General features: G+C 68.3%; 106 protein-coding genes, 2 tRNA genes and 4 pseudogenes. 69 read left to right on the top strand and 43 right to left on the bottom strand.

Translation table 11 applies throughout. The annotated features are described in order from the left end of the window. The 5 genes from AB0L60_RS35420 to AB0L60_RS35400 form a co-directional block, all read left to right on the top strand. On the top strand, positions 1-345 hold a 345-nt coding region (locus tag AB0L60_RS35420; RefSeq protein ID WP_364623437.1), incomplete at its 5' end, for a biotin/lipoyl-containing protein. Between the two features lie 90 nt (positions 346-435). Then, a complete protein-coding gene (locus AB0L60_RS35415) occupies positions 436-861 on the top strand; it encodes a DUF1707 domain-containing protein (RefSeq protein ID WP_364623434.1) in 426 nt (141 codons plus the stop codon). After that, complete coding sequence (locus AB0L60_RS35410; RefSeq protein ID WP_354830122.1) at positions 861-1205, top strand: hypothetical protein; 345 nt, start codon at positions 861-863, stop codon at positions 1203-1205. The genes AB0L60_RS35415 and AB0L60_RS35410 overlap by 1 nt, the downstream gene beginning before the upstream one ends. Before the next feature lie 256 nt (positions 1206-1461). Then, a complete protein-coding gene (locus AB0L60_RS35405) occupies positions 1462-1794 on the top strand; it encodes a hypothetical protein (protein WP_364623431.1) in 333 nt (110 codons plus the stop codon). Positions 1795-1881: 87 nt separating this feature from the next. Continuing rightward, a complete protein-coding gene (locus AB0L60_RS35400; protein ID WP_364623428.1) occupies positions 1882-2682 on the top strand; it encodes a biotin--[acetyl-CoA-carboxylase] ligase in 801 nt (266 codons plus the stop codon). 60 nt (positions 2683-2742) lie between these two features. On the opposite strand, the gene AB0L60_RS35395 is transcribed toward AB0L60_RS35400, so the two are convergent. Beyond that, positions 2743-4155 carry a protein kinase gene (locus AB0L60_RS35395; protein WP_364623426.1) on the bottom strand — a complete coding sequence of 471 codons (1413 nt, stop codon included), beginning with the start codon at positions 4153-4155 and terminating at the stop codon, positions 2743-2745. Between the two features lie 125 nt (positions 4156-4280). Then, positions 4281-4652, bottom strand: a pseudogene (locus AB0L60_RS35390) (acyl-ACP desaturase); the annotation flags it as partial. An 82-nt stretch (positions 4653-4734) separates the two neighbouring features. Between AB0L60_RS35390 and AB0L60_RS35385 the strand changes: the two are divergent. From AB0L60_RS35385 to AB0L60_RS35360, 6 genes are all read left to right on the top strand, one after another. Then, positions 4735-5280, top strand: coding sequence for a PH domain-containing protein (locus AB0L60_RS35385; RefSeq protein ID WP_364623423.1), 546 nt, complete (start codon positions 4735-4737; stop codon positions 5278-5280). A gap of 9 nt (positions 5281-5289) precedes the next feature. Beyond that, positions 5290-5967, top strand: a complete 678-nt coding sequence (locus AB0L60_RS35380; RefSeq protein WP_354830111.1) for a response regulator transcription factor — start codon at positions 5290-5292, stop codon at positions 5965-5967. An 82-nt stretch (positions 5968-6049) separates the two neighbouring features. Next, positions 6050-7360 (top strand): HAMP domain-containing sensor histidine kinase, encoded by a 1311-nt coding sequence (locus tag AB0L60_RS35375; protein WP_364623418.1) that lies wholly within the window; start codon positions 6050-6052, stop codon positions 7358-7360. A 113-nt stretch (positions 7361-7473) separates the two neighbouring features. Next, complete coding sequence (locus tag AB0L60_RS35370) at positions 7474-7854, top strand: hypothetical protein (protein ID WP_364623415.1); 381 nt, start codon at positions 7474-7476, stop codon at positions 7852-7854. Between the two features lie 38 nt (positions 7855-7892). Beyond that, positions 7893-8585, top strand: coding sequence for a response regulator transcription factor (locus AB0L60_RS35365; protein ID WP_364623412.1), 693 nt, complete (start codon positions 7893-7895; stop codon positions 8583-8585). Further along, positions 8582-9904 carry an ATP-binding protein gene (locus AB0L60_RS35360; protein ID WP_364623409.1) on the top strand — a complete coding sequence of 441 codons (1323 nt, stop codon included), beginning with the start codon at positions 8582-8584 and terminating at the stop codon, positions 9902-9904. Before AB0L60_RS35365 ends, AB0L60_RS35360 begins: the two co-directional genes overlap by 4 nt. Here the strand turns inward: AB0L60_RS35360 and AB0L60_RS35355 are convergent. Continuing rightward, positions 9870-10439, bottom strand: a complete 570-nt coding sequence (locus AB0L60_RS35355; protein ID WP_364623406.1) for a GtrA family protein — start codon at positions 10437-10439, stop codon at positions 9870-9872. The genes AB0L60_RS35360 and AB0L60_RS35355 overlap by 35 nt on opposite strands. Before the next feature lie 146 nt (positions 10440-10585). Between AB0L60_RS35355 and AB0L60_RS35350 the strand changes: the two genes are divergently transcribed. The 4 genes from AB0L60_RS35350 (at position 10586) to AB0L60_RS35335 (ending at position 14469) form a co-directional block, all read left to right on the top strand. Then, the gene (locus AB0L60_RS35350; protein WP_364623458.1) at positions 10586-11761 is read left to right on the top strand and encodes a 5-(carboxyamino)imidazole ribonucleotide synthase; all 1176 of its coding nucleotides are present in this window, start codon (positions 10586-10588) and stop codon (positions 11759-11761) included. Continuing rightward, positions 11754-12257: a 5-(carboxyamino)imidazole ribonucleotide mutase gene (gene purE / locus AB0L60_RS35345; RefSeq protein ID WP_364623403.1), complete on the top strand. Its 504-nt coding sequence runs from the start codon at positions 11754-11756 to the stop codon at positions 12255-12257. The genes AB0L60_RS35350 and purE overlap by 8 nt, the downstream gene beginning before the upstream one ends. Before the next feature lie 192 nt (positions 12258-12449). After that, complete coding sequence (locus AB0L60_RS35340; RefSeq protein ID WP_364623400.1) at positions 12450-13142, top strand: TetR family transcriptional regulator; 693 nt, start codon at positions 12450-12452, stop codon at positions 13140-13142. A gap of 169 nt (positions 13143-13311) precedes the next feature. Continuing rightward, positions 13312-14469, top strand: coding sequence for an acyl-CoA dehydrogenase (locus tag AB0L60_RS35335; RefSeq protein ID WP_364623397.1), 1158 nt, complete (start codon positions 13312-13314; stop codon positions 14467-14469). 705 nt (positions 14470-15174) lie between these two features. On the opposite strand, the gene AB0L60_RS35330 is transcribed toward AB0L60_RS35335, so the two are convergent. The 3 genes from AB0L60_RS35330 to AB0L60_RS35320 all read right to left on the bottom strand — a co-directional run bounded on the left by AB0L60_RS35330 (position 15175) and on the right by AB0L60_RS35320 (position 17158). Next, complete coding sequence (locus AB0L60_RS35330; protein ID WP_364623394.1) at positions 15175-16011, bottom strand: hypothetical protein; 837 nt, start codon at positions 16009-16011, stop codon at positions 15175-15177. Positions 16012-16314: 303 nt separating this feature from the next. Continuing rightward, complete coding sequence (locus AB0L60_RS35325; RefSeq protein WP_364623391.1) at positions 16315-16815, bottom strand: hypothetical protein; 501 nt, start codon at positions 16813-16815, stop codon at positions 16315-16317. A 34-nt stretch (positions 16816-16849) separates the two neighbouring features. Next, positions 16850-17158, bottom strand: coding sequence for a hypothetical protein (locus tag AB0L60_RS35320; protein ID WP_364623388.1), 309 nt, complete (start codon positions 17156-17158; stop codon positions 16850-16852). 383 nt (positions 17159-17541) lie between these two features. Here AB0L60_RS35320 and AB0L60_RS35315 point away from each other — a divergent pair. Next, positions 17542-17613: pseudogene (locus AB0L60_RS35315) on the top strand (hypothetical protein); the annotation flags it as partial. 78 nt (positions 17614-17691) lie between these two features. On the opposite strand, the gene AB0L60_RS35310 reads toward AB0L60_RS35315, so the two are convergent. Beyond that, the gene (locus AB0L60_RS35310) at positions 17692-18213 is read right to left on the bottom strand and encodes a hypothetical protein (RefSeq protein WP_364623385.1); all 522 of its coding nucleotides are present in this window, start codon (positions 18211-18213) and stop codon (positions 17692-17694) included. A gap of 418 nt (positions 18214-18631) precedes the next feature. Here AB0L60_RS35310 and AB0L60_RS35305 point away from each other — a divergent pair, with 418 nt between their 5' ends. Next, the gene (locus AB0L60_RS35305; protein WP_354830095.1) at positions 18632-18952 is read left to right on the top strand and encodes a hypothetical protein; all 321 of its coding nucleotides are present in this window, start codon (positions 18632-18634) and stop codon (positions 18950-18952) included. Here the strand turns inward: AB0L60_RS35305 and AB0L60_RS35300 are convergent. From AB0L60_RS35300 to AB0L60_RS35290, 3 genes are all read right to left on the bottom strand, one after another. Then, positions 18949-19239 (bottom strand): GNAT family N-acetyltransferase, encoded by a 291-nt coding sequence (locus AB0L60_RS35300; RefSeq protein ID WP_364623381.1) that lies wholly within the window; start codon positions 19237-19239, stop codon positions 18949-18951. The genes AB0L60_RS35305 and AB0L60_RS35300 overlap by 4 nt on opposite strands. 90 nt (positions 19240-19329) lie before the next feature. After that, on the bottom strand, positions 19330-20694 hold the full coding sequence (locus AB0L60_RS35295; RefSeq protein ID WP_364623378.1) for an FAD-linked oxidase C-terminal domain-containing protein: 1365 nt from the start codon (positions 20692-20694) through the stop codon (positions 19330-19332). A gap of 62 nt (positions 20695-20756) precedes the next feature. Further along, positions 20757-22220, bottom strand: coding sequence for an MFS transporter (locus tag AB0L60_RS35290; RefSeq protein WP_364623375.1), 1464 nt, complete (start codon positions 22218-22220; stop codon positions 20757-20759). A 146-nt stretch (positions 22221-22366) separates the two neighbouring features. Here AB0L60_RS35290 and AB0L60_RS35285 point away from each other — a divergent pair, with 146 nt between their 5' ends. After that, positions 22367-22990 carry a TetR/AcrR family transcriptional regulator gene (locus AB0L60_RS35285; RefSeq protein ID WP_364623372.1) on the top strand — a complete coding sequence of 208 codons (624 nt, stop codon included), beginning with the start codon at positions 22367-22369 and terminating at the stop codon, positions 22988-22990. A gap of 30 nt (positions 22991-23020) precedes the next feature. Then, positions 23021-23341: a co-chaperone GroES gene (locus tag AB0L60_RS35280; protein WP_328601883.1), complete on the top strand. Its 321-nt coding sequence runs from the start codon at positions 23021-23023 to the stop codon at positions 23339-23341. 63 nt (positions 23342-23404) lie between these two features. Here the strand turns inward: AB0L60_RS35280 and AB0L60_RS35275 are convergent, their stop codons facing one another. From AB0L60_RS35275 to AB0L60_RS35255, 5 genes are all read right to left on the bottom strand, one after another. Beyond that, positions 23405-24193, bottom strand: a complete 789-nt coding sequence (locus tag AB0L60_RS35275) for an oxidoreductase (protein ID WP_364623369.1) — start codon at positions 24191-24193, stop codon at positions 23405-23407. 76 nt (positions 24194-24269) lie between these two features. Continuing rightward, positions 24270-24845: a TetR/AcrR family transcriptional regulator gene (locus tag AB0L60_RS35270; protein WP_364623366.1), complete on the bottom strand. Its 576-nt coding sequence runs from the start codon at positions 24843-24845 to the stop codon at positions 24270-24272. Positions 24846-24905: 60 nt separating this feature from the next. Next, positions 24906-26321: an NAD(P)(+) transhydrogenase (Re/Si-specific) subunit beta gene (locus tag AB0L60_RS35265; RefSeq protein WP_364623363.1), complete on the bottom strand. Its 1416-nt coding sequence runs from the start codon at positions 26319-26321 to the stop codon at positions 24906-24908. A gap of 3 nt (positions 26322-26324) precedes the next feature. Beyond that, positions 26325-26666: an NAD(P) transhydrogenase subunit alpha gene (locus AB0L60_RS35260; protein ID WP_364623360.1), complete on the bottom strand. Its 342-nt coding sequence runs from the start codon at positions 26664-26666 to the stop codon at positions 26325-26327. Then, positions 26666-27808, bottom strand: a complete 1143-nt coding sequence (locus AB0L60_RS35255) for a Re/Si-specific NAD(P)(+) transhydrogenase subunit alpha (RefSeq protein ID WP_364623357.1) — start codon at positions 27806-27808, stop codon at positions 26666-26668. Before AB0L60_RS35255 ends, AB0L60_RS35260 begins: the two co-directional genes overlap by 1 nt. A 312-nt stretch (positions 27809-28120) precedes the next feature. On the opposite strand from AB0L60_RS35255, the gene AB0L60_RS35250 reads away from it, so the two are divergent. The 3 genes from AB0L60_RS35250 to AB0L60_RS35240 are packed head-to-tail and all read left to right on the top strand — an operon-like array spanning position 28121 to position 30027. Next, complete coding sequence (locus AB0L60_RS35250; RefSeq protein WP_364623354.1) at positions 28121-28570, top strand: HIT family protein; 450 nt, start codon at positions 28121-28123, stop codon at positions 28568-28570. Further along, positions 28567-29385 carry a maleylpyruvate isomerase family mycothiol-dependent enzyme gene (locus AB0L60_RS35245; protein ID WP_364623351.1) on the top strand — a complete coding sequence of 273 codons (819 nt, stop codon included), beginning with the start codon at positions 28567-28569 and terminating at the stop codon, positions 29383-29385. The genes AB0L60_RS35250 and AB0L60_RS35245 overlap by 4 nt, the downstream gene beginning before the upstream one ends. Before the next feature lie 3 nt (positions 29386-29388). Further along, positions 29389-30027: a Type 1 glutamine amidotransferase-like domain-containing protein gene (locus AB0L60_RS35240; protein WP_364623348.1), complete on the top strand. Its 639-nt coding sequence runs from the start codon at positions 29389-29391 to the stop codon at positions 30025-30027. Between the two features lie 66 nt (positions 30028-30093). Here AB0L60_RS35240 and AB0L60_RS35235 read toward each other — a convergent pair whose 3' ends face one another. Continuing rightward, the gene (locus tag AB0L60_RS35235) at positions 30094-31536 is read right to left on the bottom strand and encodes an MFS transporter (RefSeq protein WP_364623345.1); all 1443 of its coding nucleotides are present in this window, start codon (positions 31534-31536) and stop codon (positions 30094-30096) included. 59 nt (positions 31537-31595) lie between these two features. Here AB0L60_RS35235 and AB0L60_RS35230 point away from each other — a divergent pair, with 59 nt between their 5' ends. After that, a complete protein-coding gene (locus tag AB0L60_RS35230; RefSeq protein WP_364623341.1) occupies positions 31596-32132 on the top strand; it encodes a MarR family transcriptional regulator in 537 nt (178 codons plus the stop codon). A gap of 8 nt (positions 32133-32140) precedes the next feature. Here the strand turns inward: AB0L60_RS35230 and AB0L60_RS35225 are convergent, their stop codons facing one another. Then, positions 32141-33532: an MFS transporter gene (locus AB0L60_RS35225; protein WP_364623338.1), complete on the bottom strand. Its 1392-nt coding sequence runs from the start codon at positions 33530-33532 to the stop codon at positions 32141-32143. A 142-nt stretch (positions 33533-33674) separates the two neighbouring features. Beyond that, on the bottom strand, positions 33675-34532 hold the full coding sequence (locus AB0L60_RS35220; RefSeq protein ID WP_364623335.1) for an NAD(P)H-binding protein: 858 nt from the start codon (positions 34530-34532) through the stop codon (positions 33675-33677). 74 nt (positions 34533-34606) lie between these two features. Here AB0L60_RS35220 and AB0L60_RS35215 point away from each other — a divergent pair, with 74 nt between their 5' ends. Together AB0L60_RS35215 and AB0L60_RS35210 are read left to right on the top strand one after the other, a co-directional pair. After that, positions 34607-35563: an AraC family transcriptional regulator gene (locus AB0L60_RS35215; protein WP_364623332.1), complete on the top strand. Its 957-nt coding sequence runs from the start codon at positions 34607-34609 to the stop codon at positions 35561-35563. Positions 35564-35741: 178 nt separating this feature from the next. Beyond that, complete coding sequence (locus AB0L60_RS35210) at positions 35742-36179, top strand: thioesterase family protein (RefSeq protein ID WP_364623328.1); 438 nt, start codon at positions 35742-35744, stop codon at positions 36177-36179. On the opposite strand, the gene AB0L60_RS35205 is transcribed toward AB0L60_RS35210, so the two are convergent. From AB0L60_RS35205 to pdhA, 3 genes are read right to left on the bottom strand one after another with little or no spacing between them, the layout of a single operon-like run. Beyond that, positions 36176-37600, bottom strand: coding sequence for a dihydrolipoamide acetyltransferase family protein (locus tag AB0L60_RS35205; protein ID WP_364623454.1), 1425 nt, complete (start codon positions 37598-37600; stop codon positions 36176-36178). The two genes, AB0L60_RS35210 and AB0L60_RS35205, sit on opposite strands and share 4 nt — an antisense overlap. A 45-nt stretch (positions 37601-37645) precedes the next feature. Beyond that, positions 37646-38629: an alpha-ketoacid dehydrogenase subunit beta gene (locus AB0L60_RS35200; protein ID WP_364623325.1), complete on the bottom strand. Its 984-nt coding sequence runs from the start codon at positions 38627-38629 to the stop codon at positions 37646-37648. Then, a complete protein-coding gene (gene pdhA, locus AB0L60_RS35195; RefSeq protein WP_364623322.1) occupies positions 38626-39705 on the bottom strand; it encodes a pyruvate dehydrogenase (acetyl-transferring) E1 component subunit alpha in 1080 nt (359 codons plus the stop codon). The genes AB0L60_RS35200 and pdhA overlap by 4 nt, the downstream gene beginning before the upstream one ends. A 179-nt stretch (positions 39706-39884) precedes the next feature. Here pdhA and AB0L60_RS35190 point away from each other — a divergent pair, with 179 nt between their 5' ends. The 3 genes from AB0L60_RS35190 to AB0L60_RS35180 all read left to right on the top strand — a co-directional run bounded on the left by AB0L60_RS35190 (position 39885) and on the right by AB0L60_RS35180 (position 42623). Further along, on the top strand, positions 39885-40415 hold the full coding sequence (locus AB0L60_RS35190; RefSeq protein WP_364623319.1) for an Lrp/AsnC family transcriptional regulator: 531 nt from the start codon (positions 39885-39887) through the stop codon (positions 40413-40415). A 77-nt stretch (positions 40416-40492) separates the two neighbouring features. Further along, positions 40493-41698 (top strand): benzoate/H(+) symporter BenE family transporter, encoded by a 1206-nt coding sequence (locus AB0L60_RS35185; RefSeq protein WP_364623316.1) that lies wholly within the window; start codon positions 40493-40495, stop codon positions 41696-41698. A gap of 67 nt (positions 41699-41765) precedes the next feature. Continuing rightward, positions 41766-42623, top strand: a complete 858-nt coding sequence (locus AB0L60_RS35180; RefSeq protein WP_364623313.1) for a sulfurtransferase — start codon at positions 41766-41768, stop codon at positions 42621-42623. Here the strand turns inward: AB0L60_RS35180 and AB0L60_RS35175 are convergent, their stop codons facing one another. Then, positions 42624-43325: a methyltransferase domain-containing protein gene (locus AB0L60_RS35175; protein WP_364623310.1), complete on the bottom strand. Its 702-nt coding sequence runs from the start codon at positions 43323-43325 to the stop codon at positions 42624-42626. A gap of 162 nt (positions 43326-43487) precedes the next feature. Between AB0L60_RS35175 and AB0L60_RS35170 the strand changes: the two genes are divergently transcribed. Next, entirely contained in the window at positions 43488-44078 is a 591-nt protein-coding gene (locus tag AB0L60_RS35170; protein WP_364623308.1) for a TetR/AcrR family transcriptional regulator, read from the top strand. On the opposite strand, the gene AB0L60_RS35165 is transcribed toward AB0L60_RS35170, so the two are convergent. Together AB0L60_RS35165 and AB0L60_RS35160 are read right to left on the bottom strand one after the other, a co-directional pair. Then, positions 44019-44681, bottom strand: a complete 663-nt coding sequence (locus tag AB0L60_RS35165) for an HNH endonuclease family protein (protein WP_364623452.1) — start codon at positions 44679-44681, stop codon at positions 44019-44021. The two genes, AB0L60_RS35170 and AB0L60_RS35165, sit on opposite strands and share 60 nt — an antisense overlap. 115 nt (positions 44682-44796) lie before the next feature. Continuing rightward, on the bottom strand, positions 44797-45159 hold the full coding sequence (locus tag AB0L60_RS35160) for a hypothetical protein (RefSeq protein ID WP_364623305.1): 363 nt from the start codon (positions 45157-45159) through the stop codon (positions 44797-44799). Positions 45160-45388: 229 nt separating this feature from the next. Here AB0L60_RS35160 and AB0L60_RS35155 point away from each other — a divergent pair, with 229 nt between their 5' ends. Both AB0L60_RS35155 and AB0L60_RS35150 read left to right on the top strand, forming a co-directional pair. Next, positions 45389-48214, top strand: coding sequence for a DEAD/DEAH box helicase (locus AB0L60_RS35155; protein ID WP_364623302.1), 2826 nt, complete (start codon positions 45389-45391; stop codon positions 48212-48214). Continuing rightward, complete coding sequence (locus tag AB0L60_RS35150) at positions 48211-48981, top strand: SWIM zinc finger family protein (protein ID WP_364623299.1); 771 nt, start codon at positions 48211-48213, stop codon at positions 48979-48981. The genes AB0L60_RS35155 and AB0L60_RS35150 overlap by 4 nt, the downstream gene beginning before the upstream one ends. Before the next feature lie 130 nt (positions 48982-49111). Here the strand turns inward: AB0L60_RS35150 and AB0L60_RS35145 are convergent, their stop codons facing one another. The 4 genes and pseudogenes from AB0L60_RS35145 to AB0L60_RS35130 all read right to left on the bottom strand — a co-directional run bounded on the left by AB0L60_RS35145 (position 49112) and on the right by AB0L60_RS35130 (position 53215). Continuing rightward, a complete protein-coding gene (locus AB0L60_RS35145; RefSeq protein WP_364623449.1) occupies positions 49112-50632 on the bottom strand; it encodes an NAD(P)/FAD-dependent oxidoreductase in 1521 nt (506 codons plus the stop codon). 26 nt (positions 50633-50658) lie between these two features. After that, a pseudogene (locus AB0L60_RS35140) lies at positions 50659-50889 on the bottom strand (4-hydroxyacetophenone monooxygenase); the annotation flags it as partial. A gap of 542 nt (positions 50890-51431) precedes the next feature. After that, positions 51432-52355: a ferritin-like domain-containing protein gene (locus AB0L60_RS35135; RefSeq protein WP_364623296.1), complete on the bottom strand. Its 924-nt coding sequence runs from the start codon at positions 52353-52355 to the stop codon at positions 51432-51434. A 23-nt stretch (positions 52356-52378) separates the two neighbouring features. Then, a complete protein-coding gene (locus AB0L60_RS35130; protein ID WP_364623293.1) occupies positions 52379-53215 on the bottom strand; it encodes an SDR family NAD(P)-dependent oxidoreductase in 837 nt (278 codons plus the stop codon). Positions 53216-53319: 104 nt separating this feature from the next. On the opposite strand from AB0L60_RS35130, the gene AB0L60_RS35125 reads away from it, so the two are divergent. Further along, entirely contained in the window at positions 53320-53997 is a 678-nt protein-coding gene (locus AB0L60_RS35125; protein ID WP_364623289.1) for a TetR/AcrR family transcriptional regulator, read from the top strand. Between the two features lie 3 nt (positions 53998-54000). On the opposite strand, the gene AB0L60_RS35120 is transcribed toward AB0L60_RS35125, so the two are convergent. The 4 genes from AB0L60_RS35120 to icmF form a co-directional block, all read right to left on the bottom strand. Beyond that, positions 54001-54987: a methyltransferase gene (locus tag AB0L60_RS35120; protein WP_364623285.1), complete on the bottom strand. Its 987-nt coding sequence runs from the start codon at positions 54985-54987 to the stop codon at positions 54001-54003. A gap of 70 nt (positions 54988-55057) precedes the next feature. After that, on the bottom strand, positions 55058-56134 hold the full coding sequence (locus AB0L60_RS35115; RefSeq protein ID WP_364623281.1) for an amidohydrolase family protein: 1077 nt from the start codon (positions 56132-56134) through the stop codon (positions 55058-55060). Between the two features lie 216 nt (positions 56135-56350). Next, the gene (locus AB0L60_RS35110) at positions 56351-56746 is read right to left on the bottom strand and encodes a hypothetical protein (RefSeq protein ID WP_364623279.1); all 396 of its coding nucleotides are present in this window, start codon (positions 56744-56746) and stop codon (positions 56351-56353) included. A 138-nt stretch (positions 56747-56884) separates the two neighbouring features. Beyond that, positions 56885-60151, bottom strand: coding sequence for a fused isobutyryl-CoA mutase/GTPase IcmF (gene icmF, locus AB0L60_RS35105; RefSeq protein WP_364623277.1), 3267 nt, complete (start codon positions 60149-60151; stop codon positions 56885-56887). A 127-nt stretch (positions 60152-60278) separates the two neighbouring features. On the opposite strand from icmF, the gene AB0L60_RS35100 reads away from it, so the two are divergent. Genes AB0L60_RS35100 through AB0L60_RS35080 form a run of 5 tightly spaced genes read left to right on the top strand, consistent with a single transcriptional unit; the run spans position 60279 to position 65728 of the window. After that, positions 60279-61778, top strand: coding sequence for a CoA-acylating methylmalonate-semialdehyde dehydrogenase (locus AB0L60_RS35100; protein WP_364623275.1), 1500 nt, complete (start codon positions 60279-60281; stop codon positions 61776-61778). A gap of 4 nt (positions 61779-61782) precedes the next feature. After that, the gene (locus AB0L60_RS35095; RefSeq protein WP_364623272.1) at positions 61783-62922 is read left to right on the top strand and encodes an acyl-CoA dehydrogenase family protein; all 1140 of its coding nucleotides are present in this window, start codon (positions 61783-61785) and stop codon (positions 62920-62922) included. Continuing rightward, a complete protein-coding gene (locus tag AB0L60_RS35090) occupies positions 62919-64034 on the top strand; it encodes an enoyl-CoA hydratase/isomerase family protein (protein ID WP_364623269.1) in 1116 nt (371 codons plus the stop codon). Before AB0L60_RS35095 ends, AB0L60_RS35090 begins: the two co-directional genes overlap by 4 nt. 18 nt (positions 64035-64052) lie before the next feature. Continuing rightward, the gene (mmsB, locus tag AB0L60_RS35085) at positions 64053-64955 is read left to right on the top strand and encodes a 3-hydroxyisobutyrate dehydrogenase (RefSeq protein ID WP_364623266.1); all 903 of its coding nucleotides are present in this window, start codon (positions 64053-64055) and stop codon (positions 64953-64955) included. Beyond that, complete coding sequence (locus tag AB0L60_RS35080; protein ID WP_364623263.1) at positions 64952-65728, top strand: enoyl-CoA hydratase; 777 nt, start codon at positions 64952-64954, stop codon at positions 65726-65728. Before mmsB ends, AB0L60_RS35080 begins: the two co-directional genes overlap by 4 nt. Before the next feature lie 137 nt (positions 65729-65865). Here AB0L60_RS35080 and AB0L60_RS35075 read toward each other — a convergent pair whose 3' ends face one another. Both AB0L60_RS35075 and AB0L60_RS35070 read right to left on the bottom strand, forming a co-directional pair. After that, on the bottom strand, positions 65866-66921 hold the full coding sequence (locus tag AB0L60_RS35075) for a hypothetical protein (protein ID WP_364623260.1): 1056 nt from the start codon (positions 66919-66921) through the stop codon (positions 65866-65868). Positions 66922-66997: 76 nt separating this feature from the next. Further along, on the bottom strand, positions 66998-67540 hold the full coding sequence (locus AB0L60_RS35070; RefSeq protein WP_364623257.1) for a MarR family transcriptional regulator: 543 nt from the start codon (positions 67538-67540) through the stop codon (positions 66998-67000). Between the two features lie 127 nt (positions 67541-67667). On the opposite strand from AB0L60_RS35070, the gene AB0L60_RS35065 reads away from it, so the two are divergent. Next, positions 67668-67742: transfer RNA gene (locus AB0L60_RS35065), tRNA-Cys, on the top strand. Between the two features lie 41 nt (positions 67743-67783). On the opposite strand, the gene AB0L60_RS35060 is transcribed toward AB0L60_RS35065, so the two are convergent. Both AB0L60_RS35060 and AB0L60_RS35055 read right to left on the bottom strand, forming a co-directional pair. Then, complete coding sequence (locus AB0L60_RS35060) at positions 67784-69190, bottom strand: metallophosphoesterase (protein WP_364623254.1); 1407 nt, start codon at positions 69188-69190, stop codon at positions 67784-67786. A 7-nt stretch (positions 69191-69197) separates the two neighbouring features. Next, on the bottom strand, positions 69198-69641 hold the full coding sequence (locus AB0L60_RS35055; protein ID WP_364623252.1) for a hypothetical protein: 444 nt from the start codon (positions 69639-69641) through the stop codon (positions 69198-69200). A 179-nt stretch (positions 69642-69820) separates the two neighbouring features. Between AB0L60_RS35055 and AB0L60_RS35050 the strand changes: the two genes are divergently transcribed. The 6 genes from AB0L60_RS35050 (at position 69821) to AB0L60_RS35025 (ending at position 76218) form a co-directional block, all read left to right on the top strand. Further along, positions 69821-70843 (top strand): iron ABC transporter substrate-binding protein, encoded by a 1023-nt coding sequence (locus tag AB0L60_RS35050; protein ID WP_364623249.1) that lies wholly within the window; start codon positions 69821-69823, stop codon positions 70841-70843. Between the two features lie 77 nt (positions 70844-70920). Further along, the gene (locus AB0L60_RS35045) at positions 70921-72459 is read left to right on the top strand and encodes an iron ABC transporter permease (protein ID WP_364623246.1); all 1539 of its coding nucleotides are present in this window, start codon (positions 70921-70923) and stop codon (positions 72457-72459) included. After that, positions 72456-73574: an ABC transporter ATP-binding protein gene (locus AB0L60_RS35040; protein WP_364623244.1), complete on the top strand. Its 1119-nt coding sequence runs from the start codon at positions 72456-72458 to the stop codon at positions 73572-73574. Before AB0L60_RS35045 ends, AB0L60_RS35040 begins: the two co-directional genes overlap by 4 nt. 123 nt (positions 73575-73697) lie before the next feature. Then, the gene (locus AB0L60_RS35035) at positions 73698-74048 is read left to right on the top strand and encodes a hypothetical protein (RefSeq protein ID WP_364623242.1); all 351 of its coding nucleotides are present in this window, start codon (positions 73698-73700) and stop codon (positions 74046-74048) included. 157 nt (positions 74049-74205) lie between these two features. Beyond that, complete coding sequence (locus AB0L60_RS35030; protein WP_364623240.1) at positions 74206-75609, top strand: hypothetical protein; 1404 nt, start codon at positions 74206-74208, stop codon at positions 75607-75609. A gap of 9 nt (positions 75610-75618) precedes the next feature. Then, positions 75619-76218, top strand: coding sequence for a TIGR03086 family metal-binding protein (locus tag AB0L60_RS35025; protein ID WP_364623238.1), 600 nt, complete (start codon positions 75619-75621; stop codon positions 76216-76218). 4 nt (positions 76219-76222) lie between these two features. Here the strand turns inward: AB0L60_RS35025 and AB0L60_RS35020 are convergent, their stop codons facing one another. From AB0L60_RS35020 to AB0L60_RS35000, 5 genes are all read right to left on the bottom strand, one after another. Beyond that, positions 76223-77500: a lipase family protein gene (locus tag AB0L60_RS35020; RefSeq protein ID WP_364623235.1), complete on the bottom strand. Its 1278-nt coding sequence runs from the start codon at positions 77498-77500 to the stop codon at positions 76223-76225. A 155-nt stretch (positions 77501-77655) separates the two neighbouring features. Continuing rightward, the gene (locus AB0L60_RS35015; RefSeq protein WP_364623232.1) at positions 77656-77817 is read right to left on the bottom strand and encodes a hypothetical protein; all 162 of its coding nucleotides are present in this window, start codon (positions 77815-77817) and stop codon (positions 77656-77658) included. A gap of 213 nt (positions 77818-78030) precedes the next feature. Then, positions 78031-78106: transfer RNA gene (locus AB0L60_RS35010), tRNA-Arg, on the bottom strand. 124 nt (positions 78107-78230) lie between these two features. After that, the gene (locus AB0L60_RS35005) at positions 78231-78944 is read right to left on the bottom strand and encodes a DUF305 domain-containing protein (protein ID WP_364623229.1); all 714 of its coding nucleotides are present in this window, start codon (positions 78942-78944) and stop codon (positions 78231-78233) included. Between the two features lie 11 nt (positions 78945-78955). Then, positions 78956-79915 (bottom strand): DUF3105 domain-containing protein, encoded by a 960-nt coding sequence (locus AB0L60_RS35000; RefSeq protein ID WP_364623226.1) that lies wholly within the window; start codon positions 79913-79915, stop codon positions 78956-78958. A gap of 122 nt (positions 79916-80037) precedes the next feature. Between AB0L60_RS35000 and argS the strand changes: the two genes are divergently transcribed. The 9 genes from argS to prmC all read left to right on the top strand — a co-directional run bounded on the left by argS (position 80038) and on the right by prmC (position 92542). Then, entirely contained in the window at positions 80038-81696 is a 1659-nt protein-coding gene (argS, locus tag AB0L60_RS34995) for an arginine--tRNA ligase (RefSeq protein WP_364623223.1), read from the top strand. Continuing rightward, positions 81697-83118: a diaminopimelate decarboxylase gene (lysA, locus tag AB0L60_RS34990; RefSeq protein WP_364623221.1), complete on the top strand. Its 1422-nt coding sequence runs from the start codon at positions 81697-81699 to the stop codon at positions 83116-83118. After that, on the top strand, positions 83115-84443 hold the full coding sequence (locus AB0L60_RS34985) for a homoserine dehydrogenase (RefSeq protein ID WP_364623218.1): 1329 nt from the start codon (positions 83115-83117) through the stop codon (positions 84441-84443). The genes lysA and AB0L60_RS34985 overlap by 4 nt, the downstream gene beginning before the upstream one ends. Next, positions 84440-85528 (top strand): threonine synthase, encoded by a 1089-nt coding sequence (thrC, locus tag AB0L60_RS34980; protein WP_354849517.1) that lies wholly within the window; start codon positions 84440-84442, stop codon positions 85526-85528. The genes AB0L60_RS34985 and thrC overlap by 4 nt, the downstream gene beginning before the upstream one ends. A gap of 181 nt (positions 85529-85709) precedes the next feature. After that, a complete protein-coding gene (gene thrB, locus AB0L60_RS34975; RefSeq protein ID WP_364623446.1) occupies positions 85710-86666 on the top strand; it encodes a homoserine kinase in 957 nt (318 codons plus the stop codon). A gap of 343 nt (positions 86667-87009) precedes the next feature. Continuing rightward, the gene (gene rho, locus AB0L60_RS34970; RefSeq protein ID WP_364623214.1) at positions 87010-89079 is read left to right on the top strand and encodes a transcription termination factor Rho; all 2070 of its coding nucleotides are present in this window, start codon (positions 87010-87012) and stop codon (positions 89077-89079) included. A gap of 852 nt (positions 89080-89931) precedes the next feature. Then, positions 89932-90153, top strand: coding sequence for a 50S ribosomal protein L31 (rpmE, locus tag AB0L60_RS34965; protein ID WP_040856062.1), 222 nt, complete (start codon positions 89932-89934; stop codon positions 90151-90153). Between the two features lie 239 nt (positions 90154-90392). Next, positions 90393-91475, top strand: coding sequence for a peptide chain release factor 1 (prfA, locus tag AB0L60_RS34960; protein ID WP_364623211.1), 1083 nt, complete (start codon positions 90393-90395; stop codon positions 91473-91475). A 188-nt stretch (positions 91476-91663) separates the two neighbouring features. Beyond that, positions 91664-92542 (top strand): peptide chain release factor N(5)-glutamine methyltransferase, encoded by an 879-nt coding sequence (prmC, locus tag AB0L60_RS34955; RefSeq protein WP_364623208.1) that lies wholly within the window; start codon positions 91664-91666, stop codon positions 92540-92542. Between the two features lie 3 nt (positions 92543-92545). On the opposite strand, the gene AB0L60_RS34950 is transcribed toward prmC, so the two are convergent. Further along, positions 92546-92839 (bottom strand): DUF427 domain-containing protein, encoded by a 294-nt coding sequence (locus AB0L60_RS34950; RefSeq protein ID WP_364623206.1) that lies wholly within the window; start codon positions 92837-92839, stop codon positions 92546-92548. 287 nt (positions 92840-93126) lie between these two features. Here AB0L60_RS34950 and AB0L60_RS34945 point away from each other — a divergent pair, with 287 nt between their 5' ends. The 11 genes from AB0L60_RS34945 to AB0L60_RS34895 all read left to right on the top strand — a co-directional run bounded on the left by AB0L60_RS34945 (position 93127) and on the right by AB0L60_RS34895 (position 102899). Further along, on the top strand, positions 93127-93792 hold the full coding sequence (locus tag AB0L60_RS34945; protein ID WP_354849536.1) for an L-threonylcarbamoyladenylate synthase: 666 nt from the start codon (positions 93127-93129) through the stop codon (positions 93790-93792). An 11-nt stretch (positions 93793-93803) separates the two neighbouring features. Beyond that, positions 93804-95000, top strand: a complete 1197-nt coding sequence (locus AB0L60_RS34940; RefSeq protein ID WP_354849539.1) for an MraY family glycosyltransferase — start codon at positions 93804-93806, stop codon at positions 94998-95000. 2 nt (positions 95001-95002) lie between these two features. Beyond that, a complete protein-coding gene (locus tag AB0L60_RS34935; RefSeq protein ID WP_354849541.1) occupies positions 95003-95440 on the top strand; it encodes a hypothetical protein in 438 nt (145 codons plus the stop codon). 416 nt (positions 95441-95856) lie between these two features. Beyond that, complete coding sequence (atpB, locus tag AB0L60_RS34930) at positions 95857-96582, top strand: F0F1 ATP synthase subunit A (protein ID WP_364623443.1); 726 nt, start codon at positions 95857-95859, stop codon at positions 96580-96582. A gap of 75 nt (positions 96583-96657) precedes the next feature. Next, complete coding sequence (locus AB0L60_RS34925; protein WP_040856073.1) at positions 96658-96903, top strand: ATP synthase F0 subunit C; 246 nt, start codon at positions 96658-96660, stop codon at positions 96901-96903. Between the two features lie 26 nt (positions 96904-96929). Then, positions 96930-97481: a F0F1 ATP synthase subunit B gene (locus tag AB0L60_RS34920; protein WP_040856076.1), complete on the top strand. Its 552-nt coding sequence runs from the start codon at positions 96930-96932 to the stop codon at positions 97479-97481. 19 nt (positions 97482-97500) lie between these two features. Further along, entirely contained in the window at positions 97501-98310 is an 810-nt protein-coding gene (locus AB0L60_RS34915; RefSeq protein ID WP_364623199.1) for a F0F1 ATP synthase subunit delta, read from the top strand. Positions 98311-98399: 89 nt separating this feature from the next. After that, a complete protein-coding gene (atpA, locus tag AB0L60_RS34910; protein ID WP_364623197.1) occupies positions 98400-100037 on the top strand; it encodes a F0F1 ATP synthase subunit alpha in 1638 nt (545 codons plus the stop codon). Between the two features lie 57 nt (positions 100038-100094). Continuing rightward, positions 100095-101066, top strand: coding sequence for a F0F1 ATP synthase subunit gamma (locus AB0L60_RS34905; protein WP_364623194.1), 972 nt, complete (start codon positions 100095-100097; stop codon positions 101064-101066). A gap of 18 nt (positions 101067-101084) precedes the next feature. Beyond that, complete coding sequence (atpD, locus tag AB0L60_RS34900; RefSeq protein ID WP_157388301.1) at positions 101085-102515, top strand: F0F1 ATP synthase subunit beta; 1431 nt, start codon at positions 101085-101087, stop codon at positions 102513-102515. A gap of 6 nt (positions 102516-102521) precedes the next feature. Further along, positions 102522-102899: a F0F1 ATP synthase subunit epsilon gene (locus tag AB0L60_RS34895; protein WP_364623190.1), complete on the top strand. Its 378-nt coding sequence runs from the start codon at positions 102522-102524 to the stop codon at positions 102897-102899. A gap of 120 nt (positions 102900-103019) precedes the next feature. On the opposite strand, the gene AB0L60_RS34890 is transcribed toward AB0L60_RS34895, so the two are convergent. Then, positions 103020-104111 (bottom strand): NAD(P)-dependent alcohol dehydrogenase, encoded by a 1092-nt coding sequence (locus AB0L60_RS34890; protein ID WP_364623187.1) that lies wholly within the window; start codon positions 104109-104111, stop codon positions 103020-103022. Positions 104112-104374: 263 nt separating this feature from the next. On the opposite strand from AB0L60_RS34890, the pseudogene AB0L60_RS34885 reads away from it, so the two are divergent. The 5 genes and pseudogenes from AB0L60_RS34885 to murA form a co-directional block, all read left to right on the top strand. Beyond that, positions 104375-104452: pseudogene (locus AB0L60_RS34885) on the top strand (mspA family protein); the annotation flags it as partial. Between the two features lie 62 nt (positions 104453-104514). After that, positions 104515-104697, top strand: coding sequence for an MspA family porin (locus AB0L60_RS34880; RefSeq protein WP_364623183.1), 183 nt, complete (start codon positions 104515-104517; stop codon positions 104695-104697). 187 nt (positions 104698-104884) lie between these two features. Further along, positions 104885-105307, top strand: coding sequence for a DUF2550 domain-containing protein (locus AB0L60_RS34875; protein ID WP_364623440.1), 423 nt, complete (start codon positions 104885-104887; stop codon positions 105305-105307). A gap of 9 nt (positions 105308-105316) precedes the next feature. Next, positions 105317-105910, top strand: coding sequence for a cob(I)yrinic acid a,c-diamide adenosyltransferase (locus AB0L60_RS34870; protein WP_354849562.1), 594 nt, complete (start codon positions 105317-105319; stop codon positions 105908-105910). 10 nt (positions 105911-105920) lie between these two features. Further along, the gene (murA, locus tag AB0L60_RS34865) at positions 105921-107183 is read left to right on the top strand and encodes a UDP-N-acetylglucosamine 1-carboxyvinyltransferase (RefSeq protein ID WP_364623179.1); all 1263 of its coding nucleotides are present in this window, start codon (positions 105921-105923) and stop codon (positions 107181-107183) included. Positions 107184-107501 lie beyond the last annotated feature (318 nt).

Below are 107501 nucleotides of genomic sequence, written 5' to 3'. Positions count from 1 at the left end.
CGTCGCCTGGAAGTGTCGCTGCCGGGCCAGTTCTCGGTCGGCACGGCCGCTTCCGGCAATGGCGTGGGTGGTGCGGTGCGCAAGAAGCCCAAGCCGCGCAAGCGCGGTGGCGCGGGCGCCGGTGCCGCCTCCGGTGACGCCGTGACCGCCCCGATGCAGGGCACCGTCGTCAAGGTCGCGGTCGAAGAGGGTCAGTCCGTCGAGGCGGGCGACCTGGTGGTCGTGCTCGAGGCCATGAAGATGGAGAACCCGGTCACCGCCCACAAGGCCGGTGTCATCACGGGTCTCTCGGTGGAGGCGGGCGCCGCCATCACCCAGGGCACCGTTTTGGCCGAGATCAAGTAGCGCAACACAATTCGCATGAATTAGCGCAACGCACGTCGCCGAGTGGCCGCTCACCTGCAGGTGGGCGGCCACTCGCGCTAATGTCATGGCATGGCTGAACCACCCGAGATCCGTATTGGCACCGCCGAGCGTGAGGACGCGATGAAGCGGCTGTCCGATCATTTCGCGGCGGGGCGGCTCAGCGTCGCGGAGTTCGACGAGCGCAGTGGGGTCGTGGCCGCAGCCCTGACGCGCGGTGACCTCGAGCGGGTCTTCACCGATCTGCCGGAGCCGGTGGCGGAGAAGAGCGTTCCGGCGGAACGGGAGTCGCGGTTCGGTGCGCACTGGCGTGATCGGGTGATGCCGGTCGTCCCGATCATCGCGTTGATCCTGTTCTTCGTGACCCACCAGTGGTGGATGTTCCTGTTGATCCCGCTGGCGGGCGCGGCGCTGTACGGCGGCCGCAATCCGGGGCAGCGGCGGGAGCACCGGGAGCGCCGGCGGCAGCGGCGACTGGATCGGGGATCGGAGGACTGATGGAGCCCATCGAGATCAATGCGGGCAGTTGGTATCTGCGTGCCCTGCGCGCGGACGAGCGCATCGACGACCGGCCCGCCCTGGCCGACGCCGGCATCACCGAGCCCGGCTATGTGGCCCGGCGCAGCGCCGAATGGGCTGAGGAGACCCACTTCTCATGGGCGGTGTGCATCCCCACGACCGCGGAGATGGTCGCCGAGATCGGTGTGCGGCCCAATGCCGACGGCACCGCGACCGTGACCGGCTGGGCCCGTGCGGGATACGACGCCGCGCTGGCGGACGGCCTGGTGACCGTGCGCCGATTCACCGCGGGCGCCCTCGGCCTGGAACCGGTCGACGCCTGAATCCGAGCCGCCGGACCCGTCCCGCTGTCCGGTCCGGACACTGATCTTCGTCGTGAAAGTCCTTATCTACCAGCCTTGATGCCGTCCGCACCCGAAAAAACCGGTCGTGCTCGGCCCCGGTCGTGGGTCACTCTGGAGTCGCATCCGAAACCGACGACCTGGGGAGGCGGTTATGTGGAGCTGGAGTGAACACCAAGCAGATCGGGCAGCGGCGGCATCGTTCACCGCGTGGCGGATCCGTGATCCGGAGCCGGCAGTGACCGATCCGGCATTCAGTGAAACCTCGGACGACGACGGCGCGAGCGGCGGCGGGCGGCTCGCCCCGCTCGCGGGCGACGGCCGTAGTGGGGGTGGCGGCGAATTGACGGGGGACGCCGCCGCCCCTGCGTACGCGGAGATGCCGTGTGCGGGTCGGGTGATGCCGGTCCCGGGCACCCCGGTGGCGGGCGCGGGCACCCCGGTACTCGTGTCCGCCGCCGCCGAGTCCGACGCGGCCGAGCCTGCGCGCGAGGACATTTCCGAGCATGTGCTCACGGGCCTGTTCGAGGCCCTCGCGGGCATGTTGCAGGCGGTGTCCACGCCGCGGTAGCGCGCCGGGCGAGAAGGGGCGGGTCCGATCCGGACCCGCCCCTTGTCGTTGCCGTGTGGATGCGGGCGGGGGAGTAGCGTGCGGTGCATGGACAGGTCGCCGCTGGATGTTGACGTGCTGGGCCGGAGTGTTGCCGAGGTGCCCGAGCTGGGTTTCTTCTCGGCCGTCGAGGTGGTCGAGTCGACCGGGTCGACCAATGCGGATCTGGTTGCGCGGGCCGCGGATTCGAGTGCCGATCGGCTGGTGCTGATCGCCGAGTCGCAGGAGCACGGCCGCGGCCGCCACGACCGGCGGTGGGTGAGCCCCGCGCGGGCGCAGATCGCCATGTCGCTGCTGGTGCGGGTGCGCGGGATCGATCCCGCCGTGCTGGGCTGGCTGCCGCTGCTGACCGGCGTGGCCGTGGTGGACGCGGTGCGCGCGGTGGGCGGGCTGAAGGCGGTGCTCAAGTGGCCCAATGACGTGCTGGTGGACGACCGCAAGCTGGCCGGGATCCTGGCCGAGATCGCCGCCGCGGGTGCGGACCCGGCGGTGGTGGTAGGGGTCGGGCTGAACGTGTCCCTCACCGAGGCCGAACTGCCTGTCCCGCACGCCACGTCCCTGCTGCTGGCCGGGGCTCCCGAGATCGATCGCACGGTGCTGGTGCAGGCGATGCTGCGCGAGTTCGCCCGCCGCTTCACCGCCTGGGAGGGGTCCGGCTGGGATATCGCCGAGCTGTCCGCGGCCTATCGCGAACGGTGTGCCACCCTCGGCGCGCAGGTACGCGCGGAGCTACCCGGCGGGGAGGTTCTCACCGGAATTGCCACGGGCATCGACGAATACGGCAGGCTGCTGATCGGCGATAGCGCCGTCTCGGCGGGCGATGTCACCCACCTGCGCGCCGAGTACTGACAGAAACGCCTTTCCCGCAACCTGATTCGCGCCGGTCCCCGAACAGGTTCGGCGCGCGGGCTATTGGCTGTTCTGTCCGTGCGGGCGGCCGCCGTGGCGGTTGCCGCCGGCGGGCCCGGGAAAGCCCGGAAGGGTGAAGCCGGGAGCGGGAAGACCGGGACCGGGGATCTCGAGTCCGGGCAGCCGCGGGGCGTCGATGGTCGGCGGTTCGGCGGGGGCCAGTGTGTCGTCCGGCGTCGGTGTGACGGATTCGGCCGCGGGGTCCTCGGGAGGTTTGATCGTCGACTCGGTGGTCGGTGGAAGCGCCTCCTGGACGGCAACTTTCGTGGTCGGTACGGCCGAGGTCCGGGCGCGTTGCTCGGGTTCCGCGGCCCGGCTCGTGAACAACGCGGCGCCGATCGCGATGGCGGTGGCGGCGGCCGCGAAGCCCGCGGCGGCGAGCAGTCGTTGCCGGGTCCAGCGGCGAGCGGGCAGACCCAGATCGGCTTCCTTGGACAGTGCGACGGTCTGAACATCCATTCCGGCCGGGATTCCCGCGCCGGGCGCCGGGCGCGGGAGGGCGGTGGTGCGGGCGTCGGTGCCGGCCGGGTTCGGGATGGCCACGGTCACCTGCGCCTCGGGACCGGGCTCGGCCGGTACGGCGGGCGCGGTGAGGGCGGCCTTGGCGGCGGCAGCGAATTCGCCTGCGGTGGAATACCGTTCGCCGGGTTTCTTGGCCAGGGCGCGCAGGACGACGGCGTCGAGGGCGGCCGGAACGGCCGCGTCGATGGTGGACGGCGGCTTGGGTGCGAGGTCGAGGTGGGCGCGCATGAGCTGCGCCGGATTACGTACCCGGAAGGGCCGCTGCCCGGTGAGGCATTCGTAGAGGACGCAGCCCAGGGAGTAGATGTCGGAGCTCGGTGAGGCGGCGCCCTCGAAGCGTTCCGGCGCCATGTAGGCGGGGGTGCCGACCAGCATGCCGGTCTGGGTGATGGCGCTCTGGCCGTCCTGCAGGGCGGTGCCGAAGTCGATGAGGTAGGCGACGTCGTCGGGGGCGACGATGATGTTCTGCGGCTTGACGTCCCGGTGGATCAGCCCGGCGGCGTGGGCGTCGTCGAGCGCGGAGGCGATCTGGGAGATGAGGTCCACGGCCGACTCCGCGGCCATCGGGCCCTCCCATTCGAGCAGGGCCTCGATATCGAGGCCGTCCACGAATTCCGAATCGATGTACAGCCGGCCCTCGAGTTCGCCGTAGCTGTGCACGGGCACCACGTGTGGTCCGTGCAGCAGTGCGGCGGCCCGGGCCTCCCGCTCGAAGCGCCGCCGGTATTCGGGATCGGAGGTCAGGATTGGTGCCAGCACTTTGAGCGCGACGGTGCGATCCGCCACGGTGTCGTGCGCACGCCACACTTCCGCCGACCCACCGCTGCCGAGCAGTTCGTCGAGGCGGTATCGGCCCAGGTAGCCATCCCCCAACGGATTTCCTCTCGTCACACTGGGGGACACCTTAGCGAACCGAATTTATTTCAATCGCACACAACGTCCCCCCGGTGTCAGACCGTTTGCTATTCGTCGCGGGCGGCTTCCCGGGCGGGCATGCGGTCGCGGTGTTCCTCCGCCACCGGATCCACACCACGGGTGACCACCAGGTAGTCCCGCATGACGATGCCGTGCCGGTTCTCCTCGGCGGTCCAACGGCCCACCCAGGCGCCGTCCTGGGAGAAGTTCTCGGCGATCTCGCGGTGGTACGAGGGCAGATTGTCCTCGATGAGCAGATTGGTGATCATCGAGATCTTGGCGGCCTCGGTCAGCCGCGACTGCGCGGGATCTCAGTCCTTGCCGCCCATGGGGGCGAAATTGCGGCCCTGCTCCCACGGCACGTAATCCTGCGGGTGCCATTCCTCGGCCATCGAAAGATGCCGATTCAGATTCGCCTCGGCGACCGGTTCGAGCTCGCGAAGTATCTGGAACTGCGTATCGTGCCTGCCGATGCTACCGGCAACCGCACGATTGTGGCCCGGCCCGCAGGTCGCCGTGCGGCCTTCCGGCATCCGGCCGCGATAGGGTTTCGGCATGGGTTATCCGGAGGAGGCATTGGCGCCCGAAGAGGTGCTGCTGCTGCACCGCCATCCGCACTGGAAGATGTTGTTCTGGCCCGCCGTGACTTTCATCCTGATCACCGCGTTGGCCGGATTCGCCGCGGGGGTGACGGCGCGCAATACGGGCGGCACCCTCCAGACCGGTTTGCTGCTCGCCATTCTGGCGCTGTGGCTGGGGATCGTGGTGTGGCGCAGTCTCGCTCCGCTGATCCGGTGGAAGTCGACGCATTTCATCGTGACCGATCGGCGGGTGCTGATCCGGCAGGGCGTGCTCACCCACACCGGCATCGACATTCCGATGAACCGGATCTCGAATGTGCAGTTCCGCCATGGGTTGTTCGATCGCATGCTGGGTACCGGCACGCTGATCATCGGTTCGTCGTCGGAGGATCCGCTGGAGTACGACGACATTCCGCATGTGCAGCAGGTGCACGCGCTGCTGTATCACCAGGTCTTCGATGTGGTGCAGAACAATCCGAACGGTGGCGGCTTCTACGGATCCGCCGGGTCGTACCCGTAGTCTGGTGCCGTGACCGCAGTACTGCTGGCCGAAGACGACGAGGCCATCGCCGCCCCGCTGTCGCGGGCGCTGGGCCGTGAAGGCTATTCGGTGACCGTGGAGAGCTACGGTCCCGCCGTGCTCGAACGGGCCCTGGAGGGTGGTCACGACCTGCTGATCCTGGATCTCGGCCTGCCCGGTATGGACGGGCTCGAGGTGTGCCGTCAGGTGCGGGCGCGCGGCGCCGAGCTGGCCGTGCTCATGCTCACCGCGCGCACCGACGAGGTGGACTTCGTGGTCGGCCTGGACGCCGGCGCGGACGACTATGTGGGCAAGCCGTTCCGGCTGGCCGAGCTGCTGGCCCGGGTGCGGGCGTTGTTGCGCCGCAGCGGAATCGGGGACGAGGCCGTGGAGGTGGGCGGCATCCGGCTGGAGCCGGCCGCGCGGCGGGTGCTGGTGAACGGCATCGAGGTGAACCTGGCGAACAAGGAGTACGAGCTGCTGAAGGTGCTCATCGACCGGGCCGGGCAGGTGGTCTCGCGCGAGATGATCCTGCGCGAGGTGTGGGGTGACGCCGATCTGCGCGGCTCCAAGACCCTGGACATGCACATGTCGTGGCTGCGCCGCAAGATCGGCGACGAGGGGCCGGTGGCCGAGCGGCGTATCGTGACCGTCCGCGGCGTAGGCTTCCGGTTCAATACCGACTAGCCGCTCAGTTCGAAATCCTATTGTTGTGCTGTTCCGCGCGCGTCCGAACCCCGAAAACCCGGCGAAGCGAGGCATCTCGACGATGAGACGCAGGATCCTGCTGTCCATGGTGGCCGCCTTGACCCTCACCACTCTGGTTCTCGGTGTGCCGCTGGCGTTCACGGCCTGGAAGTGGGTCGAGGACATCAATCGCAACGAACTGCGCAACCGGCTCGACGGCATCTCCGAGGAGGTGACGCGGCAGGAGCGCGACGGCGTGGTGTACGGCGAGCTGGACACCAAGGCGGTGCGGCTGCTGATCCCTGCCAACGGCAAGCTGACCATCATCTATCCGACGCCGACCGAGCCCAACAAGAAGGTCGACATCGGCGCGGACACGGTGCGCGATCCGCTCTCGGAGTCCTGGTCGATGGGCACCGACGGCTCGCTGCGGCTGGAAGTGCCCTCGGCCCCAATGCATTCCATGCAGCGGCAGGCGCTCGGCGCGGTCTTGGGCCTGGTGCTCATCTCGCTGGGCGCGGGCATCGCGGTGGCGGTGGTGACCGCGCGCCGGGTGGCCGACCCGCTGCGGGACGTGGCGGCCCGCGCGGCACGGCTGGCCATGGGCGACTTCCGCGCCGATCCGCGCCGCCACGGCATCACCGAACTGGACCGGGTGTCCGACGTCCTGGATTCGGCCACAGTGGAAATCGCGGGCCGGCTGCAGCGCGAGCACGCCCTGGTCGCCGATGTCTCGCATCAGCTCCGCAGCCGGCTCACCGCCGTGCGCCTGCGCCTGGACGAGCTGTCCGCGCACGCCGATCCGGCGGTGGTGCACGAGGCGGAAGAGGCCATGGCGCAGGTGGATCGGCTCACCGAGGCCATCGACGAACTGGTGCGCGCTTCCCGCGACGAGGGCGCGGCCGAGCGCGATCCGCTGCCGGTGGTGGCCGAATTGCGCAGTGTCGTCGCGGAATGGCGGCATCCCTTCGCCGAGGCCGGGCGCAAGCTGGTGCTGCTCGGCGACCCGACTCTCAAAGCGCCCGTGACGGGTTCACGCCTGCGCGAGGCGCTCGCGGTGCTGGTCGACAATGCGCTCATGCACGGCGGCGGCACCTGTACGGTGTCGGTGCGCACGGTGACGGGCCGCATGGACGATCACGAGCCGCTGGTGGTTGTCGAGGTCGCCGACGAGGGCGACGGCGTGCGAGATGAACTGGCGCCGCATATCTTCGATCGCGGCTTCTCGGCGGCGGGCTCCACCGGCGTCGGGCTGGCCCTGGCCCGCGCGCTGATCGAAGCCGACGGCGGGCGACTGGAACTCCAGCGTCGCCGCCCCGCCCTGTTCGCCGTGTTCCTCGGCTCCTCGGGGGTGGCGTCGCGGCCGATCGCGGTCGGCACCGAGCCGCGCTGATCTTCTATCCGTTCTCTAACCGTTCGTTAGCCGGTCCTGAGAATCCGCTTCCTACCTTTGGATTCGTCAACCGGAGCCGGCGCACGATCGCCGGTGAGAGAACAGGAGACGCCATGCCGATCTTCACCGTCCGCCGCACCGTGACCGCTGCGGTCCTCGGGACCGCCGCCCTCGGGGCGCTGGCGCTGCCCGTGGTGGCGCAGGCCGCGACGCCGTATTCGATTGCGGGACTGTCGGATACGGGCAGTAGCGAGCCCGCCGCCCCGGCCGCCCCCACCGGGCCGGGCGTGCTGATCGTCAAGGATCGCGACGGCAATGTGACTGTGCGCCAGGCCGAGCCGGGTGTGCCGCCCGGCCCGGACGCCGTGCCGGCTCTCCCGTTGCAGCCGGGCCTGCCGGCGCCCAGCGTGGTGACCGTCCAGCCGGGCGATCCGGGCGTGGCGATCCCGCCCGGCAAACCGTCGCAGACCATCGTGGTGAACCCGGGTCGCTGAGGCTCCACTCTCAGCTCGCGTCAGTATCGTCTGATCTTGTGACGGGTCCCCGGATTCTGATTGTGGACGACGATGTCAGGGTGCTGTCGTCGGTGGCGCGGGGGCTCCGGATGTCGGGTTTCGACGTCGAAACCGCGGCAGACGGGGCCGCCGCGCTCCGCCAGATCGCCGCGTATGCCCCGCAGGCCATGCTGCTCGACCTGAACATGCCGAATCTGGATGGCGTGCAGGTCGTCACGGCCCTGCGCTCGCTGGGCAACGACATCCCGATCTGCGTGCTCAGCGCCCGGGCGGAGGTCACCGATCGCATCGACGCCCTGGAGGCCGGGGCCGACGACTACCTCACCAAGCCCTTCGACCTGGGCGAGCTGGTGGCCCGGCTGCGCGCCATGCTGCGCCGCGCGCCCGCCCCGGCCCACGTCACCGACGATCACATCACCGTGGGCCCGCTGACCATCGCACCCGGAGCGCGGCGCGCATGGGTTGACGGCACCCCCCTCGACCTCACCAAACGCGAATTCGATCTGCTCGCCGCGCTGGCCGCGGCGCCGGGGCAGGTCTTCTCCCGCGCCCAGCTCCTCGACCGGGTCTGGGGCTACGACTTCGAAACCCAGACCAAGGTGGTCGATGTGTTCGTCTCCTACCTCCGCCGCAAGATCGAGGCCGCCGGATCCCCGCGGCTCGTGCACACCGTCCGCGGCGTCGGCTTCGTACTGCGGACCGAGCCGTGACCAGGCTGTCGCGACGGCCGGTGTCGCTGCGCGCCCGGGTCGCGCTGGCGAGCGCCGCGACGGCCGCGGTGGTGGTCGCCGCCATGTCGGTGGTGCTGTTCGCGTTCGCGCCGGACGACGCGGCGAATCAGGTCGGCCGGGTGGTCAGCGCGATCGCGCTGACCCCCGCCCAGCCACTACCCGGCCGGTCGCTGCCGGAACCCGTGCTGCCGAGTCTCCCCGTGCCCGGCGGCCCGGCTGCTCCCGAGTCGGGCCTGCCCGTCGTCACGAAGCCCGGGGTGCTCATCGTGCGCGGCGAGCCGGGCAGTCCGGAGCCGGAGTACTCGCGCACGGTGGCGCTCGACGGCCACCCGGTGGCGGTGACCGTGCCGACCGGCGTGGCCTCGGATTCGGCTGCGCAGCAGCGGATCCGGATCGTGCTCATCGGACTGGCCGCGGTGCTGCTGGCGGCGGTGCTGGGCTGGTATTTCGCGCATCGGGCGGTGGTCCCGCTGCGGCGGCTGACCGCGGCGACGGCCGGGCTGGGCGAGGGGCTGGCCCTGCGGACCCCGCGTCGTCCGGTGGCCAGCGAGACGACGGAATTGGCCGAGGCCATGAACACCATGCTGGGGCGCATCGCGACCGAGCGCCGGCACACCGGCGAAGCACTGGTCACGGCACGCGATTTCGCCGCCACCGCCGCGCATGAGCTGCGCACGCCCCTGACGGCCATGCGCACCGACCTGCAGGTGCTGCGGTCCATGCCGCTGTCGGATGCCGAACGTGCGGAGATTCTCGACGAGATCCTGAGTGCGCAGAGTTCGGTCGAGGCCACCCTGCAGGCCCTGGAACGGCTGGCGGTGGGCGATCTGGCCACCGAATCCGATCGGGAGGATCTGGAACTCGGACAGCTCATCGATCAGGTGGTGGATGACGCCCGGCGCTCGAATCCCGGCGTGCTCATCGACACCGAGGCGGTGGAGCCCATCGTGCTGCGCGGGCTGGCCGCGGGGCTGCGTTCGATCGTCGACAATGCGGTGACCAATGCCGTCCGGCACGGCGGGGCGCGGCGCATCGAGATCGCGACGCGGCGCGACGACGATCACGTCGTCCTCACCGTCGACGACGACGGTCGCGGCATCCCGGCACCGGATCGGGAGCGCGTCTTCGAACGGTTCTACCGGGCGAGCACGACGCCGGGCAGCGGTCTGGGTCTGGCCCTGGTCGCGCAGCAGTCCCGCTTACACGGCGGTGCCGCGACCATCGGGGAAAGTCCTGCGGGCGGCGTGCGCCTGACCGTCACCCTCAGCTGTGACCCAGCTGCTCCTCGTTCTCGGTGACGAGATCTTCGGCCTCGTTGACGAGGTCCTCGAATTCGGTTTGCAGTTCCTGCATTTCGTCGGGGAACACCCACCGCTTCATGGCCCAGAATCGGAATGCCATTTGCAGCAGGTTGCCGATGATGAAGGCGCTGAAGAAGTCGGCGATGTTCTCGACGGTGAAACTCACATTGGGCTGCCGGAGGTCGAACACGTAGCTCGACACCCACAGCGGCAGCGCGGCGAGTCCGACGCCGATTCCGCTGACCAGGAAGAACAGCAGCGCTTCGTGGTGCTTCTCGCGCCCACCGCGCTTGTCGAAGGTCCATTCCCGGTTGAGGATGTAGGACACGATGACCGCGATGGTGCCCGACATTATGCGGGCCACGGTCGGCTTGGTGTCCATGATCGTCCATTTGAGGACGTAGAAAATGCCCAGGTCGATGACGAACGTGGTCGCACCGACTATCGCGAACTTGAGTAGTTCGTAATGGCGGTCCGCGAGGGCCCGCAGAGGGGTGGGCAGGCGGTTGACCACTTTGTCGACAAATGACACGGAGCGAGTCTACGTCTCTGACCCACACGTTGTCCGGCCGGTACAAATCGGGGCAGATACCTGTCGTGCGACCCGCGGGTCAGTAGCCGGTGGGTGTCATGACAACATGGTGCAGCGTGAGCGCCCGTTCCTTCGATTCCTCCGCGATGCCCACCGTCACCATGATCGGTGGTGGCCAGCTCGCGCGCATGACCCATCAGGCGGCCATCGCGCTGGGCCAGCGGCTGCGCGTGCTCGCCGAGCGCCCCGACGACCCGGCCGCCCAGGTGACGCCGGACGTGGTCCTCGGCAGCCACGACGATCTGGCCGCACTGCGCAAGGCCGCCGTCGGCTCCTACGCGCTGACCTTCGACCACGAGCACGTGCCGACCGCGCACCTGGAGGCGCTCATCGCCGAGGGTGTGAACGTGCAGCCGCCGCCGCAGGCGCTGATCTACGCCCAGGACAAGCTCCGGATGCGGCGCAAGCTGGCCGAGCTGGGCGTGCCGATCCCGGCCTACACCGAGGTGACCTCGGTCGCCGACGCCGTGACCTTCGCGGACGAGCACGGCTGGCCGTTCGTGCTCAAGGCCGTGCGCGGCGGCTACGACGGCCGCGGCGTGTGGATGCCCGCCGACGCCGCCGAGGCCGCCCCGATCATCGAAGACCAGCTGGCCCACGGGGTCTCGCTGATGGCCGAGGCCAAGGTGGACCTGAAGCGGGAGCTGTCGGCCATGGTGGCGCGCTCCCCGTTCGGGCAGGCCGCCGCCTGGCCGGTGGTGGAGACCGTGCAGCGCAACGGCCAGTGCGCGGTGGTCATCGCGCCCGCGCAGGACCTGAACGAGGCCAGGGCCACCGAGGCCGAGGCGCTCGCCCTGCGCCTGGCCTCCGAGCTCGGCGTGACCGGCGCCATGGCCGTGGAGCTGTTCGAGACCCACGCCGGTGAGCTGCTGGTCAACGAGCTGGCCATGCGCCCGCACAACTCCGGCCACTGGGGCATGGACGGCGCCTGCACCGGCCAGTTCGAGCAGCACCTGCGCGCGGTCCTGGACTACCCGCTGGGCAGCACCAGGCCGCTGGCCCCGGTCACCGTCATGGCCAATATCCTGGGCGCGCCGCAAGCTCCCGAGATGTCCATGGACGAACGGCTGCACCATCTTTCGGCCCGTATCCCGGAGGCCAAGGTGCACCTCTACGGCAAGGGCGAACGCCCCGACCGCAAGATCGGCCACATCAATGTCCTCGGCGACGACGTGGCCGAGACCCGGGAGAAAGCCGAGCGGGCGGCGCACTGGATGTCGCACGCGATCTGGACCGACGGATGGGATCCGCACCATGACTGACACCGCACAGGTTGGCCTCATCATGGGGTCGGACTCCGACTGGCCCACCATGGAGGCGGCCGCGGAAGCCCTGGCCGAGTTCGGCATTCGCTTCGAGGTCGGCGTGGTCTCCGCGCACCGCACCCCGCAGCGCATGCTCGACTACGCCAAGAACGCGGCCGACCGCGGCATCAAGGTGATCATCGCGGGCGCGGGCGGCGCGGCCCACCTGCCCGGCATGGTCGCCTCCGCCACCCCGCTCCCGGTCATCGGCGTGCCGGTGCCGCTGAAGTACCTGGACGGCATGGACTCCCTGCTGTCGATCGTCCAGATGCCCGCCGGCGTCCCGGTCGCCACCGTCTCCATCGGCGGCGCCCGCAATGCCGGCCTGCTCGCGGTCCGCATCCTCGCCACCGCCGACCCCGAATTGCGTTCCCGCATGGAGCTTTTCCAGGCGAGCCTGGAAAAGCTGGTCCTGGAGAAGGACGAGGCGCTGCGCACCAAACTCCTGGGCTAGCGCCGCGATTCGGCGACGGGACGAGGCGGTGCGGCAAGCGCCGCCTCGAACTGTTTCGGCGCGATGTGCACATGCGCCGGGACCACGTCGCACTGCGTGCTCGTCGTCGGTGAGCGTGGCGCCGGATCGGTGGAACGGCGTGCCATCGCGAGGCGGTGCCGGGGCGGGCGGCGGGGTCGCTACGGTTGGCGGATGCCTACCGACCAGCCCGCACGGCCGCGCGCCGACGCGGATTCGACCCAGCGCCGTCTCACCGTGGTGGATCAGGCGCTACGGCTGTTCGCCGAAAAGGGTTACGAGGCAACGACGGTCGATGAGATCGCGGAGGCGGCGGGGATTTCGCGGCGGACCTTCTTCCGGCAGTTCCGGTCCAAGGAGGACGTGGTCTTCGCCGATCACGAGTCGCAACTGGCGCAGGCGCGGGCCTTCTTGGAGAGCACGCCGCAGGGGGATCCCTGGGATGCCGTGTGCGAGGCCGTGGTCGAGGTGTTCGAGCGGTTCACGCAGTGGCGGGAGATCGCGGCCCGGCGCTACCGGGTGGTGCGGCAGGTGCCGACACTGCGGGAGCGGGAGATCGTAACGGTCTTCCGGTACGAGCGGTTGTTCACCGACTATCTGCGCGGGCGATTGCGGGGGACCGCGGATCTGGAGTTGGTGCAGTTCACGGCCGCGGTGACGGCTACCCACAACTATCTGCTGCGGCGCATGGTCCGGGGTGAGTCGGCGGCGAGCCCGGGGGATCTGCGGGCGGCGCTGGCGGCGATTCCGCGCGGCGGACGCGGGCCCGCGCCGGCCTCGGACGAGATGGTGGTGGCGGTGTTTCCCCGTGATCTCTCGCCACGGCAGGTCGCGGACCTGCTGGCCCGTCGCCTCGAGACGCTGTGAGATGCCTACAGTGGCACAAATGACACTGCGTGCCACAGATTATTGAGCGGGTACCCGCACGTAACTGCGATTTCGCGGCGTATACTCAACTTCGACTGGCACTGAGTGCCGCACAAGTTGGCGATGCTGGGCAACCAGCGGCGACCCCCGAAGACCAGGAGACGAACCCATGGCGGGCAACCCCGATTTCAACTTGTTCCAGCTCGAGGACTTCCACCACGAGCTGCGCGAGGCCATCCGCGGCCTGTCCGAGAAGGAGATCGCCCCCTACGCGAAGGACGTGGACGGCAACGCCCGCTTCCCCGAGGAGGCGCTGACCGCCCTCAACGCGGCCGGCTTCAATGCCGTGCACGTGCCGGAGGCCTACGGCGGCCAGGGCGCGGACTCGGTCGCCACCTGCATCGTGATCGAAGAGGTCGCCCGCGTCTGCGGTTCCTCCTCGCTCATCCCGGCCGTCAACAAGCTGGGCACCATGGGCCTGATCCTGAACGGCTCCGAGGAGCTCAAGCACAAGGTGCTGTCCGACATCGTCGCGGGCAAGATGGCCTCCTACGCCCTGTCCGAGCGTGAGGCCGGCTCCGACGCCGCCTCCATGCGCACCCGCGCCAGGGCCGACGGCGACGGCTGGATCATCAACGGCTCCAAGTGCTGGATCACCAACGGTGGCCGGTCCGACTGGTACACCGTCATGGCCGTCACCGACGCCGACAAGGGCGCCAACGGCATCTCCTCGTTCATGGTCCACAAGGACGACGAGGGCTTCGTGGTCGGCCCGCTGGAGCACAAGCTGGGCATCAAGGGTTCCCCGACCGCCGAGCTGTACTTCGAGAACTGCAAGGTTCCCGGCGACCGCATCGTCGGCGAGCCCGGCACCGGTTTCAAGACCGCCCTGCAGACCCTGGACCACACCCGCCCGACCATCGGCGCGCAGGCCGTCGGCATCGCCCAGGGCGCCCTGGACGCCGCGATCGCCTACACCAAGGACCGCAAGCAGTTCGGCAAGGCCATCGCCGACTTCCAGAACACCCAGTTCATGCTGGCCGACATGGCCATGAAGATCGAGGCCGCCCGCCTCATGGTCTACACCTCGGCCGCCCGCGCCGAGCGCGGCGAGAAGAACCTCGGCTTCATCTCCGCGGCCGCCAAGTGCTTCGCCTCGGATGTCGCCATGGAGGTCACCACCAACGCCGTCCAGCTCTTCGGCGGCGCCGGCTACACCACCGACTTCCCGGTGGAGCGCATGATGCGCGACGCCAAGATCACCCAGATCTACGAGGGCACCAACCAGATCCAGCGCGTCGTGATGAGCCGTCAGCTGCTCCGGTGATTTCGTAAGCCCTGGAGGCGGTTCTGAGTTCCATCTCAGGCCGCCTCCAGGCCGTCATCCGACTCAGGCCGCAAGGCGACGCACGCGGGCGACGGCGCTGCGCGCCGCCGCCACGCGGCGACGCACAACGCTGGCTGATAGTGCGTCGCCCGCGGTGCGTCGGGCGCGTCGGCGGCCCGCAGCGCCGAAGCCCGGAAAGCAGCGCCCCGAAACCCATTGGGCCGCTTCAGGCAACGAACAGGATCGAAAAGCGGGGCGAGCTGGGAGCCGAGTCCGGCCGGATGTCCCTCAGCCGGAACCGAATCGGCCGGCGCCCCAACCGCGGAGCCTGAATCGCTGACATCGGCCGCAGTCACCGCCAACCGGGCTGCCGCACGGCTTCGCCGCTTGCCACGAGGAACCTGCTACCGGACTTCACGAGCCTGAGAGCCGACAACGACGTCGGCTCCCAGCCCCCTGCTGGCTCCAACCGTTGCCGACCAGCGGTCCCGAACTTGGCTACCGAATCCGCCAGCGGTATACCCCGCCTCCTCATGGCCCAATGATCTGACTTCAGTCCGGGTGAGTAAAGGGCGCTTCGCGTCGCTACGCGATGGCCGATGGCCACCCTTGACTAACCCTCCCTCAGTACAGGATGGCCGGTATGAGGAAGCGGGGAGCATAGGTGTCGGACATGTGAAGGCGGTGGATAGGTGGATCTATCCGCTAGTCCATAATGTAGGTGACTCCGAAAATCTGCGAGTTATCCTGCCATGAGAAATTGATTCGTTTTCGAACGTTATTGAGCACCCATTCCATATAGGCAGGTCTCTGTATCGAACCTTTGAGGGGGTTATCTGGATTATCGAACTCTGGCAGGCCACGCCCTTGGTTGTACAGGCTCAATCCGAAACCGACTCCCGCTAGTTCTACAACTCCGCCGCAAAGTGCATTATCTGAAGTAGCGAAGAACGGGTGCGCGCTCCACCAATCGGTAAGCACGGTCGCAATATCACTAAATGGATCGTACTTAAGGTAGGAATTTCCAGGCTCCTTGGCGACGCAAAGCCCCCAAGTCCTTGGCCAGGCCGCTTTGTCGAGCAGCAGGTGAACCGCATCGTCAGGGATTGGGCTGACGACCCTCTTGCCGCCAGCTGCGAAAGCGCTTGCGGCCGCATGGGTCGCCAGCAGCTTCAACACCCAGCGCTGAAAATCATCCCCGGAGATTTCGATGGTTTCGTCCTCTCCCCAGGTTCCGTTCCCATTTAGGTACGATAGCGCGATCCTACGCAGAAAGGTTGCGAATGCAAGTGCAGCATCATCGGCCGGGCTTAGCAGAGAGTTGTGGTCTCGGCATAGCACGTTCGCCACAAATTCCTTGGGTTTGACGGGGCGGGGAATCCCGTAACCATTGTCGTGAAGAATCGTCACCGTCGGATCATCAAATGTGTACAACTTGATAAGGTTGTGTGACACATAATGTTCGCCGGAGATTTTTGTAGCGCAACCCCCATGAAGATTTGCATAGCATTTCGCATGGCGGTAATCGCCGGTTTCCGTCATAGCTCACCTCGATGATCTCATAACGCCGACTTGCAGACGCCCATCATTATGACTAATCACAACGACGTTGGCTCCCAGCCCCCTCTCGGCTGCTGGTGGGGTCTCCCCGCCTCCTCATCGGCCCAATTGTTTCGCTCCAGGAAGCCGCATCAAGGGCGCTTCGCGTCGGCTATGCCGATGAGCATTCGCCTACCCTTGACCCGACTTCCTTCCACGGAGGGCGGCCAGTATGAGGAAGCAGGGGAAAGAAAGGTCAACATCGCCACCATGTGACCGAGGGTGCGAGGACCATCAAGATGGTCTCTACCGATGTTTACGTCGTTTCTGCCGCTTACGCTTTTTGTTCGGTTTGTTTTTCCGGCTGCGTCGGGGAGATGGTGCCGCCGCTTCGCTTTCCGGAGGTTCAGAGCCGTTCAAAAACCAGTCCGGAGGCATTGTACCGTTATCTCGACGCCATTGTCGGTACTCTTCAGTGGCGGTTTCCAGCGCTTGGATATCGACCCGATGATGTGCCGCTATTGCCTCGTGAAGCCACCTGTAAAAGGAGTGACACGCCTTCGACCAATCTTCGATAGGTGTAAGAAGATCAACCCGATCACCCTGTGAACTGATGTATTTCTTCGCGGGCGATGACCAACTATCGTATGATTCTAAGAGCTCGGCTTTATCGAGATGGATCTCGTTCTTCATGTAAGAGCCGACGAACTGCGTATTCAGTACAAATGGGTACAACGCTACATGAACCCCGTAGTTTCGAAGATCTTGGAGGAAGGAGAACTGCGGCTGGATGAGCAGCTCCTTCACTTTTTCTCGATACGGATCCATAAAGGCCGAATCTTCAGATCGCCCAGACTTGTCGTCTGCTTCCCAGTGCCTTTTGGTAATCGCGCAGCGTCATTCGTGTAGCAAGGTAGTTGCGCAGCAAACGGGAACTATCCCGCTTCCAGGCACGTACGGCCTTCTGGTCGATCACATTGAGCCCGTTGGCACCAGTTAGAAACTCAGTAAAGTGCTCAACGACCAGGTTCATGTCCTGGCTGTAGTCGTCGATGGTCACCCGAAGGGCTTCAAGATCGCGGCCTAGTCGGCTGGCCAACATCTGATCGAGATCCTGCTCGCGGTTGCGCATCTCTTCGTTCAGGTTCAACAGCGTCCTCATTGTCGTTTCGGCTTTGACCAGCCTACGGCTATGTACCGACACAAAGTGCGCGTTGGGCTGATCGGTTCGGGTGCCAAGTAGCCCAGATGCGCCGACACGAGCCTCACATCCTTACCTGACGACAGGTTTGACGACAACGGCAACCTCATCCACCGCAGGTACACCACCGATACCGCACAAGAAACAGAGACATCTCACTGATCAACCTCGATGCCCCCGAACTACGGATCAGGTGGTCGGGGTGCACCCTAGGCCGTCTACAGGCCGTCGAGGACCTCGAACGGCGCAGATCGGGTAGAAGTCAACGGAGGTCGTTGCCCTGCTCGGAACGGCGATTGCGAGCAATCCTGGAGGTGACGGAGACCAGCCGAGAGATCACCCAGATCTACGAGGGCACCAACCAGATCCAGCGCGTCGTGATGTCGCGTCAGATCCTGCGCTGAGGTTTTCGGCGAGCTCGTAAGTCCCGGAAGCGGTTCCGAGTTTCGGCTCGGGGCCGCCTCCGGTCGTTGGCGGGGCTACTACTTCTGGGCCGACAGGCTGCTCAGCAGGCCGCCGATCACGGGAATGGAGCTGGCGCTACCGGTTCCACCGGTCGACGGGGTGCAGGTGGTCCCGGCGGGGGCCGACTTCACCACGTTGACGACCAGCGGAGGGGTGGCGGTCGAGGTGGTGTGAGCCTCCTCGACGAACAGATTCCACGTTCCAACCGCTGTGCCCGGTGAACTCGGTGCGTCCTTCGCCGTCCACTGGAAGGTGACGTCCTGTCCTGACACATACGTGACAGGTGCGGACCACTCCGTGTAGACGTTGGTGGTGTTCGTTGCCCCCAGGACGAAATCGTTCTGACCGTACCGCGCTGCCATGGCCGCGGCATCAGCAGCGGGGAATGTAATCGTGTAAGTGGTGCCGACGCAGTAAGCGGTCGTCTGAGTAATCGACAGCTGCGCGGATGCGGTCGGGGCCATCGCGAGGGTGGCCGCTGCCACGGCTGCGGCTCCCGAGATACCGGTGCTCACGCGAGCAAGGATCGACTTGTTCATGGCTGGCTTCTCCCCGTCTCGAAACCCCTGTGTCAAGTGGGCTTTCGCACGGTACTCCGGAACTGAAACATCAGCTATCCACTTATTGGATATTCCGAGGTGCAACCGATTCGGTACCGATTCCCCGACCACGGATGCCCACCGTTGCTCCCGCGCTGTGGCAGCGGCTCTGAACTCGCTACGACTTTGCGTGCGACGATTATTCGGAGTCCAGGGCCGCCGGTTGGATTCGGCGTGGCGTGACGCCTGGCCGGAGCCGAGGGTGAGATCTGTTCAGTAGCTAGAGAATTGCTGCAGTAAGCGGTTCGCCGTCGATGTGCAGCAAGACGGTTCGCCGGAGGTTCTCTTCGCGGCTTCCTCGGGTAAAGCGCGGGTTTGAGGGCTGTTCGGGTGGGGATGCCGGGGGCACTATGGAGCCATGGCCGGAGTCGAAATCAACGACACCTTCGTCCGGCGCACACTGGCCGACGGACGGGTGGAAGAGGTCGCGTGGACGGAACTGGCAGAGGTGCGGATCATTACGGCGGCCGACGGCCCGTTCGCGGGGGACGTGTTCTTCGTGTTGATCGGGGCGACCGGTAAGGGGTGTGTGGTGCCCTACTCGGCCGCCGACACCGCGTTCCTGGCCAAGCTGCAGTCACTACCGGGGTTCGACGACGCGAAGGTGGGGGAGGCGATGGTGGGCAGCGCGGACCGGCATTTCCGGGTCTGGCAGCGTCGGCACCACCGTGCGAATTAGGCCACCAGGTCGGCGTATTCGGGGTGCTCCCCGATGTACTTCTCGACGTACCAGCAGGTGGGAATGATCGAGAAGCCGTCCGTGCGTGCGGCGTTCAGCGCGAACTCCACCACCTGCGCGGCCACGCCGCGGCCCCGGAACTCCGGAAAGGTGAGGGTGTGCTGGATGTCGCGGACCCTGGTGTCGCCGTCCACCCGCTCCGCGTAGTCGGCGTAGCCCGCGAGAGTGCCGTCCAGGTAGATCTCGTAGCGGGTCGCGTCGGCATTGTGTTCCAGCTTGGTGCTCATGACCGGTGTGAACTCCCTTGTTGTACAGATTGTTCCTGCAGGTGTTCGGGGGCTCAGCCCCCAATCTGGCTCAGTGGGGCGGAGCCCCGTTTACAAAATCGCGCCCGGATTGAGTATCCCGTGCGGATCCAGCGCGTCCTTGATCCGGCGAGTGAGCGCCATCACATCGGGGCCGAGCTGATCCGGTAACCAGTCCTTCTTGAGCCGGCCGACGCCGTGCTCGCCGGTGATGGTGCCGCCCAGGCCGATGGCCAGGTCCATGATCTCGCCGAACGCGAGGTGCGCGCGCTCGGACTCCTCCGGGTCGGCGGGGTCGTGGACGATCAGGGGATGGGTGTTGCCGTCGCCCGCGTGCGCGATGACGGAGATGAGCACCCGCCGGTGCGCGGCGATCTCGGCGATGCCGGTGACCAGGTCGCCGAGCCGCGGCAGCGGCACCCCCACGTCCTCGAGCAGCAGTGGACCTTTGCGTTCCACGGCCGGGATGGCGAATCGCCGTGCCGCGCAGAAGGCTTCGCCCTCCTCCGGATCGTCGGTGCGGAAAGCCTCGGTGGCCCCGGCCTTTTCGCAGGCGGCCAGCATGATGTCCGCCTCGTGCCCGGCGTGTTCGCCCGGGGCGTCGGACCGCGCCACCAGCAGCCCCGCCGCATTCCGGTCGAGTCCCATGCGCAGCTCGTCCTCGACGGCATTGATGGCCACCGAATCCATGAATTCCAGCATGGAGGGCCGCAATTGGCCGGTGATGGCCAGGATCGCGTCGGTCGCCGCGGTGAGCGTGGAGAAGGTGGCGACCACGGTGGACTGTGGCGGCTGCGCGGGCAGCAGCCGCAGGGTCAGCTCGGTGATGATCCCCAGCGTCCCCTCGCTCCCCACGAACAGTTTGGTCAGCGAGAGTCCCGCCGAGTCCTTGAGCCGCGGCCCGCCCAGCCGTACCGCGGTCCCGTCGGCCAGTACGACCTCCATGCCGAGCACGTAATCGGTTGTGACGCCGTACTTCACGCAGCACAGCCCGCCGGCATTGGTGGCAGCGTTCCCGCCGATGGAGCAGATCTCGAAGGAGGACGGGTCCGGCGGATACCACAGTCCGTGTTCGGCCACGGCCCGCTTGACCTCGGCGTTGAGCAGTCCCGGCTGCACCACCGCGGTCCGCGTCACGGTGTCGACGCTGATCTCCCGCATCTTCTCGGTGCTCAGCACCAGCGCCCCGGCCTGCGCGGTGGCCCCGCCGGACAGTCCGGTCCCGGCCCCGCGCGGCACGATCGGCACCCGATGCCCGGCCGCCCACCGCACGGTGGCCGCGACCTGCTCGGTTGTCAGCGGCCGCACCAGCGCGAGCGCGGTGCCGGCCTCCGGATCCAGCGCCCGATCCTGCCGATATCCGGTCAGCACGTCCGGATCGGTCACCACCATGCCCGCCGGGAGCAGACCGCTCAGGGTGTCGAGATCGATGTCCACACTCAGGAACGTACGGGCTTCCGGCTGATTTGTCCGGAAGCCCGTACGACAAGCGGGAGTTCTCAGTGTGCGGTGGCGGCCTTGGGCAGGGCGAGTGCGGCGGTGAGCACGACGGCCAGCACCGCGGCCCCGCCGAGCGCGGCCAGCTCCATGGCGGTCACGTAGCCGCCGGTCCCGTGGTGCGCGCCCAGGGCGCTGAAGAAGATCACCCCGAGAACCGTTGCGCCGATGGCGTTCCCGAACTGCTGCGAGGTGGTCAGCACGCCGGCCGCCATCCCGGCCTGCCGTGCCGGAATCCCCGACGACAGCACGGCCCCGACCACCGACGGAATGGTCAGCCCATTGCCGGTGCCGACGATCATCATGCCGGGGATGAGCGCGAGCACGGTCACGTTCTGGCCTATGGTGGCCAGCACGGCCAGGGTCAGCGCCAGCCCGGTGAGGCTGGTGAGCGTCCCCGCCACCATGACCCGATTGCCGATCCGGGCGGCCACCCGCGGCGCGAGGAAGAACGAGCTGCCCGCGAAGCACAGTCCCAGCGGCGCGAAGGCCAGTCCGGCGGTGAGCGGTGAGAGCCCGAGCCCGTTCTGCAGCATGAGCGTCAGGCACAGCATGAATCCGGCGAAGAAGGTCAGGTACCCGCCCGCGATCACCAGTCCGAGGCTGAACCCGCGTTCGCGCACCATACCGGTGTCGAGGACGGGTTCGCCGCCGCGCGTGGCCAGCCGGTTCTCGTAGCGCAGGGTGATCAGCAGCACCGGGATCGAGGCGAGCATGCTGACCCAGGTCCACACCGGCCAGCCCTCGGGACGCCCCAGCGTGATCGGGACCAGCAGCAGTGCCAGCGCGGCCGAGATGCCCAGCGCACCGATCGGGTCCAGTTTCGGCCGGTGGGTCGGCTCGTGCCGGGGCAGCCAGCGCGCGGCCAGGGCGGCGGCGATCAGCCCGATGGGCACATTGATGTAGAAGATGGTGCGCCAGCCCCACCCGAACAGGTCGGCGTCGAGCAGCACCCCGCCCAGCACCTGTCCCGATACCGCGCCGATGCCGATGGTGGCGCCGAAAGCGGCCATGGCCCTGGGCCGTTCGTGCGGCGGGAAGAGCGTGTTGATGAGCGCGAGCATCTGCGGCACCATGAGCGCCGCGGTGCCGCCCTGCAGAATGCGGAAGGCGACCAGCGCCCAGGCATTGGGCGCGAGCCCGCACAGCAGTGAGGCGAAGGTGAAGGCGAGCATGCCGATCACGAACAGCCGCCGGTGTCCGTGCAGGTCGCCGAGCCGGCCGCCGGTGATCAGGCCCGAGGCGTAGGCGAAGCCGTAGCCGCCGACGATGAGTTCCAGCGCCGATTCACCGGCGTGCAGGTCGTTTTCCAGCGAGGAGGCGGCGACATTGACGACGAACCAGTCGAACATCGCCATGAACATGGCACTGAGGATGACGGGCAGCGCGCGCCAGCGGGCGGCGAACTCGAGGGGGCAGGTCGCGACGGGAGCCGTTGCGGCAGGCCGGTTTTCGAGGGTGGTCACGTCGTTCTCCCGAGCGTGAAGGGGGAATGGGGGTAGCGGGCGCGCCATTGCGCCGGAAACTCGAGTCTTGTAACTAACCGGTTGGTTAGAGATATTCCTCGGGGATCCCCGCCTTGTCAACCAGTTGGTTGGTTACTATCGAGGGCATGGCAGGCACCAGGGATCCCGAGGCCACGAAGGCGCGCATCTTCGAGGCCGCGACCGCGGAATTCGCGCAGTACGGGATCGCCGGGGCGCGGGTGGACCGCATCGCGCGCAATGCCAAGGCCAACAAGCAGCTCATCTACGCCTACTTCGGCGACAAGGAGAAGCTCTTCCACCAGGTGCTGGAGGAGACCATGCTGGCCGTGGCCGGCTCGGTGACCACCGATATCGAGGACCTCGACACCTGGATCGACCAGCACATCGACTACCACCGCGAGCATCCCGAACTGCTGCGCCTGCTGCAGTGGGAGGCCCTGGAACTGGGCCGGGAACACGCCTCGGCGGGCGAATTGCGCTGCGGCCGTTACCTGGAGAAGCGTGAGAAGGTCGAGGTGGCGCAGGGCAAGGGCCTGATGCGCGCGGACATGCCGTCCGGCCAGGTATTGATGCTGCTCATGTCGATGATCAACTATCCGCTGGCCGTTCCGCAGGTCAACGCCTTCACCATCGGCGTGGACGCCGATCCGGAGGAGCAGCGCGCCTGGATCAAGGACGCCATCCGCCGCATCGTGGCGCCTGAGACCGCGGCGTCGGACGCCGGGCCGGACGCGGGCACCGGGGCGTAACCGCTCGTACTCGCGCAGTACACTGCCGCCGTGTCCGATGCCAAGCTAGAGATCCAAATGCTGCACGACCGCGTCATGGTCAAGCTCAACCCCGAGGCGGGCGAGCGGCGCAGCAGTGGCGGCATTCTCATCCCGGCCACCGCGCAGGTGGCCAAGCGCCTGTCGTGGGGCGAGGTCTGCGGCGTGGGTTCCCATGTCCGCGCGGTGAGCGTCGGCGACCAGGTGCTGTTCAGCGCCGACGATCAGTTCGAGGTGGAGATCCAGGCGCAGGCGTATTACGTGCTGCGCGAACGCGATCTGCACGCCGTCGCCAACTCCCACCCCGAGCACGGCACCGGCCTCTACCTGTAGAACGTTCGAAGACAAACGGCCCGCGGCCTTTTCGAGGACGCGGGCCGTTTCCGTAGCGGTCGATCAGGCCGTCTTCAGGATGCCGCCGTCGATCACGTAGTCCGCGCCGTTGATGATGGCGGCCTGCTCGGAGGCCAGGAAGGCCACCAGCGCCGCCACCTCCTTGGCCTCGGCGATGCGGCCGGAGGCGATATTGAACTGCGCCGGAACGGCGTTCAGGAACTGTTCGTGGTCCATGCCGTTGGCCGCGGCCAGCTTCGCGCCGATGTGGTCGGGGCCGCGCCAGATGTCGGTGCCGACCGGCCCGGGCGACACCGTGTTGACGCGGACGCCCTGCGGACCGAACTCCTCGCTGAGCCGCTTGCCGAGGTTGGTGAGCGCGGCCTTGGCCTCGCTGTAGCCCACCGGGCCGGACGCCGGAATCCGGGCGTTGATCGAGGAAACGGTCACGATCGCGCCACGCCGCTCGATAATGCTCGGCAGTGCCGCGCGGGTGGTGGTGACGACTCCGAACAGGTTGAGGTCGAACAGCTTTCGCCACTGCTCGTCGGAGACGTCCAGGAACCCGCCCAGGGTCAGCTGGTCGGCGTCGCCGCCGCCCACATTGTTGACCAGGATATCGATGCCGCCGAGCTCGGACAGCGCCGCCCCGACCGCGGCCAGCGCGCCCTCGGTGGTGCTCAGATCGGCGGAAACCGCTGCTGCCGCGACCTTTTCGAGCTCCGGGGTGACGTTGCGGGCCACGCCCACGACGCGCACGCCCTCATCGGCCAGCGCTTCGGCGACGGCCAGTCCGATGCCCCGGCTGGCGCCGGTGACGAGGGCGGTCTTGCCGTTCAGTCCGAGATCCATGATTCGTACCTTTCTTGAACTGTAGGTCAAAAACTGGGATAAAGGAAAGGGCCGCCGGATGCGGCCCGTGCGTCGGTCAGAGGGTGGTCAGTGCGGTGTCGATAATGCGGTACAGCGTCTCCGCGTCCGCGATCTTGGCCATGATGCGAAGGCCGCCAATGGTATTCATCAAGAACTCGCTGTAGGCCAGGGCGTCGAGTTGCGTCGGGACATCGCCGTCGCGCTGCCCCTGCTCGATGCGCTCGGTGAACGCCTCGACCAGGTGTGCGTGCGCGACCGTCACCGCCTTGGTCGCCTCGGCATCATGCCCGCCGAGCTCCATGGCGGTATTCACCACCAGGCACCCCCGGCGGACCGGCTGCGCCAGATCGTTGTCGACGGTCCACCGCATCCAGGCGCGAAGTCGTTCGCGGGTCGTCCCCGGCTGTGACAAGACCTCCTGGGCCAGTTCCACCCCGGTCCGGTCGTACAGCGCCAGGCACTGGTCGAACAACTCCCGCTTGCTTCCGAAGGTGTTGTACAGACTGCCTTTTCCGACTCCGCAGGCTTCCGCGAGCTGGGCGGGAGAAGTGTTCGCGTAGCCATGGGTCCAGAACGTCTCCATCGCGCGTTCCACCACGGCGTCCTCGTCGAAGCTCCGTGGTCGGCCCATGAATGCAAAAGTACCCCGTTCTAGACCTGGAGGTCAAGAACGGGGAACTTCACGAAACCGCTACAGCGCCTTGAGTTCCTCGGTGACCGCGCCGACGGATTTCTTGGCGTCGCCGAAGAGCATAGAGGTGTGGTCGGCGTAGAACAGCGGGTTGTCGATGCCGGCGAAGCCGGAGTTCATCGACCGCTTGAGCACGATCACGCTCTTGGCCTGGTCGACGTTGAGTACCGGCATGCCGTAGATCGGGGACGAGGCGTCCTCGCGGGCGGCCGGGTTGGTGACGTCGTTGGCGCCGATGACCAGGGCGACATCGGTGCGGGCGAACTCGCCGTTGATGTCGTCCATTTCCTTCATGGCGTCGTAGGAGACCTCGGCCTCGGCCAGCAGCACGTTCATGTGGCCGGGCATACGACCGGCGACCGGGTGGATGGCGTACTTGACCTCGACGCCCTTGGCCTCGAGCAGGGCCGCCATCTCCTTGACCGCGTGCTGGGCCTGGGCCACGGCCATGCCGTAACCGGGGACCACGATGACCTGGTTGGCATAGGCCATCTGGATCGCGGCGTCCGCGGCGGAGGTGGCCTTGGCCTGGCGCTGCTCGCCGGCACCGCCCGCGCCCGGAGCCGTTGTGCCGCCGCCGAATCCACCGGCGACGATGGCCGGGATGGACCGGTTCATGGCCTTGGCCATCAGGTTGGTCAGGATGGTGCCGGACGCGCCGACGATCATGCCGGCCACGATCATGGCGGTGTTGTCCAACGCCAGACCCGCGGCCGCCGCGGACAGACCGGTCAGCGCGTTGAGCAGCGAGATGACGACCGGCATGTCGGCGCCACCGATCGGCAGCACCACCATCAGGCCGAGAATGCCGGCCAGCACCAGCACCGCGATCATCCAATACTGCGGCACACCGGTGTCGGTCGCGCCGATGCCGATCACCACGGCCGCGGCGATCGCGCCCGCGGCCAGCAGCAGGTTCAGCGGTTGCTGCAGCTTGCCCACGCCGATCGGGCGGCCGGGCAGGATCTCCTGCAGCTTGCCGAAGGCGATGACCGAGCCCCAGAACGAGACCGAGCCGATGATGGCCGCGAACAGCGAGGCGATCACGATGTGCACCGTGGGCTGCTCGTGCACCGCGGAAAAGCCCTTGGTGTCGAGGAATTCGGCCCAGGCGATCAGCGCCACCGTGCCACCGCCGACGCCGTTGAACGCGGCGACCAGCTGCGGCATGGCGGTCATCTTGGTGAAGCGGGCGGGCGGAACGCCCAGCCCCACACCGACCACCAGGCCCGCGACGATGATGATCCAGTTGTTGGTGTGCCGGATGGAGATGAGCGTCGCGACGACCGCGATGACCATGCCGGTCGCGGCGATCTGGTTGCCGCGCACCGCGGTCTTCGGGCCGGTCAGGCCCATCAGACCGTAGATGAACAGCGCGAACGCGACGATGTAGAGGATATTGACCAGATTGTCCATGGCTCAGCGGCCCGCCTTCACAGATTCATCGCTTCGCTTCGCTTCGCCCGCAGCAGGCTTCTTCGCCTTGAACATGCCCAGCATGCGGTCGGTCACGACGAAACCGCCGATGACGTTCAGGGTTCCGAACACGACGGCGACGAACAGGATGATCTGCATCAGCACCGACGGGTGGGCCACCTTGCCGAACACCACCAGCGCGCCGAGCACCACGATGCCGTGAACGGCGTTGGTGCCGGACATGAGTGGGGTGTGCAGGGTGTTGGGCACCTTGGAGATCACGGCGAACCCGACGAACCCCGACAGCACCAGGATCGCGATATTCGCCAGCAGTTGGGTGTACATCAGGCTTCCACCTTCTGAGAGCTCGGCTCGCTCCGCTCGCGCGTCACGCAGGAATCCGCCAGCACCTGATCGGAGAAATCGGGTGCCAGCGCACCGTCTTCGAGCATGAGTTCGAGCAGGGCGGCGATGTTCTTGGAGTACAGCTCGCTGGCGTGCTCGGGCATGGTGGCCGGCAGGTTCAGCGGCGAAGCGATCGTGACGCCATGGCGCACAACGGTTTTGCCGGGCTCGGTCAGCTCGCAGTTACCGCCGGTCTCACCGGCGAGGTCCACGATCACGCTGCCGGGCTTCATGCCCTGCACGGCGGCCGCGGTCACCAGACGCGGGGCCGGGCGCCCGGGCACCAGCGCGGTGGTGATGACCACGTCGAAGCCCTTGATGGCGTTCTCGAGGGCCTGCTGCTGTTGAGCCTTCTCCTCGTCGGTGAGCTCGCGGGCGTAACCGCCCTCACCGGCGGCGTCGATACCCAGGTCCAGCCACTGCGCACCCACCGAGCGCACCTGATCGGCGACCTCGGGGCGCACGTCGTAACCGGTGGTCCGGCCACCGAGACGCTTGGCGGTCGCCAAAGCCTGCAGACCGGCGACACCCACACCGAGCACCAGCACGGTCGCCGGCTTCACGGTGCCCGCGGCGGTGGTCAGCATGGGGAAGAAGCGCGTGGACTCCGACGCGGCCAGCAGCACGGCCTTGTAGCCGGCGACATTCGCCTGCGACGAGAGCGCGTCCATCACCTGGGCGCGGGAGATACGCGGAATGGCTTCCACCGCAAAGGCCTGCACGCCCGCGCTCGCGAGCGCACCGATCTTGTTGTCGGCGTTGCGAGGTGCGAGGAACCCGATCAGCGTCTGCCCCGACGATAGCTTGGCGATCTCGCTGTCGTTCGGCGCGGCGACCTTCACCACCACGTCGGCGCTGTACGGATCACCCAGCGTCGCACCGGCTTCGATATACGCCTCGTCCGGAATCAACGCGCCCAGACCGGCACCGGCCTCGACGATCACCTCGACACCCTGCTTCAACAGGGCCGGGATGATCTTCGGCACCAATGCGACGCGTCGTTCGTCCGGGTTCGTCTCGCGAACCACTCCGACGCGCGCACCGCGGGGCGCAGCGGTCTGTGCGCTCTGCGTTGTGTCCACTAGTCAAACTTCCTTCTCGTGGTGAGCCCAGGTCACCCTCATGTCGGGGCCGCTTCACCGGTCCAACGGCGGGCCGAACTTACTCGGTAGTAAGTTCGTGAGAATTCTCGCAACTGTACCTGCTTCGGCGTGAGCGTAGCGGAGATGCCCGTCACATGGTGTGGCGAGAAAACCGGACAACTCCATGCTCGACCGGGGTTCGATCGGCGACAAGTACGAAGAATTCCGTGTGCTACTCACCGGTAGGTGCGTTGCTGGTTGTGCCGACATCGGGGGTGTCGCACATCACTTGTACGCCGTAATGTCTGCATGGTGAGTGGCTGCATGTTCTGCCGGATCGTCGCGGGCGACGCACCCGCGACCAAGATCTTCGAAGACGACACCCTGGTGGCATTCCTGGACATCCGGCCCATCACCCGCGGGCACACCCTGGTGATCCCCAAGCGCCACGCCATCGATCTCGACGAACTCGACCCGGCCCTGGGCGCACAGCTTTTCGCCTTCGGCCATCGCCTGGCCAAGTCCATGCGCCGCGCCGGCCTCGCGGCCGACGGCGCCAACCTGCTGATCAATGACGGCAAGGCCGCCTTCCAGACCGTTCACCACGTGCACCTGCACGTGATCCCGCGCCACCACGGCGACACCCTGCGCTTCGCCAAGGGTTTCGTACTGCGCCGCCCGCACGACACCGAGCGGACCGCCGCGGCACTGCGCTCCGGGCTGGACCGGCTCGCCGACGAAGAAAGAGAGACCACCGCATGACCGACACGGTGCCGGACCGCGCCGAGATCACGGCCCTCTTGTCCGACCAGTGGGACGCCCTTACCCGGCTGGTGGACGGCCTCGACGAGAACCGCTGGCGCACGGACTCACCGCTGCCCGGCTGGACCGTGTTCGATGTGCTCGCCCATGTGATCGGGACCGAATCGATCCTGCTGGGCGAGCCGACCCCCGATCTCGTGGTGGCCGGCGAGCACATTCGCAACGACATCGGCGCGCTCAACGAGAAGTGGATCGACTCGCTGCGCCCGCTGGCCGGTTCGCAGCTGCTGGAACGGTTCCTGGACGTCACCGGCCGCCGGCTGAAGATGCTGGAGCAGACCACCGACGAGGCCTGGGCCGAACTCGTGCCCACCCCGGTGGGCATGGCCCCCTATGGCCGGTTCATGCGGATCCGCCTGTTCGACTGCTGGATGCACGAGCACGATATCGCCGACGCGCTCGGTGTAACCGTCGACGAGGGCGCCAACCGCGGCGCGACGGCCTTCACCGAATTGCTGACCGCGCTGGGCAAGGCCGCGGTCAAAGGCGCGGGCGCACCCGACGGTTCGCGGATCACCTTCGAGCTCACCGGTCCGGTGCCGCAGGCGCTGCACGTGGCCGTCGACGGCGGCCGGGCGAGCCTGGTGGAAACCCTCGACGCCCCGGCGGGTCTCGTGGTGACCATGGACTCCGGCCTGTTCGCCCGCCTGCGGGGCGGCCGCACCACCGCCGCCGCGCACGCGGGGGAGATCACACTCACCGGCGACACCGACCTCGGCGACCGCCTGGTCCGCAGCCTGGCCTTCACCATCTGACCCGTGCGACTGTTCCTGTCCAGCTACCGTTTCGGCGCGCACCAGCGGCGACTGCTCGAACTGGTCGGTAATCCCGGACCGGTGGCGGTCATCGCCAATGCCTGTGATGCCTGGCCCTCGGCCTGGCAGGGTGCGGTCACCAGCGACCTGGTGCCGTTGCGGCGCCTGGGTTTCCGGCCCGATGTGCTGGATCTGCGCGACTACCTCGGCCGTCCGGCCGAGGTAGAGCAGCGGCTGCGCGAGTACCCGATGGTGTGGGTGCGCGGCGGCAACACCTTCGTGCTGCGCGCCCAATTCGCCCGCAGTGGAGCCGATCTCGCCCTGACGACGCTGCTCGCGGAGGACGCGCTCGTCTACGCCGGCTACAGCGCGGGCGCCTGCGTGATGACCCCCGACCTGCACGGCATCGAAGCCATCGACGACCCGAACGAGGTCCGCACCGCCTGCGGCATCGAACCACGCTGGGACGGACTGGGTCTGGTCGATCACCGCATCGTTCCGCACCTGGATTCCCCGACCGACCCCGAGGGGGCGTCCCGGAAACTGGTGCGCGAGTACGCCTCCGCGGGAATCCCGCACTGGGCGCTGACCGACGATCACGTCGTTGTCGTCGACGGCGATCGAACCGAGATCCTGACCTAGCGATCCTCACATGGAAAAGCCCGCGCACGCCGTCGGCGTGCGCGGGCTTTTCTGCCCGACAGATGGTCAGTGCCCCTTGTGGCGGATGCCGTGGCCGAGAGCGACGGCTGCCGCACCGAACGCGCCGATGGCCAGCGTCGCGAAGCTGGCGACGTACGCGCCTTCGGTCGGGACCGCGGCGTGCGGGCCGAGGTGCAGGACGTGGGCGGTCAGGATGGAGCCCGTGATCGCGCCGGCGATCGAACCGCCGGCGGTGCGCACCAGCGAATTGATACCCGAGGCGATACCGCTCTCGCTCATCGGCACGTGCTGCACGGCCAGGGTGCCCAGTGCCGCGTAGCCGATGCCGAAACCGGTGCCCTGCAGCACATTCGCCATGATCATGTCGAACTTGTGATCGTGGGAGACGGCCAGCCAGCCCATGGACAGTCCGGCGAAGACCGCGCCGATGGCCAGGGTGTAGGCCGGACCGATCTTGGCGGAGATGCGGCCGGTGTTGAAGGAGAAGAAGGTCATCAGCGCCGCGCTCGGGATGCCGTAGAGGCCGACCGAGAGCACGGTGCCGGACAGGCCGTAGCCGACCTTGTCCGCCGGGGTCTGAATGAAGTTGGACACCAGCGAGAACGCGCCGAACATGGAGAAGCCGAGCAGCGCGGAGGCCACATTGGCCGACAGCGACTGCGGTCCGACCAGCAGCTGCAGGCGCACCAGCGGCTGTTCGACCTTGAGCTCCACGAACACCCAGATGGCGGCGAGCACCGCGGCGGCGGCGAACAGCGCGATGACCGAGCCGGAGCCCCAGCCCCAGCGCGGGCCCTCGCTGATGCCCAGCAGCAGGCAGATCAGCAGGGCGGCCAGCAGCGCGGCGCCGACGAAGTCGGGCTTGCCGCCGTGGCGGACGCCATTGTTCTTGGCGCTCACCTGGATCAGCACGGTGGCGATCACGCCCAGGCCCGCGGTCAGCCAGAAGACCGGGTGCGGGTTGGTGGTGTGGTCGGCGATGACGCCGGTGGCCAGCAGGCCGATGGTGCCGCCGACGCCCATGGTGCCGGACACGATTCCGATTGCGCTGACCAGTCTTTCGCGCGGGAAGGTGTCGCGGATGATGCCGATGGCGAGCGGGATCATCGCGGAGGAGATGCCCTGCAGGGCGCGGCCGACGATGTAGACCGGCAGCGAGGTGGCGAAGGCGCAGATGACCGAGCCGGCGATGAGCACGCCCATCGCGACCATGACCATGGGCTTCTTGCCGTACATGTCGCCGAAGCGGGAGAGCAACGGGGTGGCGACCGCACCGGAGAGCAGGGCGGCGGTGAACAACCAGGTGACACCGGCGACGTCGGTGTGCAGCTGCGTGATGAAGCGCGGCAGTAGCGGAATCACGACGGTCTGCTGGAGCGAGACGACCAGGCCGGCCGCGCACAGCGCGAGCAATGTCAGGCCGAGGTGGGCCTTCGAGTGGTCTGCGGGTTTGGTCCCGTCGACCTGACCGACAGCGGTCGTAGTCATGCAGCGATCCTTTGGTTTACTTACCAAAATTAAGTAAATGAGTTCCGTAAGATAACCACATGCCGCGACCGGAAGCCACTCCCGCCAAACAAGTTGATGCAGCTCACATAGTGGAACTGGAGCGTGCGCTGGCCCGGGTCGCCTATCTGCTGACCCGGGTCCGCCGCCACGATCAAGCCATGGTGCAGTGTGGCCTCACCTTGGATCGGGCCAGTGTTCCGCTGCTGCGGCTGCTCGCCGACGCCGGCGAACCCATGCGCCTGGGCGAGCTCGCCACCCGCCTCGATGTGGAGGCCCCGCACGTGAGCCGCCAGATCCAGCGGCTGGAGAAGGCGGGCTACGTCGAGCGTGTTCCCGACCCGGACGACCGTCGCGCGCAACGGGTCCGCCCCACCGCCTCCGGCCGGCGCGCCGTCGAAGCCGTGCGCCAGGTCCTGCGCGGCTGGATGGCCGAGGCCCTCGCCGACTGGACCAGTGAGGACCTCCAGGCTCTCTCGGTCCTCAACCACCGCATGGTGGACGACTTCCTCGACCACGCCGAAGTCATCGGCGACCTCGGCGCGGCCGCGCGAGACCGGCCCAGCCGCACCGCCTGACCCCGCGGCTATCGGCCCGCAGGCGCTCGCGCGGGTGCGGCCACGGCGCGAGCACCCCGGGCGCACAACAGCATTGCCATCAGCGGCACCGCCATCGCGGCGGTCAGCGGCATGGCCTTGTCGAGCCAGCCGATGATCGCGGGCCCGGCCAGCAAGCCCACATAGCCGAGCCCGAACACTCGCGACATATCGGTGGCGGCGGTGTGCGAGCCCAGGTTCCCGGCGGCGGTGAACACCTGCGGCACGCCGCCGGACAGCCCGATGCCGCACAGCGTCCACCCCAGCAACGTGAGCGGCAGCCACCCGGAGGCCACCACCAGCCCGAAACCGATGGCCGCCAGCAGCGTTCCCCAGCGCACGATGGCCACTCGCCCGAACCGCCCGCTCACCCGGTCCGTGCCGAACCGGCCGAGCGTCATGGCCAGCGAGAACCCGGTGAACGCCAGCGCCGCCGTCCCCGCCTCCACTCCGAGCCGCCCCTGCACCTGCAGCGCACTCCAATCCGCGGCCACTCCCTCGGCCATCAGCAGCGCGAACGCGATTAATCCGAGCGCCAGTACTTTGCGCCCGATCCGCGCGCTCGCCGGCGACCCCGGCCTCGGATGCTCTCCGTCCCGCCCATCCGGGGCAACGGCGGCAGCGTCGGTGAGTCCGCGGGGCAGGGTCGATTCCATCCCGGGTGTCACAGCGTCATCGACCGTGCCGCGAATGGGCAGGCCATTCGCGCGCGGGTCGTCCGGAGTGCTCGGGAAGTGAGGGGCCGCCGCAGCGTCGGCTCGGTTGTCTTCGGCTGCCGACACGTTCGGGACCGAGTGGGTCGCGGGAACGGTGGGCGGGAGCAGACGCGGAATCGCGATGGCCACAATGCCGAGGCCGAAGGCACTCGACAGGGCGAAGGTCGTGTGCGGCGGCCAGTGGGCGTGCTGGGTCGCCGCGCCGAAGGCGGAGCCGAGGAAGCCGCCGCAGGAGAAGAAGGCGTGGAAGGCCGACATGATGGGGCGGGCGTAGGCGCGCTCGATGTGGACGGCCTGGGCGTTCATGGAGACGTCGATCGCGCCGTTGGCGACACCGAAGGCGGCCAGGGCCAGTCCGAGGGTGAACGGGGAGGCGGCGTGGGCGGGGCCGAGCAGGGCCAGGGACAGCAGGGTGGCGGCGGTGGCGGTGAGGGTGCGGCTGCCGAGCCGGTCCGCCAGGGGCCCGGCGGCCTGCATGCCGAGGATGGCGCAGGCCGCCATGAGCAGGATCAGCATGCCCAGGGTGGTGGGTGACACGCCGGTGCGCCCGGTGACGGCGGGGATGTGCACGATCCAGACGGCCGAGAGCATCCCATTGAGGCCGAACACCGCGAACAGCGCCAGGCGCGCCTTCCGGATCCGGGGAGCGGGCGTCGTAGCGGCCATCGGTACGACGCTACCGGGTGTTGTCCGGGCATCTCCCTGGTTTCCGCAACCCCTCGCGGCTTCGTCGGCGCTCGGGGCTGCGATCCGAACCATCTGCGGTACAACCTGTTTGATATCGAGTGTAGGCGGGGGCACCGACAGGTTATGCGCTCGCCGGGACCGCCCAGGCACCCGAGCTCGCCACCTCGCGCACATACTCGGCGAAGTCGCGCGGCTCCCGGCCCAGCGCCCGCCGCACCCCGTCGGACAGGTGCGAATTCCGCCCGTCGAGCACCGTGCCGAACAGATAGTCCAGCAGGCTGATCTCCGCGCCGGGCACCCCGTAGGAGGTCAGCGCGGCCACGAAATCGGTTCTGGTGAGCGGAACGTAGGCGATCTCCCGCCCGGCCGCCGCGCCGATCTCCGACACCGCCTCGGCGAAGGTGAGCGCGCGCGGGCCGGTCAGCTCGTACACCTGTCCGGCGTGCCGGTCGTCGAGCAGCGCCGCCACCGCCACCTCGGCGATATCGTCCGCGTGCACGAACGGCTCCGGCACGTCCCCGGCGGGCAGCGCGACCTCACCGGCCAGGATGAAATCGGCGAACGCGCCCTCGCTGAAGTTCTGCGCGAACCAGGCGCACCGCACCACGGTCCACCCCAGGCCCGAATCCCGCACGATGGCTTCGCATTCCAGCGCCTCGGGCTCGCCGCGACCGGACAGCAGCACCAGCGTGCGCACGCCGGCGGCGACCGCCTGATCGCAGAACGCCTTGATATCCGCGGGCGCGCCCGGCACCGCCAGATCCGGCTGGTAGGCCAGGTACACGGCATCCACTCCCGCCAGGGCCGCCGCCCAGGTGCCGCGGTCGGTCCAGTCGAACGGTATTGCGGCCGTACGCGAACCGGCCCGCACCGGCACGCCGCGCGCGCCCAGCAGCGCGGCCACCCGATGCCCGGTCTTACCGGTCGCACCGAGCACGAGAACGGTGTTTGCGCTGTTCGAGGTGTTTTCGATGATCATGTATCGAGTACACCGGGATTCGGCGAGCACGAACATGGTTGAGAAGCGCACGGGCATTTGCCATCGTCTTCGGTATGGATGCGTTGGCCAGCCTGCTCGAAGGACCACGCGCGCGAGCCGCATTCGTGATGCGCTCGTCGGTCGACCCGCCCTGGTCCCTGCGCATCCGCGACGAGGCCCCGCTGACCGTGGTGGCGGTGGTCCGCGGCGGCGGCTGGGTGACGCCGGAGCCCAAGGGCGGCAAGCCGACTCCGCCACGACAGCTGCGCACCGGCGACATCGCCATCTTCCGGGGCCCCGACCACTATGTCGTCGCGGACGATCCGGCCACGCCGCCGCAGGTGCTCATCGAGCCCGGCAATGTCACCACCACCATGGATGGTGAAGTGCTGTGCGAGGCACTGAGTCTGGGGGTGCGGAGCTGGGGCACCAGCGTCGACGCCGAGACCGTGCTGGTCACCGGCACCTACGAGCACGAGTCGGCGGCCAGCCGCCGCCTGCTGCGGGCGCTGCCGCCGGTCGCGGTGCTCGGCCGCGGCGAAGTCGATGCCCGGGTGCTGGATCTGCTGGTCGACGAGGCCGCCAAGGACCTGCCCGCCCAGAGCGTCATGCTGGATCGACTATTGGATCTGCTGCTCATCGCTGCCTTGCGCGCCTGGTTCTCCCGTTCCGACGCGCCCGCCTGGTATCACGCCTACGGCGATCCGCTGGTCGGACGGGCATTGCGCCTGATGCAGCACAATCCGGCCCACCCGTGGACGGTGGCGTCGCTGGCCGCCGAGGTCGGCGTCTCCCGGGCCGCCCTGGCCCGCCGATTCACCGAGCTGGTCGGCGAGCCGCCGATGGCCTTCCTCACCGACTGGCGGCTGGCCCTCGCCGCCGACCTGCTGCACGAATCCGACGCCACCCTGGAATCCATTGCCCGCCGGGTCGGCTACGGCAGCGCCTTCGCCCTGTCCACCGCCTTCAAACGCCACTACGGCATCAGCCCCCGGGACCACCGCGCCACCCTTGACGAACGCTCCGCCTGACGAACAGCACTCCAGGACCAAGCGGATAGAGTTTGTTCTCGGCATGCCCTCACTCGAAGGTTCGCGGCCGTCTCGATTCTGGACCGACCGGAGCGGGGGAGCGCAGCGGAGGAGCGGAGGGAGGGAAGAATCGAGACTTCAGGGCCGCGAACCCGCCCGGAGCGAAGCGGAGGGCAAAATGAAACAGAGCTACCCGGTGCTCTGGCCGGTGCCGACGCGCTGGGCCGACAACGACCACTACGGTCACGTGAACAACGTGACGTACTACTCGTACTTCGATACCGCGGTGAATGCCTGGCTGATCAGCGCCACCGGCACCGATATCCGCGACCTGCACGCCATCGGCGTGGTGGCGCAGACCTCCTGCACGTTCCTCGGCTCGATCAGCTTCCCGGACATGCTGCGGGTGGGTATCCGGGTCGCGCGGCTGGGCAACTCCAGCATCAACTACGAGCTGGCCGTCTTCCGCGACGCCGGCGACAGCCTGGAGCTGGCCGCCACCGGCACCTTCACCCACGTCTACGTGGACGAGCAGACCCGCAAGCCGGTGCCGATCCCGGCGGTCATCCGCGCGGCGGCCGAGCCGCTGGTGGTCACCGCGCCCGCAGAGGGCTAGACCCGGCCGAGCAGGGTCAGCGGATCCTCCAGCAGGGCCGCGATGCTCGCCAGGAAGCGCGAGCCCTGTTCGCCGTCGATCATGCGGTGATCGAAGCTGAGCCCCAGGCTGGTCACCCAGCGCACGGCCAGTTCGTCGCGATGCACCCACGGGCGCTTGCGGATGGAACCCAGGCACAGGATGGCCGCCTCGCCCGGATTCACCAGCGGGACACCGGTATCCACGCCGAAGACACCGACATTGGTGATGGTGAAGGTGCCCCCGGTCAGGTCGGCGGGCGTGGCGATGCCGCTCCGCGCCTTGCCGGCCACCCCGGCGATCTCCAGGCACAGATCGCGCAGCGTGAACCCCTGCGCGTCCTTGAGATTCGGCACCAGCAGCCCGCGGTCGGTCGCGACCGCGATGCCCAGATTCACGTAGTGCTTGGTGACGATCTCCTGATTGGGTTCGTCCCAGACCGCATTGATCTCGGGGAACTCGAGGAGCGCCGCCAGCGTCGCCCGCGCCACCAGGGCCAGCGGAGTGAGGGTCAGGCCGGTGAAGCTGGGTGTGGCCCGCAGATGCTCGAGCAGCTCCATGGACGCGGTGAAATCCGCGGTCACGAAGGTGCTGGCCTGGGGAATGTGCTGGGCGCTGGCCACCATGGCCGCGGCGGTGCGCTTGCGGATTCCACTGATGGGCGTGCGGGTTTCGCGTTCGGCCGGGGCGGTGCGTCCGCCGGCCGCCGGATGCATGGGCAGCACCGCCGGCGCGGGATGCGGCGTCGGCAGTGCGCTGAGGGTGGCGGGCGGCGGGGTGTGGATCGGAATGTGGCCCTTCCCAAGGGCTTCGGGCCGCATCCCGTACAGGTCCTCCACGGTGACCGCGCCCTGCGGCCCGGTCCCGATCACCGCCGCCAGATCGATCCCGATCTCGCGGGCCAGTTTCCGGGCGGCGGGGGTGGCGGCGGGCCGTCCGGCCGGGGCCGAGCTGCCGAGCCCCTCGGGGCCGTCCGAGCCCATGGCGCGAGTCCTCGAAACAGTCGGTGCGTCAATCGTTTTCGCGGCGGCCCGGGCGGCGCGGCGGGACACCGGCTCGCTGTCGGGGCCGTAGCCGACCAGTACCGACCGCCGCTCTGCGGGTGGCTGCGCACCGGTCTCGTCGCTCGTCTCCGGACCGGCGCTCGGCGCTGCGGCGGCACCGGTCCGCACCGCCACGCCGATCCGGATGAGCGGCGCGCCTACCGGCACCGTGTCGCCCGGCTCCGCCAGTAGTTCCAGCACCCGGCCCGCGTACGGGCTCGGCAGCGCTACCTGCGCCTTCGCGGTCTCGACCTCGGCGATGATCTGGTTCAGGTCCACGGTGTCGCCGACCGCGACGGACCACGACACCAATTCCGCGTCGGCCAATCCCTCTCCGAGATCGGGCAAACGGAATTCCATGACCTGCTGCTGATCTTCCACCGGGCTTCCTCCGTGGCTTGACCGTTAGGCGGCGAGCGAGCGATCGACCGCGGCGAGAATGCGATCGGGGTCGGGCAGGTGGTGCCGCTCGAGTTTAGCCGGGGGATAGGGGATGTCGAAGCCACCGACGCGCAATACCGGTGATTCCAGATGGTAGAAGCAGCGTTCCGTGATGCGTGCCGCGATTTCGGCTCCCAGCCCGGCGAATACGGGCGCCTCATGGACCACGATGAGCCGTCCGGTTTTCCGCACCGAGGTTTCGATGGTGTCGAAATCGATCGGGGACAGGCTGCGCAGATCGATCACCTCGATCGAATGTCCCTCCGACGCCGCGATATCGGCCGCGGTGAGCGCGGTGGCGACGGTGCCGCCGTAGGCCACGATGGTGGCGTCCTCCCCGCTGGCGCAGACCTGGGCCTGGTCCAGTGCCGGTCCGCCATCCTGGTCCAGCCGGCCGAAATCCACCTCGGCCTTGTCCCAGTACCGGCGCTTGGGTTCGAAGAAGATCACCGGGTCGTCGAGGGCAATGGCCTGGCGGATCATCAGATACGCGTCCGCCGGATTGCTCGGCGAGACCACCCGCAATCCCGCGGTATGCGCGAAATACGCCTCCGGCGATTCCGAGTGATGCTCGACCGAGCCGATGCCGCCGCCGAACGGAATGCGAATGGTGATGGGCGCAATCACCTTTCCGCGCGTGCGGGAGTGGATTTTCGCGACCTGCGAGACGATCTGGTCGAAGGCCGGATAGACGAATCCGTCGAACTGGATTTCACAGACCGGCCGAAATCCGCGCAATGCCATTCCGAAAGCCGTTCCCACGATTCCGGATTCGGCGAGCGGCGTATCGATGACGCGGTTGTTGCCGAAATCCTTCTGCAGCGTGTCGGTGACCCGGAAGACCCCGCCCAGCCGCCCGATGTCCTCACCCATCAGCAGGACCTTCGGGTCGTCCTCCAGCGCCCGGCGCAGTCCGTGGTTGATGGCTCCCGCGAAGGTGGTCTTCATCGCCCCGCTCCCTCCAGATAGGCGGCGTACTCGCGGCGTTCCTCCTCGATCAGCCGATGCGGTGTGGCGTACACGTGGTCGAACAGCTCCGCGGGTTCCGGATCGGGCATGGTGAGGGTGGCGGTGCGCAGCCGGGTCGCCACCTCGTCGGCGCGTTCGGCGACGGAGTTCTCGAAGGCGGTGTCCCACAGCTCTTCTCGTTCGAGCAAGCGCCGCAGGCGGTCGATGGGATCGCGCTGCTGCCAGATCTCGAGTTCGGCGGCGGTGCGGTAGCGGGTCGGGTCGTCGGCGGTGGTGTGCGGGCCCATCCGGTAGGTGATGGCCTCGATGAAGCTCGGCCCGCCGCCGGCCCGTGCGCGCAGCAGCGCCTGCCGGGTCACGGCCAGCACGGCGAGGGCGTCGTTGCCGTCCACCTGCACGCCGGGAATGCCGTAGCCGAGGGCGCGCCGCGCGATCGGGGTGGCGCTCTGTATCCGGACCGGCGCGCTGATCGCCCAGTGATTGTTCTGGCAGAAGAACACCACCGGGACACTCCAACCGGCCGCGAATCCGAGTGCCTCGGCGGTATCGCCCTGACTGGTCGCACCGTCGCCGAAGTAGGCGATGGTGGCGATCTCGGCGCCTTCGAGGTGCGCGGCGTAGGCGTAGCCGGTGGCGTGTAAACCGTGCGCCCCCACCACGATCGAGGGATTGGTCATCTTGACCGCGTCGGCGTCCCAGCAGGAGTGGGCGGCGCCGCGCCACAGCCGGGTGAGGTCCTCGGGCGGGACGCCACGGCAGTAGGCGACGCCCGCCTCCCGATAGCTGCAGAACACATAGTCGTCGGGGGCGAGGGCGTGGGCCGACCCGATCTGCGCGCCCTCCTGGCCCAGCAGTGGCGGCCACAGTCCGAGCTGGCCCTGTCGTTGCAGGGCGGTGGCCTCGGTGTCGATGCGCCGGGCCACCACCATGTCGGTGTACATGGCTCGGAGTCGGGTGCCGTCGATATCGGCGACGAGCGGGGCGTGTACGCGATCCAGTACGCGACGACCGTCGGGTTGTACGAGCTGCACCGGGTAGGTGTTCTTCTCGGGCATGGATATCGCCTCCTGACACCGGGTTACACCGTTGTCGCCCGGGGATTGTGTCCCGTGAGCAACCGATGTGTGTCCTGTACCACACAGCATCCTCCGTTGAGCGATGTGTGCAAGCATGGCGCGCCCAACTGTGCAGAATGCTCGGTCGAGGGCCGGTCCCGGGTGTCATACTGATCTCCATGAGCAGCAGGGAGCCCCTTTCTGCACCGCTGGACGCCACCGATGCCCGGCTGTTGCTGGAGCTGGTGGCCAACCCGCGCGCGACCGGTGTCGAATTGGCCGCTCGCCTGGGTCTCTCGCGCAATACCGTGCAGGCCAGGCTGGCTCGCTGGGAGGCGAGCGGGGTGCTGGCCAGCTTCGAACGCCGGGTCGATCCCCGGGTGCTGGGTTATCCACTGGCAGCCTTCGTGGCGGTGGTGGTGGATCAGCATCGGCTCGACTCGGTGGTTGCCGAGCTGGCCGAGATTCCGGAGGTCACCGAGGTCTGCGGCATGACCGGGCCGACCGATCTGACGGTCCGGGTGGTCGCCGCCGACGCCGATGACCTGTACCGCCTGACCGGCAGCATTCTGAAGATCCCGGGGGTGGAGCGCACCAATATGGCGCTGGTGATGCGCTCGCTGATCGGGCCGCGTGTCACGCCGCTGCTGGAGCGGCTCGCACTGCAGAACGGGTCCGGGGGCCACCCACAGGATGCCGACCGGTTCTGACCGTTTCGGTGAATTTCAGTCCAGTTTCGGGGGATTGGCCGCTGACCTCGGGGTGACTGGACCGCGACGATGGCCCGATGAGCACCAGCGTCACCAGCACTCCGGAGGTCGGGAGTCCGCGCACGGCCGGGATCGGGCAGCCGATCGGGGCCGGAATCGTCACCGCGCTCGTCGGATTCACCAGCTCGTTCGCGGTGGTGCTGGCGGGCCTGACCGCAATGGGGGCGACCTCGGCGCAGGCGGCGTCCGGGCTGCTGGCGGTCTGCGTGACCCAGGCCGTCGGCATGATCGTGCTGAGCCGGCGGTACCGGATGCCGATCACACTGGCCTGGTCCACCCCGGGCGCGGCATTGCTGGCCAGTACGGGCGCGGTATCCGGCGGCTGGGCGGCCGCGGTGGGCGCGTTCGCGGTGGCGGGCGGACTCATCGTGCTGACCGGTTTCTGGCAGCGGCTGGGCGCGCTCATCGCGGCGATTCCGGTGGAGATCGCGCAGGCCATGCTGGCCGGGGTGCTGCTGCCCATGTGCCTGGCGCCGGTGAAGGCGTTGCCGGTGAGCCCGGCCGTGGTGGTGCCGGTCATCGCGACCTGGCTTGTGCTGCAACGCTTCGCGCCGCGCTGGTCGGTGCTGGCCGCCTTCGCGGTCGCGGCCGCCGGCGCGGGTGTCGACATCGCCGTCACCCACCGCCGCATGGACCTGTCGGCCATGGTGCCGCGGGTGGAATGGACTGTGCCGCACTGGAGTTGGCAGGCGGTGATCGGGGTCGCGGTGCCGCTCTACATCGTGACCATGGCCGCGCAGAACATTCCGGGTACGGCGGTCATGAAGACCTTCGGCTATCAGGTGCCGTGGCGGGCGGCCATGACGGTCACGGGCCTGGGCACCATGCTCGGTGCGCCCGCGGGCGGGCACGCCATCAACCTGGCGGCCATCAGTGCCGCGCTCTCCGCCGCGCCGTCCGCGCATCCGGATCCGAAGCGCCGGTGGATCGCCGCGTTCACCGCGGGCTGCATGTACCTGGTGCTCGCATTGGCCTCGGGTGCGCTGGTGATGCTGGTGGCCGCGGCGCCGAAGGGCGTGCTGGAAACCGTTGCGGGCCTTGCCCTCGTCGCCACCCTGGCGGGTGCGCTGACCGCCGCGTTGACGCCCGCTGCCCACCGTTCCGCGGCCGCGCTCACCTTCCTGGTGGCCGCGTCCGGAATCTCGTTGCTCGGCATCGGCGCGGCCTTCTGGGCGCTGGTCGCGGGCCTGCTGGCGCGCTGGTTCCTGCCCCTGTCGAAATAGCGGGCCGGGCAGGCTGCGGGGTGCGGCCGGCGGTGGCTAGGGTGGGGTGGTTCGGCTTCAACGGGCGATGAATCGGCGAAGAGGAGTTGGCTTGAGTTCGGTGCTGATTTCGGTTGCGGAGCTTGCGGACCTGCTGGGCCAGAGCGGCGGCCGGGTGCGATTGCTGGACGTCCGGTGGGCGCTCGGAGATCCGGACGGGCCGCAGCATTATCTGGACGGTCATATTCCGGGCGCGATATTCGTCGACCTGGAAACCGAACTCGCCGATCCGCCTTCAGCCGCCAAGGGCCGCCACCCCATGCCGGACCTGGCGCACCTGCAGAAGTGCGCGCGTAGCTGGGGCGTGTCCGACGGGGACATGGTGGTCGTCTACGACGCCACCGGCGGCATGGCCGCCGCGCGGGCCTGGTGGCTGTTGCGCTGGGGCGGCGTGGCCGATGTGCGCATTCTCGACGGCGGACTGCCGGCGTGGGAGCAGGCCGGGGGCAAGATCGTCACCGGTGACGAAACCGCCCCGCAGCCGGGCACCGTGGTGCTGTCCCCGGACAATATGCCGACCATCGACGCCGATGGCGCGGCCGGCTGGCCGGGCCTGCTGCTGGATGCCCGCGCGGGCGAGCGCTACCGCGGCGAGGCGGAACCCGTGGACCCGCGCGCCGGGCACATTCCGGGAGCGGTGAGCGCGCCGACCGCCGAGAACCTCACGGCCGCTGGGCAATTCAAGTCGCTCCCCGAATTGCGTTCCCGTTTCGAGGGATTCGGTTCCGGGCCGGTAGCGGTGTACTGCGGTTCCGGAGTCACGGCCGCCCACCAGGTCGCGGCGCTGGCCATCGCCGGCATCGACGCCGCGCTCTATCCCGGCTCCTGGTCGCAGTGGTCCAACGACCCCAAGCGGCCGGCCGCCACCGGCGCCGAACCGGCCTGATCAGCCGGGTTTGACCGCGGTGAGGATGCCGGTCGCGAACGGGCCGGTGCGGAATTCGACTGCCGTGAAACCGATGTCGGTCAGCACGTCGCGGTAGCGGCGGATGTCGACCGCCGACAGCGGATCCCCGGCCCCGTCGCCGTCGTGGGAGTGCCCCTGGCCGCCGGCGCGGTGCGCGGCCAGCTGGGCCATGGCGCGAATGGCGAGCCCGCGCAGGCCCGAGGTCGGATGGGTGTCGGCGAGCAGCAGGCGACCGCCGGGGCGCAGGACGCGGAAGACGCCCGCCAGGGCGGTCTTTCGCTCGGATTCGGCGATGTGGTGCATGGCGAAGGTCGAGGTCGCCACATCGAACGAGGCGTCCGGGTAGGGCAGCGACTGGGCGGCACCGAGATCGAAGCTGCAGTTGGGGGCGGCGTGGGCGGTCGCGTAGGCGATCATCTGCGGAGACGGGTCCACGCCGATCGCCCGGCCGTCCGGTCCGGCCTGTCGGGCCAGCTCATTGGCCAGCCGCCCTGGGCCGCAACCGAGATCGAGAGCGTGATCGCCCGGGCGGATGCCGCTGGTCGTGGCGAAGTACCGCGCCAGGCTGCCCGCGCGGCCCAGGAAGTAGACGTCGGTGAGCAGCTGATAGCGGCGCGGCCAGGTGATGAGGGCCCCGACGGAGCGGGATTCGATATCGGACACTTGCTCGTGCTGGGTCATGTGATCAATCATCGAAGGATGAGAAAGACCAGGCCAGGCGCAGTTTCTGGGGATGTGTACGATTCCGGACAGTCGGACGGAATCCGTCCGGGAACGGCCCCGGACGCCGCCTCGGGAACAATGGAGCCGGAGGCCGCGACCATGAGGCCGGAGGCCGCGACCATGAGGCCGGAGGCCGACCGCCGCGTCCGCCGCACCCGCATGGCACTGCACCGGGCGCTCATCGAGCTCATGCAGGACCGGCCCTATGCCCGGATCACGGTGCAGGACATCATCGATCGCGCCGATGTCGGCCGCTCCACCTTCTACGCGCACTACCGCGACAAGGATGATCTGCTGCTGGTCAGCTGTATCGAGCATGTGCGGGGCGAGATTTCGGCGCAGCTGGCCTGCTCTCCGGGAGAGTCGCCGCCGCTGGCCCCCGTCGCGATTCTGTTCAGGCTGGTCGCGGCGCATCCGGACGTGTACCGGCCACTGGTCCGGCAGCGCGCGAACACCATTGTGCTGCGGTCGATCCGGCAGATGTACGCCGAACTGCTGACCGAGCACCTGGGCCCGCGGCTCGGGCCGGACCCCGTTGCGGCGGGCGCGACTATCACATTTCTGTCCTGGGGTCTATACGGATTGCTCGAATCGGTCATGGATCCGCGCCAGGAGCTCACCGCCGATCAGGCCTACCGCCACTTCGCCACGCTATGGGCAGCCGCGGGCGACCCGCGCCAGGGCGTCCCGGTCGGCGGCGGTGACCGGTAGCCCGTACCGGTTCGCGGCCATCAGGTACTTGCCCGCGTAGAAGCAGCGGTTCGCGCGGGCGGGCGGCAGCCAGTCGCCGGGCGTGCGATCGCCCTTGTCCTCGTTGGTCTTTCCGTCCACCGCGAGCAGGTTGTAGTCGACGTCGTTGGCGAAGCGCACGCGCCACGGCAGCGGCCAGCCGGCCGCGCCCAGATCCCAGGCGGCCGCCAGCGGATACACGTGATCGATCTGCACGGCCTTGGCCGCGGCCCGATCGAAGGCGATGCGCTGCCCGGTATAGGGATCGTCGAGAGACCCGGCCACCACCACGCAATCGTTCCCGGGCCGGAAGGTCACCCGGGTGAGCTGCCTGGCCAGCACGGTATTGCGGCTGTCGCACCCGTCGTGACCGCCGGGACCGCCGTGATCATCGGTCCACGCCGGGCCGAACACGCATCCCTGCCCGCTGCCGCAACCACGTTCGTACCCGCCCGGACGCGGCCGGGCGGGTACGGTGCGGACACCCGCGAGCAGCCGTTCGAGCTGGATGCGGGTGGGGCTGCCCGGCGCCGGGGTCACCTGCCCGAGGGACTCGCACCCAAGGACCACGAGCAGGATGACCACCGCGCCGAGCAGCCGGAGCAGGAAGGTTCCGCCTGTGAGCCACACGGCAATACGTGTACCGCACCAGCCGATCGGTGCGTGCCGTCACGCGGACTTCGCACTCCCGTTGGGCTTACTAGAGCCAGGCGTGCGCGAGGATGTCGTCCGCGGCGGTTTCGGAGAGCTGCGGCGGAAAGCGCGTTGCCGCAATGGAATCCACACGCGCGCCGTCGTGGCCGATGAGCCACGAGCCGCCCCGCTCCTCGCATTCGGCGATCTTGGCGAAAACGGTGAGCAGGAACGTGATGGAGTCGCGCGGGTCCGCCGTGCGGGCGAGGCGCTGCGACTCGCCGGGCCGGGACAGATCCAGCCACACCCCGGACTGCCCGTCCAGGCGCATCCCCACGATCTTGCTCGTGTCCACGAAGGTGAATTTCCGCCGTTCCCACTGTGTCGTGGGGGTGAAGCTCTGCTCGAGCACTTGGAGCAGAATCGTCATCGTCACGGCCTCCCTACGGTCTCGAAAGTGCCACGGCTCCGGATTGAGTCGCGGTGGATTGTCGGGTGCGCCCCGCGCGGCTGCCGTCCGGGCACGACAATGTAGTGCAACGGACACAGCGGACACCGACGCGTGCGGTGACCTGCGGATTTATCCAGTATGTTCCGTATCCGATCAGAAATAAAGAGGGCCCGGCCGGCTTGTCGGGGGTGACTGATTGGATGGGCGGATGTTGCACGGGCTGTGGTCGCCGGGGTCCGGGTTGGTGCTGTGGCACGACCCGGGTGAGGACACGGCCGTGGATGCGGAGGGTTTGCCGGAGCCGCTCGGGTCGATCGTGCGCGGGGCGAAGTGGCGGCATCGGGCGCAGGTGCTGGTGAAGGGGGAGTACGGGCCGGAGCAGACGCAGGTGCGGGCGCACGCGCTGGCGCCGGAGACGGCTGCCCGGGTCCTGTCGCAGGAACTACCGGCGGTGTCGGTGGCGGGGGATCTGCGGTTTCTCGGGCATGTGGCGCGCGGGGTGCAGCGGTGGGTGCGGGCGGGGCGGGTGGTGCCGGAGGTGCGGCGCGACGACGGGGAGTGGTGGGTGCGGTGGCGGCTGGTGGGCGGGCAGCGGCAGCGGGCCTGGCTGGCGGAGCTCGCGGTGGCCATGCCGGGTGCGTTGCAGGTGGCCGGGCGGCCTGCCGAGGTGCTGGAGAACCTTGTCGGCGAGTTGGCCGATCCTCTCGTGCGCCTGCACATTCCGGAGCGGCCGGATCGGGAATCGGGGCCGCATCCGCTGCTGACCGCGCTGGTCGAGGCGACGCCGCTGGAGACCGGATCGCATCGGGTGGCCTCGGTGCTGGACGACTGGCGGACCAGTCTCACCGCCGACGAGCCGGAGCTGGTGCTGCGGCTGCTGGAACCGGACGGCGAGGAACCGGGCGAACTGTGGCGGCTCGAGGTCTGCCTGCGCGAGGAAGGGGAGGCGCCGCAACCGGTGCTGCTGCCGGGGGATCCGCAGGTCATGCGGATTGCGGGGGAGAAGCTGGCGGCCGCCAAGCAGGCGTATCCGCGCCTGCGCGATCTGCCCGGCGATGCCCGCAGCATGGATCTGTTCCTGCCCACCGAGGTGGTGATGGATCTGGTCGCGCACGGGGCGAACGCGCTGCGGTCGGCCGGGGTGCGGCTCATGCTGCCGCGGGCCTGGCGGGTGGCCGCGCCCGCCATGAAACTGCGGGTGCAGAGCCCGGCCGCCACCGAAACTGCCGTCGGGCTCAAGGGTTTGGTGTCCTTCCGCTGGGAGCTGGCGCTGGGCGACACCGTGCTGACGCCCGCCGAGATGTCGCGGCTGGTGGACGCGAAATCGGATCTGGTGCGGCTGCGCGGGGAGTGGGTGCAGGCCGATCACCGCATGCTGGCCGCGGCCGCCGACTACGTCTCGGGCCGCACCGACGAGACCGAGACCACCGTCGGCGGCCTGTTCGCCGAGCTGTCCGCGCATCCGGTGATCGGGGTGCCGCTGGAGGAGGTCACCGCGACCGGCTGGGCCGCGGAGCTTTTCGACGGTGAGCGGTCGGTCGAGCCCGTCCCGGATCCGGTCGGGCTGAAGGCCCAGCTGCGGCCGTATCAGCAGCGCGGCCTGACCTGGCTGGCGGCCATGAGCCGGCTCGGATGCGGGGCGATCCTCGCCGACGACATGGGTCTCGGCAAGACCGTACAGGTACTGGCACTGCTGGTGCACGAGCGTGAAACAGCCGCTGCCGCGAGCGAATCGGAGACCATCGGGCCTACCCTGCTGGTGTGCCCGATGTCGGTGGTGGGCAACTGGCAGCGCGAGGCGGAACGCTTCGCCCCGGATCTCCGGGTGCTGGTGCACCACGGCGCCGGGCGGCGTTCCGGCACGGATTTGGCTGCGGCGGTGGCGGATTCGGATCTGGTGGTCACCACCTACGCGCTGCTGGCCCGGGATGTCGAGGACCTGAAGCGCCCGGACTGGCAGCGGGTCGTGCTGGACGAGGCGCAGCACATCAAGAACGCGGGAACCCGGCAGGCGCGCGCGGCACGGCTGGTGCCGGCCCGACACCGCCTGGCGCTCACCGGAACCCCGGTGGAGAACCGGCTCGAGGAGCTGCGCTCGATCCTGGATTTCGCCAATCCCAAGCTGCTGGGCAAGGCATCCGAGTTCCATGCCCGCTTCGCGGTGCCGATCGAGCGCGAGCACGACGAGAACGCCGTCACCCGTCTGCGCGCCATCACCTCGCCGTTTGTGCTGCGCCGGGTCAAGACCGATCCGGCGGTGATCTCGGATCTGCCGGAGAAGATCGAGATGACGGTGCGGGCCAACCTGACCGTGGAGCAGGCGGCGCTGTATCAGGCGGTGCTGGATGATATGTCGGCCAAGCTGAAGGCGGCCGAGGGCATGGAGCGCAAGGGGGCGGTGCTGGCCGCACTGACCCGGCTCAAGCAGGTGTGCAACCATCCCTCGCATTTCCTCAGCGACGGGTCGGCGCTGCTGCGCCGGGGGCATCATCGGTCCGGGAAGCTGGCGCTGGTGGAGGACATTCTGGAGTCGGCGATCGCCGACGGGGAGCGGGCGCTGCTGTTCACCCAGTTCGCGGAGTTCGGAAACCTGCTGGCGCCCTACCTGTCCGAGCGTTTCGGGGCGGAGGTACCGTTCCTGCACGGCGGGGTGAGCAAGCAGCGCCGCGACGACATGGTCACCCGCTTCCAGGAGGAGGACGGTGCGCCGCTCATGCTGCTGTCGCTCAAGGCGGGCGGCACCGGACTCAATCTGACCGCCGCCAATCACGTGGTGCACCTGGACCGTTGGTGGAATCCGGCGGTGGAGAACCAGGCCACCGACCGCGCCTTCCGCATCGGCCAGCGCCGTGATGTCCAGGTGCGCAAGCTGGTCTGCGTCGACACCATCGAGGAGCGCGTCGACGACATGCTGAAGGGCAAGAGTCAGCTCGCCGACCTCACCGTGGGCACCGGCGAGAACTGGATCACCGAACTCGGCGACGACGAATTGCGGGAACTGTTCGCCCTGGGATCGGAGGCGGTCGGCGAATGAGCAATGTCATCGACTTCAGCGAGTACGGCAAACGCCGCCCGGTGCGCGGCGGGGTGCAGCCGCGCAGCCGCCGGGGCACCGCGTTCGCCCGGACCTGGTGGGGCCGTTCGTTTCTGGAGGCGGTCGAGGGCGTGGCGGACGCCGGTCGCCTGGCCCGCGGCCGTTCCTACGCCCGCACCGGTCAGGTGGTGAACTACCGCCTGGAGCCCGGCCTGGTGAGCGCGGAAGTGCAGGGCAGCCAACCCCGCCCGTTCATCTCGGTGCTGACCCTGCGGCAGTTGCGCGACGACCGCCTCGACGAGCTGGTGGACCTGGTCCGCGCCACCCCCGGCATGCTGGGCGAGATCGCCGCGGGCACCCTGCCCCAGGCCCTCGGCCCGCTACTGCTCCCCACGACGGCGTCTGAGCTCGACTTCTCGTGCAGCTGCCCCGATTCCGGCTGGCCCTGCAAACACGCCGCCGCCGTCTGCTACGTCATCGCCGAATGCCTCGACGAGCGCCCGGGCGATCTGCTCACCCTGCGCGGTGTCGAACTCGACGCCCTCATCGGCAGCGTCCAGCGCGCCGATCCGCCCGCCGAATCCACCGATCTCTACGGCGACGACACGGCGTTCCCCGCCCTCCCCAAGCCCGAATTCCGCGCGGCCCCGGACGATCTCGATGCCGTCCTGCTCCGCCAGGCCCTGCGCATGACAGCCGAGAACGAGCAGTCCGTCGCCGCCGGTCTGCGCGAACTCCGCGCCCTCTACCGCGCCCTCGACACCTGATCGCCTGATTCGCGGCCTGTTTCAGTAGCTGTGGACAACTCGAATCCGACAGTGGCCCAGCCGCTCCCGGACCGCCGGGAGTGAGTGCGGGTGCATGTCGGCCGTGGCCCCGCCGCTGCAGCGCTGACGGTCAGGCCGTGGCGGTGCGGGCGGCGGGACGGGCCGTCGTGCGGCGTTCGTCCAGGGGTTCGAAGTGGTAGTCGCGCAGGTCGAAATGGGCGGCGCGCCAGGCGGCTTCGGGGGTGCTCATGGCACGCAGCGGGACGTCGCCGTTCTTGTCGAAGTAGTAGGAGTTGGCCAGGGTACAGCTGTCCTGCCAGAAGACCTGGGTGCCGCGGCGGGCGAGCATTTCCTGGAAGTAGCGCTCGTTGGCCTCGGGGGTGACCTCGATGCGGGTGGCGGCGCGGCGGCGGGCATTGCGGAGCAGGCGCAGAATGTGAGTGGTCTGCATCTCGATGAGGGTGAAGTAGGACGCGCCGTTGTAGCCGTAGGGGCCGATGATGGTGAAGAAGTTGGGGAAGCCGGGCACACTGACCCCCTCGTAGGCCTGCAGGCGATGGGTGTCCCACCAGTCCTCGAGGCGCAGGCCGCCGCTGCCGTGCAGATCGAAGGTCGGCATATTGCCGGACTCCATGACCTTGAAGCCGGTGGCCATGATGAGCACGTCGACCTGGTGGTGGCGGCCGGTGGTGCGCAGTCCGGTGGCGGTGATCTCGGTGATGGGATCGGTTTCGAGCGTGACGTTCTCGCGGTTGAAGGTCTTCAGGTAGTCGTTGGAGAACGACGGGCGCTTGCAGCCCAGCGCGTATTTCGGCGTGAGCTGCTCCCGGACGCCCGGGTCCTGCACTTGATCGCGCAGGTGGGCCAGCCCGGTGCGCTCGCCGAGCTTCACCATGGGCAGCACCTTGTAGTAGTGCGCCGAGAGCGGGAAGGTCAGCTCCACGAACGCCTGGCTGAGCCAGCGGGTGAGGAACTGCCCGCCGGGCAGCCGCATCAGGGCGCGTACCGGTGGCGGCAGGGGCGCGTCCGGCCGGGGCAGGCACCAGATCGGAGTGCGCTGGAAGACAACGAGTTCCGACACCTCCGGGGCGATCTCGGGAATGATCTGGATGGCCGAGGCCCCGGTGCCGATGATGCCGACCCGCTTGCCGCGCAGCTCGATCCCGTGATCCCAGCGCGCGGTGTGCATGGTCTCGCCCCGGAACCGTTCCGCGCCGGGGATATCGGGCAGTTTGGGCCGGGTCAGCACCCCGGTCGCGCCGATCAGGAAGCGGCAGGTGAGCTCGTCGCCGTCGGTGGTGCGCACCCGCCACAGGTGCAGTACGTCGTCGAAGTCGGCGCGGGCGATGGTGGTGCCGAACCGGATCCGCGGTCGCAGTCCGTATTTCTTCACACAGTGCTCGGCGTACGCCTTCAGCTCCCGTCCGGGCGCGTACACCCGCGACCAGGAGCGCTGCTTCTCGAACGAGTACTGGTAGCTGAACGATGGAATGTCCACGGCGATACCGGGATAGGTGTTCCAGTGCCAGGTGCCGCCCACCCCGTCCGCCTCGTCGATCATGACGAAATCGTCGAAACCGGCCTTGCGCAGCGCGATCGCCGTCCCGATTCCCGAGAATCCCGCGCCCACAATGACGATCTCGTGGTCCATGACCGCCTTTGTCACGATGCGTCCTCCGCGTAGATGATGCAGTCCACCCGATGCTCGACCCCGTCCACGGTGCGAATCCCGAGCGGCGCGAGCCGGGCGATGGGCCAGCTGATGAGCCGGCAGTTCCGCTGCCGCAGGGCCCGGTAGTAGCGACTGTGCACCCGCACCGCGGCGGGCCGATCCGGCGTCAGTTGCCGCCGCTCCCACGAATCCCCGACCTGCGCCCGCAGATTCGCCGCGGCCGCCCGCCGCAGCGCCCGCTGAGCGCACCAGCGCAGGACGCCCAGCCCTGGGAGACCCAGCCCTGAGACGACCAGCGCGCTCAGGACGGGCCTCGGAGCTCCACGGGCGACCTCCCTGGATCCGGGATGCGGTGGACCGTCTCCGCGCGGCGCTCGTGTTGGACCGCGTTCCTCCACACTCCGGTCGGCCGGCGCGGTGCTGTCTCCCTGGCGGCCGGCCCCGCGCTCGTCCTGGCGAGCCGGATCTCCGGGCAACGGCGGCGCGGAGTCGCTGGGCAGCTGTCCCAGCGCATCGGCGGGCAACTGGCGCAGCAGAATTCCCGCTCCGGGGACAGGTGGGGTGGGCAGAATCCAGATCGGATCGTGCTGGAACACGGTTACCAGGCGCGCCTGGGCGACGATCGGCGGCACCACCCGGGCCAGTGCGGCGCCGCTGCCGATGACCGCGACGTGCAGTCGGTCCAGGTCGTGCTGGTCACGCCAGTGGGTGCAGTGAATCTGGGGGCCGGTGTAGGCGTCGCGGGCTCTGCCCCGGTCGCTCCGGCGGATCGGGGCGGTCATTTCGCCACCGGCTCGTAGGTCAGGGCCTTGGACCAGGAGGGGGTGTGGCGCAGGACGCGCACGGGGAAGTGGTCGATGGCCTTGTTCAGGGCATCGTTGACGCCCTGGATCGGCTGCCAGTGGTTGATGGTGGCCATGCCGTGCAGACGGACCACGTGGTAAAGCGGGATGCGCTTGATGTCCGGGCTGCGCTCACCGGCTTTCTCATAGCGCCGCACGGCATTCCAGAGCTTCTCCTCGTCCAGCCCCATCGCCATGATGTTGGCGGACATGCGGGACAGCAGCGGCGTGTACAGCAGCGCGCCGAGCAGGAAGGTGGGCCGCAGCGCGAAACCCGCTGTCTCGATGGCGATTCGCCGCAGCGGTCCCGCGCCGAGGTGCTCGAGCACCTGGAACCCGACCGCCAGATGCCGGGACTCGTCGCTGTTGATGTGCCGGAACACCTCGTGGCACAGCGGATCCCGCACCTCGTCGAGCAGGAACTTCACCAGTGCCCCGTCCAGCGCGCACTCCAGCGAAGGGATCACGGTGCCGAGCACGGGCAGGGACAGCTGGTCCCCGTACCGGTCCAGCCATTCGATGACGAGCCGGATGTTCTTGTTGGGCAGCGGCATCGCGTCCCCGCCGAGCATGCCCCAGCGCCGCATCAGGGCCAGTTCGGCATTGGCGTGCTTCTGCTCCTCGGCGTGGAAGTACCGGTAGATCTCCTTGAGCGGACCGTCGGGGGCGCGCAGCGTGAGCGCCGCGAACCCGCGGGCGCCGACATGCTCGATCCACACCAGATCGGCCATGAAGGCCGCGAGCGCGGGTCGCTGCTCATCGGTGATGAGCTCGGCTCCCGGTGCGTCCCAGTCGAGATCGGCCAGCGCCCACTGCCGATCCTGGACGACACCGAGCATGTCGGAATACGCGAACGCCATTGTTCAACTCCTTGCCGCTGTGGCTACCGCACCAGCCGCTCCAGCAATCCGGCGGCGCGGGTGTAGGTCTCGGGCAGCAGTCGCTTGGACTGCCAGATCGCCTTGGCCTCGAGCTGCGGGACCACGTACAGCTGACCGTGATCCACCGCGTCGAGGGTGGCGCGGGCGATGGACGCGGGCGGGCGGCCGGTCCAGCGGATGAGGCGGTCGCCCCAGAGCTGGATGGTCTCGTCGCCGATGTCCACGCCTTCCAGAATGTTGGTCCGCACCCCGGTGGGGCACAGCACGGTAACGGTGACGCCGGTGCCGGACAGTTCCGCGGCCAGCGTTTCCGACAGCGCCAGCACCCCGGCCTTGCTCACGTTGTAGGCGCCCATGCGCGGCGCGGACCCGAAGGCGGCCGCGGAGGCCACGTTCACGATCGAGCCGTGCCCGCTCGCGCGCAGCCGGGGCGCGAAGACGTGGCAGCCGTGGATGACGCCCCACAGATTGACGTCGAGCACCTGATGCCATTCCGCGGGCGGGGTATCGCCGATGAGCGTGCCGCCGCGCCCGATGCCGGCATTGTTGACCACCAGATCCGGGCTCTTGCCGAACCATTCCTCGGCGGTGTTCGCCAGCACGGTCACCTGGTCCAGGCTGCTCACGTCGCAGACGGTGTCGAAGGCCTTTCCCCCGGTGTCGCCGATCATTTCGGCGGTGTCGCGGGCGCGCCCGGCGTCGATGTCGGAGCAGACCACTCGCCCGCCGCGCTTGCCGATCTCGATCGCGAAGGCGCGGCCGATGCCGCTGCCCGCACCGGTCACCACCGCGTCCGCCTGCTGAGTGCGGCGGGGTCCGCCGAAGGGGTTGAGTCGCATGGGAACTCCCGGGGCCGTGCCGTCCGGGCAGTCAAGTGGTGGCGTGTGCCACCACTGGCCGCACCTGCCACCAATTAGGCTCCCGGTGCGCTATTTTGTCAACTATGGACGTGCCCGCACCGGCAGCCGCCGAGGTGTCCCCGGGGCCCGCGCCGACCCGGCGGGGCGGCACCTGGGGCGGCCGGACCCAGGAGGAACGCCGCGCCGAGCGCCGCGCGCGGCTGATCGCGGCGGCGCTGGACATCTGGCTCGAAAACGGCTGGGCCGCAGTGACCATGCGCGGCGTGTGCACCCGCGCGGGCCTCAATGACCGCTACTTCTACGAGCACTTCGCCGATCGCGACCAACTGCTGGGCGCGGTCTGGGACGAGGTCGGATTCCAGGTGCTGGCGGAACTCTCGGCGGTGGTCGCCGAGAACCTCGAGCATCCGGCACTGGGCATTCTGCGCCTGGCCATCGCCCGCGCGGTCGCCCTGCAGTCGGAGGGCCCGGCGCGCATCCTCTTCGGCGACCATGCCGGCAGCCGCATCCTCGAGGAGCGCCGCACCGCCATGCTCACCGAGGCCACCGACCTGCTCATCGCCACCGCCCGCCCCTACCTGCGGCCCGGCGTCGACGAATCCGACCTGCGCATGGGCGTTCTCCTGGGCATCGGCGGCTTCATCGAACTCCTGACCGCCTGGCGCACGGGCACCATCGACGCCGACGCCACCCGCATCGTCGACCACGTCAGCCGTACCGCCGATCTGCTCGGCGCGCAGTACCTCGCTTTGCCGGGTTAGCGGCTACTTCACCGCCCAGACCATAGACTCCGGCCCGGCGAGGTGTTCGGTCTGCGGGTCGCGGAAACCGGTGTCGGCCAGCCAGGTTCGCAGATCCGCGGCGGTGTAGTCGAAGCCGCCGGGGGTCTCGATGAGCATGTTGAGGCTCATCAGCAGACCGGAGAGATTGGTGCGGCGGTCGTCGTCGATGAGCGACTCGTAGACGAGGATGGCGCCGCCGTCGGGGAGGGCGCGGTGGGCCTTCTCCAGCAGCATGAGCTTGGTGGGCAGGTCCCAGTCGTGCAGGATGTGGCCGAAGACCAGGACATCGGCCTCGGGCAGCTCATCGGTGAAGAAGTCGCCGGCCTGGAAGACGGCCCGATCCGCCACCGGCGCACTGTATTCGGTGAAGATCGGCTCCACCGCCGCCAGGTCGTAGCCGATGCCGTGCAGGTGCGGATTGGTCTCCAGGACGGTGCGCAGCAGCGCGCCCTGGGCGGTGCCGATATCGGCCATCGACTTCCAGCGATGCCACGGGAACACCTCGGCGAGGGCGTGCGCACTGGGCAGCGACAGCCCGGTCATGGCGCGCTGGAAGTCATAGAGCCGCTGCGGATCCCGGTAGAGGGTGGTGAAGAAGTCGCCGCCGTCGCGGGCCTCGTTCTGTGGCTGCCCGGTGCGCAGGCCCTCGGTGAGCCGGTCCCAGAACGGGTAGAGCCGGGCCGCGGCCATCTCCAGGAAGCCGCCGATGTACTCGCTGCCGGTGCTGTCCAGGTAGGTGGCGGTGTCGGCGGTATTGGCGTACCGACCATCGGTGCGCCGCAGCATCTCCATGGCCACCAGCGCGTCGAAGAAGTCGCGGGCGGACCGCGGATGCAGGCCCAGTTCGCGCTGTAGCTGTTCCGCGGTCAGTTGCCGATGCCCGAGCACCGTGAATACGCCGAGTTCGACTGCGCTGAGCAAGGTCCGGGACTCCCAGAAACCCATTCCGATCCGCAGGATCCGTTCCATGGCGCATCACGATAGCCACAGCGACCCTCCGGCAAAGGCGGACGCGGCAAATCCGTCCCTGGGAGTGGGCTCAGAGCACGTCGATCCCGTACACCCGTTCGGCATTGCGGCGGAAGATCTGCTCGATGGCCTTGTCGTCGGCCCCGTGCCCGGCCAGCGCGCCGGCCACCGCCTCCGCGGCATTCGGGATGCTCGTAATCGGCTTGTCCACCGGGAAATTCGAGCCCCAGATGAGCCGATCGGCCCCGAATACGTCGAGCGCGTGCTCCAGCATCGGCGAAATCCGTTCCAGCAGTACCGGAACCGGGGTCGGCTGACCCCGCCGCGGCACCGGATGCCCGAGGATCGGCATCATCAGGCCGCTCACCTTGGCCACCACATTGGCGTGCTGAGCGAGAGCGGTGAGGTCGTCGCGCCAGCGCACGAACAGCTCGCGCCGCTGTCCGGGATTGCGCCCGGTGTTCCGCCCGACCGGCCCGAAAATGCCTGCGGGCGTGGCGAGATGGTTGAGCACGATGGTGGTGCCGGGATAGCGCTCGGCCAGCGCGGCCACCTCGGGCAGTTGTCCCGAGTACACCCACGCCTCGAACGCGAGCTCGCGGTCGGCGAGCGCGCCGAAGCCGTCCAGGAAGGCGGGGGAGGTGAGCAGGCCCGGTGTCTTGCAGGTCGCGCGCACGTCCGGGTCCGGGTGGTATTCGACGCGGGCGCGAATGCCCCGGAACAGCGGCGAGGCGGCCCGGTGCGCTTCGAGCAGCTCGGCGAACTCGGCGGCGGTGGGGTCGCCCGCGCCCATGATCGCCCCGAGCGCGGGGGTGTCCACGCCGAAGGGCAGACTGCTCACCCACCGGGTTTCGTCGGCGGGCCCGAGCGGACCCTTGCCGACCCACTCCACCTCGATGTGCACGATGGCCTCGACCGGCACGTCCCCGGCGTCTTCCTGATAGTCGCGCGGCAGGTACGGATGGATGACAGGTGTTGGATCCCCGACGAATTCGCGGTCGCGCCGCGGCGCCAGCCGTTTCGCCAGATCGATCGGCACCGGCACATAGCGGAACAGCTTCGCCAGCCCGCTGAACTCACGTGGCGTGGTGAGCGGATCCCACTGGTGAATGTGGGCGTCCACGACAGTCATTCCCGCGAGGTCCATGAGATGCCTTCCGTCTGGGTCAGCCTGTTCGGATTGTTCCACGCCCATCCGCTCGAGCTCGCGTGTTCGGACATCGAAGCACGCCCCGCCCCCGCCGCCCCCGCGACACCGCCGCGGTCGTCGCACCGTCCGGTATCCCCGCGGGTCGGTATACGACTGTGCCGCGCCCGGCGAGGTGGGCGCGGCACAGTCGTTGTGCGGTGGTGCGATTCGCGGTTACGGCAGCACCTGCGGGATGACGTTGGGGTCGAGGATGCCGACCAGGGCGCCGATGCCGCCGCCGATCAGCGCGCCGAGGGCCGAGCCGCCGAGCATGCCGGGGACGGAGCCGACGACCGAGCCGAGGGCCGCGCCGCCCGCACTGCCGGTGAGCGCGCCCGCGGCCGCGCCGTTCAGGGCCGGGTCGGGGAACTGGGCATTCGGGTTGGTGGCCACCGGGTCCAACGGGACACCGTCGGCGACCGGGGTGGCCTGGACCGGCTGTACGGCCGGGGCCGGCGCGCTGTCCGGCGCTTCCGCCGAGGCCACGCCCGCGAACAGGGTGGCGGCGGCCGCGACTGGCAGTACGACGGCGATCAGTCTGGCGGTGGTTCTGCGGGTGGTACGACGCATCATGGTCTTCCTGTCCTCCCCGACCCCGATTCCCCGATCCGAATCGAATGTCAGCTGTGATCGAACCGAACGACTCAGATATAGCTGAGAAATTGCCTTCGATCGGAAATCGGCACGCACCAGAATCGGACGTTTTTATCAGACATTGCGCCGATACTGACCGCCCACCGTGAAGAAGGTGTCCGTGACCTGCTGGAGTGTGCACACTCGCGCGGCATCCATCAGCACCTCGAAAGCGTTCTCGTCGCCGGCCGCGGCGGCCGCGAGCCGGGCCAGCGCCGCGGGCGCCGCATCCCGGTGCCGATCGGTGAATTCGCGGACTCGTTGCAACTGCGACTGCTTTTCCGCCTCGGTGCCGCGGGCCAGTTCCAGTACCCGAGGTGCCTCCTCGTGCCCATTGCGGAAGGTATTGACCCCGATGATGGGCAGGCTGCCGTCGTGCTTGCGCCGCTCGTAGAGCATGGACTCGTCCTGGATCCGCCCGCGCTGATAGCCGGTCTCCATGGCCCCGAGCACCCCGCCGCGCTCGCTGATCCGCTCGAACTCGCGCAGCACCGCCTCCTCCACCAGATCGGTCAGCTCGTCGATGATGAAGCTGCCCTGCAGCGGGTTCTCGTTCATCGCGAGCCCCCACTCCCGATTGATGATGAGCTGGATGGCCAGCGCCCGGCGCACCGATTCCTCGGTCGGCGTGGTGACCGCCTCGTCGTAGGCATTGGTGTGCAGGCTGTTGCAGTTGTCGTACACCGCGATGAGCGCCTGCAGCGTGGTGCGAATGTCGTTGAAGCTCATCTCCTGTGCGTGCAGTGACCGCCCGGAGGTCTGCACGTGGTACTTCAGCTTCTGCGACCGCTCGTTGGCCCCGTACCGGTCGCGCATGGCGATCGCCCAGATGCGCCGCGCCACCCGGCCGATCACCGAGTACTCGGCGTCCATGCCATTGGAGAAGAAGAACGACAGGTTGGGTGCGAAGTCGTCGATGTCCATGCCCCGAGCGAGATACGCCTCCACATAGGTGAAGCCGTTGGCCAGCGTGAAGGCCAGCTGGCTGATCGGGTTCGCCCCGGCCTCGGCGATGTGATAGCCGGAGATGGACACCGAGTAGAAGTTGCGAACGCCGTTGCGCACGAACCACTCCTGGATGTCGGCCATCATCCGCAGGCTGAACTCGGTGGAGAAGATGCAGGTGTTCTGGCCCTGGTCCTCCTTGAGGATGTCGGCCTGCACGGTGCCGCGCACCGTGGCCAGGGTGCGGGCACGCAGGCCGGCCGCCTCGTCGGGGGTGGGCTCGCGGCCCTGCTCGGCCGCGAATTCCGCCACCGCCTGATCGATGGCGGCATTGAGGAAGTAGGCCAGAATCGTCGGCGCGGGACCGTTGATGGTCATTGACACCGAGGTCGTAGGCGCGTCGAGGTCGAAGCCGTCATAGAGCGCCTTCATATCGTCGAGGGTGGCGATGGACACCCCGGAGGTGCCGACCTTGCCGTAGATGTCCGGCCGCTCGGCCGGGTCGTGCCCGTACAGCGTGACCGAGTCGAAGGCGGTCGAAAGCCGTTTGGCCTCGGCGTGTTCGGAGAGCACCTTGAACCGGCGGTTGGTGCGGAAAGCATCGCCCTCGCCCGCGAACATGCGCGCCGGATCCTCGTTGTCGCGTTTGAAGGCGAACACCCCGGCGGTGAACGGGAAGCGACCCGGCAGGTTCTCCGAGCGCAGGAACCGCAGCAGCTCACCGTGATCGGTGAAGCGGGGAAGCGCCACCCGGGGAATCGAACTGCCGGACAATGTCTCCCGGCGCAGCGCCGTCCGCAGCTCCCGATCGCGGACCCGTACCACCTGTTCGTCGCCCCGGTACGATTCCGCGACCGCGGGCCATTCCGCCAGCAGCGCAGCGGTTTCCGGCGTCTGGCCGGCGCGAGCCTGCGCGAGCAGCCCGCGCAGCACCTCTCCGGCGGCATCGGAGGTGACGGCATCGCTGGAGGCCGCGGTCGCCGGGGGTGCGCCGTCGCCCGGCAGCTCGGCGAGTACCTGCTCCAGACGCTGGACACGCCGCGCGGCTTCCATCTCGCGCGCGGTGCCGGCATGGTAATCCCGCACGGCTTCCGCGATTTCGGCCAGATAGCGCACGCGGGCGGGCGGAATGATCTGGGCGAAGCGGGTGGAGGTGCGGGTGGCCACCCGCGGCAGCACGCCTTCCTGCAAAGGCAGCCCCTGCTCGGCGAGCAATCCGCTCAGGTGCTGGTAGAGCGCCGTCACCCCGTCATCGTTGAAGGTCGCCGCGCTGGTGCCGAAGACCGGCATGTCCTCGGGCGTGGCGTGGAACTCCTCCCGATTCCGCACCAGCTGCCGCGACACATCGCGCAGCGCGTCCTCGGCCCCGCGCCGCTCGAACTTGTTGATGGCCACCACATCCGCGTAATCGAGCATGTCGATCTTCTCGAGCTGGGAGGCCGCGCCGAACTCCGGCGTCATCACGTACAGCGACACGTCCACGTGCTCGGCGATGGCCGCGTCACCCTGGCCGATGCCGGGCGTCTCCAGGATCACCAGATCGAATCCCGCTGCCTTGCAGGCGATCACCATGGTGTCGATATCGTGCGGCAGTTCGCGCTCACCCCGGGTGGCCAGCGACCGGAAGTAGACGCGTTCGCCGTCGAGGGCGTTCATCCGGATCCGGTCACCCAGCAGCGCACCCCCGCCGCGCCGCCGTGTCGGGTCCACCGCCAGCACCGCGACCCGCAGCTTGTCCTGCTGATCGGTGCGCAGCCGGCGCACGAGTTCGTCTGTGAGAGAGGACTTTCCGGATCCGCCGGTGCCGGTGATGCCCAGCACGGGCACGTGCCGCGCGGCCGCCGCGGCCGTCAGCGCCGCTCGATCCGTCTCCGGTAGCGTCCCCTGCTGCAGGCAGGTGAGGGTCCGCGCCAGCGCCGCTCGATCCCCGCTCAGCACCGCTTCCACCGACGCGGGCGTGTGTGAAAGATCCACGTCGCAAGCCGAAATCAGGTGGTTGATCATCCCCGGCAGCCCGAGCCGCTGCCCGTCCTCCGGCGAGAAGATGGTCACCCCCGACTCGGCCAGCCGCGCGATCTCCTCGGGAATGATCACCCCGCCGCCCCCGCCGAAGATCTTCACGTGCTCGGCCCCGGCCTCTTTCAAGGCCTGCGCCAGGTACTCGAAGTACTCGATGTGCCCGCCCTGATACGAGCTGACCGCGACGCCCTGCACGTCCTCGGTGACGGCCGCGTCCACGACGTCGCGCACGGCCCGGTTGTGCCCCAGATGAATCACCTCGGCTCCCTGGGCCTGCAGGATTCTTCGCATGATGTTGATGGCCGCGTCGTGGCCGTCGAACAGCGCCGCTGCGGTCACGAACCGCACTGGATGAACCGGGACATGCAGATCGGGCATGCGGTTGCTCCAACTCTCGGAGGCTCTCTGGGTGCTGTGAATTATCCCACAGCCAATACTTGGATGTCCAACTATAGGATCGCCACAGACCGCGCAATCGGCGCGCAAGCATCGAGACAGGACTGGCATGGCTCGCGAACTCACCCACTTCATCGGCGGGAAGCACGTCCCGGGAACTTCGGGCAACTTCGGCGATGTGTTCAATCCCAGCACCGGCCAGGTTCAGGCACGGGTGCCGCTGGCGAGCAAGAGTGAGGTCGAGGCGGTCATCGCGAATGCCGCCGCCGCACAGCCGGCCTGGGCCGCCATGAACCCGCAGAAGCGCGCCCGGATCCTGATGAAGTTCCTGACCCTGGTACAGGACGAGATGGATTCGCTGGCCGCACTGCTCTCCAGCGAGCACGGCAAGACCATCGCCGACGCCAAGGGCGACATCCAGCGCGGCCTCGAGGTCATCGAATTCGCCGTCGGCATCCCGCACCTGCTCAAGGGTGAGTACACCGAGAGCGCCGGCACCGGCATCGACGTGTACTCCATGCGGCAGCCGCTGGGCGTGGTCGCGGGCATCACCCCGTTCAACTTCCCGGCCATGATCCCGCTGTGGAAGGCCGGACCGGCGCTGGCCTGCGGTAATGCCTTCGTGCTCAAGCCCTCCGAGCGCGACCCCTCGGTGCCGCTGCGCCTGGCCGAGCTGTTCCTCGAGGCCGGACTGCCCGCGGGCATCTTCAATGTGGTCAACGGCGACAAGGAAGCCGTCGACACGCTGCTGCACGACGAGCGCATCAAGGCGGTCGGCTTCGTCGGCTCCACCCCGATCGCGCAGTACATCTACGAGACCGCCTCCGCCAACGGCAAGCGCGCCCAGTGCTTCGGCGGCGCCAAGAACCACGCCATCGTGATGCCGGACGCCGACCTCGACGATGTGGCCGACCAGCTCATCGGCGCGGGCTACGGCTCCGCGGGCGAGCGCTGCATGGCCATCTCGGTCGCCGTGCCGGTGGGCGAAGAGACCGCGGATCGCCTGCGCGCCAAGCTCATCGAGCGCATCGACAAGCTCAATGTCGGCGTCTCCGACGACCCGGGCGCGGACTTCGGCCCGCTGGTCGGCCGCGACGGCGTGGATCGGGTGAACAACTACGTCCAGATCGGCGTCGACGAGGGCGCGGAACTGGTGATCGACGGACGCGGCCTGGTCGTCGAGGGCGGCGAGGACGGATTCTTCGCGGGCGCTTCGCTGTTCGACCGCGTCACCCCGGAGATGCGGATCTACAAGGAAGAGATCTTCGGCCCGGTGCTGGCCCTGGTCCGCGCCAAGGACTACGAAGAGGCGCTGCGCCTGCCCAACGAGCACGAATACGGCAATGGCGTCGCCATTTTCACTCGCGACGGCGACACCGCCCGCGACTTCGCCGCCCGTGTCCAGGTCGGCATGGTCGGCATCAATGTCCCGATCCCGGTGCCGATCGCGTACCACACCTTCGGCGGCTGGAAGCGCTCCGGCTTCGGCGACCTCAACCAGCACGGACCGGACTCGATCCGCTTCTACACCAAGACCAAGACGGTGACGCAGCGCTGGCCCGCGGGACTCAAGGAGTCCAACGCCTTCGTCATCCCGACCATGGACTGACCTGATGTTCGTACTTGACGAGGACGAGAAGGCGATCGTCGAGACCGCCCGCTCCTTCGCCGACGAGCTGCTCGCGCCCAATGCCCTGGAATGGGATGAGCGCAAGCACTTCCCGGTGGACGTGCTGCGCAAGGCGGGCTCGCTCGGCCTGGGCGGCATCTACGTGCGCGAAGACGTGGGCGGCTCGGAGCTGCGGCGGCTGGACGCCGTGCGCATCTTCGAGCAGCTGGCCACCGGCTGCCCGGCCGTGGCCGCCTACATCTCCATCCACAATATGGCCACGTGGATGATCGACACCTACGGCGATGCGGCACAACGCAATCGGTGGCTGCCGGGCCTGAGCTCCATGGACCTGCTGGCCTCCTACGCGCTGACCGAGCCGGGCGTCGGCTCCGACGCGGCGGCGCTGAGCACCAAGGCCGTCCGTGACGGCGACGACTACCTGCTCACCGGCGTCAAGCAGTTCATCTCCGGCGCGGGCAGCACCGACGTGTACGTGATCATGGCGCGCACCGGAAACGAAGGGGCGCGCGGGATCTCGGCGTTCATCGTCCCGGCCGGCACGCCGGGGCTGTCCTTCGGGGCCAACGAGAAGAAGATGGGCTGGAACGCGCAGCCCACCCGGCAGGTCATTCTCGACAATGCCCGGATCCCGGCGGCCAACCTGCTGGGCGAGGAGGGCAACGGCTTCCGTATCGCCATGAACGGGCTCAATGGCGGACGGTTGAACATCGCCGCCTGCTCGATGGGCGGGGCACAGGCCGCGCTCGATCGGACCGTCGCCTATATGGCCCAGCGCAAGGCGTTCGGCTCGCGACTGCTGGACAACACCGCTCTGCAGTTCGAGCTGGCCGATATGCGCACCTCGCTGGAGGCCGCTCGCACCCTGCTGTGGCGGGCCGCGGCCGCGCTGGACGCCGACGCCCCCGACAAGGTGGAGCTGTGCGCCATGGCCAAGCGGTTCGCCACCGACGCCGGGTTCGAGGTGGCCAACAAGGCCCTGCAGCTCCACGGTGGCTACGGTTACCTGGCCGAATACGGCATCGAGAAGATCGTCCGCGACCTGCGGGTGCATCAGATTCTCGAGGGCACGAACGAAATCATGCGGGTGGTCGTCGCCCGCTCGGTGGTAGGAGCAGCATGAGCGCTGAGGCATCGAAGAGCACGGTGCGCGAACCCGAGGTGTTGATCGAGCAGCGCGACGGCCTCGGCCTGATCACGCTCAACCGGCCCCGCGCCATCAATGCGCTCAATCACCCGATGGCGCTGACCATCCTGGACGCGCTGCGGGCCTGGGCGGACGACGACGAGGTGCGCGCGGTGGTGCTCACCGGCGCGGGCGAGCGCGGGCTGTGCGCGGGCGGCGACATCGTCGCCATCCACAACGACGCCGAGCACGCTGTGGCCCAGGGCGATTCGCCCGAGGTGGCCGCGGATTCCCCGAGCGGCACGTTCTGGCGCGACGAGTACATCCTCAATGCGCTCATCGGCCGCTACCCGAAGCCGTATGTCGCGGTCATGGACGGCATCGTCATGGGCGGCGGCGTCGGCCTGTCCGGGCACGCCTCGCACCGCATCGTGACCGAGCGGTCCATGGTCGGCATGCCCGAGACCGGCATCGGCTTCATCCCGGACGTCGGCGGCACCTATCTGCTGGCGCACGCGCCCGGCGAGATCGGCACCCATGTCGCGCTCACCACCGCGCGCATGTCCGCCGGCGACGCCATCGCGGCCGGGTTCGCCGACTATTTCGTTCCGTCGGAACACATTCCGGCGCTGCTGGAGGCGCTGACCACCACCGAGGTCGACGTGGCCATCGCCAAGTTCGCACAGCCCGCACCGGTCTCGGAGTTCGTGGCGCAGCAGGAGTGGATCGACTCCTGCTACAGCGCGGACACCGTCGAGGAGATCGTGCACCGGCTGCAGCTAGACGGCCGGGCCGAGGCGGCCAAGGCCGCCGCCGACGTGCTCTCGAAATCACCTGTGGCGCTGAAGGTCACGCTGCGCTCGCTGCGCGATGCGCGCCGGGCCGCTGACCTCGAGACGGCGCTGAACCAGGAGTACCGGGTCTCCGTCGCCTCCCTGAACACCCACGACCTGGTGGAGGGCATCCGCGCCCAGGTCATCGACAAGGACCGCAACCCGCAGTGGTCGCCCGCCACCCTCGCGGACGTCACCGACGCCGACGTCGACGCCTACTTCGGCGCGCTCGGCGATCGCGAATTGGGTTTGGCCGCACCTGTTTCAGGCGAATAGAGCATTGAAGGACGAGCAATGAGCACTAACACCAAGGTCGGGTTCCTGGGGCTGGGCCACATGGGCGGACCCATGGCCGCCAACCTGGTCGAGGCCGGATACGACGTCCTCGCCTTCGACCCGGTGCCCGCCGCCCAGGATCAGGCGCGCCAGGACAGGGCCACCGTGGTCGCCACTGCCGCGGAGGCGGTTTCGGCCTCCGACATCGTGATCACCATGCTGCCCAACGGCCGCATCGTGCTCGACCTCTACGGCGAGATCCTCCCGGCCGCCAAGCCGGGCACCCTGTTCGTCGACTGCTCCACCATCGACGTCGCCGATGCCAAGCAGGCCGCGGAACTCGCTGCGGCAGCGGGACATCGGGCCCTGGACGCCCCGGTCTCCGGCGGCGTGGCGGGCGCGGCGGCCGGCACCCTCACCTTCATGGTGGGCGGCGCGGACGCCGACTTCGCCGACGCGCTGCCGCTGCTGGAGGTGATGGGCGGCAAGGTCGTGCACTGCGGCGGCGCGGGCGTGGGTCAGGCCGCCAAGATCTGCAACAACATGCTGCTGGGCATCTCCATGATCGGCCTCTCGGAAGCCATTGTGCTGGGCGAGAAGCTGGGGCTCACCCACGACAAGTTCTTCGACGTGGTGTCCACCGCCTCGGGGCAGTCGTGGGCGCTGACCTCCTACTGCCCGGTGCCCGGACCGGTTCCGGCCAGCCCGGCCAACAATGACTATCAGCCCGGCTTCGCGACCGCGCTCATGTCCAAGGACCTGGGTCTCGCGGCGAACGCGCTGCGGGCCAATGGCGTCGACGGGCAGATCGGGCAGCTGGCGGCGGAGATCTACAGCCGCTTCAACCAGGAGGAAGCGGGCAAGGACTTCTCGGCTATCGTCACCGATATCCGCAAGCGATCGGGAGAGGAACCGGCGTGACAGACTTCGAGACCATTCTGCTGGAGCGCAAGGGGCGTGTCGCCCTCATCACGCTGAACCGGCCGAAGGCCCTCAACGCGCTGAACTCGCAGGTCCTGGCCGACATTTCGGCGGCGCTGGACGAGCTGGAGAACGACAACGAGGTCGGCGCGGTCGTGCTGACCGGGTCCGACCGGGCCTTCGCGGCCGGCGCGGACATCAAGGAGATGCAGTCCAAGTCCTATATGGACATGTTCCTGACCGACCACTTCGCCGGTTGGGACCGACTGGTCGCGTTCCGTAAGCCCATCATCGCCGCGGTCGCCGGCTACGCCCTCGGCGGCGGCTGCGAACTCGCCATGATGTGCGACATCCTGCTCGCCGCCGACACCGCCAAGTTCGGGCAGCCCGAGATCAAGCTCGGCGTCATCCCCGGCATGGGCGGCTCCCAGCGCCTCACCCGCGCCGTCGGCAAGGCCAAGGCCATGGACCTCATCCTCACCGGCCGCAATATGGATGCCGAGGAAGCCGAACGCGCGGGCCTGGTCTCCCGCATCGTGCCCGCCGCCGACCTGGTTGCCACCGCCATGGAGGTCGCCGAGACCATCGCGTCCATGTCGCTGCCGTCGGTCATGATCGCCAAGGAAGCGGTCGACCGCGCCTTCGAAACCACCCTCACCGAGGGCCTGCGCTTCGAACGCCGCGTCTTCCACTCGCTCTTCGCGACCGAGGATCAGAAGGAAGGCATGACCGCCTTCGTCGAGAAGCGTCCGGCGAACTTCACCAACAAGTAAGCGCCGCAACCACTCTCGGAACTCTCGTGCCCCGCTGTCTGAAGGCAGCGGGGCACGGTGGCGAGAGGGGGCAGGTATTGCTCGGCGGACCTCAGGCTCGAGGTCATCGGCGCGGGCGCTGACGGCCGGCGGTGGCGTCAGCCGTGTTTGGGCGGGCCGACCACTTCGACGGTCGGGGGCTTGCCGTCGGGGTGTTCGCCACCGTCGCGGTTCATGGCCAGCGCGCCGACGATGGTGCCGCCCAGGGTGGCGGTGACCGCCACTGCCGCAACGAGTTTGCGGCGGGAGACGGGGGAGGTGGCGGGGGCCTCATGAGAGGCGGCGGCCTGGGGCAGGTGCACGCTGCGGATGCTGCGGGCCGACGGCCGTTCGGCGGCCAGCAGGACCGCGCCGCGGGTGGAGACGAATTCGGGTTCGGGATCGTAGATGAGCGGATAGCCCAGCTGCTGTTTCAGCTCGTCCCGGATGCTCTTGTTGCGGGTGCAGCCGCCCAGCAGCGCCATTCCGGCGGGCTGGATGCCGGTCTCGTCGATCATGTGGCGGACGAAGGACGCCGAGTGATGAATGCCCGCTTCGACCAGTTCGGCGAAATCACTGCGGGTGACCACGGTGCGCTGCCCGGTGATCGGGTCGCAGACGGCCAGGACGCGCTCGGAGGCCAGCGCCTCCTTCTGGCGGCGGGTGGTGGCCAGATCCACGGTGACCCCGGCGCGGGTGAGCAGCCAGCGCAGCAGGGCGTCGTGGCCATCGCCGCCCAGGACGGTGCTGCGCTTGGTGGCGAGGACGGCATCGTTGCGGCAGTCGATCTGGGTGAGGGTCAGTCCCGACGCGCCCAGGTCGTAGAGCAGGACCGAACCCTCGCTGGGCAGCTTCCGGGTGAATCGGAGATATCGGAGCTGGGCCACCGGCTCATCGATGACCGTGAGGCGGTTGCGGCCCGCGGCGGTGCGAATGGCCTCGGCATGGGTGGCCGAGCGGCAGGTCACGGCGATGCCGGTAATGAATTCGTCGCGCTCGGCGGCCGACTTGCGCATCTGCTGGATGGCCTCGAAGACAGGGTCCTCCATGCCGCGATCACCGGCCCGGCGCAGGACCTTGCAGCGGTCGATGGGAGGCAGGTGAGGCTGGTCGGAATGGGTGAGCATGGCACGTGCGCCAGCAGCGCCCGCCGACACCCCGAGGACCAGCACCATGCGCTCAATGGTGAACCTTTTGCGAGCCGAATCCAAGACTATGACGCAGGAAATTGGCTGCTGGGTCGCTGACCGGTTACTGACCGGCCCATAGTGTCGGCGAGCTACCCGGATCGAAGTCGCCGGCGCTCTGCCGGAACTCCGACAGCAATTGCAGCAGCAATTGCAATCGTTCCGGCGGCAGTCCGGCCTCGGCGAAAACTCGCCGGTTCAGCTCGGTGGTGGCCCTGGCCACCAATTCTCTTCCGGCATCGGTGATTTCGATGAGCGTCGCCCGCCGGTCACTGGGATGTGGCACACGCTTGACCAAGTGCGCCGCCTCCAGCCGGTCCACGGTGTTGGTGACGGAGGTGGGGTGCACCTGCAGGCGGGCGCTGGCCACCGCCATCGGCAGCGCGCCGGTTTTGCTGAAACTCAGCAACATCAGTAACTCGTACCGGGAAAAGGTCAAACCGGACGGCCGCAGGGCTTCGTCCACTCGCGCCATCACGATTTGCTGCGCCCGCACCAGCGACGTCACCGCCGCCATGCCGTCGGCCACGTCCCCCCAGCCGTGCTCGGTCCACTGACGGTGCGCCTCCTCGATCGGGTCGAGTGGCAGTGGACGTGGTCGAGACATGACCCGATCATCGCACGTCGCGAACCGGTCGGTCGCAGCGCCGAGCCGATCCGCGGGGCGCATACGAATCACGGTGATTCAAAACCTCGGCCGCAGGCCCGATTCGCCGCACTATTGGGTACACCCTGCGGCTGTGTCCGAGTTGGCTAGGAGCAGGCCTGCAAAGCCTGTCACACGGGTTCGAGTCCCGTCGGTCGCTCCATCGGAGAACGCCTCCCGTGCACCCGGGAGGCGTTCTCGCATTCAGCTCGCGATCACGCCGGAGAGATCGCGCGACACCACGAAATTGCGGTCGGCGGTCGTGCCCAGCGTGTATTCGGGCAGCAGACCGTAGTATTCGCCCCGCGACCGCGTGCTCCAGCGCCGCGCGGCCTCGGTGCGGGTCTTGTAGAAATTCAGCAGGTAGCCGCCCTCGTAGAGACGCAGCAGCGTGTAACCGCCCGGATATTCCTTGGCCGCCGCCACTTCCAGGAATTCGACCGGGATGGGCAGATCGGGCCGGGTGCGGCGGTTGCGATGGGTGTGCCCCGCATGGTGCAGGAAGACGCCGGGCGCGGAGCGGTACATCGATTGCAGCTCGGCGGCATTCGCGGCATCGAGAATGAAGCTCGGTCCGGCCAGATTGGACCAGCCGGACTCGGTGGTGACCGGGTGATGACCGAAAACGAGTGTGGGACGGTCCGGGTCGCCGGTGAGCCGATCCCGTAGCTCGTCGAGCTGGGACCGGTCCACAGTGCCGCCCGGGGCGTCGAGCTGGGTGGTGTCCAGGGCGATCAGGCGCAGCTCGCCGACCTCGTAGGCCGCCAATTGCTGTCGGGCGGTGAAGGAATCACCCCAGCAGTCGTAGTGGTCGAGGTACGGGCTGCAGTCCGCGTAGTCCGAGCCCGGGTGCGGGCGGTCGTGATTGCCGCGGGCGGCGAACCAGTCCCGGCCCGGCGCACCCCAGTTCGCGAGCTGGGTGTGGACGCCGCGCACCTGGTCCGGGGTGGCCTCGGCGGTGAGGTCACCGGCGAGCAGCAGATGGTCGACGGCACGGTCGGGCCGGTGCATATCGTCGAGCAGCGCGGTCAGCATGACCTCGGGATACGGTGCGAGACCGGGCTCCTGGCGCACGCCGGGCGGCAGGCCCGCGGTGATGAGCCCGCTGACCTCCTCGCCGAAGTGAATGTCATTGGACAGGGCGAGGGTTCGCAGCAGCCGGCCCGGCGGCGGCACCAATGTGGTGAAGACCCCCTGCGCCTCCGGCGTATTCGGCAGGCGGGCGGCGACATTCAGCGCGGGCGCGGCCGCGATGCCCTGCGAACGTGCCTCGAACCGATAGGCGCGCCCGGGCTCGAGCCCGGTGACCTCGGCGTAGTGATAGGCGGTCGGCTGCGGGTCGCCGAAGACCTGCCGCAGCTCGGTCCCGTCCGCGGGACCGAGCCAGACCTCGCCGCCGGTCTCCACCGGAACAGGGTTGCCGGCCGCGTCCGGGCCCAGCGTCGTCCAGGTGAAGACGGCCGACTGCTCGGTGATGGTGACGACCTCGAGATCGGTCGCCGCCAGCGAACCCGGCTGTGCCCGAGCCGGACTCGGGGCCGCCAGCGGCAGGGCCGCGGCCGCCGCCAGCAGGCCCAGCAGCTGCCGCCGGTTCGGGCCGCAGCAGCTCATGACCGTCCTATTTCGCGTCGGTGGAACAGACCTTCCATACGCCGTCTTCCTTGCGCAGGTGTTCATCGGTGGAACGCTTGCTGTCGGCGGTGCCGGGCAGGGTGAGCGTGCCCAGGGTGACCGCGGTGGCGCGGTCGCCGGTGATGGTGATGCCCTGTACCGAATCGACCTTCATGGAGATCTTGCCCTGATCCATGGCCTTCCGCTGGGCCTCGGGCAGCGCGTCGTACTGGGCGCGGTCGCCGGCGCAGGTCTTGGCGACGGCCTTCGACGCGCCGCCGGAGGAGAGCGCGTCGTAGAAATCGCGCACCGCGGTCTCGACGCGCTTGTCGTCGCCCGGTCCGGAGTCCTTGCCGTTCAACGTCACCGCGGTGGCGATGCCACCTCCCACGAGCACCACGGCGGCCACGCCGAGTCCGATGGTCAAGGGGGTACGCCGCTGCAAGCTCATCGAGATCCTTCGACTCCGGCCGATCTTCGGTTGCTGTCCGTCCGGGGCCGTCCCCGGAACGCACGCAGACTACAGCGATTCCGTGTCGATTGGTGGGGTGGCGTTTGAACCCGCGACATGGGACGGTACGTTGGTTAGGCAAACCTCATAGACGAGGCTGGGCAAGCGAAAGGACGGTCATGACGGCGGCTCGATGGAAACTGGTGTCCGGTGCACTGGCGGCGATCGCGGTGCTCGGCGCGACCACTGCCTGCTCCAGCTCGTCGAAGAACGACAACGAGATCCTGGTCTACAACGCGCAGCACGAATCCCTCACCAAGGAGTGGGTGGACGCGTTCACCAAGGACACCGGCATCAAGGTGACCCTCCGCAACGGTGGCGACACCGACCTCGGCAACCAGATCGTGGCCGAGGGCAAGAACTCGCCCGCCGACGTTTTCCTCACCGAGAACTCCCCGGCCATGGCGCTGGTCGAGAACGCCGGCCTGTTCTCCGACGTCGACAAGGACACCCTGGCCCAGGTGCCGGACCAGTTCCGCCCCTCCACCGGCAAGTGGACCGGAATCGCCGCGCGCTCCACCGTTTTCGTCTACAACACCGCCAAGCTCCCGGCCGACCAGCTGCCCAAGTCGCTGCTGGATCTGCAGCAGCCGCAGTGGAAGGGCCGCTGGAGCGGCGCCGCCTCCGGCGCGGACTTCCAGGCGATCGTGGCCGCCCTGCTCGCCCAGAAGGGCGAGGACGCCACCAAGGCGTGGCTGAAGGGCATGAAGGACAACGCGGTCATCTCGCAGAACAACACCACCGTCATGAAGGGCGCCAACTCCGGCCAGTTCGAGGGCGGCGTGATCTACCACTACTACTGGTACCGCGACCAGGCCAAGACCAAGGAGAACAGCGGCAACACCCAGCTGTTCTACTTCAAGAACCAGGACCCGGGCGCCTTCGTCTCCATTTCCGGTGGCGGCGTGCTGAAGTCGAGCAAGAAGCAGGCCAACGCCCAGAAGTTCCTGGCCTTCATCACCTCCAAGCAGGGCCAGGAGGTGCTGCGCGACGGTGACTCCATGGAGTACCCGGTGGCCGCCGACGTCGCGGCCAACCCGGCGCTGCCGCCGCTGGCCTCGCTCGACGCACCCAAGATCGACCCGAGCAAGCTGGACGCCAAGAAGGTCACGCAGCTCATGACCGAGGCGGGTCTGCTCTAACCGTGGCTGTTCGGACCGCTGTACCCGCCCGGGCGGCGAAGGACCTGCCCGGCAGGGTCCCTCGGGCACTGACCAGGATGGTCTCGAGTGCATCGGCCATCCGGCCCGGGGCGATCGTCACGATCGCCGCCCTGCTCATGGTGGCGGCCACCTTCGTGCCGCTGGGGTACATCGTGTCCACCCTGGTTTCGACGGGATGGCACGAGACCGCACAGCTGGTGTTCCGCCCGCGCGTGGCCGAATTGCTGCGCAACACCGCCGAACTGGTGGTGCTGACCGTGCCGATCTGCGTGGCGCTGGGCATCGGCCTGGCCTGGATCGTGGAACGCACCGACGTGCCGGGCGCGGCCTGGTGGGGCCCGATCTTCGCGGCCCCCCTCGCGGTTCCGGCCTTCGTCAACAGCTACGGCTGGGTCAGCGCCATCCCCTCGCTGCACGGGCTCTGGGCGGGCGTGCTCGTCTCGACGGTCTCGTACTTCCCGCTGGTGTACCTCCCGGCGGCGGCCACCCTGCGGCGGCTGGATCCGGCCGTGGAGGAATCGGCCCGGGCCCTCGGCTCCGGGCCCGTCGCCGTCTTCGCACGCATCGTGCTGCCGCAGCTGCGGCTGGCGATTCTCGGTGGCGGACTGCTGATCTCGCTGCACCTGCTGGCCGAGTACGGCGCCTTCGCCATGATCCGGTTCGACACCTTCACCACCGCCATCTTCCAGCAGTACCAGTCCAGCTTCGCGGGCGCGGCGGGCAGCACGCTCTCGGGCGTGCTGGTGGTGATGTGCCTGGTGCTGCTGGCCGGCGAGGCCACCGTGCGCGGCCGGGCCCGCTACGCCCGGATCGGCGGCGGCGCGCAGCGGGGCGCGAACCGGATTCGCCTGGGCCTGACCAAGATTCCCATGTTCGCGCTGCTGACCGCCGCGCTGGCGGCCACACTGGGCGTGCCGCTGTGGACCATCGGCCGGTGGCTGAAGATCGGCGGCTCGGCGGTGTGGAACACCACCGATATCGGCGAATCCCTCGGTCAGACCATCGGTTTGGCCGCCACCGCCGCGGTGATCACCACCCTGTGCGCCTTCCCGGTGGCCTGGGTCGCGGTGCGCTCCACCTCGCGGTTCGCGCGGATCATCGAGGGGGCCAACTACATCACCAGTTCGCTGCCGGGCATCGTGATCGCACTGGCGCTGGTGACCGTGTCGATTCGCTGGCTGCCCGCGCTCTATCAGACGGCCGCGACCATCCTGGCCGCCTACACGCTCATGTTCCTGCCCCGCGCGCTGGTGAGCGTGCGTGCCGGGCTGGCGCAGGTGCCGGTGGGGCTGGAGGAGGCCTCGCAGGCGCTCGGAAAATCCCCGGCCGCCACCTTCTTCCGCGTCACCCTGCGGCTCACCGCGCCCGCGGCGGCCGCGGCGGCGGCCCTGGCGTTCGTGGCCGTGGCCACCGAGCTGACCGCCACCCTGCTGCTGGCCCCCAACGGCACCAACACCCTCGCCATGCAGTTCTGGCAGCTGTCGGGCGAATTGGACTACGCGGCCGCCGCGCCGTACGCGCTGATCATGATCATCGTCTCGGTGCCGGTCACCTATCTGCTGTTCACCCAATCCAGGAAGGCGGCGGGACTGTGAGTCGTCTTGTCGTAGACCAGGTTCGCAAGACCTTCGGACAGGCGCCGGTGCTCGACGGCATCAGCCTCGACGTCGCCGACGGCACCGCCACGGCGGTGGTCGGATCCTCCGGATGCGGCAAGACCACGCTGCTGCGGGTGATCGCCGGATTCGAGAACCCGGACGCCGGATCGGTGTCCGTCGGCGGGGAAACCATTACCCGCCAGGGCTTCTCGGTGCCGTCGCACCGGCGCAGAATCGGCTACGTGGCACAGGACGGGGCGCTGTTCCCGCACCTGACCGTGGGGCAGAACATCGCCTACGGGCTCGGCGGGGGACTGGGCGCGCGGCGCAGGCACCGGCAGCACGTCGCCGAACTGCTCGACATGGTCTCGCTCGACCCGTCCTACGCGGATCGGCGGCCGCATCAGCTCTCCGGCGGCCAGCAGCAGCGCGTCGCCCTGGCCCGCGCCATGGCCCGCAAACCCGATCTCATGCTGCTGGACGAGCCCTTCAGCGCCCTGGACACCGGACTCCGCGCCGCCACCCGGCAGGCCGTCGCCGAGACCCTGCGCGCCGCGGGCATGACCAGCATCCTGGTCACCCACGATCAGGAGGAGGCACTGTCCTTCGCCGATCAGGTCGCGGTCATGTGCTCGGGGCGGTTCACCCAGGTCGGCACCCCGGAGCAGGTGTACGCGGCCCCCGCGGACCTGTTCACGGCCGGATTCCTCGGCGACACAGTGCTTCTCGACGCCACCATCGGCACGGAGACCGCCCAGACCGTGCTCGGCCGCATCCCGGTGCAGGTGAACGCGCCGACCGGTGCGGGCGCGGTCATGATGCGGCCCGAACAGCTGCTGGCCCGGGCGGCCACCGACGGTCACGCCGGCTGCGCCACCGTGCGCGCCCTCGAGTTCCGGGGTGCGGACGTCCTGCTCACCCTCGACCTCGACGGCTGCCCCGAACCTGTCCAGGTGCGCCGGGTGAGCGTGGACGCACCCGCGGTCGGCGACCGGGTCGAGCTCGAAGTCCTCGGCGCGGCAGTCGCTTTCACTGCCGAGCAGTGCGCCGCCGCCGGCCGGACAACCGGTGTGGCCGCCGTGAGCCGGGCCGGCGCGGTCTCCGCGGTCTGAGCAATCGGTCCGTCCGGCCGGTCGGAATGTGACCGATCAGACCTGGGAGTCCCTATAGTGGCGCGGAGGCCGAATCGTCGGCCGCAGAGGCGAACTGCCTCAGCTCGTCCCGAAGGAGACATTGTGCGCCGCACGCTGCTCGTCACATCCGCTCTCGCCGCCGCGTGCGCCCTGGCTCCGCTCGCGTCCGCGGAACCGCCCGCCGATCCCGCGGTGAAGGTGCAGGCGGTCTACGGCCCCGAGCAGTTCCCCATGGCGGGCGTGGCCGCCGACATCGCGCCCTGCGGCGGCGCGAATGTGGCGACTCTCACCACCGGCGTCGACGGCACAGCCGTCTACAACGGCGCGCTCGGTTGCTACCGGATTCAGGTCAGCACCCCGATCGGCTGTGCGCTGGACAGTGATCCGGCCGTTCAGGTCACCTCGGCGCCGGGCGTCACCCCGCCGGCGATCTTCCGTTTCCGCTGCGCCTGACGGTGTCTCGGGCCCGCTCCCCGGCCCGCCGAAGGACTGTGACCGACTCCACTTCTCAGGGTTCCCACATACCGCAGCTGTTAATGTCGCGAGAGATAGCTGCTCGTTATTGCTGTAACGCGGAAGGCGTCGCATCACCGAGGGAGTAGGTGACGAGATGGGCGCGAGGTTCGCGTCGGCAGACCCGCCGGGCAGGACCGCGCCCCTGGCGCTGCGACGCTACGCGGTTCCGATCGAGGCGATGGCCGCCCTGCTGGGCGCGGCGGTGGCCGGACTGCTGCTGATGGCCCCCCTCGATCTGGGCTGGACCTCCGAAGGCCCGGTGCTGCAACTGGATCTGCTGGTGCTGAACATGCCGCGCGCGGCCGCCGCCGGCGCGGCGTTCGCGGTGGTCACGGCGGCGCTGGTGGTCGCGCTCGGGCGCAAGACGGCCTGGATCGCGTCGAGCGGCAGCGCGGTGGTGCTGGTGATCGACCAGCTGTGGAACCGCGACGCGGCGATCCCGGGAAATCTGACCACCGCCAACTACATCGATTCCATCTTCAGTGGCATCCTGCTCGGGGCGCTCGCGGTCGCGGTATTCGGCAAACCCATCGCGACGGGCGCGTACCTGATCGGCGCCCTGTCCGCGATCGTGATCGCCGACCAGACCTCGCTGCCGCCCGGGGGCGGCCGGGGCAATCCCCTCACCGAATGGGCATCGACCGGAACGCCACCCGTGTGGCTGCTCGTGCTGGCCGGTGCGCTGCTGGTCGCGGGGATCGCTGTCCAGCAGCCGGAACCGGCGGGCGAACACGAGAACACCGATCTGGCGATGGCCCCGATCCTGTCCGCGGTGATCCTGGTCACCGCCACCACGTTGTCGACACAGTGGTTCGTGCAGCACGCCGGCACCCTCGCGCAGGCCGGGGTGGCCGCGGCCATCACCATCGGCGCGGCGCTGGCCGCGGCGCTGCTGCTGCCCGGGCGCGAGGGCACCCTGGTGCTGCTGGCGGTGGCGGTGGCCAATGCGGGCAGCGCGATCATCGCGGTGCCCCGGCCGGATTGGACCGCGCCGTTCCCGGTCCTGGCCGTGGTGGCCGGGCTGGCGATGGGACGCCGATGGCGGGCGCCCTGGATCGCGTTGGCCGCGACCGCCGGGCTGGCGGTCTTCGCGGCCGGCACCGCGGGCATCGCGCACCGGTACGCGGTGATCCCGGTGCTCGGTGTGATCCTCACCGCGCTGGCCATCGGCTTCTGCTTCGGCGCGGCGGTCCCGAAGACCGCCGGCAGCGCCGTGGTGGCGCTCGCCGTACTGGTGGTGCCGTGCCTGGTGGTGGCGCTGCGGGGCAGCAGCTTCGGCCGGGTCGCCTACTCGCCGCGCTGGTATCGGGATCCGCACGGGGCGGTCTCCGCGGTGCCTGGCACGGTGGCCCTGGTGATCACCCTGGGCTGTGCGGCCGGGCTGTACCTGCTGTGGCGGATCCGATCCCCGCGGGCCGTGGCCGCGCCGGAACCCGCTCTCCCGCCACGGGTGATCGTCATGCCCGATGGGGCGCGGAACGTCTTGCCGCAGGGCTAGTCTGGCCGCATGGCCGACAAGTCACCGGTGGACCCGACGATCGACCTCCTGGAACGGGCCGTCGCCCAGATGGGCGATGTCATCGCCGTCGTCACCCCGGACCAGGCAGCCCTGCCGACTCCGTGCGAGGACTGGCACGTGCGCGGGCTGCTGGACCACATCGTGGGCCAGATCCTGCGCGACTTCACCATCGCCGCGTGCGGCGAGATGCCCGACTGGGGCGCACCGCCCGACCCGGTCGGCGCGGACTGGGCCGCCGAGTTCCGCACCCGCGCGCAGCCGCTGCTCGAGACGTGGCGCGCCGCCGATCCGGAGCGGCTGGTGCCCGGCATGGGCGGGGAGGCCCCGTTGCGCGGTCGCGCCGATCAGCAGATCACCGAATTCGCCATGCACGCCTGGGATCTCACCCGGGCCACCGGTCAGGGCCGTACCCTGGATCCGGAGCTCGCCGAGCACGGCCTGGCCTGGTCCAAGCAGCTGCTGAAGCCCGAATTCCGCGGTCCCGGAAAGGCTTTCGGGCACGAGGTGCCGATCGCCGCCGACGCGCCCGCCTACGACCGGCTGGCCGCCTGGTTCGGCCGCGATCCGGGCTGGACGCCCGCGGCCTGACCGCCTACCGGCCGAACCGGGTATCCACCCAGGCCAGTGCGTCATTGAACGACGCGTCGAGCACGCCACGGTGGTCCGCGCCCGGATAGCTGTGGTACTGCACCGGCCGACCGCCCGCGCGCTGCTGCACCACCATGGCGTCGGTGGCGAGCGCCGGCACCGTGGTGTCGGAGCGGCCCTGCAATACCAGCAGCGGCTGCGTGAAAACCAGTGCGCTGGGTTCGTTTTCGTTCAGCACCCGGATCAGTGCGGAGATGTCCCCGTCACGGTTGAAGACATCCTCGGTGGCGAGGCCGCCCCACGAATCCTGTTGCCGAAGCTGGCTGATGCATCCGGTATCGGCTTGGGCGAGCATGGATTGCGCACGAGGCGTGAGGAATCGGGCCGGGTCCAATGGCGCGACCGTCTGCGCGCCGCGAATGATCAAGGGCAGGAACGATATCGCGCTGCCGGTGAGTGGGGACAGGGCACCGGCCACCCCCGCGGTGGTGGCCAGCTGCGACGCCTGCAGTCCGATGCCCTGATGGGAAGCGGGCGCGAGCGCCACCGAACCCAGCAGCTGCAGCTCCGGGGCCCACTGCTGGGCCTGGGCATCGGTGAAGATGGCGGCCTGCCCGCCCTGGGAGTGGCCCATGGCCACCCAGCGGACCCCGATATCCGGGTCGACTTCCCGTGCGGCCCTGGCCATATCGGTGACGGCACGCTGTTCGGCGGTGCCGATCAGATAGCCGTGCGGACCGGGCGTGCCCAGCCCCTGATAGTCGGTCTGGGCCACCGCGTACCCGGCCGCGATCCAGCGCTCCTGCAGGCGGCGCACCAGCGAGGTGTAGTCGTGGGCGGGGAAGCCGGGGGAGGTGTCCTGGGAGGGCGCGCAGACGTCGGCGACGCCGGTGGTGCCGTGCGCCCAGGAGATCAGCGGCCAGCCACCCGGCGGCGGGGTGCTGTCCGGGACCGCCAGGGTGCCCGACACCGCGACCGGATTGCCCTGCATGTCGACCGAGCGGTACAGCACCAGGTAGTTGCGTGCGCCCGCGAGAGCGGGATCGCCTGTGAGCGGCCGCAATTGGATGACCGATCCGGGGATGCCCGGGACCCGGTCCGCGGCCGGGAAGTAGAACGACGCCTCGGTCGCCTGCTCCGGTGCCACCGGGGTGGCGGCGACCGGCGCGGCCAGGCTCAGGGCCGCGATCGCGGCCGCCAGGACCGTGGTGAATCCCCCGGCGAGCGGGCGTGAGACGCGACGCTGCGGCTGTTCTGCACGGGCGCTCTCGTTGTCCGACACCTCTCAGAACATACCGGCCCGTTCATGTTTCACATGGAAAGCAGGGCCGTTCGCACTGCGAATGAGTCGGCGCCATCGGCATACTGCTGTACTTCACCGGCGCCATCATCATTCGCCCGCGCCGAGTCCTACGGCCACATCCCGTTCCCCATGATCTACATGGTCCCCGTGATCGCGGCCATGGCCCTGGAATACGCGGCCTGACCGCCCAGTGCGTCGCGACGTTCCGCCAGCGGCGCGAGCTCGTACTCGACCGTCACCGGCACCAGACCCCCGGTTATTGCCGAGATCGATTTCAGCGCAGGGGAATTCGGCATCATCCTGGCCCGAGAACGCGCTCGCGGTGTCCGGCTGCCTCCTGCACAACCGGACACCGCGATGCACAGCTACTACCTTTGCTCCCGAGTCCTCGAATCGGAATCCCAATCGGCCACGATGGCACGATAAGTCAGACATTCGGTGCCGAAACGGGCCGCCGCCTCCACGAACGAGTAAGGCCCCGACCGTGATCCACGGTCGGGGCCTTACTGTGGTGCCCTCGGCAGGATTCGAACCTGCGGCCTTCTGCTCCGGAGGCAGACGCTCTATCCCCTGAGCTACGAGGGCGGGGATGGTCCCGTCCGGTCTCCCGGTCGGGCTGGGACAGCGTATCGCATCGCTCGCGCTGCGCCAAAAACTGACACGGACCGGGCGTTTCTGTGCCCGGTCCGTGTCAGTCGGAGGTGCTCGGTCAGTTCATCGGCAGTGGGGAGACTTTGCGCTCGGCCAGCATCTGGGTCATCAGATCGGCCTCGCTCTTCTGGGTCTTGGCCATGCTCTCGGCCAGCGAGCGCACCGCGTCGGTGTCCGCACGCTGGGCGGCGTACTCGATCATCGGCATGCCGCCCTGGTGGTGGCGCAGCATGAGCTGCAGGTACAGCGCATCAAGGGCCGGACCGGTGGCCTGGCCCAGCGCGGCCATCTCCTGATCGGACGCCATGCCGGGCATGGTCTGCACCGCGCCGGAGTGCATGGCGGTGCCGGAATGCTCATGCGTGGACATGTCCGTCATCCAGCCCATGTAGCCGTCGGGGGAGATGAGCGGTTTATCCCACTGCTGCAGCCAGCCCTGCATGCGGCCGGCCTGATTGGCCTGCGTGGTGAGGATGTCGTAGGCGAGCCGCTTCACCGCCGGGTCCGTGGTCCCCGACAGCGCGACGCCCGACATCTGCACCGCCTGCGCGTGATGCACCGACATGTCCTGGGAGAAGCCGACATCCACCCCGCCCGGCGTCTCCAGGCCGTGGTGCATGGCATTGCCCACCAGCAGTCCGGCCATGAAACCGATGAGCAGCACCGCGACCACCCCGATCGCCAGCAGGGCGGGCTGCTGATTGCGGCGTGTTTGCGGCACCGGTTCGGCGGCGGGATCGGGCTCGGAGCTGCGATCTGGGATGTCGGACATGAACGGCGGCACTACTGGGTCGGAGCCGGCTGATCCGGCTGGGTCGGGCCGTCGGTCGGGGCCGGGATGGACGGGATGCCGCCGGGCAGGCTCGTGCCATCGGTGGGCAGACCCGGCACGCCGTTCGGGAGACCCGGGATACCGCCGGCCGGCATGCCCGGAATACCGCCGCCACCACCCAGCTCGCTCGCATCCTGCTGCAGGCCCTTGCCGTCCATCGGCACCGCGTCGGGGCCGGGCGGGGTCGGGTCGAAGGCCGGCGGGTTGTCGGTGTTGAAGGTCGGGTTCGCGCAGTCCGCGCCGACCTCCGGGTAGGCGTACTGGTTCAGGCGCAGCGCCGTGATGAACTCGCCGACGCGCTTGTCGTCGGCGCTGTTCAGCTTCAGCTGGTGACCCCACGACTGCAGGGAGATCGGGGTGTCCAGGCCGGGGTAGGGCGACATCAGGCTGTAGGGCTTGCCCTTGACCTTCGACTTCAGGGTGTCGATGCCGGCCTGATCGACCTTGTCCGGGTTGTAGGTGATCCAGATCGCGCCGTGCTCGAGCGAGTGCACCGCGTTCTCGGTGCGGATCGCCTTGGCGTACACCACGCCGGTGCAGGCCGCCCACGAGCCGTCGTGCGGACCGCCGAAGGGCGGGGACTGGTCGTAGTTCACGCGCTGGGTGGCCGCGACGTGCATGCCCGCCGCGTAGTCCTTCTTCACCACGCCCGGAATCTGATCCGAGGGATCCTTCTTCTGGGCGGACGGCGTGTACCTGTTCTGCTCCTGCTTGTCCTGGATCTTGGGCACCAGCACCCAGGCGATGCCGCCGATCAGGGCGAGGATGCAGACCACGGCCCCGATCATGAGCCACGGAATCTGACGCTTACCGCCCAGGCTGCCCCCGCGACCGCCCTTCCTGGACGATCCGGCCGACTTGCCCGCGGCCTTGATGGCCTTGGCCGACTTGGCACTGGTCTTGCTCGGCATGCTTGTTGTGCTCTTTTCGACGTGTCGGACAATCAAACGACGCGGCCGCATCGTTTGCTGGGCACCTGCCCGGTGGTGCCCGCTCGCGGCGTTCACCTGCTCAGACCATAGGATAGTGACTCGTGACTCCAGCTGACCTTGCAGATCTCCTTCGTGCTACCGCAGCGAAGGTACTTGTCGAACGCGGATCGGACCCTGCGATCCTGCCCGACGAGGTCAAGGTGGAGCGTCCCCGCAACCCCGAGCACGGTGACTATGCCACGAATGTGGCCATGCAGGTAGGCAAGAAGGCGGGAATGAACCCCCGCGATTTCGCGACGTTGCTGGCCGAGGCGCTGTCGGCCGCCGAGGGCGTCGAGGCCGCCGAGGTCGCGGGACCGGGCTTCCTGAACATTCGCCTGGCCAAGGCCGCGCAGGGCGCGATCGTGGAGAAGATCCTCGAGGCCGGTGCGAAGTTCGGCACCGCGGACGCGCTCGGGGGCACGAAGATCAACCTCGAATTCGTCTCCGCCAACCCGACGGGCCCGATCCACCTGGGTGGAACCCGCTGGGCCTCGGTCGGCGACGCGCTCGGCCGGATCCTGGCGGCCCAGGGCGCGGACGTGACCCGCGAGTACTACTTCAACGACCACGGCGCCCAGATCGACCGCTTCGCCAACTCGCTGGTGGCCGCCGCGCTGGGACAGCCGACCCCAGAGGACGGTTACGCGGGCGCCTACATCAACGAGATCGCCGACACCGTCGTGAAGGCCAACCCGGGTGTGCTGGAACTCCCGGAGGGCGAGCGGCACGAGCTGTTCCGTCGCGAGGGCGTCGAGCTCATGTTCGCGCACATCAAGCAGACGCTGCACGACTTCGGCACCGACTTCGACGTGTACTTCAACGAGAGTTCGCTGTTCGCCTCCGGCGCGGTCGAGCAGGCCATCGAGACGCTGAAGGCGTCCGGCAAGCTGTACGAGAAGGACGGCGCCTGGTGGATCGCCTCCACCGAATACGGCGACGACAAGGACCGCGTCGTCATCAAGAGCGACGGCAAGTCCGCCTATATCGGCGGTGACATCGCCTACTTCCAGAACAAGCGCTCGCGCGGTTTCGATCTGTGCATCTACATGCTCGGTGCGGACCACCACGGCTACATCGGCCGTCTCAAGGCCGCCGCGGCCGCGTTCGGCGACAACCCGGACACCGTCGAGGTGCTCATCGGCCAGATGGTGAACCTGGTGAAAGATGGTGCCGCCGTTCGCATGTCGAAGCGCGCGGGCACCGTCGTCACGCTCGACGACCTGGTCGAGCAGATCGGCGTGGATGCGGCGCGGTACTCGCTGGTGCGCTCCTCGGTGAACTCCAGCATCGACATCGACCTGGACCTGTGGACCCGGCAGGACAGCGAGAACCCGGTCTATTACGTGCAGTACGCGCACGCGCGCACCAACCAGATCCTCGGCAACGCGGCCGCGTTCGACTACGCCTCGGTCGCACCGGATTTCGCGCTGCTGACCGATGACCGCGAGGGCGCGCTCATCCGCACGCTGGGCGAGTACCCGCGCGTGGTGGCCACCGCCGCCGAGATGCGGGAGCCGCACCGGGTCGTGCGCTACCTCGAGGAACTCGCCGGGGCCTACCACCCCTTCCAGTCCGACAAGACGCTGCGCGTCATCCCGCAGGGCGACGACGTGGTCACGCCGCTCAATGCCGCTCGCCTCGAGCTGGTCAAAGCCACCCGTCAGGTTCTCGCCAACGGCCTCGGCCTCCTAGGCGTCAGTGCACCGGAGCGTATGTAGATGAGTGCCCACCCCGCAGGACCCCGCCACGCGGACATCCCGCACGCGCCCACGCTCGCCGAGCGTCCGAGCGCGCCCGCGCAGATGATCGAACTGCCCGCGAATGTGTGGCCGCGCAACGCCGCTCGCGACGCCGACGGCGTGGTGCGGCTGGCGGGCGTGCCGGTGCACGAGCTGGCCGCCGAGTACGGCACCCCGCTGTTCGTGATCGACGAGGACGACTTCCGCTCCCGCTGCCGCGACATGGTCCGTGCCTTCGGGGACGGCGCGCGAGTCCACTACGCCTCCAAGGCATTCCTGTGCGGCGAGGTCGCCCGCTGGATCCGTGACGAGGGCCTGCACCTGGACGTGTGCTCCGGCGGCGAGCTGGCGGTGGCGCTGCACGCCGGCTTCCCGGCCGAGCGGATCGCCCTGCACGGCAACAACAAATCGGTCCCCGAGCTGGAAATGGCGGTCGGGGCGGGCGTCGGCGACGTGGTCGTCGACTCGCTGATCGAGATCGAGCGCCTGGAGGCGGTGGCCAAGCGCGCCGGCAAGGTGGTGGACGTGCTGATCCGCGTCACCGTCGGCGTGGAGGCCCACACCCACGAGTACATCTCGACCGCGCACGAGGACCAGAAGTTCGGCTTCTCCATCGCCGGCGGCGACGCCATGCAGGCCATCGCCCGGGTCTTCGAGTCCGACAATCTGCGCCTGGTCGGCCTGCACTCGCACATCGGCTCGCAGATCTTCGAGATCGACGGCTTCGAGATCTCCACCCGCCGCATGCTGGGCCTGCTGCGCGAGGTCGCCGACAAGTTCGGCATGGAACGCGCCGAACAGATGCGTGTGCTGGATCTCGGTGGCGGCCTGGGTATTTCGTACCTGCCGCACGAGGGTCCGCCGGCCCTGGACGGCTTCGCCGCCAACCTGCGCCGCATCGTGGCCGAGGAGGCCGAGCGCGCCGGGCTGCCGGTGCCGACCATCGCGGTCGAGCCGGGCCGCGCCATCGCCGGTCCCGGCACCGTCACCCTCTACGAGGTCGGCACCATCAAAGATGTTGTGCTCGACGGTGGTAATCGCCGACGCTATGTGAGTGTCGACGGCGGCATGAGCGACAACATCCGTCCCGCCCTGTACCAGGCCGAGTACGACTGCCGCCTGGTCTCGCGCTCCAGCGAGGCCGGTCCGGTGGTCGCGCGAGTGGTCGGAAAGCATTGCGAGAGTGGGGATATCGTCATCCGTGACACCTGGCTCCCGGCCGATGTGGGCCCGGGCGACCTGGTGGCGGTGGCCGCGACCGGCGCGTACTGCTACTCGATGTCGAGCCGCTACAACATGCTCACCCGGCCCGCGGTGGTCGCGGTGCGAGATGGCAAGGCGCGCTTGATCCTTCGCCGCGAAACGGTGGAGGACCTACTCAGCTTGGAGGTGAAGGCATGACCGAGAACAGAAACGGCGTGTGGGGACAGGATCATCCCATTGGCGTGGCCGTCCTCGGCATGGGCACGGTCGGCACCGAGGTGGTCCGCATCCTTCGTGACCACGCCGACGACCTGTGCAACCGGGTCGGCGCTCCGGTCGTGCTGCGCGGTGTCGCGGTGCGCGACCTGAGCAAGGACCGCGGCCTGCCCGCCGAGCTGGTCACCACCGATGCCGAGGCCCTGGTCACCCGCGACGACGTGGACATCGTGGTCGAGGTCATGGGCGGCATCGACCCGGCCCGCGACCTGATCAAGTCCGCGCTCACCAAGGGCAAGTCGGTGATCACCGCGAACAAGGCGCTGCTCGCCGATTACACCGGCGAGCTGGCCGCCGCGGCCGAATCCAACCGTGCCGACCTGTACTTCGAGGCCGCCGTCGCCGGGGCCATCCCGGTGATCCGCCCGCTCATCCAGTCGCTGTCCGGCGACCGGGTCAATCGCGTGGTCGGCATCGTCAACGGCACCACCAACTTCATCCTCTCGGCCATGGCCGAGACCGGCGCGGACTACGGCGACGTGCTGGCCGAGGCCACCCGCCTGGGCTACGCGGAGGCCGACCCGACCGCCGATGTCGAGGGCTACGACGCCGCCGCCAAGGCCGCCATCCTCGCCTCTGTGGCCTTCCACACCCGCGTCACCTCCGGTGATGTGTACCGCGAGGGCATCTCCAAGATCACCTCCGAGGATCTGGAGACCGCGGCGGCCGTGGGCTGCACCGTGAAACTGCTGGCCATGGCCGAGCGCGTCACCGACGACGGCGGCAAGGAGAAGATCTCCGTGCGCGTCTACCCCGCCCTCATCCCGCGCAAGCACCCGCTGGCCGCGGTCAGCGGCGCGTTCAATGCCGTGGTCGTGGAGGCCGAGAACGCCGGCCGGCTGATGTTCTACGGTCAGGGCGCCGGCGGCGCGCCGACCGCCTCGGCCGTCATGGGCGATCTGGTGATGGCGGCGCGCAACAAGTTCTACGGTGGCCGCGCTCCGGGCGAGTCGGTCTATGCTGAGCTGCCGATCGCTTCGATCGGTGACACCCCGACCCGCTACCACGTGAACCTGCAGGTGGCCGACCGCACCGGTGTGCTGGAAGCGGTCGCCGGGGAATTCGCCAAGCACGGTGTGAGCATCTCGACGGTCCGGCAGGAAGGCCACGACGTCGGCGCTCGCCTGGTCGTGGTGACCCACCATGCGCAGGAATCCGCGCTTGCGGATACCGTTGCCGCATTGGCCGAGCTGGACTCCGTCACGTCCGTGACCAGTGTTCTGAGATTGGAAGGCACCGAGGAATGAGTGCAACCGCACGCGCGACAGCCGTGCATACGCCGTGGCCGGGTCTGATCGACGCCTACCGCGATCGGCTCGCGATTCCCGCTGACTGGGAAGCCGTCACTCTCTTCGAGGGCGGCACCCCGCTGGTGCCCGCGCATCACCTCTCCGAGCTGACCGGCTGTGAGGTGTACCTCAAGGTCGAGGGCGCGAACCCGACCGGTTCCTTCAAGGACCGCGGCATGACCATGGCCATGACGGATGCGAAGTACAACGGCAAGACCGCCGTGCTGTGCGCCTCCACCGGCAACACCTCGGCCTCGGCCGCGGCGTACGCCACCCGCGCCGGTCTGCACTGCGCCGTGCTGATCCCGTCGGGCAAGATCGCCATGGGCAAGCTGGCCCAGGCGGTCATGCTGGGCGCGAAGATCATTCAGGTGGACGGCAACTTCGACGACTGTCTCGAGCTGGCCCGCAAGGTCACCGCGGACTTCCCCGAGGTCGGCCTGGTGAACTCGGTCAACCCGGCCCGCATCGAGGGCCAGAAGACCGCGGCCTTCGAAATCGTGGACGCGCTGGGCAAGGCGCCCGATGTGCACGTGCTGCCGGTCGGCAATGCGGGCAATATCACCGCGTACTGGAAGGGCTACAGCGAGTACCACGCCGACGGCATCACCAGCTCGCGCCCGCGCATGCTGGGTGTGCAGGCCGCCGGCGCCGCGCCGCTGGTCAACGGCGCTCCGGTCGCGAACCCGGAGACCGTGGCCACCGCCATCCGGATCGGCGCGCCCGCCTCGTGGAACGGCGCCATGAACGCCAAGACGGAATCGGGCGGCGCGTTCCGCGCGGCCACCGACGAGGAGATCCTGGCCGCGTATCACCTGGTCGCGGCCAAGGAGGGCGTGTTCGTGGAGCCCGCTTCCGCCGCTTCGGTGGCCGGTCTGCTGGCCGCGCGCGCCGAGGGCTGGCTGGATTCCGGCCTCACCGTGGTCTGCACGGTGACCGGCAACGGCCTCAAGGATCCGGACAACGCGCTCAAGGGCATGCCCGAGGTGACGCCGATCGCGGTCGACCCGGTCGCCGTGGCCCACGAACTCGAGCTGGCCTGAGTTGAATTCTCGTGATGGTCAGCTCCGTGAGCGAGCGGAGCGAGGGAACCATGTCACAGCCGCTTCGCGGTACGACGGTGCCGAGCGCCAGCGAGGCACCGGCGTGAGCGAGCGGAGCGAGGGAACCAATGTCACAGCCGCTTCGCGGTACGACGGTGCCGAGCGCCAGCGAGGCACCGGCGTGACGCGGACGCTGCCCGCCGGAATCTCCGTCACCGTGCGGGTTCCGGCGTCGAGCGCCAACCTGGGTCCGGGTTTCGATTCCCTCGGAATCGCTTTGGGGCTGTACGACGAGATCACGGTGTCCACCACCGACTCCGGGCTGACCATCAGGGTGGAGGGCGAGGGCGCCGACGATGTGCCCTGGGGCCCTTCGCATCTGGTGGTGCGCGCCGTCGAGCGCGGCCTGCAGGCCGCGGGCGTCTGGGCCGACGGCCTGGACGTGCTGTGCCGCAACGTGATTCCGCACTCGCGGGGCATGGGCTCGTCGGCGTCGGCCGCGGTGGGCGGCCTGGCGGCCGGGCGCGGGCTGGCCGCGAAGTTCGATCCGGAGCTGGCCTACGGCGATGACGTGCTGGTCCAGCTGGCCGGTGAATTCGAAGGCCACCCGGATAATTCGTCCGCCAGCATCCTGGGCGGATTCGTGGTGTGCTGGACGGAAACCGACCGTTCGGCGGACGAAAACGGCAGTGCCGACGCGCATCACGCCCGCCTGTATCGCGCGGTGCGGCTGGAGCCGCATCCCTCGCTGCGGCCGGTGGTGCTCATTCCCGAGGAGCGTTCCGCCACCGCGCACACCCGCGGCCTGCTCCCGGAGACGGTTCCGCACGTGGACGCGGCCTTCAATGCCAGCCGGTCCGCGCTCGCGGTAGTTGCCTTGACGCAGCGGCCCGACCTGCTGCTTCCCGCCACCGCCGACCGGCTACACCAGGGCTACCGCGCCTCAGCGCTGCCGCTCACCACCAAATGGGTGGAGCGGTTGCGTGCCGCGGGCATCGCGGCCACGGTGTCGGGCGCGGGTCCGACCGTGCTCGCCTTCGCGACCAGCGAATTCCCCGAAGAACTGCGCGAACTCGCCATCGCGGACGGCATGCGCGTTCTCGAGCCGGGCATCGCCGGCGGCGTCTTGGTGGATTGACAGCGCGCCTGCCTTGCCGATGCAAAAGGTGGGAGCTATCCTGAGCGAGTCCGTACATCGTGCGCGTCAGACGCCGGTGCTTCATCAGGGCAAATCGCTCCAGAGGCTCCTTGCTCAGGCTCGAGGCTTGAGGCTCGAAACTTGGGGGTAGCCAGTCAACTGGAATGATCTCTCCCACCTTGTCAGTTGGATGAGCACCAGCACTCGGTGGCGAAGCCCACGTGGTGGCAACCCCACCGGCCCGGCGGGACAGGCGATACGGCATCCGAGTCCGGCATGTGACCGGACTGCAGGAGGAACCCTCGAACAGGCACACGGCGGTCGAGGGAAGGAAAGGATTTCCGTGACAGATACGGACCTGCTCGCGACACCCGGGACGGATAGTGATTCAGCGTCCTCGGGTAGCCGCGAAAGTGACTCCGGACAGATTTCGAAGATGAGCGAACAAACTGACGTCGCACGATCGGGGCTGACTGGAATGTTGTTGCCGCAGTTGCGTGCGCTTGCGGGAGAGCTCGGTATCCGAGGCACTTCCGGGATGCGTAAGGGTGATCTCATCGCCGCTATCAAGGAGAACCAGGCCGGGGGCGCCAAGCCTGTTGCCGCCACCGGCGGCAAGCCCACGCGGAACGCGAAGGCCAAGGCCGAGGACGCGCCGAACGGCGGAGAGTCCGTGTCGGCCCCCGCGCGCGAGGTGAAGAAGGCCGCTGCTGTTGCCGACTCCGCTCCGGCCACGGCCGAGGTGAAGGCGGAGGCGAAGGCCGGCCACGCGGACAAGGTCGAAGCGCGCAAGGCCGGCACCGAGCCGCGCCAAAACGCTTCGGAGACTCGCGAATCCAAGCGCGAGGAGGGCGAGAACGCCCGCGCCGAGGGCGGCGACGACAGCCGGGACGGTGGCCAGCGCGGCCGCGGTCGCCAGCGCCGGGGCCGCGAGCAGCGTGGCGCCGCCACCGCCGAGACCGCCGCCGAGGCTCCCGCCGCCGACAAGGGCGACCAGGAGGGCGGCGAGCGCCGTCGCGATCGTGGCAACCAGGGTGAGCGTCGCGACCAGGGTGACCGCAGCAATCAGCGCGGCGACCAGGGCGAGCGCAACCAGCAGAGCCAGAACGGCGCCGGCCGCGGCAACCAGCGCGATGATCGCGGCGGTGACGACGAGGAAGGCGGCCGCGGCCGCCGGGGCCGTCGCTTCCGTGAGCGTCGTCGCGGGCGGGACCGCGAGGGCGGCGCCGCCGGTGGCGAGGCCCGCGAGATGGAGATCCGCGAGGACGACGTCCTGCAGCCGGTCGCCGGCATCCTCGACGTGCTCGACAACTACGCGTTCGTCCGCACCTCCGGCTACCTGGCCGGCCCGAACGACGTGTACGTCTCGATGAACCTGGTCCGCAAGAACGGCCTGCGCCGCGGTGACGCCATCACCGGTGCGGTCCGCGCCCCGCGCGACGGCGATCAGAGCAACCAGCGGCAGAAGTTCGATCCGCTGGTGCGGTTGGACACTGTCAACGGCGCGGACGTCGAAAGTGCCAAGCGCCGACCGGAATTCAACAAGCTGACCCCGCTGTACCCGAACCAGCGACTGCGGCTGGAGACCCAGCCGAACAAGCTGACCACGCGCATCATCGATCTGATCATGCCGATCGGTAAGGGTCAGCGCGCGCTGATCGTGTCCCCGCCCAAGGCGGGTAAGACCACGATCATGCAGGACATCGCGAACGCGATCTCGGTGAACAACCCCGAGTGCTACCTGATGGTGGTGCTGGTGGACGAGCGTCCCGAGGAAGTGACCGATATGCAGCGCTCGGTGCGCGGCGAGGTCATCGCCTCCACGTTCGACCGGCCGCCGAGCGACCACACCTCGGTCGCCGAGCTCGCCATCGAGCGCGCCAAGCGCCTGGTGGAGCAGGGTCAGGACGTCGTCGTGCTGCTCGACTCGATCACCCGATTGGGCCGTGCGTACAACAACTCGTCCCCGGCCTCGGGCCGAATCCTTTCCGGTGGTGTGGATTCCACCGCGCTGTACCCGCCCAAGCGGTTCCTCGGCGCGGCCCGCAATATCGAGAACGGCGGCTCGCTCACCATCATCGCCACCGCGATGGTGGAGACCGGTTCCACCGGTGACACGGTCATCTTCGAGGAGTTCAAGGGCACGGGTAACGCCGAGCTCAAGCTCGACCGCAAGATCGCCGAGCGTCGCGTGTTCCCGGCGGTCGACGTCAACCCGTCCGGCACCCGCCGCGACGATCTGCTGATGTCGCCCGACGAGGCCGCGGTGCTGCACAAGCTGCGCCGCGTGCTCTCCGGCCTGGATTCACATCAGGCCATCGACCTGCTGGTCGACCGGTTGAAGAAGACCAAGAGCAATGTCGAGTTCCTGATGACGGTCTCCAAGACCGCCCCGGGCGCACTCGACGAATGAGCCTGTAGCGCAAGGCTCCCCCGCCTCCCCGGGACTTTTGCGGACCAGTGGGAGCCGGGAGAGTTGCGTCGCCGACCGGCGGCCAGGTGCGACACCGATTCTGGGCGTCCCCGGGGAGTTACCCCCACGGGCGCGAAATCAGTTGTCGCCCTTGGGATCGGAATAACAGCATGCGCGGCGGCTCCGTTTCGACGGGGCCGCCGCGCTGCTGCTTGCGGGCTGAAGAAGGCTCGTCCGATCAGCGCGCTGCCGGCGATCATGAAACCGAGAATGAGCGCGGTCACGGCACCGGACACGTCCGCTGCCGTGACCGCTGTGTAGGCGAGGGTGGCGTCCCCCCCGCGGCGGGATGGGGGTCGGGTTCAGCGGACCCACCGCATTGCCGGACTCTCCGGGAGCCATCCACCAGCCCGCTACCGCCAAAAGCGTCAGTGTGACCAGGATCGCCCCCGCGACGAGCTCCGCGCGCCGCCGGTCTGCCCTCCCGGCCTCGGCGTGCACGGTGATGGCGGACGGACCCCCGATCGTCGCGTCCTTCCTGGTCACTGCCGTCCTTCCGATGGTCGCGGGACTCTCACCTGGACAAACTCTATGAACATGAGTGTTCGTATTCTTGAGTAGCGAGCTACTCGACTTCCAGCCTCACTGGAATACTCGGAATATGCGTGCCCGTAGTTTTATGGGGGAACGACCGGGAACAAACCGGTCCAACCACCTGTTCAAGGCGGTGTCACCCCTCGTGACGACCACTCGCTCGCGGAACATATACTGTTCCGTCGGCAACCATGCCTAGTCGGTTCCGGTTCACGTCTCGCATCGCCAGGCGACCCGGAGCCTTTCGAAAGGACACCCATGAAGGCAGGAATTCACCCCACGTACGTGGACACCACGGTCGTGTGTGGCTGCGGCAACACCTTCCAGACCAAGAGCACCAAGGAGTCGGGCCAGATCACGGTCGAGGTCTGCTCCCAGTGCCACCCGTTCTACACGGGCAAGCAGAAGATTCTGGACACCGGTGGCCGCGTGGCTCGCTTCGAGGCCCGCTACGGCAAGCGCGACAAGGCTGCCAAGTAGCTGTCCCGCCGACGCCCGTCCTGCGCACCGCAGGCCGGGCGTCGGTGTTTAATTGCCTCCGCTTCGCTCCGGCTGTCCGCGGCCCTGCAAGCTCGATTCTTCCCTCCTCCGCTTCGCTCCCCCGCTCCAAGGCGGAGGCCGATTCCAGCCGCAGTCCAGAATCGATCCGGGACGCGAACCGTGGGCGGTTCCTCTCTCGCTTATGTTCAGTACCAAGTTCTCGAAGGAGCTCACACGCCATGGCCGACAAGCAGGCGGCCCCGTCCGCGATCGATGACATCTTGGCCGAGTACGCGGGTCTCGAAACCCAGCTCGCGGACCCGGCGCTGCACAACGATCCGGGTGCGGCACGGCGTGTGGGCAAGCGGTTCGCCGAACTCGGACCGATCATGGCCACCTACAACAAGTTGAAGACGGCGCGCGAGGATCTGGCCGCCGCCGAGGAGCTCGCGGCCGACGATTCGTCCTTCGCCGCCGAGGTCCCGGGCCTGCAGGAGCAGGTGGAGGAGCTGGACAAGCAGCTCACCGACCTGCTCGCGCCACGCGACCCGCACGACTCCGACGATGTCATCCTCGAGGTGAAATCCGGTGAGGGCGGCGAGGAATCGGCGCTGTTCGCCTCCGATCTGGCCCGCATGTACCTGCGCTACGCGGAACGGCACGGCTGGAAGGTCGAGGTGCTCGGCGTCACCTACTCCGATCTGGACGGGTACAAGGACGCCAGCTTCTCCATCAAGAGCAAGGAAGCGACCCGCGACGGCGTGTGGTCCAAGCTCAAGTTCGAGGGCGGCGTGCACCGCGTGCAGCGTGTGCCGGTCACCGAATCCCAAGGGCGCATTCACACCTCGGCCGCGGGCGTACTGGTGTACCCGGAGCCGGACGAGGTCGAGGAAGTCGAGATCGACGAGAAGGACCTACGGATCGACGTCTACCGCTCCTCCGGCAAGGGCGGCCAGGGCGTCAACACCACGGACTCGGCCGTGCGCATCACCCATCTGCCCACCGGCCTGGTGGTGACCTGCCAGAACGAACGCTCGCAGCTGCAGAACAAGATTCGCGCCAAGCAGGTGCTGGCGGCGCGGCTGCAGGCCCTCGCCGAGGAACAGGCCGATGCCGACGCGGCCGCGGGCCGTGCGTCGCAGATCCGCACGGTGGACCGCTCCGAGCGCATCCGCACCTACAACTTCCCGGAGAACCGCATCGCCGATCACCGCATCGGTTTCAAGGCGCACAATCTGGACTCGGTGCTGGACGGTAACCTCGATGACCTGTTCAACGCCCTGGGCGAAGCCGACCGCGCCGCCCGCCTGGCCGCCGAGTAACCGGCGTATCATCACGACAGCAATGGACGACCAAGAGCGTTTCTCAACGTGACAGCTGATTTCGTTGCGGTTTGGGTAACTCCTCGGGTACGTCCGAAATCGGTTCGGCACTCGACCGCAGGCACGGATTCATGGCGGTCGACGGCTCTCAGCCGTCCGCCGAAGGCTCGGAGAGGCGGGGGAGTACCGTGAGTCGTGTACCGTTGCGCCCCGCCGTCCGGGAGGCCGTCGAGATCTTGGCCGCGGCCGGGGTCCACAGCCCCCGGGCCGACGCGGAATACCTTGCGGCACATGTGCTGGGCGTCGATCGCGGGCGCCTCGCCCTCATGCCCATGCTCACCCCCGACCAGCTGGAGGAGTACCGCAAGCTGGTCGCCAGCCGGGCGGAACGCGTTCCGCTACAGCACCTTACGGGCACCGCGGCGATGGGGGAGATCGACCTCGCGGTCGGCCCCGGCGTCTTCGTCCCGCGCCCGGAGACGGAATTGCTGTTCGCCTGGGCGCTCGGTCAGCTCGAAGCCCTCGGCCATGAGCATCAGCCGATCGTGGTGGACCTGTGCACCGGTTCCGGCGCGCTGGCCCTGGCCATCGCTCACGCCCGTCCCGACGCCCAGGTGCATGCCGTCGAACTCGACACCGAGGCCCTGGCCTGGGCCCGCCGCAATGCGCTGCAACTGGCCGACGAGGGCGACACTCCGATCGACCTGATCGCCGGCGACGTCACCGACCCCGCCATCCTCGAGCAGCTCAACGGCCGAGTGGACGTGGTCGTCTGCAACCCGCCCTACATCCCCGAGGACGCCGAACTCGATCCCGAGGTGATCGACCACGACCCGCACCGCGCCCTCTTCGGCGGCCCCGACGGCCTGTCCGTCATCCGCCCCATGACCGCCACCATCGCCCGCCTCCTGCGCGAAGACGGCACGGTGGCAGTCGAACACGACGACACCAACGGCTCCGGCGTCGTCGCCCTCTTCGCCGCCCACGGCGGCTTCACCGACATCGTCGAACACCCCGACCTCGCCGGAAAGCCCCGCTTCGTCGTGGCCCGCCGCACCGCCGACTGACGGTTATTCGGGGCTGCCCTCGATCTCCACGCCGTGCCAGAACGCGACATGATCCCTGATCTTGCGCGCCAGCGGGCTCGGCTTCGGGTAGTACCAGGCCGCGTCGGGATTCTCCTTCCCGTCCACCGTTACCGAGTAATAGCTCGCAATGCCCTTCCACGGGCACACGGTGTGGTGAGAGCTCTCACTGAAGAACTCCCGCTTCAACGACTCCACCGGAAAGTACTGATTCCCCTCGACCTCCACGGTCCGCGGAGCCTCGGCGATAACCGTCCCGTTCCAGATCGCACGCATCATGAGTCGTGCCTCCTTCGTCGCCCCCGAGCCTACGTTCGCCCGGAGCCGCAAGGGCCCTTTCCGGTGCTTGCGGCCGTCGCGCTTACCCGGTCGGCGTTCGGGGCAGCCGGGGCTCCAACGCTTCGTCGAGGGTTCGGGGTCGGGGCTCCAACGGTCGGCGGGAGTTCAAGGCGCGGGCTCCGACAGGCTCGTCGGGGGTTCGGGGGCGGAGCCCCCCGGGATTCCCGGGGTTTCAGGGGCTTGCCCCTGAGAGCTATCGAGAGTTGATCCGTGCCAAGATGTCAGCCGTGAGTACCGTCTACGACTGTGCCGATCCCGACTCCCGCGCCGCCGGCCTGAGTGCCGCGCGCAGCACGCTGAAGTCCGGGCGATTGGCCGTCATTCCGACCGACACGCTCTACGGACTCGCTGCCGACGCGTTCGACAGTCAGGCGGTGAGCGCGCTGCTGGCCGCCAAGCGGCGCGGGCGGGACATGCCGGTGCCGGTGCTGGTCGGGTCGTGGAACACCATCGACGGACTGGTCTTCTCGGTGCGCCCGCAGGCCCGTGAGCTGATCCGCGCCTTCTGGCCGGGCGGGCTGAGTCTCGTTGTGCAGCAGGCTCCTTCGCTGGCCTGGGATCTGGGCGACGCGCGCGGTACGGTGATGCTGCGCATGCCGCTGCACCCGGTCGCGCTGGAGCTGCTGCGCGAGGTGGGTCCGCTGGCGGTGTCGAGCGCGAACGTCTCCGGACAACCGCCCGCCACCACGGTGGCCGAGGCGCAGGCGCAGCTCGGCGATCTGGTCGGGGTGTACCTCGACGGCGGACCGGCCGATCACGCGGTGGCGTCCACCATCGTCGACCTCACCGCCGACACCCCGCGCATTCTGCGCGAGGGCGCGGTGCCGGTCGAGAAGGTCGCGGAGGTGCTCGGCATGTCGCCCGAGGAGCTCCGTCAGGCGGGCGCGCGGTGACGGCCCGTTAAATGCTGCTGAGTCAGGGCGTATTCAGCCAGGGCGCGGTCGTCCCGCTGCGGGAGCTGCTGCTGGTGCTGCTCGTCGCCACGGTCATCGCCTACCTGACCACCGGTGGAATCCGGGTGCTGGCCATCGCCTTCGGCGCGGTCGCCATTCCGCGTGAGCGCGATGTGCACGTGAAGCCGATTCCGCGAATGGGCGGGCTGGGCATCTATCTGGGGCTGCTGGCGGCCGTGCTGTTCGCCCACCAGCTGCCCGCACTGCGCCGCGGATTCGACTATCCCAAGGACATTCCGGCGGTGCTGGCCGCGGCCACGCTCATCGTGCTGGTCGGCATCATCGACGACCGCTGGGGCCTGGACTGGCTGACCAAACTGGTCGGCCAGATCACCGCTGCGGGTGTGATGGCCGTGATGGGCTTGAGCTGGGTGGCCATCTACAACCCCTTCACCAACGAGACCGTGGTGCTCGATCCGCTCCAGGGCGGTCTGGTGACGGTGGGCATCACGGTGACGGTCGTGAATGCCATGAATTTCGTGGACGGCCTGGATGGTTTGGCCGCGGGCCTCGGTTTCATCGCGGCGGTCGCGGTTTTCGTGTTCACCGTGGGTTTGCTCTATGAGGTGGGCGGTTCCACCGACACCTATCCGCCCGCGTTGCTGGCCGCGGCGCTGGCCGGTGCGTGCCTGGGATTTCTGCCGCACAATTTTTCTCCAGCCCGCATTTTCATGGGTGATACCGGATCCATGCTCATCGGATTGATGCTGGCCGCGGTGTCCACCGGCGCTTCCGGGCGAATTCCGCTGCAGGGTTACGGCCCGCGCGACATCGTGGGTCTGCTGTCGCCGTTGTTGCTGGTGGGTGCGGTGATGTTCATTCCGGTACTCGATCTCGTTCTGGCGGTGGTCCGTCGTGTCCGCGCGGGTGTGAGTTTTTCCACCCCGGACAAAATGCATCTGCATCACCGTTTGCTGCAGATCGGGCATTCGCAGCGCCGCGTGGTGCTGGTGATCTATCTGTGGGTGAGTGTGCTCGCATTCGGCGCGGTCGGGACCTCGCTGATCTCGGATCGGCGCATGGTGGTGCTGTTGTTCGCGGCCGGACTGGTTTTCGCGCTGATCGTCACTGCGGTGCCGTCCTGGCGGGAACTGAAGATCAACTCCGTCCGCAAACCGCCCCGCGATCGCGATCACGCCGCCGGGTAGAGTTGCTGAACGTGAGCACGCCTTCCGATCCCGGTCCCGACGCCCCGCTGCGCGCGGCTCTGCGCTATGGCATCGCCGGTTTGGCTGTGCTGGTTGTGGTTTCGGCCATCCTCTCGACCGTCTTCGCGGGCCTGCCCGGCCTGTGGGGCGCGTTGATCGGCGCCGCCCTGGGTGGCGCCTTCATTCTCACCACCGCCGCCTCGGTGTTGTTCAGCGCCAAGATCGAATCGGGCCTGCAGGGCATCGTGCTGCTCGGCAGCTGGGTCGGAAAGCTGCTGCTGACAGTGATTGTCGTCGCAGTGCTCCAGCAGTACGACTTCTACAGCCGCGGCGCCCTGTTCTGCACCGTGGTCGCCGCGCTGCTCATCGTGCTGGGTGCGGAGACGTACGGTCTTCTGCGCCAACGGGTTCCGACCGTGCAGGTGGACCGCGACCTGTAGCCCGGGACCCCCGCGGCGACCTCGCGAAACGGCGTTCATCACGCGTTTCGGCGACCCCCTACGCATTGTCGTAGATAACTTGATAAACTCTTTACCTGTAGCCAACCGAATCAACAGGGGGGGTCACCTTAGACCCGCCTGAGAGCAGGTTATGCTTACAGCCGTACCGGACCCATAGGGTCACGGTTCTGCACCGTCGACGATGTCGCCGACGCGCGTACAGACGCCAGGGCGTGATGCCACAGCTGCTGACGAACTTCGAGCCGACCTGAGTCGACCCACCAGATCGTCAATGTCCGATCGAACCGCAGGAGAAAACTATCTCCTGCGGCCGACCACGGGAGAGAACGCTGAGCGTCACCATTTTGGCGGGCGAGTTCCACGCGCCGTCACTCAACGACTTCTTCCCTCCAGCAGTGCTGTTCGAGGGGACGCCTTTCGAGCTCGACCGTTTGATGCTGATCCGCATCCTCATGTCGGTCGTTCTCCTGGCCGTGATGTTCGCCGCTTTCCGTCGGCCGCAGTTGGTTCCGCGCGGACTGCAGAATGTCGCCGAATCCGGTCTGGTGTTCGTCAAGGAGCAGATCTGCGACGAGGTGCTCGGCAAGGAATCCGGCAAGAAGTTCTTCCCGCTGATCGCGTCGATCTTCTTCACCGTGCTGTTCCTGAACATCTCGGGTGTCATTCCGGGCCTGAACATCTCGTCGAACGCGCGAATCGGCATGCCCCTGGTGCTGGCGGTCGTCGCCTACATCACCTTCAACTACGTGGGCATCAAGAAGTACGGCTTCCTGAAATACATGCGCTCGTCCATCGTGGTGCCGAATGTGCCGCCCGCGCTGCACGTGCTGCTGATCCCGATCGAGTTCATCTCGACCTTCGTGCTGCGCCCGTTCACGCTGACAGTCCGTCTCATGGCGAACATGCTGGCAGGCCACATCATGTTGGTGCTGTTCTTCAGTGCCACCCAGTTCTTCCTGTTCGATGCCGTCTCCTGGATGAAGGTGTTCTCGCCGTTCTCGCTGCTCGCGGGCCTCGGCTTCACCCTCTTCGAGCTGCTGGTGGTTTTCCTGCAGGCGTACGTGTTCGCGCTGCTGACCGCTGTCTACATCGGTCTGGCGCAGCACGCCGACTCTCACTGACCGACCGCACCAACATCACAAACCTGCCTTCCACGCCGCCCGGCGGGTGGGCGACAGAAAGGGAATGAAACACACATGAGCACCCTCTCGTACCTGGCTGCTGAAGTTGCCGAGTCCAAGTCCAAGGGCTTCGGCGCCATCGGTTACGGCCTCGCTGCGATCGGCCCCGGCATCGGTGTTGGCATCGTCGTCGGTAAGGCCATCGAGGGCATCGCCCGCCAGCCCGAGCTGCAGGGCACCATCCGGACCAACATGTTCCTGGGTATCGCGTTCACCGAGGCCCTGGCGCTGATCGGTCTCGTCGCCGGCTTCATTTTCTGATTCCGGCAAAAGACTAGGAATCAACGATGAACAGCATTTACTTGCTCGCGGCCGAGGAGGACATCAACCCCCTCGTCCCGAAGACCTATGACATTGTCTGGTCTGCGATCGTCTTCATCGTTATCGCCTTTGTCTTCGCCAAGTACGTCGTCCCGCGCCTGACCAAGGTGCTCGACGAGCGTTCCGAGAAGATCGAGGGCGGTATCGCCAAGGCCGAGGCCGTGCAGGCCGAGGCGCAGGCCACCCTGCAGCAGTACCAGGAGCAGCTGGCCGAGGCTCGCCTCGAGGCTGCCCGTATCCGTGAGGAAGCCCGCACCCAGGGTGCGGCCATCCTGTCGCAGATGCGTACCGATGCGCAGGCCGAGGCCGACCGCATCGTGGCCGCCGGTCACTCGCAGCTGGAGGCACAGCGCCAGCAGATCGTGACCGAGCTGCGGTCCGAGCTGGGCCGTACCGCGGTCGACCTGGCCGAGAAGATCATCGGTCAGTCGGTGGCCGACGAGGCCAAGCAGGCGGCGTCGATCGACCGGTTCCTGGCGGAACTGGACGCGAACGCCGGCATCGGGGTCGGAAGGTAACGACGCGAAAGTGGGAAGCATGTACGCAGCGAGCCGCGAGGCGAGTTCCCGTGCGCGGGAAGCTCTTCGGGCCGCTCTGACCGGTAGCGACACCGTCGCGGCTACTACGGGGTCGGAACTGTTCGCCGTTGTCGCCGTCCTCGACGACCAGCGTTCGCTGCGTGTGGCGCTCGCGGATAAGTCGGTGTCGAGTTCGGCGCGCGCCGAGCTGGCCGAACGCGTCTTCGGCGGCAAGATCAGCGGCACCACCCTGGCCGTGCTGACCACGGCGGTGGCCCAGGACTGGTCACGGGCCCGCGATCTGGTCGACACGCTGGTCCTGCTCGGCCGCGAAGCGCTGCTGCGCGCCGCGGACGAGCGTGGCCGCCTGGACGCCGTCGAGGACGAGCTGTTCCGGCTGGCCCGGATCATCGACGACAACCCGGACCTGGAGCAGGCGCTGCAGGACCACGGCAAGCCGGCGGAAGCCAAGCTCGCCCTGGTGCAGCGTCTGCTCGCGGGCAAGGTCGAGGACATCACCCTGCAGCTGGCCGAGCAGGCCGTGCTGCGTCACACGGGCGATGCCGGCGCGGCCATCGACGAGCTGTCCAACCTGGCGGCTTCGCTCCGGGAGCAGATCGTGGCGCATGTCCGTGCCGCGGTGGCCCTGACGCCGCAGCAGCGCGAGCACCTGGCGGCTTCGCTGCAGCGCATCTACGACAAGCCCGTCACGGTGCACGTGCAGGAGGACCCGAGCCTGCTGGCCGGCGTCGTCGTGCGCGTCGGCGACGACCTGATCGACGGCAGCGCCGTCGGCCGCCTCCAGCGCTTGCGTCAGTCTCTCGCTTAGAGACGAACGCCCAACGGCGCAGTTTTGCCGGCTCGCCGGCGAGGCACTTACACACCGACATTCGAGACCACAGCGAGAGCAGGAAGAACATGGCGGAGCTGACGATCTCCCCCGATGAGATCCGTAGCGCGATCGAGAGCTACACCCAGACCTACACCCCCGAGACCTCCATCGAAGAGGTCGGTGTCGTCACCGACACCGGCGACGGTATCGCCCACATCAGCGGCCTGCCGTCCGCGATGGCCAACGAGCTGCTGGAGTTCCCGGGCGGCGTCCTCGGCGTGGCGCTGAACCTGGAGGATACCGAGATCGGTGCCGTCATCCTGGGTGAGTTCGACACCATCGAAGAGGGCCAGCAGGTCCGCCGCACCGGCGACGTGCTCTCGGTTCCCGTGGGCGACAAGTTCCTCGGCCGCGTCATCGACCCGCTGGGCGCGCCGATCGACGGCCTGGGCGAGATCGAGGCCGACGAGCGTCGCGTGCTCGAGCTGCAGGCCGCGACCGTGCTGGAGCGTCAGCCGGTCGGTGAGCCCATGGCCACCGGCATCACCGCCATCGACGCCCTGACCGCCATCGGCCGCGGCCAGCGTCAGCTCGTCATCGGCGACCGCAAGACCGGCAAGACCGCGGTCTGCATCGACGCCATCATCAACCAGAAGGCCAACTGGGCGACCGGCGATCCGTCGAAGCAGGTGCGCTGCATCTACGTCGCGATCGGCCAGAAGGGCTCCACCATCGCGGGTGTGAAGTCCGCGCTCGAGGCGCACGGCGCGATGGAGTACACCACCATCGTCGCGGCGCCCGCGTCGGACTCCGCCGGCTTCAAGTGGCTGGCCCCCTACACCGGTTCGGCCCTCGGCCAGCACTGGATGTACCAGGGCAAGCACGTCCTGATCGTGTTCGACGATCTGTCCAAGCAGGCCGAGGCCTACCGCGCCATCTCGCTGCTGCTGCGTCGCCCGCCGGGCCGCGAGGCGTACCCGGGTGACGTCTTCTACCTGCACTCGCGTCTGCTGGAGCGTTGCGCGAAGCTGTCCGACGAGCTGGGCGCGGGCTCGATGACCGGTCTGCCGATCATCGAGACCAAGGCCAACGACGTCTCGGCGTTCATCCCGACCAACGTCATCTCCATCACCGACGGCCAGGTGTTCCTGGAGTCGGACCTCTTCAACAAGGGTGTCCGCCCGGCCATCAACGTCGGTATCTCGGTGTCCCGAGTCGGTGGTGCCGCGCAGACCAAGGCCATGAAGAAGGTCTCCGGTTCGCTGCGTCTGGAGCTGGCCTCCTACCGTGAGCTCGAGGCGTTCTCCGCCTTCGCCTCCGACCTGGATGCCGCCTCGCTGGCCCAGCTGGAGCGTGGCGCGCGCTGGGTCGAGCTGCTCAAGCAGGACCAGTACGCCCCGGTTTCGGTCGAGGACCAGGTCGTTTCGCTGTTCCTGGTGGACGGCGGCTACTACGACTCCGTCCCGGTCGGCGACATCCGCCGCTTCAACGCCGAGCTGCTGGAGAGCCTGCACGCCACCGTGCAGTCCTCCTTCGACGCCCTGCAGGGCGGCGCCAAGGTGCTCGAGGGCGAGGCCGCCGACGCCATCAAGGCCGCGACCGACAAGTTCAAGCAGGGCTTCCTGGCGTCCGACGGCACCCGCGTCGTCGAGGCCGAGGCCGGCCAGCTGGACCACGAAGAGGTCGAGTCTCTTTCCGTCACCCGCAAGCACGTCGAGAAGTAATCGAGACGAGCACATGCGAATGACCGAATCGACGAATGAAGGGAGTGTGAACCGCTAATGCCAAGCGTGCGTGAACTTCGCTCCCGTATTCGTTCCGTGAGCTCGATCAAGAAGATCACCAAGGCGCAGGAACTGATCGCGACCTCGCGAATCAGCAAGGCGCAGGCGCGCGTTGCCGCCGCCAAGCCCTACGCGGAGGAGATCACCAAGGTGCTCGCCGAATTGGCGAGCGCCAGTGGGAATCTCAACCACCCGCTGCTCACCGAGCGTGAGAACCCGCGCCGCGCAGCGGTTCTGGTCATCACCTCCGACCGTGGTATGTGTGGTGGCTACAACTCCAACGTGCTCAAGCGCGCCGAGGAGCTCATGACCACGCTGCGCACCGAGGGCAAGGAGCCGGTGCTGTACGTGATGGGCGCGAAGGGCCTGACGTACTACACCTTCCGCCGTCGCACCGTAAACGGCTCCTGGCTGGGCTTCTCCCAGCAGCCGAACTACGTGGACGCGTCCGCCGCGTGCAACCACCTGGTCGAGGCTTTCATGGCCGGATCCGACGGTGAGGTGACGTCCCCGAACGGGGCCGGCACCATGGCCGGCGTCGACGAACTGCACATCGTCTACACGCGTTTCGTGTCGATGCTGTCGCAGCAGCCGGAGGTGCGTCGCCTGGCGCCGATCCAGGTGACGTTCGTGGACGAGAACTTCGACATGGGTCCCGACAGCTTCAGCGACTCCCCGTCGGCGGAGCCGGTCGCCCAGTACGAGTTCGAGCCGGACGCGGATCGCCTGCTGGGCGCGCTGCTGCCGAAGTACGTCAACACTCGGATCTACTCGTCGCTGCTCGAGGCGGCGGCATCGGAGTCGGCTGCGCGCCGCACCGCCATGAAGGCCGCGACGGACAACGCCACGGAACTGGTCAACTCGCTGACCCGGACCGCGAACTCGTTGCGCCAGGCACAGATTACGCAGGAAATCACGGAAATCGTCGGTGGCGCCAACGCGCTGGCGTCGAGCTCGGACCGCGACTAAGGCCCAGGAAGAGAACCAATGACCGCAGCTACTGAAACCCGGGTCGGCACAGGCCGTGTCGCCCGCGTCATCGGACCCGTCGTGGACGTCGAGTTCCCGCGCGGTTCCATTCCCGACCTGTACAACGCCCTGAACGTGGACATCGCGCTCGCGTCCGTGGCCAAGACCCTGACCCTCGAGGTCGCGCAGCACCTGGGCGACAACATCGTTCGCACCATCTCGATGCAGCCGACCGACGGTCTGATCCGTGGCGCCGAGGTGCGCGACACCGGCAAGCCGATCTCGGTGCCCGTCGGTGACGTCGTCAAGGGCCACGTGTTCAACGCGCTCGGCGACTGCCTCGACACCCCCGGCCTGGGCCGCGACGGCGAGCAGTGGGGCATCCACCGCCAGCCGCCCGCCTTCGACCAGCTCGAGGGCAAGACCGAGATCCTGGAGACGGGCATCAAGGTCATCGACCTGCTCACCCCGTACGTGAAGGGTGGCAAGATCGGTCTGTTCGGTGGTGCCGGTGTCGGCAAGACCGTTCTGATCCAGGAGATGATCACCCGTATCGCGCGTGAGTTCTCCGGCACGTCCGTGTTCGCCGGCGTCGGTGAGCGCACCCGTGAGGGCACCGACCTGCACCTGGAAATGGAAGAGATGGGCGTCCTCCAGGACACCGCCCTCGTCTTCGGCCAGATGGACGAGCCGCCGGGGACGCGTATGCGTGTCGCCCTCTCGGCCCTGACCATGGCCGAGTACTTCCGCGACGTGCAGAACCAGGACGTTCTGCTGTTCATCGACAACATCTTCCGCTTCACCCAGGCCGGTTCCGAGGTCTCGACCCTGCTGGGTCGTATGCCTTCGGCCGTCGGTTACCAGCCGACCCTGGCGGACGAGATGGGTCAGCTGCAGGAGCGCATCACCTCGACCCGTGGCCGCTCGATCACCTCGATGCAGGCGATCTACGTGCCCGCGGACGACTACACCGACCCCGCGCCGGCCACCACCTTCGCGCACCTGGACGCCACCACCGAGCTGTCGCGTCCGATTTCGCAGAAGGGCATCTACCCGGCCGTCGACCCGCTGTCGTCGACCTCGCGAATCCTCGAGGCCTCGATCGTCGGCGAGCGTCACTTCCGGGTGGCCAACGAGGTCAAGCGAATCCTGCAGAAGTACAAGGAACTCCAGGACATCATCGCGATTCTGGGTATGGACGAGCTCTCCGAAGAGGACAAGGTCCTCGTCGGTCGCGCCCGTCGCCTGGAGAAGTTCCTGGGCCAGAACTTCATCGTGGCCGAGAAGTTCACCGGCCAGGAGGGTTCCGTCGTGCCGCTGGAGCAGACCATCGACGACTTCGATCGGGTCTGCAAGGGCGAGTTCGACCACCTGCCGGAGCAGGCGTTCAACTCCTGCGGTGGCCTGGACGACGTCGAGGCTGCTGCGAAGAAGATCGCCGGGAAGTAGTCCACCATGGCGGATATGTCAGTTGATCTGGTCGCCGTCGAGCGGCTGCTGTGGTCGGGCCGGGCGAAGTTCGTCTCGGCTCAGACCACGGAGGGTGAGATCGGCATCCTGGCCGGCCACGAACCACTGCTCGGGCAGCTGGTCGAGGCCGGCACCGTGACCATCGTGTCCGACGACGACGAGCGTGTGGTCGTGGCCGTGCACGGCGGGTTCTTCTCGGTCACCGCCACTTCGGTGCGCGTGCTGGCCGAATCCGCCGATTTCGCCTTCGATATCGACGAGGCGGCCGCCAAGGCCGTTGTCGCCGACCCGGATGCGAGCCCGGCCGCGCTGGCCAAGGCACAGGGCCAGCTGCGGGCGATCGAGAAGGCGGCGGCTGCCTAGCCTTCCGGTGCTGAAACCGAGAGCGGCGGTCCCAGGGAAAACCCCTGGGGCCGCCGCTTTTTCGCGTTCACACCGGCCCGCACTCGCGCCCGGCACCAGCCGCTCGCGAGGGTGTCGTTCTCACTGGAAGGTGAGAATGGGCTTGATCGTGGCGCCGTGGTGGGCGTCCGCGACCGCGGTGTCGATATCGGTGAAGGCGTAGGTCTTGCTGATCTTCTCGATCGGGAACTTGCCTTCGGCATGCCACTGCAGCAGTTGCGGAATGAATCGCTGCGGATCGCCACTGCCCTCGATGCAGCCCCGGACGGCCTTGCCGTTGCCGGTGAGGTGGCCGATTTCGAGGTCCATGCTGGCCTCTCCCAGACCGACGAGCACGAGAGTGCCCATGGGGGCCAACGCCTCCAGGCCCTTGGCGATGACGGCATTGAGGGCGGTCGTGTCGAGCGCGAAGTTCGCGCCGCCGTTGGTCGCCGCGACGATCTGCGCCACCACGTCCTCGGCCGCGCCGTCGATGGTGACGTCCGCGCCGAGCTCCTTGGCCACGGCCAGCCGATCGGCGGAAAGGTCAATGGCGACAATGGTTCCCGCGCCGATGGCACGGGCCGCCATGAGGGCCGCCATACCCACGCCGCCGACGCCGAAGATGGCCAGCGAGTCGTTCGGCCCCGGCTTCATGACATTGGCGACCGCGCCCGCGCCGGTCTGCACACCGCACCCGAACGGGGAGGTGGCCACCAGGTCCACGTCCTTGTCGACCACCACGACACTGCGTGCCGGCACCAGTGCGTGGGTGGCGAAACTCGATTGCCCGAAGAACGCGCCCATCACGCGCTCGCCATTGCTGCTCAGCGGCGAGGTGAAATCCGCGCGTCCGCCCGAGGTGTTCAGAATGACGAAATTCTCGCAATAGGGCGGAAGCCCGTTGGTGCATCGCGAACAGGTCCCGCAACTGGCATAGGTGAGCAGAACATGGTCACCGACTTCGATTCCGGTTACCTCCGAGCCAATCTGCTCGACGATCCCGGCGCCCTCGTGTCCGAGCACGATCGGCAAATCGGCGGGAAACACGCCCTTGGTGACCAGGTCGGTGTGGCAGACCCCGGACGCGACGATGCGCACCAGCACCTCGCCCGGTCGCGGTTCCTCCAGGGTGAGGATCTCCATCGAGAACGGCACGTCCGCTCCCCGGGCCACCGCAGCGGTAATTTCCACGGAATCTCCTTCCAAGACATCCCAATTGTCCGGAGCATAAGAACGTGTTCCAGTTTACGGCCATCGCCGATCCCGCTCAGCGGGTCGCGCGTTCGGCTCTTGCCGCCAGGAGCTGGTAAGCGACCGATGTTTTCGGATACTTTGTGCCGTAATTGAGATTTTGGTTACCCAACGTGGCTAAATGCTTTCGCCGGTCCCCGGAAGTGATCTGAAGCGTTTGGCAAAGTACCGGCTATTCAGACGCTTTCGACTTTTCCGCCACGATGCACACCGGCTACGTGGTCGGCTGCCAGGTGGATATCGACGCAATGAATTGCGGCGTCAGCGGCGGGGAGGCGACCGACATGACGCAGGTGACTCAGAACGACCTGCTCGGCGCGTTGCCACAATCTGCCCGGCGACATTGCCCCGACCTCGAGGCTGCCCCGAGGGCTACAACAAGGTTCCCGGCCCGCACGCCGGCGTCAGCTGGACGGACGAGACCTTCACGGTGAACGGGTGCGGCGGTTATGCCCAGGCGCGCTCGTTCGTGGCGGTCGAGGTCGACAGCCCGACCTACATCGGCAACCCGGTGCTTTTACGGTGAGTCGTTCACCATGGGCCGATATGTCTTCCGCACCCTGCTGATCAGCGCATACGTCACATTCGGTGGATGGCCGGACTTCACCTTTCCGCGGTCGCTACTATCGACCGAAAGCGGGGCCCGGCCGTCGGCCGGTCAGTGATCGACAGCAACGCGGATGTGAAGGGACGGAGCGGCATTGCAAACCGGGATGTGGCTTCTGATCATTCTGGTGTTGCTGCTTGTCGGCCTGGCCCTGGCTTCGACGTATCGCCTGGTGATGCTGCGCCGCGGCGGAACCGCCGCCCTGCTGCGCGTGCTGCCTGCCCGCGGCCACGGCGGGGGCTGGCGGCACGGCCTGATCCGTTACGACGAGGACACGCTCCTCTTCTACAAACTCTCCAGCCTCAAGCTCGGCCCGGATTCCACCATGCGCCGGCTCGCCATCGAGGTGGGCCCGCGGCGGTCCCCGCAGGACGACGAGTACGACATCATGACCGACGAGGTCATCGTCCAGGTCTCCGACGGTGGCGGCAGCTACGAGCTGGCACTCGATCGCGGCGCCATGGCTGCCTTCCTCTCCTGGGTCGAATCCCGCCCCTCCGAGCGAATTCGCCGCCGCCGCGCCGGATAGTGTGATCCTGTGAGCGTTCACTTGACGCGGATCTACACGCGGACCGGCGACGACGGCACCACGGGGCTGAGCGATTTCTCGCGGGTGGCCAAGACCGACCCGCGGCTGATCGCCTACGCCGACTGTGACGAAACCAATGCCGCACTGGGTGTCGCCATCGCGCTCGGGCAGCCGGACGAGCGGATGCTCGGTGTGCTGCGTTCGATACAGAACGATTTGTTCGACGCCGGCGCGGACCTGTCCACGCCCGTTGTCGCGGAGCCCAAGTATCCGCCGCTGCGCATCACCCAGGTCTACATCGACCGCCTCGAGAAGTGGTGCGACGAGTTCAATGAGCCTCTGGCGCCGTTGAATTCGTTCATCCTGCCCGGCGGTACACCGCTGGCGGCACTGCTCCACACCGCCCGCACCGTGGCGCGACGCGCCGAGCGTTCGGCGTGGGCCGCGGTCGCGGCGCACCCCGACGACACGAACGCGCTGCCCGCCAAATACCTCAACCGCCTGTCCGACCTGCTGTTCATTCTCGGCCGGGTCGCCAATCCGGACGGCGACATACTTTGGCGGCCGGGCGGAGACGCCGCGAGCGCGAGAGAGGACCACTAGGCTGACCCCCGTGAGTGAACGGTTTCTGGTGACCGGGGGCAGCAGGCTCGTCGGTGAGGTCGCGGTAGGCGGCGCGAAGAACAGCGTCCTCAAACTGATGGCCGCCGCGTTGCTGGCCGAGGGGACGACCACCATCACGAACTGCCCGGACATCCTCGACGTGCCGCTCATGGCCGAGGTGCTGCGCGGTCTCGGATGTGACGTCACCGTTGACCACGAGACCGTGACCATCGCGACGCCGCCGGAACCGAAATACCACGCGGACTTCCCGGCCGTCACCCAGTTCCGTGCCTCGGTGTGTGTGCTGGGTCCGCTGATGGCGCGCTGCAAGCGGGCCGTGGTGGCGCTGCCGGGCGGTGACGCCATCGGTTCGCGCCCGTTGGATATGCATCAGGCCGGTCTGCGACTGCTGGGCGCGACCTCCGAGATCGAGCACGGCTGCCTGGTGGCGCGCGCGGAGGAGCTGCAGGGCGCCCGGATTCGCCTGGACTTCCCGTCGGTCGGCGCGACCGAGAACATCCTGATGGCCGCGGTGCTGGCCGAGGGGGAGACGGTCATCGACAATGCCGCGCGTGAACCGGAGATCGTGGATCTCTGCAACATGCTGGCGCGGATGGGCGCGAAGATCTCCGGCGCGGGTACCTCGGTGCTGACCATCGAGGGCGTGGACAAGCTCTCGCCGACCACCCACCGGGTGATCGGTGATCGCATCGTCGCCGCGACCTGGGGTATCGCCGCCGCCATGACCACCGGGGATGTGCGGGTGACCGGCATCAACCCCAAGCACCTGTCCCTGGTGCTGGACAAGCTGCGCTCCGCGGGCGCGCGAATCTCGTTCGAACCGGATGGTTTTCGCGTGGTGCAGGCGGATCGCCCTCGCGCCGTGAACTTCTCGACCCTGCCGTTCCCCGGGTTCCCCACCGATCTGCAGCCGATGGCCATCGGTCTGGCCGCGATCGCCGACGGCACCTCGATGATCACCGAGAACATTTTCGAAGCGCGGTTCCGTTTCGTCGAAGAGATGATCCGCCTGGGCGCGGATGCCCGGACCGACGGGCATCACGCTGTGGTGCGCGGGATTCCGCGACTGTCGTCGGCGCCGGTGTGGTCGTCGGACATTCGCGCCGGCGCGGGTCTGGTGCTCGCGGGTCTGGTCGCCGACGGTGTCACCGAGGTCCACGATGTCTTCCACATCGACCGTGGCTACCCGGATTTCGTGGAGAACCTGCGCTCGCTGGGAGCCCGGATCGAACGGGTCGGAACCGCGGACTGAACAGCCGGTGTCGGGACGGGTTCGCGAAAACCCGTCCTGAACAGGCGATTTGACATGCGAACAACCAACACGTAACTTATTCCAGGTCAGAGCGACACGGACACCGACTCCGGTGAGACGAGCTTCGCCTGATGATCACACTAGCTCCCAACCAACCAGCGGATTTGGTTCTGCTGCGCGGACGGGGCTAAGCTGTAAAAGTTGCCTCACGATCGAGCGGGAATAAGAGCCCGGGAGATCGTGTGTGCGTGTGTTCTTTGAGAACTCAATAGTGTGTCGATGAATGTCAGTGCCAAATTTTGAAATTTGGTTCCGATT

The organism is Nocardia sp. NPDC051981 (genome assembly GCF_040680715.1).
Taxonomy (GTDB): Bacteria; Actinomycetota; Actinomycetes; order Mycobacteriales; family Mycobacteriaceae; genus Nocardia.
Note: the sequence above shows the minus strand (reverse complement) of the source record. Positions and strands in the feature narration are given on the sequence as shown.

Bases quoted from the DNA above. Each gene is read 5' to 3' on its own strand.
- AB0L60_RS35415 (WP_364623434.1), top strand. From the start codon at position 436: ATGGCTGAACCACCCGAGATCCGTATTGGCACCGCCGAGCGTGAGGAC.
- AB0L60_RS35410 (WP_354830122.1), top strand. From the start codon at position 861: ATGGAGCCCATCGAGATCAATGCGGGCAGTTGGTATCTGCGTGCCCTG.
- AB0L60_RS35400 (WP_364623428.1), top strand. From the start codon at position 1,882: ATGGACAGGTCGCCGCTGGATGTTGACGTGCTGGGCCGGAGTGTTGCC.
- AB0L60_RS35385 (WP_364623423.1), top strand. From the start codon at position 4,735: ATGGGTTATCCGGAGGAGGCATTGGCGCCCGAAGAGGTGCTGCTGCTG.
- AB0L60_RS35375 (WP_364623418.1), top strand. From the start codon at position 6,050: ATGAGACGCAGGATCCTGCTGTCCATGGTGGCCGCCTTGACCCTCACC.
- AB0L60_RS35370 (WP_364623415.1), top strand. From the start codon at position 7,474: ATGCCGATCTTCACCGTCCGCCGCACCGTGACCGCTGCGGTCCTCGGG.
- AB0L60_RS35350 (WP_364623458.1), top strand. From the start codon at position 10,586: ATGCCCACCGTCACCATGATCGGTGGTGGCCAGCTCGCGCGCATGACC.
- purE (WP_364623403.1), top strand. From the start codon at position 11,754: ATGACTGACACCGCACAGGTTGGCCTCATCATGGGGTCGGACTCCGAC.
- AB0L60_RS35340 (WP_364623400.1), top strand. From the start codon at position 12,450: ATGCCTACCGACCAGCCCGCACGGCCGCGCGCCGACGCGGATTCGACC.
- AB0L60_RS35335 (WP_364623397.1), top strand. From the start codon at position 13,312: ATGGCGGGCAACCCCGATTTCAACTTGTTCCAGCTCGAGGACTTCCAC.
- AB0L60_RS35330 (WP_364623394.1), bottom strand. From the start codon at position 16,011: ATGACGGAAACCGGCGATTACCGCCATGCGAAATGCTATGCAAATCTT.
- AB0L60_RS35310 (WP_364623385.1), bottom strand. From the start codon at position 18,213: ATGAACAAGTCGATCCTTGCTCGCGTGAGCACCGGTATCTCGGGAGCC.
- AB0L60_RS35305 (WP_354830095.1), top strand. From the start codon at position 18,632: ATGGCCGGAGTCGAAATCAACGACACCTTCGTCCGGCGCACACTGGCC.
- AB0L60_RS35300 (WP_364623381.1), bottom strand. From the start codon at position 19,239: ATGAGCACCAAGCTGGAACACAATGCCGACGCGACCCGCTACGAGATC.
- AB0L60_RS35285 (WP_364623372.1), top strand. From the start codon at position 22,367: ATGGCAGGCACCAGGGATCCCGAGGCCACGAAGGCGCGCATCTTCGAG.
- AB0L60_RS35275 (WP_364623369.1), bottom strand. From the start codon at position 24,193: ATGGATCTCGGACTGAACGGCAAGACCGCCCTCGTCACCGGCGCCAGC.
- AB0L60_RS35270 (WP_364623366.1), bottom strand. From the start codon at position 24,845: ATGGGCCGACCACGGAGCTTCGACGAGGACGCCGTGGTGGAACGCGCG.
- AB0L60_RS35265 (WP_364623363.1), bottom strand. From the start codon at position 26,321: ATGGACAATCTGGTCAATATCCTCTACATCGTCGCGTTCGCGCTGTTC.
- AB0L60_RS35260 (WP_364623360.1), bottom strand. From the start codon at position 26,666: ATGTACACCCAACTGCTGGCGAATATCGCGATCCTGGTGCTGTCGGGG.
- AB0L60_RS35245 (WP_364623351.1), top strand. From the start codon at position 28,567: ATGACCGACACGGTGCCGGACCGCGCCGAGATCACGGCCCTCTTGTCC.
- AB0L60_RS35235 (WP_364623345.1), bottom strand. From the start codon at position 31,536: ATGACTACGACCGCTGTCGGTCAGGTCGACGGGACCAAACCCGCAGAC.
- AB0L60_RS35230 (WP_364623341.1), top strand. From the start codon at position 31,596: ATGCCGCGACCGGAAGCCACTCCCGCCAAACAAGTTGATGCAGCTCAC.
- AB0L60_RS35225 (WP_364623338.1), bottom strand. From the start codon at position 33,532: ATGGCCGCTACGACGCCCGCTCCCCGGATCCGGAAGGCGCGCCTGGCG.
- AB0L60_RS35220 (WP_364623335.1), bottom strand. From the start codon at position 34,532: ATGATCATCGAAAACACCTCGAACAGCGCAAACACCGTTCTCGTGCTC.
- AB0L60_RS35215 (WP_364623332.1), top strand. From the start codon at position 34,607: ATGGATGCGTTGGCCAGCCTGCTCGAAGGACCACGCGCGCGAGCCGCA.
- AB0L60_RS35210 (WP_364623328.1), top strand. From the start codon at position 35,742: ATGAAACAGAGCTACCCGGTGCTCTGGCCGGTGCCGACGCGCTGGGCC.
- AB0L60_RS35205 (WP_364623454.1), bottom strand. From the start codon at position 37,600: ATGGAATTCCGTTTGCCCGATCTCGGAGAGGGATTGGCCGACGCGGAA.
- AB0L60_RS35200 (WP_364623325.1), bottom strand. From the start codon at position 38,629: ATGAAGACCACCTTCGCGGGAGCCATCAACCACGGACTGCGCCGGGCG.
- pdhA (WP_364623322.1), bottom strand. From the start codon at position 39,705: ATGCCCGAGAAGAACACCTACCCGGTGCAGCTCGTACAACCCGACGGT.
- AB0L60_RS35190 (WP_364623319.1), top strand. From the start codon at position 39,885: ATGAGCAGCAGGGAGCCCCTTTCTGCACCGCTGGACGCCACCGATGCC.
- AB0L60_RS35185 (WP_364623316.1), top strand. From the start codon at position 40,493: ATGAGCACCAGCGTCACCAGCACTCCGGAGGTCGGGAGTCCGCGCACG.
- AB0L60_RS35180 (WP_364623313.1), top strand. From the start codon at position 41,766: ATGAATCGGCGAAGAGGAGTTGGCTTGAGTTCGGTGCTGATTTCGGTT.
- AB0L60_RS35175 (WP_364623310.1), bottom strand. From the start codon at position 43,325: ATGACCCAGCACGAGCAAGTGTCCGATATCGAATCCCGCTCCGTCGGG.
- AB0L60_RS35170 (WP_364623308.1), top strand. From the start codon at position 43,488: ATGAGGCCGGAGGCCGACCGCCGCGTCCGCCGCACCCGCATGGCACTG.
- AB0L60_RS35160 (WP_364623305.1), bottom strand. From the start codon at position 45,159: ATGACGATTCTGCTCCAAGTGCTCGAGCAGAGCTTCACCCCCACGACA.
- AB0L60_RS35155 (WP_364623302.1), top strand. From the start codon at position 45,389: ATGTTGCACGGGCTGTGGTCGCCGGGGTCCGGGTTGGTGCTGTGGCAC.
- AB0L60_RS35150 (WP_364623299.1), top strand. From the start codon at position 48,211: ATGAGCAATGTCATCGACTTCAGCGAGTACGGCAAACGCCGCCCGGTG.
- AB0L60_RS35145 (WP_364623449.1), bottom strand. From the start codon at position 50,632: ATGGACCACGAGATCGTCATTGTGGGCGCGGGATTCTCGGGAATCGGG.
- AB0L60_RS35135 (WP_364623296.1), bottom strand. From the start codon at position 52,355: ATGGCGTTCGCGTATTCCGACATGCTCGGTGTCGTCCAGGATCGGCAG.
- AB0L60_RS35130 (WP_364623293.1), bottom strand. From the start codon at position 53,215: ATGCGACTCAACCCCTTCGGCGGACCCCGCCGCACTCAGCAGGCGGAC.
- AB0L60_RS35125 (WP_364623289.1), top strand. From the start codon at position 53,320: ATGGACGTGCCCGCACCGGCAGCCGCCGAGGTGTCCCCGGGGCCCGCG.
- AB0L60_RS35120 (WP_364623285.1), bottom strand. From the start codon at position 54,987: ATGGAACGGATCCTGCGGATCGGAATGGGTTTCTGGGAGTCCCGGACC.
- AB0L60_RS35115 (WP_364623281.1), bottom strand. From the start codon at position 56,134: ATGGACCTCGCGGGAATGACTGTCGTGGACGCCCACATTCACCAGTGG.
- AB0L60_RS35110 (WP_364623279.1), bottom strand. From the start codon at position 56,746: ATGCGTCGTACCACCCGCAGAACCACCGCCAGACTGATCGCCGTCGTA.
- icmF (WP_364623277.1), bottom strand. From the start codon at position 60,151: ATGCCCGATCTGCATGTCCCGGTTCATCCAGTGCGGTTCGTGACCGCA.
- AB0L60_RS35100 (WP_364623275.1), top strand. From the start codon at position 60,279: ATGGCTCGCGAACTCACCCACTTCATCGGCGGGAAGCACGTCCCGGGA.
- AB0L60_RS35095 (WP_364623272.1), top strand. From the start codon at position 61,783: ATGTTCGTACTTGACGAGGACGAGAAGGCGATCGTCGAGACCGCCCGC.
- AB0L60_RS35090 (WP_364623269.1), top strand. From the start codon at position 62,919: ATGAGCGCTGAGGCATCGAAGAGCACGGTGCGCGAACCCGAGGTGTTG.
- mmsB (WP_364623266.1), top strand. From the start codon at position 64,053: ATGAGCACTAACACCAAGGTCGGGTTCCTGGGGCTGGGCCACATGGGC.
- AB0L60_RS35075 (WP_364623260.1), bottom strand. From the start codon at position 66,921: ATGGTGCTGGTCCTCGGGGTGTCGGCGGGCGCTGCTGGCGCACGTGCC.
- AB0L60_RS35070 (WP_364623257.1), bottom strand. From the start codon at position 67,540: ATGTCTCGACCACGTCCACTGCCACTCGACCCGATCGAGGAGGCGCAC.
- AB0L60_RS35060 (WP_364623254.1), bottom strand. From the start codon at position 69,190: ATGAGCTGCTGCGGCCCGAACCGGCGGCAGCTGCTGGGCCTGCTGGCG.
- AB0L60_RS35055 (WP_364623252.1), bottom strand. From the start codon at position 69,641: ATGAGCTTGCAGCGGCGTACCCCCTTGACCATCGGACTCGGCGTGGCC.
- AB0L60_RS35050 (WP_364623249.1), top strand. From the start codon at position 69,821: ATGACGGCGGCTCGATGGAAACTGGTGTCCGGTGCACTGGCGGCGATC.
- AB0L60_RS35045 (WP_364623246.1), top strand. From the start codon at position 70,921: ATGGTCTCGAGTGCATCGGCCATCCGGCCCGGGGCGATCGTCACGATC.
- AB0L60_RS35030 (WP_364623240.1), top strand. From the start codon at position 74,206: ATGGGCGCGAGGTTCGCGTCGGCAGACCCGCCGGGCAGGACCGCGCCC.
- AB0L60_RS35025 (WP_364623238.1), top strand. From the start codon at position 75,619: ATGGCCGACAAGTCACCGGTGGACCCGACGATCGACCTCCTGGAACGG.
- AB0L60_RS35015 (WP_364623232.1), bottom strand. From the start codon at position 77,817: ATGCCGAATTCCCCTGCGCTGAAATCGATCTCGGCAATAACCGGGGGT.
- AB0L60_RS35005 (WP_364623229.1), bottom strand. From the start codon at position 78,944: ATGTCCGACATCCCAGATCGCAGCTCCGAGCCCGATCCCGCCGCCGAA.
- AB0L60_RS35000 (WP_364623226.1), bottom strand. From the start codon at position 79,915: ATGCCGAGCAAGACCAGTGCCAAGTCGGCCAAGGCCATCAAGGCCGCG.
- lysA (WP_364623221.1), top strand. From the start codon at position 81,697: ATGAGTGCCCACCCCGCAGGACCCCGCCACGCGGACATCCCGCACGCG.
- AB0L60_RS34985 (WP_364623218.1), top strand. From the start codon at position 83,115: ATGACCGAGAACAGAAACGGCGTGTGGGGACAGGATCATCCCATTGGC.
- thrC (WP_354849517.1), top strand. From the start codon at position 84,440: ATGAGTGCAACCGCACGCGCGACAGCCGTGCATACGCCGTGGCCGGGT.
- rpmE (WP_040856062.1), top strand. From the start codon at position 89,932: ATGAAGGCAGGAATTCACCCCACGTACGTGGACACCACGGTCGTGTGT.
- prfA (WP_364623211.1), top strand. From the start codon at position 90,393: ATGGCCGACAAGCAGGCGGCCCCGTCCGCGATCGATGACATCTTGGCC.
- AB0L60_RS34950 (WP_364623206.1), bottom strand. From the start codon at position 92,839: ATGATGCGTGCGATCTGGAACGGGACGGTTATCGCCGAGGCTCCGCGG.
- AB0L60_RS34940 (WP_354849539.1), top strand. From the start codon at position 93,804: ATGCTGCTGAGTCAGGGCGTATTCAGCCAGGGCGCGGTCGTCCCGCTG.
- AB0L60_RS34925 (WP_040856073.1), top strand. From the start codon at position 96,658: ATGAGCACCCTCTCGTACCTGGCTGCTGAAGTTGCCGAGTCCAAGTCC.
- AB0L60_RS34920 (WP_040856076.1), top strand. From the start codon at position 96,930: ATGAACAGCATTTACTTGCTCGCGGCCGAGGAGGACATCAACCCCCTC.
- AB0L60_RS34915 (WP_364623199.1), top strand. From the start codon at position 97,501: ATGTACGCAGCGAGCCGCGAGGCGAGTTCCCGTGCGCGGGAAGCTCTT.
- atpA (WP_364623197.1), top strand. From the start codon at position 98,400: ATGGCGGAGCTGACGATCTCCCCCGATGAGATCCGTAGCGCGATCGAG.
- AB0L60_RS34905 (WP_364623194.1), top strand. From the start codon at position 100,095: ATGCCAAGCGTGCGTGAACTTCGCTCCCGTATTCGTTCCGTGAGCTCG.
- atpD (WP_157388301.1), top strand. From the start codon at position 101,085: ATGACCGCAGCTACTGAAACCCGGGTCGGCACAGGCCGTGTCGCCCGC.
- AB0L60_RS34895 (WP_364623190.1), top strand. From the start codon at position 102,522: ATGGCGGATATGTCAGTTGATCTGGTCGCCGTCGAGCGGCTGCTGTGG.
- AB0L60_RS34875 (WP_364623440.1), top strand. From the start codon at position 104,885: ATGTGGCTTCTGATCATTCTGGTGTTGCTGCTTGTCGGCCTGGCCCTG.